Raw genomic sequence first — 110,868 nt, 5'->3', positions numbered from 1 at the left:
CGTCATGTTCCGGGCTCCGGGTCCTTGCGGAACCGTAGAGCCGGGGGCTCGTCGGGGGAGGGGCGGCTGGTCGGCTCGTCGGCCTCGTCGTTCGGTGAGCCGCGCAGGATGGCCGCCATCCGCTCGATGATCAGGTCGTGGGGCTTCTCGAGTTGGTGGCTCTCCAGCTTCTCGCTGGTCAGGACCTGCTCGATCAGGCGCAGCTGCTGGTCCACCAGCTTTCGCTGATCCTCATTCAGGTGGTTCATAACGAGGGCAGTTTCGTCGGGGTGGGCGGTCAGGTGCAGGGCGAGCGCGGCGGTACTGCTCCGCGTCAAATGCTCCTCGTAGAACGTGACCTTCTTGGCCCTGCGGTCCTCCTCGTACGCCTCACGGAGCTGGGCCGCCTTGTGCTCCGGATGCGCGGCCTCCATCTCGTGCCGTGCGGCGCGGAGTCGGGCCTGGTGGGATCGGGCGGCGGCGTCGCGACGCAACCGCACCGTGCAGGTGACGTCCAGGCCCGCCTGCGCGGCCGGTACCGCGTCCTCAACCGCCGACTGCACGGCCTGCTCAGCGTTGGCGCTCGCTTCCACGGCGTGGAAACGGCTTGCATTGCGCATACGGGGCAGCAGCTTGCGGGTCAGCAGGCCCGGCACATCGCGCTCCTGGCTCCTGACGAACGCTTCCGGGTCCACGACGCGCCAGGTGATGTCGGCCGTCGCCTCGAACTCGAAGCTGTCGACCCTGCTCGGCAGTGGAACGCGCAGTTGGAAGGCGTGGGGATCTGTGTCCACCTCGTACATGGCCACGTAGCGGCGCACGTGCACGGGGCGGGCAGGCGGGCGGAACGTCTCGTAGGCTCCCCTGCGCGTGACGAAGACAAGGGCGTGGTCGGCCTGTCCGACGTAGCGGCGGCTGCCCAGGCGGAAGCGCGGGAGTTGCCAGACGTAGTGGACGGGGTCGGCGTCGGACACAGGGTGCGCGGTCGGGTTCTGGCGGTCCTGGCGCAGCCAGTCGAGGTCCTCGGATGCGGGTGGCGTCGGCTGCTCGGGCGGTGTCGGTCGGTTGCCGGTCTGTTCCATGGCGGGCCTCCTCGGAGCTTCGAGGCGGGTGAGGGAAGGGTGGTGGGTCATGCCCTGCTGATGTGTGCGTGCAGGCGGTGACCCGCAGGTGAGTGCTCGCCGTCGGAGGTGCGGATCGTGCGCAGCAGGTGACTGATGCGCCGGTAGTCGGTGGTGTTGGTGACCAGGCCGGGCAGCAGGGAAGCGAGCGCGGACTCGGCCCATGACTCGTGGTCGGCGGTGAGGACCCAGCCGCCGAGCACACGCAGGGCCTGTGCCGTTCGGTCCGGGTCGTTCAGCGCGGCCTGCCAGAACCTGGTCAGGGCGCGCGTGGCCTCGGTGTTCTCGTCTGCCGCGGCGTGTGCGTACCAGTCGAGAACGAAGGGACGGGAGCCGTCCTCGGTGAGCTGTCCGCAGGCCCGGAGGAACGCGAAGACCGCGTGGGCGCGGATCGTTCTGTCCTCCAGGCGCTCGGCCAGGGCGGTCAGTACGGGGTCCTTGACCGCGAGGAGCAGCAACTGGAGGGCATCGGCGAGTTGAATCGCCTCCTCCTCCTTGTCCTCCTCGTCCTCGCCCACCGGGTCGACGTCCGTGCGGCCCCTCTGGTGGATGGCGTCGAGGACGGCCGTGAGCGCGGATTCGTGGAGCACCGGGCCGAGCAAGCCGTACGCGCGGACCGCCGTCCATCGCCTGCTGTTGTGTTCGCCGGTGCACCAGTCGCGCAGAATCTGCGCGACGACCGGCACCTCGAGCAGTTTGGCCATGGTGAGAGCGTTGGCGGCAGTGAGCCAGTCGTTGGCGTCCCGGCCGTCGGCCCACGGCTCGATGAGGTGCGCCATGGCGGATGGCAGGTCGGCGGTGGCGAGCTGTGCGGCCGTGGCCGCCGCCCGGGTCCGCACCAGCGCTCGTCGGTCCCGGGCGAGCTGCCTGACCCACTCGACGAGGGCGGGCCGGGCGGAGGGGTGGAGGTTCCAGACCGTCGTCAACAACGTCCTGGCGGTGTTCCCGTCGCGGAACTCGGCGACGAACTGCCCCTGGAGCGGGCCCCATTCGGTGACCTCCGTGGCCACGGAGCCCACGGCGTCGGCGAGACGGATGCGGTCCTCGCGGCGGGTGCCGAACACCGGGATCTTCGGAGGAACCGTGGGATCCGCGAGTGCCTGGAGATGGACGAAGAGTTCGTCGCTCAGCTCTGCGGTGACGGCGTACGGTGCCTTGTCGAAGACAGCGAGGGAGATCAGGAACGACTTGTCACGCAGGACCGGATCCGCCTGGGTGAGCCAGCGGTCGATACGGTCGGCGAGCGCCGTCCTGCCGAAGGCGGCGAGCCCTTCGTCGTCGATCTCGCCGCGGTGGAAGGCGACGAGGCTGCGTGCGAAGTGCGCCGTCTCGCCCGGGTCCGGTTGGCGTGCGATGAAGTCCCGCACCGGGGCGCGCTCGCACACCGTGTCCCAGGCGCTCTGCCCGAGGGCCTGGGTGACGTGCGCGTGCAGGATGTGCTCGGCCGCCGGCGGTTCCCATCGCTCGCACCAGACGTCGTGCAGCGCCGTGGACGGCTCGACGGTGATCACCAGGTGCGCGTCGATGAGCTCCAGCCGTTCCCGCAGAGCCAGCAGGTGGGCCTCGTGCAGCGGTTGGTGTCTGTTGAAGGCCAGGTCGCAGGCGATGTATCCGCCGGCCGCCTCTACATGCTCGGGGAGTGTGGCGAAGGTGGCGTCCGGGGCGAGGGAGCGCAGCCGGGGGATGCCCAGCTGGTGCAGCAACATCACGGCGGCGGCGCGGCGGCCCGTCTCCCGGCGGCCGACGAGCAGGACGACTCGCTCTGTCCGCAACCGGGTCAGCGCCTTGTGAAAGGCCGGCGACTCCCGGAAGACGCCGGCCAGTTCGTCGATGTCCGCCGGAGGGATGGGCCCCGACCTGGCGTGCTGAGCCTGTGGTCGTCCCGCGATCTGAAAGATCTTGTCCCCGATGTGCGTCCCCCCGCTCTGGCCGTACTGATCGCCGGTGACCAGGGTGGAGATGAAGTCGGGGCCGTGCGTGATCAGCGCCTGACGTGCGGCCCAGGCCTTCTGGCGCTGCTGCTCCTGGGACTCCGGCGCCTCTTCCTGCTCGCTGTCCCGGGCGTTGTCGGCCGCTGCATTGGCCGCGCCCGTGCTCGCCTCGGCGGGGCTCACCGGGGCCCGCCCCGGCCGAGATCACCGAAGGTGAAGGTCGAGTCACCGTGGTGGATGCCACCGGCCTGCCCGTACTGGTTGCCCTCGATGAGGGTCTGGCCGTGCCCGGCGGCAGGCGGAGGCGATGCGTCGAGGGAGGCCGTGGCCGTATCGGTGGGGTCCGGTGTGCGCGCTGAGCCGTGCAGCCACGCCACGGTGGGGCCTTCTTTGGTGTCCACGGTGATGCGGTGGAAGTCAGCGGGGCGCACGCCCAAGGGGCTGTGGCGCACCACTCCTTGGTAGATGGCGTCGGAAACGCACAGGACGCTCTCGTCCTCGCGCTCCTTGAGCGCGTTGCGCAGCGGATCGGAGTTGAGGAGACGAACGGCATGGTTGAGGTCCGAGCCGACCCAGCCGTCGAGGCCGTCGACAGCTACGTAGCCGGATGACAGGACGATGCGCAGCCGCATCTGAGCACTGGACGCGATCAGGCGGTTCTTGCTGTGAAGCTGGGCAGGTGTCTCGGCCAGCAGCGTCTTCACGAGCACCGGCACGGAGGCATGGGCATCGATGAGTTCCATGACGGAGTCGCCGCGGTCCGCACGCAGGCGGGCTGTTTCGTCGACTGCCGCGGCCAGCAGCGTGGAGTCGACAACCTCGTACAGGAGCCGCCGGAGGAACGCCTGTTCCACGTCGTCGCGGGCACCGTACTGCTCGATGTCGAAGAGGAGGATCGTGCGGAACACGGGGTCGGTCATGACTGCCTCTCGGGTGGGAACGCCGTTGTCCGTCACCATGGCGGGACATGGCGGCGCGGTGGAGGGCCGATGACACCCACGAACTGTGACCGTGTGCACAGAAAGGGCGCTACACGAGACGCTCGCCAGTGATGCGACGCAGGACGTCCGGGCGGAGCACGACGAGGCGCCGACGGTGGGTGACCACCACGTGTTTGTCGCGCAGTTCTTTCAGGAGCCGGGCCACGGCTTCGCGGGAGGAGCCGACGGAACCGGCGAACTCCTGTTGGCTGAGCCGGACGACGAGTTCGATGCCCTCGTCGGTGTGCCGACCGTGTGTGCGGACCAGTTCCAGCAGCAGCACCGCGAGCCGTTCCCTGACGGTGAGCGCCGCCCACTCGAGTCGACGTCGGTCGGTCGCGCGCTGTCGGTCCGTCGTCAGGCTCAGTAGCCGTAGCGCGACGCGAGGGCTGCCGGACAGGAACTCAGTGAAGCGTCCCTCGTCTATGGCCACGGCCTCGACAGGCTCCAAAGTGGTCACGGTCGCCGATCGGTGCCGACCGCTGAGCGCCGCACCTTCACCCACGATGTCGCCGGGCCCTCTCAGGGCGAGCAGCGCCTCATAGCCGTTGGCCGCGATGGCGGTCACCTTGGTCCAGCCGTGCAGCAGAAGCAGAACGTGGGCCGATGGCTCGTCCTGGTGCATGAGGACCCTGCGGGACGGATAGCGCAGGAGGTGCCCGATCCTGAGCAGTTCCGCGCGGTCGGTCTTCTCGAGGCGGGCCAGGAACGGCACGCCGTCGTCGAAACCGTCGTCGTCCCACGCGCGCGTGCGCCCCGCTGACATCCACCGCCCCCGTGACCAGCCTGTTGGACCCGCAACCAGTCAACGTACTTGAGGCAGCCACGTAGAGGCTGGCGACAATCAGCCGTAGTGGAAGTTGCCGCGGGAACCGGTGGCGGATAATCAGCGTTGAAGCATTATGGGTGGCAGAGGACTAATGCCGTCCTGGTCCGGGGGAGTGGTCTCGTGTCGAATTCGTCTTGGCAGCCGGTCCCTTGGCAGGGGCCGCAGGGGCAGCAGCCGTCGATGCTGGCCGCGCACGCGGACCGGGAGCGGGCGGTCGATGTGCTGCGTGCGGGGTTCGCCGAGGGGCGGTTGCAGCAGAGCGAGTACGAGAAGCGGGTCGAGCGGGCCTATCAGGCGCGCACCGTGGGGGAGCTGACGATGCTCGTCGCGGATCTGCCGCAGGGGCCGGCGGCGCCGCAGCAGATGATGACGGGCGTGCCCAGGACGTTCCTGCCGCCGCCCGCGCCCACGAACGGCAAGGCGATCGCGTCGCTGGTGTGCGGTGTGGGCACGTTCTTGAGCGGCGGGCTCACGGGGATCCCCGCGGTCATCCTGGGGCACATGGCGCGCCATGAGATCCGTCAGCGGGGCGAGAACGGCGACGGGATGGCGGTCGGCGGGCTCGTGCTCGGGTGGCTGGCCGTCGCCGGATGGTCGCTGTTCATCCTCCTGATGGTCATCGCCGGGGCCAGCAACCCGTAGCGGGCGCCCGGCGTGTCCTGGCTCCGGGGTATTTGTTTTGACCACAGCGTATGAGATAGGTACGCTCAGACCTTGTGCCTGGGGTGTGCCTGGGCTCGTGTGCGTGTCATCAACCGCACGGCGAGTCCGATCCGGCCACCGCAATCTGCTGCCTTCCCGCCCTTCGGTGGGGGTCTGCAGTATTCGACACACCCGACCGCGTGGGTCGGGAAACGTTCCAGGTTAGCTTTACTACTCGGCACACAGAAACCGGAGAAGTAGTGCCTACGATCCAGCAGCTGGTCCGGAAGGGCCGGCAGGACAAGGTCGAGAAGAACAAGACGCCCGCACTCGAGGGTTCGCCCCAGCGCCGTGGCGTCTGCACGCGTGTGTTCACGACCACCCCGAAGAAGCCGAACTCGGCCCTCCGTAAGGTCGCGCGTGTGCGTCTGACCAGCGGCATCGAGGTCACGGCCTACATTCCGGGTGAGGGACACAACCTGCAGGAGCACTCCATCGTGCTCGTGCGCGGCGGCCGTGTGAAGGACCTGCCCGGTGTTCGTTACAAGATCATCCGCGGTTCGCTCGACACCCAGGGTGTCAAGAACCGCAAGCAGGCCCGCAGCCGCTACGGCGCCAAGAAGGAGAAGTAAGAATGCCTCGTAAGGGCCCCGCCCCGAAGCGCCCGGTCATCATCGACCCGGTCTACGGTTCTCCTCTGGTGACCTCCCTCATCAACAAGGTGCTGCTGAACGGCAAGCGCTCCACCGCCGAGCGCATCGTGTACGGCGCCATGGAGGGCCTGCGTGACAAGTCGGGCAACGACCCGGTCATCACGCTGAAGCGCGCGCTCGAGAACATCAAGCCGACCCTCGAGGTCAAGTCCCGCCGTGTCGGTGGCGCGACCTACCAGGTTCCGGTCGAGGTCAAGCCCGGCCGCGCCAACACCCTCGCGCTCCGCTGGCTCGTCGGCTACTCGCGCGCCCGTCGCGAGAAGACGATGACCGAGCGTCTGATGAACGAGCTGCTCGACGCCTCCAACGGCCTCGGTGCTGCCGTGAAGAAGCGCGAGGACACGCACAAGATGGCCGAGTCCAACAAGGCCTTCGCGCACTACCGCTGGTAGTCGCAACCCACATCGAGACCGAGAGAAGACTGAAGCCTTATGGCTACCACTTCGCTTGACCTGGCCAAGGTGCGCAACATCGGCATCATGGCCCACATCGACGCGGGCAAGACGACCACCACCGAGCGGATCCTGTTCTACACCGGCGTTTCGTACAAGATCGGTGAGGTCCACGACGGCGCCGCCACGATGGACTGGATGGAGCAGGAGCAGGAGCGTGGCATCACGATCACGTCCGCTGCCACCACCTGCCACTGGCCGCTCGAGAACAACGACTACACGATCAACATCATCGACACCCCGGGGCACGTCGACTTCACCGTTGAGGTGGAGCGCTCCCTGCGTGTGCTCGATGGTGCCGTGACGGTGTTCGACGGTGTCGCCGGTGTCGAGCCGCAGTCCGAGACGGTGTGGCGTCAGGCCGACCGTTACGGCGTGCCGCGCATCTGCTTCGTCAACAAGCTGGACCGTACCGGCGCCGAGTTCCACCGCTGCGTGGACATGATCTCGGACCGCCTGGGCGCCCAGCCGCTCGTCATGCAGCTCCCCATCGGGGCCGAGGCCGACTTCCAGGGTGTCGTCGACCTCGTCACGATGAAGGCGTACGTCTGGTCGGCCGAGGCCGCCAAGGGCGAGGCCTACGACACCGTCGAGATCCCCGACACGCACAAGGAAGCTGCGGACGAGTACCGCGGCAAGCTCCTTGAGGCCGTCGCGGAGAACGACGAAGAGATCATGGAGCTGTACCTGGAGGGCCAGGAGCCGTCCGAGGAGCAGCTGTACGCCGCGATCCGTCGTATCACCATCGCGTCCGGCAAGTCCGAGGGCACCACGGTCACCCCGGTGTTCTGCGGTACCGCGTTCAAGAACAAGGGCGTTCAGCCCCTGCTCGACGCGGTCGTGCGCTACCTGCCGACCCCCCTGGACGTCGAGGCCATCGAGGGCCACGACGTCAAGGACCCCGAGGTCGTCGTGAAGCGCAAGCCGTCCGAGGACGAGCCGCTGTCGGCCCTCGCGTTCAAGATCGCGAGCGACCCGCACCTCGGCAAGCTCACCTTCATCCGGGTTTACTCGGGTCGCCTGGAGGCCGGCACCGCGGTGCTGAACTCCGTCAAGGGCAAGAAGGAGCGCATCGGCAAGATCTACCGCATGCACGCGAACAAGCGTGAGGAGATCGCGTCGGTGGGCGCCGGTGACATCGTCGCCGTCATGGGCCTGAAGCAGACCACCACCGGTGAGACGCTGTCCGACGACAAGAACCCGGTCATCCTGGAGTCCATGGACTTCCCGGCGCCGGTCATTCAGGTCGCCATCGAGCCCAAGTCCAAGGGTGACCAGGAGAAGCTGGGTGTCGCCATCCAGCGTCTCGCGGAGGAGGACCCCTCCTTCCAGGTGCACTCCGACGAGGAGACCGGCCAGACCATCATCGGTGGTATGGGCGAGCTTCACCTCGACGTCCTTGTCGACCGCATGAAGCGGGAGTTCAAGGTCGAGGCCAACGTCGGCAAGCCGCAGGTCGCCTACCGCGAGACCATCCGCAAGACGGTCGAGAAGGTCGACTTCACGCACAAGAAGCAGACTGGTGGTACCGGCCAGTTCGCCAAGGTGCAGATCTCGATCGAGCCGATCGAGGGTGGCGACGCGAGCTACGAGTTCGTGAACAAGGTCACCGGTGGTCGTATCCCGAAGGAGTACATCCCTTCGGTCGACGCCGGCTGCCAGGAGGCCATGCAGTTCGGCATCCTCGCCGGTTACGAGATGACCGGCGTTCGCGTGACGCTGCTCGACGGTGCCTTCCACGAGGTCGACTCCTCCGAGCTCGCCTTCAAGATCGCCGGTTCGCAGGCGTTCAAGGAGGCCGCGCGCAAGGCCGGTCCCGTGCTCCTCGAGCCGATGATGGCCGTTGAGGTCACCACGCCCGAGGACTACATGGGCGAGGTCATCGGTGACGTGAACTCCCGCCGTGGCCAGATCCAGGCCATGGAGGAGCGCGCCGGTGCCCGTCTCGTGAAGGGCCTGGTTCCGCTGTCGGAGATGTTCGGCTACGTCGGCGACCTCCGCAGCAAGACGTCGGGTCGCGCGAGCTACTCGATGCAGTTCGACTCCTACGCCGAGGTTCCGCGGAACGTCGCCGAGGAGATCATCGCGAAGGCCAAGGGCGAGTAACTCACCCGAGTTCACGCTTTAGGCTTGACTCCGGAGCTCTCGGGGCAATTCACGGCAACCGTCGCGAAGTGCCCCGGGGCCCGGCATCCCAGCAAAGATCACCTGGCGCCGATGAGTAAGGCGTACCAGAACCACTCCACAGGAGGACCCAGTGGCGAAGGCGAAGTTCGAGCGGACTAAGCCGCACGTCAACATCGGCACCATCGGTCACATTGACCACGGTAAGACGACCCTCACGGCCGCCATTACCAAGGTGCTGCACGACGCGTACCCCGACCTGAACGAGGCCTCGGCCTTCGACCAGATCGACAAGGCTCCTGAGGAGCGCCAGCGCGGTATCACGATCTCCATCGCGCACGTCGAGTACCAGACCGAGGCGCGTCACTACGCCCACGTCGACTGCCCGGGTCACGCGGACTACATCAAGAACATGATCACCGGTGCCGCGCAGATGGACGGCGCCATCCTCGTGGTCGCCGCCACCGACGGCCCGATGCCGCAGACCAAGGAGCACGTGCTCCTGGCCCGCCAGGTCGGCGTTCCGTACATCGTCGTCGCCCTGAACAAGGCCGACATGGTGGACGACGAGGAGATCCTGGAGCTCGTCGAGCTCGAGGTCCGTGAGCTCCTCTCCGAGTACGAGTTCCCGGGCGACGACGTCCCGGTCGTCAAGGTCTCGGCGCTCAAGGCGCTCGAGGGCGACAAGGAGTGGGGCGAGTCCGTCCTCAACCTGATGAAGGCCGTCGACGAGGCCATCCCGGCCCCCGAGCGTGACGTCGACAAGCCGTTCCTGATGCCGATCGAGGACGTCTTCACGATCACCGGTCGTGGCACCGTCGTCACCGGTCGTATCGAGCGCGGCATCCTCAAGGTCAACGAGACCGTCGACATCATCGGCATCAAGACCGAGAAGACCACCACCACGGTCACCGGCATCGAGATGTTCCGCAAGCTGCTCGACGAGGGTCAGGCCGGTGAGAACGTCGGTCTGCTCCTCCGTGGCATCAAGCGCGAGGACGTCGAGCGCGGCCAGGTCATCATCAAGCCCGGTTCGGTCACGCCGCACACCGAGTTCGAGGCCCAGGCCTACATCCTGTCCAAGGACGAGGGTGGCCGCCACACGCCGTTCTTCAACAACTACCGTCCGCAGTTCTACTTCCGTACGACGGACGTGACGGGCGTTGTGACCCTCCCCGAGGGCACCGAGATGGTCATGCCGGGCGACAACACCGAGATGTCCGTCCAGCTCATCCAGCCGGTCGCCATGGAAGAGGGCCTGAAGTTCGCCATCCGTGAGGGTGGCCGGACCGTGGGCGCCGGCCAGGTCACCAAGATCAACAAGTAAGTCTTCCTTACCTGTTGAGTCCCTTCGGGGCTTGATGCCTGGTAGCTCCTTGAGCACCTGCTCGTAGAGCACTGAGAGGGCCCGTACGACTTCGGTCGTACGGGCCCTCTCTGCTGTCCGGACCTGGGGCGAAGTGCCGGCCTCAGGTGGTCCTCACGCGCGCTGCCACAGCGCGGGCACGTTCGGGGGCTCCCAGCCCGGCTGCGCCTGGTGGCCCTGGAGGCAGCGGTACGCGGCGCCGCCGTACGTCACCGTGGCGCCCGCCTGGTAGACGGTGCCCGCGGCCCAGGTGCCGCCCGGCTCGCCCGGTTCACCGGGGTCGCCGCCGCCGGTGGTCCGCAGCGTCAGGCCGTAGGTCTGGAGCAGCGGGTTGATCGGCTGGAAGAACGTGGTGCCGCCGCTGGTGCAGTTGCCGGAGCCGCCGGAGGTGACGCCCTGGGCCTGGCTGCCGGAGATGAACGAGCCGCCGGAGTCGCCCGGTTCGGCGCACACCGAGGTGCGGGTCACGCCCGAGATGGTGCCCTCGGGGTAGGTGACGCTGGTGTTCAGCTGCTGGACCGTGCCGCAGTGCCAGCCCGTGGTGGAGCCCGAGCGGCACACGGACGCGCCGACGGTCGCCTGCGTGGAACCGGCGACCTGGACGCTGGAGCCGTTGACGTTCGGGGTCGCGGTCCAGGACGCGTTGGTGGCCACCCACGCCATGTCGCGGCCCGGGAACGTCGACGCCTGGAAGGTGCCCTGCGCGACCCGGTTGTACCCGGTGGTGCTCGTGCCCGCCCGGCCGCAGTGCCCGGCCGTGGCGAAGCCCTGCTGGGTGCCGCGGGTGACCGGGAAACCGATGGAACAGCGGCCGCTGTTGTTCATGTAGTACGCGTCGCCGCCCCGCAGGTCGTACAGCGGGCGAGGCTGCCCGGCCGACTCCGCGACCCGTACGAGCCCGTCGGCCACCTTCGCGGCGTTCAGCAGCGCGGGCACGGCGGAGCGCCGACTCGCCTCCACCACAAGGGAGTTGGAGCGTACGTCGACGTACCAGACGGGCGTCGTCGTGGTGTCGTGGTGCCGCGCCGCCCGGTCGACGCGGGCCTTCGCGGCGTCGAGCTCGGCCAGCGAGTGGCGGACGACGGTGGCGTCGGCGCCCGCCGCCTCGATGCGGGGGACATCGGCGGCGTCGGTCGTCGCCACGGTCAGCCCGGCGGATTCGGCGCCGTGCACCCAGGCGCCCGCGAAGTCGCGGCCGAGGGCGAGCCTCAGGCGGCCCGCGGTGGCGCCCGCGTCGGCCTCGTCGGCCAGGCGCTGCCGGGCCTGCGCGGGGTCGAGGCCGAGGTCCCGCTGCATCGCCCTCAGCAGGGCGGGCGGGGCGTCCTGCGTGCGCGCGGTGTCGGCGGGGGAGGGGGCGGGGGCGGCGCTCGCGGAGCTGCCGAGCCCCGCGACGATCAGCGCGGCGGACGTCGTCAGGGCCGCGCACACGGCCCTGGTGCGTCTGTGGAGCATGGTGTCTCCTCGGTTTCGGTCGTGTCGGTGGGGAGGTGCCGAAACCGTAGGAACGCCGCCGCCGGGCGCGTAAGACGTCAGCCGACCCCGGGGCCCGGCGTTATGGAAGCCCCGTTCGTGGCCGCGCGGGCGGCGTCCGCGTGCGCGCCGCGGGCCTGCGCGAGGACGAGCGCGGCGATGTCCGGGTGCTGGGTACCGGGGTGCAGCCCCAGCAGGTGCCGCCACAGCAGCGGGGTCCCGGTGAGCGGGCGGACGGCGATGCCGGGCGTCGGCGGGAACGTGGCCCGGCACAGGCCCACGGCCCGGCCCACCCGTACCAGGTGCGCGCAGGACGCGGTGTCCGTCTCGTACATGCGGAGCGGGGTGAAGCCCGCGCGGGCGCAGGCCGCGGTGAAGCAGTCCGCGAAGCAGCCGTCGCCGGGCACGCACGCCCACGCCTCGGCGGCCAGCGCCGCGAGGTCCACCCGCGGCAGGCCGGCCGCCGGGTGCCCCTCGGGCAGCATCACGCAGACCGGGTCCGGGGCGATCTCCCGCCATTCCAGGTGGGCGGGGCCCGGCGGGGGAGCGGCGCCGCAGGTGCCGAGCAGCGCGTAGTCGAGGAGGCCCTGGTCCACGTGGTCCGCCAGCTCCCGCTCGGACCAGGTGGCGCGGGTGGTCACGGCGGTGTCCGGCAGCACGCCGGCGAGGCGGTCGACCAGGGCGCCGAGCAGCGGGCCGTGCGTGCCGCCGAGCCGCAGGGCGTCGCGGGCCCGCCCGCCGCGGGCGAACCGGGTCGCCTCCTGCTGGAGCCCGGAGACGGCCGGGAGCACGATCCGGGCCCGCTCCAGGACCAGCTCACCGAGGGCGGTGGCGCGCACCCCGTGCCTTCCGCGCTCGAAGAGCTCCCCGCCGAGGATCCGCTCGATCCGCCTGAGCTGGGCGCTCAGCGCGGGCTGGGCCAGACCGAGTACGGTCGCCGCCCTGGTGAGACTGCCCGCGTCGGCGATCGCCCGGACCGTCCTGAGGTGCCGCAACTCCAGCTCCATGAAGGGAGCTTGGGGTGTGGGAGCGGTACGGGCAAGGGGCTGGTGCAGACCAGTAGCGCCCCGTGGGGCGAGTGCGACACGGACACCCCTGGTTTGACCTTCGTCACTGAGGGGGTACTCTCTTCGGCTCGATTGGCCCCGGGAGTGCCCTCTGTGGCAGACTGTCGGGGTTGCTCGGTTGAGTGCCGATGCTGCGCGCCTCCCGCCGGGAGGACCGGAAGCGAGTCCCACAGTACTCGTCGGCTGTATCTACCCCTCGGGGTAGCAATCGGCCGGACGTACGGGAATCTTCCGGGAAGCTCAGCGCGGTGTCTCGGCCAGGCGCTCGGTGGGTTTCTTCCCCCGTGTACATGCGGTTCTTGGGCCGCAGACCCCTTAGCAGGGACATCCATGCGGATATTTCTGTCAGCGGGACTGCGACACGCCCGACCGCGTGGGGCGGAGGAAGTGTGAAACAGGGCCCCCGGGTTCCAGAGCGTTACGAGAGACAGGACTACTAAGTAGCCATGGCGGGACAGAAGATCCGCATCCGGCTCAAGGCCTACGACCACGAGGTCATCGACTCCTCGGCGAAGAAGATCGTCGAGACGGTGACCCGCACTGGTGCGTCGGTCGCGGGCCCGGTGCCGCTGCCTACCGAGAAGAACGTGTACTGCGTCATCAAGTCGCCGCACAAGTACAAGGACTCTCGCGAGCACTTCGAGATGCGCACGCACAAGCGCCTCATCGACATCCTCGACCCGACCCCGAAGACCGTTGACTCCCTGATGCGACTCGACCTTCCGGCCGGCGTCGACATCGAGATCAAGCTCTGAGGGCCGGTGATCTGAAGATGACTAAGCAGATCAAGGGCATCCTGGGCGAGAAGCTCGGCATGACGCAGGTGTGGGACGAGAACAACCGTGTTGTTCCGGTCACCGTCGTCAAGGCCGGTCCGAACGTGATCACCCAGGTTCGCACCAACGACGTCGACGGTTACGACTCCGTCCAGCTCGCCTTCGGCGAGATCGACCCGCGCAAGGTGAACAAGCCCCTCAAGGGCCACTTCGCCAAGGCCGATGTCACCCCCCGTCGCCACCTCGTCGAGATCCGTACCGCTGACGCCAGCGAGTACACCCTCGGCCAGGAGATCACCGCTGAGGTGTTCGACGGCGGCGTGAAGGTCGACGTGACCGGCCAGAGCAAGGGCAAGGGCTTCGCCGGCGGCATGAAGCGCCACAACTTCCGTGGTGGCAAGGCATCGCACGGTGCCCACCGCGTGCACCGCAAGCCGGGTTCCATCGGCGGTTGCGCCACCCCCGGCCGTGTGTTCAAGGGCACCCGCATGGCGGGCCGCATGGGCAACGAGCGGGTCACCACCCAGAACCTGACCGTCCACGCCGTTGACGCGGAGAAGGGTCTGCTGCTCATCAAGGGCGCGGTTCCTGGTCCGAACGGCGGCCTCGTCCTGGTCCGTACCGCGACCAAGGGGGCCTGAGGTAACCGATGAGCACTGTTGACATCCTTTCGCCGGCGGGCGACAAGGCCGGGTCCGTCGAGCTCCCCGCGGAGATCTTCGACGTCGAGAAGGTCAGCGTTCCGCTGATCCACCAGGTCGTCGTCGCGCAGCTGGCCGCTGCCCGTCAGGGCACGCACAAGACCAAGACCCGTGGCGAAGTCCGCGGCGGTGGCAAGAAGCCGTACCGCCAGAAGGGCACCGGCCGCGCCCGTCAGGGCTCGACCCGTGCGCCGCAGTTCGCCGGCGGTGGCGTCGTCCACGGCCCCGTGCCGCGTGACTACTCGCAGCGGACCCCGAAGAAGATGAAGGCTGCCGCGCTGCGTCACGCCCTCACCGACCGGGCCCGCAACGCTCGCATCCACGTCGTCTCCGGCGTGGTCGAGGGCGAGGTCTCCACGAAGGCCGCCAAGTCGCTGTTCGGCAAGATCTCGGAGCGCAAGAACGTGCTCCTGGTCGCCGAGCGCACCGACGAGGCCGCGTGGCTCTCCGCCCGCAACCTGCCCCAGGTCCACATCCTGGAGCCGGGCCAGCTGAACACGTACGACGTTCTCGTCTCGGACGATGTGGTCTTCACCCAGGCCGCTTTCGAGTCCTTCGTGTCTGGCCCCAAGGCCGCTGACACCGAAGGGAGCGAGGCCTGATGGCTACGCGTCACCCGAGCATTGCGCCCAAGGCCGCCAAGGCCGCCAAGGCCGCGCGCGTCGCCAAGGCGAAGCGCATCGCGACCGAGGGCAAGATCGCCGTTGAGCCCACGCCGCTGAGCAAGTCGTTCTCGGACCCGCGCGACGTCCTCGTCAAGCCGGTCGTCTCCGAGAAGTCCTACGCGCTTCTCGACGAGGGCAAGTACACGTTCATCGTGGCTCCTGGCGCCAACAAGACCCAGATCAAGCAGGCCGTCGAGACGGTCTTCTCGGTCAAGGTCACCGGCGTCAACACGATCAACCGCCAGGGCAAGCGGAAGCGTACGCGCACCGGGTTCGGCAAGCGTGCCGACACCAAGCGCGCCATCGTGACCCTCGCTGAGGGCGACCGTATCGACATCTTCGGCCAGGCCTCCTAACGGAGCGCTTGGTCCGAATATCGGACGAGGACTGAGAAATGGGAATCCGCAAGTACAAGCCGACGACGCCGGGCCGCCGTGGCTCCTCCGTCGCCGACTTCGTCGAGGTAACGCGGTCCACGCCGGAGAAGTCGCTGGTCCGCCCGCTGCACAGCAAGGGCGGCCGTAACAACGCCGGTCGGATCACCGTTCGCCACCAGGGTGGCGGACACAAGCGCGCCTACCGCGTGATCGACTTCCGTCGTCACGACAAGGACGGCGTGCCGGCGAAGGTCGCTCACATCGAGTACGACCCGAACCGCACTGCGCGCATCGCGCTCCTGCACTACGCGGACGGCGAGAAGCGCTACATCCTGGCTCCGCGCGGTCTCGCGCAGGGCGCCAAGGTGGAGAACGGCCCCGCTGCCGACATCAAGCCCGGTAACAACCTGGCGCTCCGCAACATCCCGGTCGGTACCACGATCCACGCGATCGAGCTCCGTCCCGGTGGTGGCGCCAAGTTCGCCCGCTCCGCGGGTGCCTCCGTGCAGCTGCTCGCGAAGGAGGGCTCGATGGCCCACCTTCGTATGCCCTCCGGCGAGATCCGCCTGGTCGACGTGCGCTGCCGCGCCACCGTCGGCGAGGTCGGCAACGCCGAGCAGAGCAACATCAACTGGGGCAAGGCCGGCCGCATGCGCTGGAAGGGCGTCCGCCCGACCGTGCGTGGTGTCGTCATGAACCCGGTCGACCACCCGCACGGTGGTGGTGAAGGCAAGACCTCCGGTGGTCGCCACCCGGTCTCGCCGTGGGGCAAGAAGGAGGGTCGTACTCGTGATCGCAACAAGGCGAGCAACAAGTACATCGTCCGCCGCCGCAAGTCGAACAAGAAGCGCTAGGAGCGGGTTTAGATGCCGCGCAGTCTCAAGAAGGGACCCTTCGTCGACGGCCACCTCGTAAAGAAGGTGGACGCTCAGAACGAAGCCGGTACCAAGAACGTCATCAAGACCTGGTCCCGCCGCTCGATGATCGTTCCCAGCATGCTGGGTCACACGATCGCGGTGCACAACGGCAAGACCCACATCCCGGTGTTCGTCACCGAGTCGATGGTCGGCCACAAGCTCGGCGAGTTCTCGCCGACGCGCACCTTCCGGGGTCACGTCAAGGACGACCGGAAGTCGAAGCGCCGCTAAGGCGGGGTGGAATCGACTATGACTAACACCGAAGGGACAACCATGGAAGCCAGGGCCCAGGCGCGGTACATCCGCGTCACGCCCATGAAGGCCCGCCGCGTGGTGGACCTCATCCGTGGCATGGACGCCACGGAGGCTCAGGCGGTCCTGCGTTTCGCCCCGCAGGCCGCGAGCCAGCCGGTGGGCAAGGTGCTCGACAGCGCCATCGCCAACGCCGCGCACAACTACGACCACACCGACGCCTCGTCGCTGTTCATCAGCGAGGCGTACGTGGACGAGGGCCCGACCCTGAAGCGGTTCCGTCCGCGTGCTCAGGGCCGTGCCTACCGGATCCGTAAGCGGACCAGCCACATCACCGTGGTCGTCAGCAGCAAGGAAGGAACCCGGTAATGGGCCAGAAGGTAAACCCGCACGGGTTCCGGCTCGGTGTCACGACCGACTTCAAGTCGCGTTGGTACGCCGACAAGCTGTACAAGGACTACGTCAAGGAAGACGTCGCCATCCGTCGGATGATGACGTCCGGCATGGAGCGCGCCGGCATCTCGAAGGTGGAGATCGAGCGCACCCGTGACCGCGTGCGTGTGGACATCCACACCGCTCGTCCCGGCATCGTCATCGGCCGTCGTGGCGCCGAGGCCGACCGCATCCGCGGTGACCTCGAGAAGCTCACGGGCAAGCAGGTCCAGCTGAACATCCTCGAGGTCAAGAGCCCCGAGACCGACGCTCAGCTGGTTGCTCAGGCTGTTGCCGAGCAGCTGTCCTCCCGCGTCTCCTTCCGTCGTGCCATGCGCAAGAGCATGCAGGGCACGATGAAGGCCGGCGCCAAGGGCATCAAGATCCAGTGTGGCGGTCGTCTCGGCGGTGCCGAGATGTCCCGTTCGGAGTTCTACCGCGAGGGCCGCGTGCCCCTGCACACGCTCCGCGCCAACGTGGACTACGGCTTCTTCGAGGCCAAGACGACCTTCGGCCGCATCGGCGTGAAGGTCTGGATCTACAAGGGCGACGTCAAGAACATCGCCGAGGTTCGCGCCGAGAACGCCGCTGCCCGCGCCGGTAACCGTCCGGCCCGTGGTGGCAACGACCGCCCGGCCCGTGGTGGCCGCGGTGGCGAGCGTGGCGGTCGCGGTCGTAAGCCGCAGCAGCAGCAGGCTCCGGCCGCCGAGGCCCCCAAGGCCGACGCGCCCGCCGCTGCCGCTCCGGCTGAGAGCACCGGAACGGAGGCCTGACCGAAATGCTGATCCCCCGTAGGGTCAAGCACCGCAAGCAGCACCACCCGAAGCGCAGCGGTATGTCCAAGGGTGGCACGCAGGTTGCGTTCGGCGAGTACGGCATCCAGGCGCTCACCCCGGCGTACGTGACGAACCGTCAGATCGAGGCCGCTCGTATCGCCATGACGCGTCACATCAAGCGTGGCGGCAAGGTCTGGATCAACATCTACCCGGACCGCCCCCTCACCAAGAAGCCTGCCGAGACCCGCATGGGTTCCGGTAAGGGTTCGCCGGAGTGGTGGGTCGCCAACGTCAAGCCCGGACGCGTGATGTTCGAGCTGTCGTACCCCAACGAGAAGATCGCGCGTGAGGCGCTGACTCGTGCAGCGCACAAGCTGCCGATGAAGTGCAAGATCGTTAAGCGCGAGGCAGGTGAAGCGTGATGTCGGCCGGAACCAAGGCGTCTGAGCTGCGCGAGCTGGGCAACGAGGAGCTTCTGGGCAAGCTCCGCGAGGCCAAGGAAGAGCTGTTCAACCTCCGCTTCCAGGCGGCGACCGGTCAGCTCGAGAACCACGGCCGGCTCAAGGCCGTCCGCAAGGACATCGCGCGGATCTACACCCTCATGCGCGAGCGCGAGCTGGGCATCGAGACGGTGGAGAGCGCCTGATGAGCGAGAAGACTGTGACTGAAGAGACTGCCGCCCGCGGCTTCCGCAAGACCCGTGAGGGCCTTGTCGTCAGCGACAAGATGGACAAGACCGTCGTCGTCGCTGTCGAGGACCGCGTCAAGCACGCCCTGTACGGCAAGGTCATCCGCCGTACGAACAAGCTCAAGGCGCACGACGAGCAGAACGCTGCCGGCGTCGGCGACCGCGTCCTCCTGATGGAGACGCGTCCGCTGTCGGCGAGCAAGCGCTGGCGCATCGTCGAGATCCTCGAGAAGGCCAAGTAATTCTCTGAGGCATCCCTCAGAGTTCGTTCCGCCAGGCTCGGCAGGGGCCCTCTCGTAAGAGAGAAGCCCCTGCCGGGAACCGGCAGACAATCAGGAGATAGACGTGATCCAGCAGGAGTCGCGACTGCGCGTCGCCGACAACACGGGTGCGAAGGAAATTCTCACCATCCGTGTTCTCGGTGGCTCGGGTCGCCGCTACGCGGGCATCGGTGACGTCATCGTCGCCACCGTCAAGGACGCGATCCCCGGTGGCAACGTGAAGAAGGGTGACGTCGTCAAGGCGGTCATCGTTCGCACCGTCAAGGAGCGCCGCCGTCCGGACGGCTCGTACATCCGCTTCGACGAGAACGCCGCCGTCATTCTGAAGAACGACGGCGACCCTCGCGGCACCCGTATCTTCGGCCCGGTGGGCCGTGAGCTGCGCGAGAAGAAGTTCATGAAGATCATCTCGCTCGCGCCGGAGGTGCTGTAAGCATGAAGATCAAGAAGGGCGACCTGGTCCAGGTCATCACCGGTAAGGACAAGGGCAAGCAGGGCAAGGTCATTGCCGCTTACCCGCGCGACGAGCGTGTCCTGGTCGAGGGTGTCAACCGGGTCAAGAAGCACACGAAGGCCGGCCCGACCGCCAGCGGCTCGCAGGCCGGCGGCATCGTGACGACCGAGGCCCCCGTCCACGTCTCCAACGTCCAGCTGGTCGTGGAGAAGGACGGCAACAAGGTTGTCACGCGCGTCGGTTACCGCTTCGACGACGAGGGCAACAAGATCCGCGTTGCCAAGCGGACGGGTGAGGACATCTGATGACGACCACCACCACTCCGCGTCTCAAGACGAAGTACCGCGAGGAGATCACGGCGAAGCTGCAGGAGGAGTTCTCGTACGAGAACGTCATGCAGATTCCCGGTCTCGTGAAGGTCGTCGTGAACATGGGTGTCGGCGACGCCGCCCGTGACTCGAAGCTCATGGACGGTGCCGTCCGTGACCTCACGACGATCACCGGCCAGAAGCCGGCCATCACCAAGGCTCGCAAGTCCATCGCGCAGTTCAAGCTGCGTGAGGGTCAGCCGATCGGTGCCCACGTCACGCTTCGTGGCGACCGCATGTGGGAGTTCCTGGACCGCACCCTGTCGCTCGCGCTTCCGCGCATCCGCGACTTCCGTGGTCTGTCCCCCAAGCAGTTCGACGGCCGTGGCAACTACACCTTCGGTCTCACCGAGCAGGTCATGTTCCACGAGATCGACCAGGACAAGATCGACCGCGTCCGGGGTATGGACATCACCGTGGTCACCACGGCGACCAACGACGACGAGGGCCGCGCCCTCCTTCGTCACCTCGGCTTCCCGTTCAAGGAGGCGTAAGCGAGATGGCGAAGAAGGCTCTTATTGCCAAGGCTGCTCGTAAGCCGAAGTTCGGTGTCCGCGGCTACACGCGCTGCCAGCGCTGCGGCCGTCCGCACTCCGTGTACCGCAAGTTCGGCCTCTGCCGCGTGTGCCTTCGTGAGATGGCTCACCGTGGCGAGCTGCCGGGCGTGACCAAGAGCTCCTGGTAATCACCTACTGCCCTTTGGGCCGTAGGGGATTGTCCGGATCTCTCGGTAAGTAGAGGGTCGGCAGAGGCCCCAGCTCTCATGGCTTACGCTAGGAGGGTTGGGCGCTTCTGCCGCCCTGACCGACTTACTACGCCGTAGGTCCCCGCGCCGCACCCGTCCCGCCCCTGTGTGGGGAGAGGGATGGCGCATACAGGAAACCCCGGCGAGAGAGGCCGAAGGCCAATTCATGACCATGACTGATCCGATCGCAGACATGCTTACGCGTCTGCGGAACGCGAACTCGGCATACCACGACTCCGTGTCGATGCCGCACAGCAAGATCAAGTCGCACATCGCGGAGATCCTCCAGCAGGAGGGTTTCATCACCGGCTGGAAGGTCGAGGACGCCGAGGTCGGCAAGAACCTCGTCCTGGAGCTGAAGTTCGGCCCGAACCGTGAGCGTTCGATCGCCGGCATCAAGCGCATCTCCAAGCCGGGTCTGCGTGTTTACGCGAAGTCCACCAACCTGCCGAAGGTTCTCGGTGGCCTCGGCGTGGCGATCATCTCCACGTCGCACGGTCTCCTGACCGGCCAGCAGGCAGGCAAGAAGGGCGTGGGTGGGGAAGTCCTCGCCTACGTCTGGTAGCGGAAGGGAACGGAGGAAACAGCTATGTCGCGTATTGGCAAGCTCCCCATCACGGTTCCCGCCGGCGTGGACGTCACCATCGACGGCCAGACGGTCACGGTCAAGGGTTCCAAGGGCACCCTGGCTCACACCGTCGCGGCGCCGATCGAGATCGCCAAGGGTGAGGACGGCGTTCTGAACGTCACCCGCCCGAACGACGAGCGTCAGAACAAGGCCCTGCACGGCCTGTCCCGCACGCTGGTGGCGAACATGATCACCGGCGTGACCACGGGTTACGTGAAGAAGCTCGAGATCAGCGGTGTCGGTTACCGCGTCCTGGCGAAGGGCTCCAACCTGGAGTTCTCGCTCGGCTACAGCCACCCGATCCTGGTCGAGGCGCCCGAGGGCATCTCGTTCAAGGTCGAGTCGCCGACCAAGTTCTCGGTCGAGGGCATCGACAAGCAGAAGGTCGGCGAGGTTGCGGCCAACATCCGCAAGCTGCGCAAGCCCGACCCGTACAAGGCCAAGGGCGTCAAGTACGAAGGCGAAGTCATCCGCCGCAAGGTCGGAAAGGCGGGTAAGTAAGCCATGGCATACGGTCAGAAGATCGCTAAGGGCGACGCTTACAAGCGTGCGGCCATCAAGCGCCGCCACATCCGTATCCGCAAGCACATCTCGGGTACGGCCGAGCGCCCGCGCCTGGTCGTGACGCGTTCGAACCGCAACATCGTGGCCCAGGTCATCGACGACGTTAAGGGTCACACCCTCGCGTCGGCGTCGACCCTGGACACCTCGATCCGCGGTGGCGAGGGCGACAAGTCCGCCCAGGCCAAGTCGGTCGGCGCCCTGGTCGCCGAGCGCGCCAAGGCCGCCGGTGTCGAGACTGTCGTGTTCGACCGTGGTGGTAACCAGTACGCCGGGCGCATCGCTGCCCTGGCGGACGCCGCCCGCGAAGCCGGACTCAAGTTCTGAGTCCTGGTTCCGTAGCTAGCGGAAACAGAGAGAGGTAATTCCAATGGCTGGACCCCAGCGCCGCGGTGGCGGTGCCGGTGGCGGCGAGCGGCGGGACCGGAAGGGTCGCGACGGTGGCAACGCCGCCGAGAAGACCGCGTACGTTGAGCGCGTTGTCGCGATCAACCGCGTCGCCAAGGTTGTGAAGGGTGGTCGTCGCTTCAGCTTCACCGCGCTGGTCGTGGTGGGCGACGGTGACGGCACCGTGGGTGTCGGTTACGGCAAGGCCAAGGAGGTGCCGGCCGCCATCGCCAAGGGTGTTGAGGAGGCCAAGAAGCACTTCTTCAAGGTCCCCCGTATCCAGGGCACCATCCCGCACCCGATCACGGGCGAGAAGGCTGCGGGCGTCGTCCTGCTCAAGCCGGCTTCCCCCGGTACCGGTGTTATCGCCGGTGGTCCGGTGCGCGCCGTGCTCGAGTGCGCGGGCGTGCACGACATCCTGTCGAAGTCGCTCGGTTCGTCGAACGCGATCAACATCGTGCACGCCACGGTGGAGGCCCTGCGTGGTCTGCAGCGTCCCGAGGAGATCGCGGCTCGCCGTGGTCTGCCCCTCGAGGACGTCGCCCCCGCGGCCCTGCTGCGTGCGCGTGCCGGGGCTGGTGCTGCGTAATGGCACAGCTCAAGATCACGCAGACGAAGTCGTACATCGGCAGCAAGCAGAACCACCGTGACACCCTGCGTTCCCTTGGTCTCAAGGGCATCAACACGCAGGTCGTCAAGGAGGATCGTCCCGAGTTCCGCGGCATGGTGCACACCGTCCGCCACCTCGTGACGGTCGAGGAGGTCGACTGATCATGGGTGAGCAGAACCCGCTCAAGATCCACAACCTCCGTCCGGCCCCCGGCGCCAAGACCGCCAAGACCCGTGTCGGTCGTGGTGAGGCGTCGAAGGGTAAGACGGCAGGTCGCGGTACCAAGGGTACGAAGGCCCGTTACCAGGTTCCGGAGCGCTTCGAGGGTGGCCAGATGCCCCTCCACATGCGTCTTCCGAAGCTGAAGGGCTTCAAGAACCCCTTCAAGGTCGAGTTCCAGGTCGTGAACCTGGACAAGCTCGCCTCGCTGTACCCCGAGGGTGGCGAAGTCACCGTCGAGGGTCTGGTGGAGAAGGGTGCTGTCCGTAAGAACAGCCTCGTCAAGGTCCTGGGCCAGGGCGAGATCTCCGTGGCGCTGCAGGTGACGGTCGACGCCGTCTCCGGCTCCGCCAAGGAGAAGATCACCGCCGCCGGCGGTACGGTCACCGAGCTCGTCTGAGTCCAGACATCGGCTCGATGACCCGAGCGATCCCTACCGGGGATGCCCCACATATGGGGCATCCCCGGTTGGTCGTTCCAAGGGGGGCAGTTGCGCCGGTAAGGTGGCGTCCGCTGTTAAGTTCCGGGCTTTGTGTGCCCCCGGCACCAAACCCGGCTCTTGGCCGTTAGACCGTTTACGTATTTGTCGAATCCTCAAGACCGTCACCTCTGACGCACGCGCGCGGGGGTCGCAGGAGGCACCGTGCTCACCGCGTTCGCCCGGGCGTTCAAGACGCCCGACCTGCGCAAGAAGCTGCTCTTCACGCTGGGCATCATCGTGATCTACCGGCTCGGGGCGCACATCCCGATCCCCGGCGTCGACTACACGAATGTCCAGACGTGCATGGATGCGGCCAAGTCCGGATCGAACGGGCTGTTCGGCCTGGTGAACATGTTCAGTGGCGGCGCGCTGCTGCAGATCACCATCTTCGCGCTGGGCATCATGCCGTACATCACCGCGAGCATCATTCTGCAGCTGCTCACCGTGGTGATCCCGCGCCTCGAAGCCCTCAAGAAGGAGGGGCAGGCCGGCACGGCGAAGATCACGCAGTACACGCGTTATCTGACCGTGGCGCTCGCCGTCCTCCAGGGCACGGGCCTCGTCGCTACCGCTCGCACCGGCGCGCTCTTCCAGGGCTGCCCCGTCGCCAGCGAGATCGTGCCCGACCAGTCGATCTTCGTCACCGTCACGATGGTCATCGTGATGACCGCCGGTACCTGCGTCATGATGTGGCTCGGCGAGCTGATCACCGACCGCGGCATCGGCAACGGCATGTCGATCCTGATGTTCATCTCGATCGCCGCCACCTTCCCGGCGGCCCTGTGGGCCATCAAGGAGCAGGGCTCGCTGGCCGACGGCTGGATCGAGTTCGGCACGGTCATCCTCGTCGGCCTGGTCATGGTCGCCCTGGTGGTCTTCGTCGAGCAGGCCCAGCGCCGTATCCCGGTGCAGTACGCGAAGCGCATGATCGGCCGTCGTTCCTACGGCGGTACGTCCACGTACATCCCGCTCAAGGTGAACCAGGCCGGTGTGATCCCGGTCATCTTCGCGTCGTCGCTGCTCTACATCCCCGCCCTGGTCGCGCAGTTCGCGGGAGGCGATTCCGGCTGGAAAATCTGGATCGACGACCACCTGACCAAGGGAAATCACCCGATTTATATCGTCACGTACTTCCTCCTGATCGTGTTCTTCGCCTTCTTCTACGTGGCGATCTCGTTCAACCCCGAGGAAGTCGCCGACAACATGAAGAAGTATGGTGGCTTCATCCCGGGCATCCGGGCTGGCCGACCGACCGCTGAGTACCTGAGTTACGTGCTCAACCGGATCACCTGGCCGGGTTCGCTGTATTTGGGCCTGATCGCTCTCGTGCCGACGATGGCGTTGGTTGGTTTCGGGGCAAACCAGAACTTCCCGTTCGGTGGTACGAGCATCCTGATCATCGTGGGTGTGGGCCTGGAGACGGTGAAGCAGATCGAGAGCCAGCTCCAGCAGCGCAATTACGAAGGGTTCCTCCGCTGATGCGAATCGTCCTCGTCGGGCCGCCCGGTGCTGGCAAGGGAACGCAGGCCGCGTTCCTGGCCAAGAACCTGTCGATTCCGCACATCTCCACGGGCGACCTCTTCCGTGCCAACATCAGCCAGGGCACGGACCTCGGCAAGCAGGCCAAGTCCTACATGGACGCCGGCCAGCTCGTCCCGGACGAGGTCACCATCGGGATGGCGAAGGACCGCATGGAGCAGCCGGACGCCGTGAACGGCTTCCTGCTCGACGGCTTCCCGCGCAACGTCTCGCAGGCCGAGGCGCTCGACGTCGCCCTCAAGGCCGACGCCGTCACGCTGGACGCGGTTCTGGACCTGGAGGTCCCCGAGGACGAGGTGGTCAAGCGCATCGCCGGCCGCCGCATCTGCCGTAACGACTCGGCGCACGTGTTCCACGTCGTGTACAAGCAGCCGGAGACCGAGGGCGTCTGTGACGTCTGCGGCGGCGAGCTGTACCAGCGCGACGACGACAAGGAAGAGACCGTGCGCAAGCGGCTCGAGGTCTACCACACGCAGACCGAGCCGATCATCGACTACTACCGGGAGCAGGGGCTCGTCGTGACGATCCCCGCCCTCGGCAAGGTCGAGGAGGTCACGGCGCGGGCCATGGAGGCCCTGAAGCGCTGAGCGCCTCACCCGTTGTACGTGCCTGAGGCCGCGGTTCCCCGTCGGGGGGACCGCGGCCTTAGTGTTGGTGGGGAGTGGACTACCGGACGTACGTAACGGACGTACGTGACCCTCGTACCGGATGACGGAGAGCGCAGGCCCCCATGGTGCAGATCAAGACCCCCGACCAGATTCGCAAGATGCGGGAGGCGGGGCTTGTCGTCGCGGCGATCCACGCGGCGACCCGTGAGGCGGCCGTGCCCGGCGCGACCACCAAGGATCTGGACGAGATCGCCCGCAAGGTGCTCGCCGAGCACGGGGCGAAGTCGAACTTCCTCGGGTACGGGGGGTTCCCCGCGACCATCTGCACCTCGAAGAACGAGGTGGTGGTGCACGGCATCCCGAGCGACGACGTCGTCCTGGAGGACGGCGACATCATCTCGATCGACTGCGGCGCGATCGTCGACGGGTGGCACGGTGACGCCGCGTACACCGCGTTCGTCGGGTCCGGGCACTCGGCGGAGCTGATCGAGCTGTCGCGGGTGACGGAGGAGTCGATGTGGGCCGGGCTCGCGGCCATGAAGACCGGCAACCGGCTGGTCGACATCTCGCGGGCCATCGAGTCGTACATCCGGCGGCAGCCGAAGCCGGGCGGCGGCAAGTACGGGATCGTCGAGGACTACGGCGGCCACGGCATCGGGACCGAGATGCACATGGACCCGCATCTGCTGAACTACGTCGAGCGGCGGCGGGGCAAGGGGCCGAAGCTGGTGCCCGGGTTCTGCCTCGCCATCGAGCCGATGGTCTCCCTCGGTACGCCGAAGACGGAGACGCTGGCCGACGACTGGACCGTCATCACGACGGACGGCACGTGGTCCTCGCACTGGGAGCACTCGGTGGCGCTCACGGAGGACGGGCCGCTCGTCCTGACGGCGCCGGACGGCGGCAGGGCGAAGCTGGCGGAGCTGGGCGTCACGGCGGCGCCGGACCCGCTGGGGGCTTAACGATCTACGGGGTGGGGCAGAATCACGAGATTCGTCTTTCCGGGGGTACTGACGTAGACTGACTCGTCGGCTGTCGTGTATGCGCATGTCTCCATGCGCTCACGCAAGTCGATCAAGGTAGTCGATTCGAAGGGCGAAGCGTGGCCAAGAAGCAAGGTGCCATCGAGATCGAGGGCACTGTCGTCGAGTCTCTGCCGAACGCCATGTTCAAGGTCGAGCTCCAGAACGGCCACCAGGTCCTGGCACACATCAGCGGCAAGATGCGCATGCACTACATCCGCATCCTCCCTGACGACCGGGTCGTGGTGGAGCTGTCTCCGTACGACCTGACGCGTGGCCGGATCGTCTACCGGTACAAGTAGATCTTGCCCGAATCCCGCTTCGGCGGGCTGCCGGCAACTGACCCGGAGAACCTCACCCATGAAGGTCAAGCCGAGCGTCAAGAAGATCTGCGACAAGTGCAGGGTGATCCGCCGTCACGGTCGGGTCATGGTGATCTGCGACAACCCGCGCCACAAGCAGCGCCAGGGCTGATCCAGAACCCCTTTACTGCAGTTCGTTCGCAGAGTTCGCGCGACGCAGCACATTGAGTACATACGCAGAGCCCGCCTGCGGTGGTCACCACCACCGTGGCGACACCTTCGGTCGGAGGCCGAGGACCCAGTCCGTACCGCACTTCCCCTTCGGGGGGCCGGCGGCTGGGAGTGGTTCTGCTGCAGACCTCCGAGAATCAACAGGAGCCATGAATGGCACGCGTTGAAGGTGTTGACCTCCCGCGCGAGAAGCGCATCGAGGTTGCCCTCACCTACGTGTTCGGCATCGGCCGCACGCGCGCCCAGCAGACGCTGGACGCGATCGGTGTCGACCGCAACATCCGCGTTCGCGACATCTCCGAGGAAGACCTCGTGAAGATCCGCGAGTACGTGGACCAGAACTTCCAGACCGAGGGTGACCTCCGTCGCGAGATCCAGGCCGACATCCGCCGCAAGGTCGAGATCGGTTGCTACCAGGGTCTGCGTCACCGTCGTGGCCTGCCGGTCCACGGCCAGCGCACCAGCACGAACGCTCGTACCCGCAAGGGCCCGCGTCGCGCCATCGCCGGTAAGAAGAAGCCGGGCAAGAAGTAGTCCACAGCGGACGCTTTTCAGCGGTCTTCGCTGTAGGACCGACCACCTCCCGTAGGAGAACGACATGCCCCCCAAGGGACGTCAGGGCGCTGCCAAGAAGGTGCGCCGCAAGGAAAAGAAGAACGTCGCTCACGGCCACGCCCACATCAAGAGCACGTTCAACAACACGATCGTGTCCATCACGGACCCGACCGGCAACGTGATCTCGTGGGCCTCCGCCGGCCACGTCGGCTTCAAGGGCTCCCGCAAGTCCACGCCGTTCGCCGCGCAGATGGCCGCCGAGTCGGCTGCCCGTCGCGCGCAGGAGCACGGCATGCGCAAGGTCGACGTGTTCGTCAAGGGCCCGGGTTCGGGTCGCGAGACCGCCATCCGTTCGCTTCAGGCGACCGGTCTTGAGGTCGGCTCCATCCAGGACGTCACGCCCACCCCGCACAACGGCTGCCGTCCGCCCAAGCGTCGCCGCGTCTGACCCTCGGGTCGTCGCAGGCCGCTTGGTCTGAGGTTTTCGGGCGGTACGGCTCTCGTCTCTTGTACGAGGCCGTGCCGCCCGTACCATTGCAGTACTGGTCGGGCATCAAATAGTGGGTGCCCACGACTGAAGGATTCACTTCATGCTGATTGCTCAGCGTCCCTCGTTGACCGAAGAGGTCGTCGACGAGTTCCGCTCCCGGTTCGTGATCGAGCCGCTGGAGCCGGGCTTCGGTTACACCCTCGGCAACTCCCTCCGCCGTACCCTCCTGTCCTCGATCCCGGGTGCCGCTGTCACCTCGATCCGGATCGACGGCGTGCTGCACGAGTTCACCACCGTGCCGGGCGTCAAGGAGGACGTCACCGACCTGATCCTCAACATCAAGCAGCTGGTCGTCTCCTCGGAGCACGACGAGCCGGTCGTGATGTACCTGCGCAAGCAGGGCCCGGGTCTGGTCACCGCCGCCGACATCGCGCCCCCGGCCGGTGTCGAGGTGCACAACCCCGACCTCGTCCTCGCCACGCTCAACGGCAAGGGCAAGCTGGAGATGGAGCTGACCGTCGAGCGCGGTCGCGGCTACGTCTCCGCCGTCCAGAACAAGCAGGTCGGTCAGGAGATCGGGCGCATCCCGGTCGACTCGATCTACTCGCCGGTTCTCAAGGTGACGTACAAGGTCGAGGCCACGCGTGTCGAGCAGCGCACCGACTTCGACAAGCTGATCGTCGACGTCGAGACCAAGCAGGCCATGCGCCCGCGTGACGCCATGGCGTCCGCCGGCAAGACCCTGGTCGAGCTGTTCGGTCTCGCCCGCGAGCTGAACATCGACGCCGAGGGCATCGACATGGGTCCGTCCCCGACGGACGCCGCGCTCGCCGCCGATCTGGCGCTGCCGATCGAGGAGCTGGAGCTCACCGTTCGGTCGTACAACTGCCTCAAGCGCGAGGGCATCCACTCCGTGGGTGAGCTCGTCGCCCGCTCCGAGGCCGACCTGCTCGACATCCGCAACTTCGGTGCGAAGTCGATCGACGAGGTCAAGGCCAAGCTCGCGGGCATGGGCCTGGCGCTCAAGGACTCGCCTCCCGGGTTCGACCCGACCGCCGCCGCCGACGCCTTCGGCGCCGACGACGACGCGGACGCCGGCTTCGTGGAGACCGAGCAGTACTGAGACGCTCCGCTTCGGCGGGCGGATCATTCGCTGCGTGGAGCCGTGGTTGCGGTTTGCGCAGTTCCCCGCGCCCCCTATCGGGGGCTCGGGGTCTCCGACGGGCAATCCTGCTCGCTCGGATACTGACCCTGGTACCTAGTACGGCCGGGGCAGACACCAAGGAGAAACACCATGCCGAAGCCCGCCAAGGGTGCCCGTCTGGGCGGCAGCGCCGCGCACGAGAAGCTGCTCCTCGCGAACCTCGCGAAGAACCTCTTCGAGCACGGCAAGATCACGACGACCGAGGCCAAGGCCCGTCGTCTGCGTCCGTACGCGGAGCGTCTGGTCACCAAGGCGAAGAAGGGCGACCTTCACAACCGCCGTCAGGTGCTCCAGGTCATCACGGACAAGGGCGTCGTCCACACGCTCTTCACCGAGATCGCCCCGCGCTACGAGAACCGTCCGGGTGGCTACACCCGTATCACCAAGATCGGTAACCGCCGTGGCGACAACGCGCCCATGGCTGTCATCGAGCTGGTCGAGGCCCTGACGGTCGCGCAGGAGGCCACCGGTGAGGCCGAGGCCGCCACCAAGCGTGCCGCCAAGGACGCCGAGGCCACCGAGGCGAAGACCGAGGCTCCGGCCGAGGCCGCCGAGGCTCCGGCCGAGGAGTCGAAGGACGCCTGAGGCTGACGCCTTGTGTGTGAGCGGGCCCGCCCTTTCGGGGCGGGCCCGCTTTCCGTTTCTCCCGCTTCCCGTTTCCCGTGAAGGATTTTGTTGTGAGTGATGAGGTGGCCGAGGGGTTCGTGCGGCTGCGGCTCGACGTGAGTTACGACGGCAGGGACTTCTCCGGATGGGCCAAGCAGGCCTCCGGGCGGCGGACCGTGCAGGGGGAGATCGAGGACGCGCTCCGCACGGTGACGCGGTCCACGACGACGTACGACCTGACGGTCGCCGGGCGGACCGATGCCGGGGTGCACGCGCGGGGCCAGGTCGCGCACGTGGACCTGCCGGCGGAGCTGTGGGCCGAGCACCGGGAGAAGCTGCTGAAGCGGCTCGCGGGGCGGCTGCCGAAGGACGTCCGGGTGTGGTCGGTGGCCGAGGCGCCGAGCGGGTTCAACGCGCGGTTCTCGGCGATCTGGCGGCGGTACGCGTACCGCGTCACGGACCACCCGGGCGGTGTCGATCCGCTGCTGCGCGGTCACGTGCTGTGGCACGACTGGCCGCTGGACGTCGATGCCATGAACGAGGCCGCCGGGCGGCTGCTCGGGGAGCACGACTTCGCCGCCTACTGCAAGAAGCGCGAGGGCGCGACGACCATCCGTACGCTCCAGGAGCTGAGCCTCGTGCGCGGCGAGGACGGGATCGTCACCGCGACCGTGCGGGCCGACGCCTTCTGCCACAACATGGTGCGCTCGCTCATCGGGGCGCTGCTGTTCGTGGGCGACGGGCACCGGCCGGCGGACTGGCCGGGCAAGGTGCTCGCCGCCGGGGTGCGGGACTCCGCGGTGCACGTGGTGCGCCCGCACGGGCTGACGCTGGAGGAGGTCGGGTACCCGGCCGACGAGCTGCTCGCCGCGCGCAACAAGGAGGCGCGCAACCGGCGGACGCTGCCGGGCGCCGGCTGCTGCTGAGGCGGGCGCCCGGGGCGGCGGGGGTCAGCCCGCCGTCGCCGCCGCGGACGCCTGGACCTCGCCGCGCCGCTTGATCTGCTGGAAGGTGTACTCCTGGAGGTCGTCACCGAGCGCGAACACCGTGGTGTCCTGCTTCGTGGCGTCCTTGCCGTTGGTGAGGCCGCCGTTGGTGAAGTACGCGTAGCGGCCCACCGAGTTCGCGGTCTGCCGGCACACCGTGGTGCGGCAGAACGTGGGCACGCCGGAGCCGGGCAGCGAGACGACCGTGCCGTCGAAGTCGTACTGGTCCTTGGCCTTCGTCGCCTGCGCCTTCGTCTTGAACACGGCGACACCGATGGTGACCGCGGAGTCGCCCTTGTAGTACGTGGCGCGGATCATCTGGTCGCAGCCGTTGCCGCTGAGGATGCCGGCCAGGCCCTTCTGGGCGGCGGACGCGCAGTTCGTGGTGCGGGCCGTGGCGCCCCGCTTGTAGACGCGCTCGCCGATGGTGAGCGTCTTCATCGGGAAGAGCGAGTCCGCGGTGAGTGGGGCCTTGTCCTTGGCGGCGCTGTTGATGAAGTCGTTCGGGTCGAGCGGGGGCGGCGGGGTCGTCGCGTCGAAGGACGGCCCTCCCGACTTGCCCGCGCTGGGGATGTCTGCGGTGCCCGGCAGCTGCTCGGCCGGTTTGTTCGCGGCCTCGTTCTTGCTGTTCGCCGATACGATTCCCCAGGCCACCGCCGAACCGACGGCGAGCGTGGCGACCGCGGCGCCGCCGATGATCAACCAGCGCTTCTTGCGCGCGCGTGCCTCTGATGCTTCCGCGAGCGACGCCCAGTCGGGGGTCGACCCGCCGTCATTGGGCCCCCACGGGGATCCCCCTTGCCCGAAACTCATGGGGCGCATCTTAGAGGTACGGCCTTGTGGGGCGCCGCCCTCGGCCCTCCGGTTCCGCGGGGCCCACGCGTTTTGACCCGCACAGGGCCACCCGGGTATTCTCGGCGGTTGTTATACGTATTGGCTTGGTCGTTCTCACGCGCAAAGCCCTTACGTAGGTTCCCTGGAGCAGTTACCAGTGGCTCGCATACGGGTTAGCGTCCCCGGCTTCTGTGAGCCCCAGCTGCATGATCGCTTCAGCGGTGCCGTGTGTCAGCACCCCATTCACTGAGAAGCGAAGGCATACGACCGTGCGTACGTACAGCCCCAAGCCCGGCGACATCACTCGCCAGTGGCACGTCATTGACGCTCAGGACATCGTCCTGGGCCGTCTGGCGACCACCGCCGCCAGCCTCCTGCGCGGCAAGCACAAGCCGACCTATGCGCCGCACATGGACATGGGCGACTTCGTCGTCATCATCAACGCCGACAAGGTGCACCTGTCCGGCAACAAGCGGACCCAGAAGATGGCGTACCGCCACTCCGGGTACCCGGGCGGCCTCCGTTCCGTCCGCTACGACGAGCTTCTGGAGAAGAACCCGGAGAAGGCCGTCGAGAAGGCCATCAAGGGCATGCTTCCCAAGAACACGCTCGGCCGTCAGATGCTCTCGAAGCTGAAGGTCTACTCGGGCGACCAGCACCCGCACGCTGCCCAGCAGCCGGTGCCGTTCGAGATCACCCAGGTCGCGCAGTAGTTCCGGCCACACCCCCTAAGACAGAAAAGAATCTGAGGAGAATCGTGGCCGAGACCACTGCCGAGACGCCGGTCGAAGAGACCGAGATCGTCGACGTCGAGAGCTACACCACCGAGTCGGACGCGCCCGTCGAGGGCGAGTACACCTCGGAGTCCAACCCCGCCCGCTTCGGTGACCCGCAGCCGGCCGCCGGCCTGGGCCGCCGCAAGAACGCCATCGCGCGCGTTCGCATCGTGCCCGGCACCGGCAAGTGGAAGGTCAACGGGCGCACGCTCGAGGACTACTTCCCGAACAAGGTGCACCAGCAGGAAGTCAACGAGCCCTTCAAGGTGCTCGAGCTCGACGGCCGCTACGACGTCATCGCCCGCATCGCGGGTGGCGGCGTCTCCGGCCAGGCCGGTGCCCTGCGCCTCGGCGTGGCCCGCGCGCTGAACGAGGCCGACGTGGACAACAACCGCGGCGCCCTCAAGAAGGCCGGTTACCTCCGCCGCGACGACCGTGCGGTCGAGCGCAAGAAGGCCGGTCTGAAGAAGGCCCGCAAGGCCCCGCAGTACAGCAAGCGCTAAATCTCGCTGCCCTGCTTGCTTTTCCCGTTCGCCCCGGCGGCACCTTTCGTGCCGCCGGGGCGTTCGGCTTATGTCGATGTGAAGGTTCGGAGGACTTCAAGTGGGACGACTCTTCGGCACGGACGGCGTGCGCGGTGTCGCCAACGCGGATCTGACGGCGGAGCTCGCGCTCGGTCTGTCGGTCGCGGCGGCGCATGTACTGGGCGAGGCCGGCAGTTTCGAGGGCCATCGCCCGGTGGCCGTCGTCGGCCGTGATCCGCGGGCCTCGGGCGAGTTCCTGGAGGCCGCCGTCGTCGCGGGCCTGGCCAGCGCCGGAGTGGACGTGCTGCGCGTCGGCGTGCTGCCGACGCCCGCGGTGGCGTATCTGACCGGATCGCTCGGCGCGGACCTCGGCGTGATGCTCTCCGCGAGCCACAACGCGATGCCGGACAACGGCATCAAGTTCCTCGCCCGCGGCGGCCACAAGCTGGACGACGCCCTTGAGGACCGCATCGAGACGATCTACGAGGAGCACCGCACCGGCGCCCCGTGGAACCGCCCGACGGGCGCCGGCGTCGGCCGCGTGAAGTCGTACGACGCGGGGCTCGACCAGTACATCGCGCACCTCGTGGGCGTGCTGCCGAACCGGATCGAGGGCCTGAAGATCGTCCTCGACGAGGCGCACGGCGCGGCCTCCCGGGTCTCCCCGGAGGCCTTCACGCGCGTCGGTGCCGAGGTCGTCACGATCGGCGCCGAGCCCGACGGCCTCAACATCAACGACGGCTGCGGTTCGACCCACCTCGACCTGCTGAAGGCCGCCGTCGTCGAGCACGGGGCCGACTTCGGCATCGCGCACGACGGGGACGCCGACCGCTGCCTGGCCGTGGACCACACCGGCTCCGAGGTGGACGGCGACCAGATCATGGCGGTGCTCGCGCTCGACATGAAGGAGCGCGGCGTACTGCGCGACGACACCGTTGTCGCCACCGTCATGTCGAACCTGGGGCTGAAGCTGGCGATGGAGCGCGAGGGCATCAACCTCGTGCAGACCGCCGTCGGCGACCGGTACGTCCTGGAGAACATGAAGGAGAACGGGTTCGCGCTCGGCGGCGAGCAGTCCGGCCACGTCATCGTTCTCGACCACGCCACGACCGGTGACGGAACGCTGACGGGCCTGCTGCTCGCGGCGCGCGTCGCGCAGACCGGGCGGACGCTGAAGGACCTGGCGGGCGTCATGGAGCGGCTGCCGCAGGTGCTCATCAACGTGCCGGACGTCGACAAGTCCCGCGTCACCACGTCCGCGGAGCTCCAGTCGGCCGTGGCGGACGCGGAGCGGGAGCTCGGCGCGACCGGGCGGGTGCTGCTGCGCTCCTCCGGCACCGAGCCGCTGGTGCGGGTCATGGTGGAGGCGGCCGACATCGGGCAGGCCCGGTCCGTGGCGGAGCGCCTGGCCGACGTCGTGAAGTCGGCGCTCGGCTAGTCCTCTCGGACCTGGTCAGGCCGTGGCGGACTTCCTGGCGGTGCGTTCACGCTGCTTGGCCCAGAAGTACTTCTGGGCGAGGAGCGTGAACGTACCGGCGAGGACGATGCCCAGCAGGTTCAGCAGCAGTTGCTGAGTCGAGCCCCACGTCTGTTTCATGTCGCCGTAGCTGAGGGCCACCGCGGCGTTCGCCGCCGCCGGAACCGTGGTCACCGAGATCGCGACGCCCACGAGCGCCCCGGACTTCGCCGAGGTCAGCGAGAGCGTGCCGGCCGCGCCCGCGAGCACGGCCACCACGAACGAGAACCAGTCGGGCGCGTAGACGAACCCGGTGTTGGGGCGGTCGCCCTCCAGCTTGCCCTCGCTGAACAGGTTCACGGCGTCCATGAAGTAGCTGAAGCCCACCGTCACCGCCATCGCCACCGCGAAGCCGACGAGCAGGGCGACCAGGGAGCGCCACGCCAGGCGCGGCGAGCGCCGCACCAGCGCCGTGCAGAACCCGGCGAGCGGGCCGAACTCCGGGCCGACCGCCATCGCGCCCACGATCAGAATCGCGTTGTCGAGCACGACACCGCAGGCCGCGATCATCGTGGCGATCACGAGGAACGCCACGTACGTGACGGTCAGCGTGGACTCCTCGTGCGTGGCGTCCGCCAGCTGCTCCCACAGCACCGCGTCCGCGCCCTCGCCCGGCGCCTCGTCCTCCGCCTCGTCGGCGCGCTTCGACAGCGACAGGTCGATGTTCTCGACGGAGATCGAGCCCGTCCTGTCGATGCCCAACTCCCGCAACGCGCCGATGAGTTCGTCTCCGGCCTCGCGGGCGACGTCGCACATGACGACGTCCCCCGACGGGTTGCGGGCACAGCCCGGCAGCACCACGAGATGCGTGGTGCCGGTCGTCTCCTCGATCAGACGCACCGCGTCGTCCGTGGTCCCGGGCGGCGTGATCAGGCGCAGATGCAGCATGCGCGCAGAGTAGTCGCTACAGCTTGCGCAGACGCAGCCGCTGCACCTTGTGGTCGGGGCCCTTGCGGATGACGAGTCCGGCGCGGCCGCGGGTGGGGGCCACGTTCTCCAGCAGGTTGACCTTGTTGATGGTGCGCCAGGTGGTGCGCGCGTAGTCGAGGGCCTCCTCCTCGGAGACCTGCGTGTACTTGCGGAAGTACGAGGACGGGTCCTGGAAGGCCGTCGCGCGCAGCTTGCGGAACCGGTTCAGGTACCAGGCCTCGATGTCCTCGGCGCGCGCGTCGACGTACACGCTGAAGTCGAAGTAGTCGGCGAGGCCGACGCGGGTGCGGCCGTCCTTGCCGGGCAGCGCGGGCTGGAGCACGTTCAGGCCCTCGACGATCAGGATGTCGGGGCGGCGCACCACGAGCTTCTCGCCGGGCACGATGTCGTAGATCAGGTGCGAGTAGACGGGGGCGGTGACCTCGTCCTTGCCGGCCTTGATGTCGGCGACGAAGCGGGTCAGGGCGCGCCGGTCGTAGGACTCGGGGAAGCCCTTGCGGGACATCAGGCCGCGGGCCTGGAGCTCCTTGGTGGGGAGCAGGAAGCCGTCGGTCGTGACCCGCTCCACGCGCGGGTGCTCCGGCCAGCGGGAGAGCAGGGCCTGGAGGAGGCGGGCGACGGTCGACTTGCCGACCGCGACGGAGCCGGCGACTCCTATGACGAAGGGGGTGCCGGACTGGGCGGCCTTCTTGTTGGTCTGGCCGAGGAACGTGTTCAGCGCCCCGCGCAGGCCGTCGGTCGCGCCCACGTACAGGTTCAGCAGGCGGGACAGCGGCAGATAGATGTCGCGGACCTCGTCCAGGTCGATCACGTCACCGAGGCCGCGCAGCCGGTCCAGCTCCTCGGCGGTCAGCGGCAGGGGCGTCTTGTCGCGCAGCGCGCTCCATTCCGTGCGGGTCAGGTCGACGTAGGGAGTCGCCTCCGGCCTGGGCCGGTGGGCGCTCCGGGAGGACGACGGTGTCTTGGGCTCGGAGATCGGAGAGATCACAGTCCATTGTTACGGCTGTGTGGCCTCGGACGGCAGGTGGGGTGTGTCACGCCGGGCGGGACGGGTACCCCGTTCGTCACAGCTTCGCCACAGGCATGGACCCTTTGTGAGGGGCGGCGATAGGTTTTCGGCACCCGTGGGGAGGGACGCTGCCGGCGGGGCGGGAGGGGACCGTGATGACCGTGCTTCGTGTGCCGAAATTCGCCCGCCGCAAGCCGGTGGACGCGTACGCCATGGACGACTGGGCGGACCAGGTGGGCAGTGAGCTCGCGCTGGAGCTGCCCGACGAGGACATAGCCGAGGACCTGGACGACTGCCTCGACTTCTACCGCTTCGGCAGCAAGCCGCGCTGCGAAGAGGCCGAGTACCTGTCCCTGGTGCAGGACGCGCGGGACCGGATCGCCCAGGGGCGGACGGCCTGACTCGGGGGCGACCGTAAGGTCTGCTGCATGAGCATCATCGGGGTCGGTATCGACGTGGCCGAGATCGAGCGGTTCGCGGCGTCGCTGGAGCGTACGCCGAGCATGGCCGCGCGGCTGTTCCTGGACGACGAGCTGCTGCTGCCCAGCGGGGAGCGGCGCGGTGTCGCCTCGCTCGCCGCCCGGTTCGCGGCGAAGGAGGCCGTCGCCAAGGCGCTCGGCGCGCCCGCCGGGCTGCGCTGGACCGACGCCGAGGTCTGGGTCGAGGACAGCGGGCAGCCCCGGCTGCGGGTGACGGGGACCGTGGCGGCGCGGGCGGCCGAGCTGGGGGTGCGGGGGTTCCACGTGTCGCTCAGCCATGACGCGGGGGTCGCGTCGGCGGTGGTGGTGGCGGAGGGGTAGCGGCGGCCGCTGTTCAGCGGTTCTCCGTGACGTCCCGCCAGGCGTTCCTGAGCGCGCCCGCCACGTCCTGCGCCGAGATCGGCGCGCCGTCCGCCGCGTGCCGGGCCGCGAGGCCGTGCAGGTGGGCGCCGACCGAGGCGGCGTCCAGGGGGTCGAGGCCCGTCGCGAGGAGCGAGCCGGTCAGCCCGGAGAGGACGTCGCCGCTGCCGGCCGTGGCGAGCCAGGCGGTGCCGGTGGGGTTGGCGCGGACCGGGCGCGTGCCGTCGGGCGGGGCGACGAGGGTGGTCGAGCCCTTCAGGAGGACCGTGGCGTCGTAGCGGCCCGCCAACTCCCGTACGGAGTCGAGGCGTTCGGACTCCACCTCGGCGCGCGTCACCCCGAGGAGCGCCGCCGCCTCGCCCGCGTGCGGGGTCAGCACGGTGGGGGCCGTGCGGGCGCGTACCGTCGCCCGCTCCGCGAGGCGCAGGCCGTCCGCGTCGATGAGGACCGGGACGTCCGAGGCCAGGACGTCGTGCAGGCCCGAGGCGTCGTCGCCGAGGCCGGGGCCGATCACCCATGCCTGGACCCGGCCCGCCTTCGCCGGTGGCCCCGCCGAGACCAGCGTCTCCGGGAACCGGGCGAGCACCGCGTCCGCGGCCGGACCCACGTAACGCACCGCGCCCGCCCCGCCGTGCAGCGCCCCCGCCACGGCCAGGACCGCCGCGCCGGGGTAGCGGGCCGAGCCCGCGACGATGCCGACGACGCCGCGCCGGTACTTGTCGCTCTCGCCGGTGGGCGCGGGCAGCAGGGCCGCCACGTCCGCGTACTGGAGCGCCTCCAGCTCCGCCTGGGCCGCGCCGAGTTCGAGGCCGATGCCGACGAGGCGCAGGGCGCCCGCGTACGCGCGGGCCGGGTCGATCAGGAGGCCCGGCTTGTACGTTCCGAAGGTCACGGTCGCGTCGGCGCGCACGGCCTCGCCGTGCACCTGGCCGGTGTCGGCGTCGACGCCGCTCGGCAGGTCGACGGAGACGACCGTGCCCCGAGCGGCGTCGGCCAGTTCGGCCGCGCGGGGGCGCAGGCCGCCCTTGCCGCCGATGCCGACGATGCCGTCCACGACGAGGTCGGCGCGGGCGACCAGCTCCGGCGCGTTCTCGACCTGCGCGTCCAGGAGCGCCCCGCCCGCCGCCCGCAGGGCCGCGATGCCCCCGGAGTGCGCCCGCTCCGGGGAGAGGAGCAGCGCCGTGACGCCCGCGCCCCGGCGGGCCAGGCGCGCGCCCGCGTACAGGGCGTCCCCGCCGTTGTCGCCCGAGCCGACGAGGAGGGTGACGCGGGAGCCGTAGACCTTGCCGAGGAGGTCGGCGCAGGCCGTGGCGAGGCCGGCGGCGGCGCGCTGCATCAGCGCGCCCTCGGGCAGGCGCGCCATCAGCTCGCGTTCGGCGGACCGGACCGTTGCTGTGTCGTGGGCGAGTCGCATGCCTTCGAGTGTCCCTCAGGGGCGCCGCCCCGGCCCGCAGGGATTTGTGACGGATTGCCCAACGGACGGCGTCTCCCTGGCCTCTGAGACACTGACCTCACCATGAACGAGAACGTGACTGCCCCGCTCCGCGCCCGCGCCGAGATCGATCTGGCCGCGCTCAAGGCCAACGTCGGGGCCCTGCGCGCCCATGCGCCCGGGGCCGCGTTCATGGCCGTGGTGAAGGCGGACGCGTACGGGCACGGCATGCTCCCCGTCGCGCGGGCCGCGAAGGAGGCGGGCGCCGAGTGGCTGGGGGCCGCCACCCCCGAGGAGGCGCTGGAGCTGCGGGCCGCCGGGCTGACCGGGCGGGTCCTGTGCTGGCTGTGGGTGCCGGGCGGGCCCTGGCGGGAGGCCGTCGAGGCCGACATCGACGTGTCCGTCAGCGGGATGTGGGCGCTGCGGGAGGTCGTCGACGCCGCGCGGGCGGCCGGGCGGGTCGCGCGGATCCAGCTCAAGGCGGACACCGGCCTCGGGCGCAACGGGTGCCTGCCCGGCGACTGGCCGGAACTCGTGCGCGAGGCGCTCGCCACGCAGGCCGCCGGGTTCGTGAACGTCACCGGGCTCTGGTCGCACTTCGCGTGCGCCGACGAGCCGGGCCACCCCTCCATCGCCGCCCAGCTCTCCGTCTTCCGCGAGATGGTCGCGTACGCGGAGGGCGCGGGCGTCACCCCCGAGGTGCGGCACATCGCCAACTCCCCGGGGACGCTGACCCTTCCCGAGACCCACTTCGACCTCGTCCGCCCCGGCATCGCGATGTACGGGATCGCGCCGAGCCCCGAGGTCGGCACGCCCGGCGACTTCGGGCTGCGCCCCGTGATGACGCTCAAGGCGAGTCTGGCGCTCGTGAAGCACGCGCCGGGTGGACTCGGCGTCAGTTACGGGCATCACTACGTCACACCGGGCGAGACGACGCTCGGTCTCGTCCCGCTCGGATACGCGGACGGCATCCCGCGGCACGCCTCCGGCACCGGCCCCGTCCTGATCGCCGGCAAGCGGCGCACGGTCGCGGGGCGGGTGGCCATGGACCAGTTCGTCGTGGACCTCGGCGGCGACGAGCCGGCCGCCGGGGACGAGGCGGTGCTCTTCGGCCCCGGTGATCTCGGCGAGCCGACCGCCGAGGACTGGGCGGTCGCGGCGGGCACCATCGCGTACGAGATCGTGACGCGGATCGGATCCCGCGTACCGCGCGTCTACGTGGACGGGGCGGACGGCGGCGCGCGGGCGTGACCAGCGTCACGGCCTGAGCGTCCCCGGACGGGGCCGTGCGAGCCGCCACCATGTGAAGCGCGAACAGAACGGCACATCGGGGAACCCTTCAACGGGAACTCCACCACCGGACACCCGACAGCCGGGACGCGGAGCACGGCGCGACAAGGGGAGCGGCACGTGAGCGAGACCAGCGCACAGGCCACGGCGGCGGTCGTCGAGGCGGCGGACGCCGCCGCCTCGGGGAGCTGGCGGCGGGCCGGCCTCGCGGGCGCCGCGATAGGAGTGGTCGCCGCCGGGGCCGCCGCGGGCGTCGCCATCGAGCGGCTGACCGTGGGGCGCGGCATGCGCAAGAAGGCCCGGCTCGCCCTCGACGCCTCGGGCCCCTACGGAGCGCTGCGCGGCGTCCCCGGGAAGGCGTACGCCGAGGACGGCACCGAGCTGTACTACGAGGTCGAGGAGGTGGACCCGGAACTCGCCGGTGGCGCGGGGCCGCGGCGGCGCCGCCTGTTCGGCCGCAAGGCCCCGGCGCCCGTCACCGTCGTCTTCAGCCACGGCTACTGCCTCAGCCAGGACTCCTGGCACTTCCAGCGTGCGGCCCTGCGCGGCGTCGTCCGCTGCGTGTACTGGGACCAGCGCAGCCACGGGCGGTCGGGGCGCGGCGCCGAGCAGGTCGAGGACGGGGTGCCCGTCTCCATCGACCGGCTCGGCCGCGACCTGAAGGCCGTCATCGACGCGGCGGCGCCCGAGGGCCCGCTCGTCCTCGTCGGCCACTCCATGGGCGGCATGACCGTGATGGCGCTCGCCGACCAGTGCCCGGACCTGGTGCGCGAGCGGGTCGTGGGCGTCGCCCTCGTGGGGACGTCGTCGGGGAACCTCGGTGAGGTCAACTACGGGCTTCCGGTGGCCGGCGTGAACGCGGTGCGGCGGGTGCTGCCCGGTGTGCTGAAGGTGCTCGGGCAGCGGGCCGAGCTGGTGGAGAAGGGGCGGCGGGCCACGGCCGACCTCTTCGCCGGGATCATCAAGCGGTACTCGTTCGCCTCGCGGGACGTCGATCCGGCGGTCGCGCGGTTCGCCGAGCGGATGATCGAGGGGACGCCGATCGACGTGGTCGCGGAGTTCTACCCGGCGTTCGAGGAGCACGACAAGGCAGCCGCCCTGGAGCGGTTCGCGCAGCTGCCCGTGCTCGTGCTCTCCGGCGAGCACGACCTGGTCACGCCGAGCGGTCACAGCGAGGCGATCGCGGCGCTGCTGCCGGACGCGGAGTTCGTGCTCGTGCCGGACGCCGGGCATCTGGTGATGCTGGAGCACCCCGAGGCCGTGACCGACCGGATGGCGGACCTGCTGGTGCGTGCGGGAGCCGTGCCGACAGCCGCTACCGTGGGGATTTATGGAGACACCGGCAGCACCGCACGACCCGGCGGCTGAGTCCGCGGACCCGACCGCCACCACCCCCGTCAACACGGTCACCGTCACCGTCAACTCCCCGGACGAGATGCGGGAGTTGGGGCTCGCCCTGGCCAAACAGGTGCGCCCCGGCGACCTCGTCATGCTCACCGGCGAGCTCGGCGCGGGCAAGACGACGCTGACGCGCGGGCTCGGCGCGGGCATGGGGGTGCGGGGCGCCGTGACCTCGCCGACGTTCGTGATCGCCCGGGTGCATCCGCCGCTCGGCGAGGGGCCGGCGCTGGTGCACGTCGACGCGTACCGGCTCGGGGGCGGGCTCGACGAGATGGAGGACCTCGACCTCGACGTCTCGCTGCCCGATTCCGTGGTCGTCGTGGAGTGGGGCGACGGCAAGGTCGAGGAGCTGTCCGACGACCGGCTGCACGTGGTGATCGACCGGGCCACCGGGGACACGACGGACGAGGTGCGGGTCGTGACGCTGCACGGGGTCGGGGAGCGGTGGAGCGGGGCGGACCTGGGGGCGGTCGCGGGCTGAGCCCTCGTACGGCGTACGTGTTCCGTGCGTTGCCCGTACGTGTTCTTTATTCCGACAGCGCGTCGGCAAATTCTTGCGCGGCGCGCCTTCGGCGTGTTCACATGGAGGCCGGTGCTGGTTAGGTCTACCTAACCAGGTCCCTTCGACTGCCGCCTGGAGGTATCCATGTCGACTTCGGAACGTGACGGTGTGCGTGCAGTGTCGATGCGGGAGTTGTTGGTGGCGTGTGGGGCGGCGCGGGTCGTTTCCACGCCGCCGGTCGCGCCCGCGAGGTGTGCGGAGCCCTTGGTGCGGCGGGACGTGGTTGCGGACGCGGGGCTCCGCCCCGGACCCCGCTCCTCAATCGCCGGAGGGGCTTGAAAGGGAGTCCGGTCGGGCTTGGAAGGGGCGGCCGGTCGGGTTTGAAGGTTGCTACTTGACGACGACGACCTTGACGCCGATCGTTGCGAAGTTCCACATCGCCGTGGCGTCCTTGCGGGACTCGCGGATGCCGCCGGTCTGCTTGGCGGGGTCGGGGGCGGCCGTGGAGCCGTTGACGGCGGCGCTGAAGCCGATCGCGATGCCGTTGGTGGTGGTGAAGCGGACCACGTGTTCGATGGGGACGCCGTCGGTGCCGGTGACGGAGCCGGAGCGGGAGGTCACCGAGTAGGCGCCGGGCGTCGGGTCCACCGTGCCGGGGGTCACCTCGAACGTCGACTGCGTCTTGTTGTCCTCGCCGACCAGCCACACCCGGTCGGCGTCCAGCGCGTACACGACGCGCTCGCCCTTGCCGGACCCGGCGGGCAGCGCCTTCGGGTCCGTCTTCTTCTTGGGCGTCTTCGACGCGGACGCGGAGGGCGACGTGTCCTGCTTGCCCTCGGCGAGGTTCTCCGGCGCGTTCGCCGACGCCTGGAAGGCGAGGAAGCCCACCACGGCGAGTGCCCCCGCCGTGAGCGCGGTCACGAATCCGGTGCTGCTCCGTGCCACCAGGTGCCTGCCTCTCAAGTTCGAACCTCAGGGTGACGGTAGCAGTCGGGCCCCGGCCGCCCGCGGCTTGGCGGAGCGCGGACGTGTCCGCCTCCCCGGAGTCGTAGGCTGTTCGCGTGCTGTTGCTCGCTCTGGATACCGCCACCCCCGCCGTCACCGTCGCCCTGCACGACGGGACATCCGTCGTCGCCGAGTCGAGTCAGGTGGACGCCCGCAGACACGGGGAACTGCTGCTGCCCGCCGTCGACCGGGTACTCACCGAGGCCGGCGCCCGGCTCGACGCCGTCACCGGCATCGTCGTGGGCGTGGGACCGGGCCCCTACACGGGGCTGCGGGTCGGACTGATGACCGCCGACACGTTCGGGCTCGCGCTCGGGGTGCCCGTGCACGGCGTGTGCACGCTCGACGGGCTCGCCTACGAGGCGCGGGACATCGAGGGGCCCTTCGTCGTCGCCACGGACGCGCGGCGCAAGGAGGTGTACTGGGCGCGCTACGACGATGCGCGGACCCGGGTCACCGACGCCGCCGTCGACCGGCCCGCCGACATCGCCGGGGCCGTCGCCGGGCTGCCCGCCGTGGGCGCCGGGGCGCTGCTGTACCCGGAGACGTTCCCGGACGCGCGCGGACCCCAGCACGTGTCGGCCGCCGCGCTCGCGGCCCTCGCCGCCGAGAAGCTGGCGGCGGGCGAGGAACTGCTCGAACCGCGCCCCCTCTATCTGCGCCGCCCCGACGCGCAGGTGCCCAAGAACTACAAGGTGGTCACCCCCAAGTGACGGCCGTGGACGCATCGTTGCGCGAGATGCGGTGGTGGGACATCGACCCCGTACTCGTCCTGGAGAAGGCGCTGTTCCCGGACGACGCCTGGTCGCGCGGCATGTTCTGGTCCGAGCTGGCGCACGCGCGCGGGGTCGGCTCGACGCGGCGGTACGTCGTCGCGTACGAGGGCGAGCGGCTGGTCGGGTACGGGGGCGTCGCCGCCTCCGGGGACCTGGCGGACATCCAGACCATCGCCGTCGACCGCGACCACTGGGGCACCGGGCTCGGCGCCCGGCTGCTCACCGAGCTGCTGCGGCACGCCACGGCCTTCGAGGTCGACCAGGTGATGCTCGAAGTGCGCGTCGACAACACGCGGGCGCAGAAGCTGTACGAGCGCTTCGGCTTCGAGCCGATCGGCTTCCGGCGCGGCTACTACCAGCCCGGCAACGTGGACGCGCTCGTGATGCGCCTGAACACCCACACCGCAAGTGACTCACTGAGTGAAGAGAAGAACCATGGCTGACGAACCGCTCGTCCTCGGTATCGAGACCTCCTGCGACGAGACCGGCGTCGGCATCGTCCGCGGCACCACCCTGCTCGCCGACGCCGTCGCCTCCAGCGTCGACGAACACGCCCGCTTCGGCGGCGTCGTCCCCGAGGTCGCCTCCCGCGCGCACCTGGAGGCGATGGTCCCCACGATCCAGCGCGCCCTGAAGGACGCGGGCGTCACGGCGAAGGACCTCGACGGGATCTCCGTCACGGCCGGGCCGGGGCTCGCGGGCGCGCTGCTGGTCGGGGTCTCGGCCGCCAAGGCGTACGCCTACGCGCTCGGCAAGCCGCTCTACGGCGTCAACCACCTCGCCTCGCACATCTGCGTCGACCAGCTGGAGCACGGCACGCTGCCCGAGCCGACGATGGCGCTGCTGGTGTCGGGCGGGCACTCGTCGCTGCTGCTCTCCACCGACATCACGTCCGACGTACGGCCCCTCGGCGCGACCATCGACGACGCGGCCGGCGAGGCCTTCGACAAGATCGCGCGGGTGCTGAACCTCGGGTTCCCGGGCGGGCCCGTCATCGACCGGTACGCGAAGGAGGGCGACCCGAACGCGATCGCCTTCCCGCGCGGGCTCACCGGGCCGCGCGACCCGGCGTACGACTTCTCCTTCTCCGGCCTGAAGACGTCCGTGGCCCGGTGGATCGAGGCCAAGCGGGCGGCCGGCGAGGACGTGCCGGTGCGCGACGTGTCGGCGTCCTTCCAGGAGGCCGTCGTCGACGTGCTGACCCGCAAGGCCGTCCGGGCCTGCAAGGACGAGGGCGTCGACCACCTGATGATCGGCGGCGGTGTCGCCGCCAACTCGCGGCTGCGCGCCCTCGCCGAGGAGCGCTGCGAGAAGGCCGGGATCCGTCTTCGGGTGCCGCGCCCCAAGCTGTGCACGGACAACGGCGCGATGGTCGCCGCCCTCGGCGCCGAGATGGTCGCCCGCAACCGGACGCCGTCCTCGTGGGACCTGCCGGCCGACTCCTCCCTCCCGGTGACGGAACCGCACGTGCCGGGCCACGGCGGGCACCACCACGACCACGTGCACGAGGTCAGCAAGGAGAACCTGTACTCGTGACCGTCGCGCTGATGTGGGAGGCCCGCGCCGTCGACGGCCGCGGGGAAGAGCTGCTGGCCTGGGCGAAGGCGCAGGTCCTGGAGCGGGAGCCGGAGCGCCGGGAGACGTTCCGCGCCCCCCAGGACCGCGTCCTCGTCATCACCTGGTGGAACGCCCCGTACGACGCCGACCTCCCCGAACTGCCGGAGCCCGACGCGTCGTTGGTGACGCGGACGGTGCACCGGTGGAGGTTCGAGGCGGCCTGACCGGGCGGCGTGGCGGGCGGTCGCGGGGCCCCGAAAAAAATTCTTCGAGAAAGTTCGGCGGACGTGTCGATCCGGGCGGAGCCCGTTCGACGCAGGGGTGAGAGGCCGGAAGAGCCGGCCGTTCGCCAGTACGGGAGATCACCATGCCGCGCTACCTGACCATGGTCCGCGTCGACGAGAGCAACGCCCCCGCCGAAGGACCCAGCGAGGAGCTGATGCAGCGCATGGGGGCGCTCCTCGAAGAGATGACGAAGGCGGGCGTGCTGCTCGACACCGCCGGGCTCACGCCGTCCGCGCAGGGCAAGCGGGTGCACTACGAGAAGGGCGAGATCAGCGTCACCGACGGGCCCTTCACCGAGACCAAGGAGGTCGTCGGCGGCTACGCGATCCTCCAGACCAAGGACGAGGCCGAGTGCCTGGAGTGGGCCAAGCGGTTCCTGACGGTCCACGAGGAGCACTGGACCGTCACCTCCGAGATCCGGGAGATCGTGGAGGGCTGAGCCGCCCGAACGCCTTGGCCCGGCGCCGTCCGCGGTGTCTGATGGTGGGTCGTGACAGCACAGCACGGGGCCACGGCCCACACCGTCGAGACCGTCTTCCGCATGGAGGCGCCGCGCATCATCGCGGCCGTCACCCGCGTCGTCCGCGACGTCGGCATCGCGGAGGAACTGGCCCAGGACGCCCTGGTCGCCGCCCTGGAGCAGTGGCCGCGGGACGGCGTCCCCGACAAGCCGGGCGCCTGGCTCACGGCCACCGCCAGGCACCGCGCCGTCGACCTCGTGCGCCGCCGCGAGAACTACGCCCGCAAGCTCCAGGAGGTCGGCCGGGCCACGGAGTTCGCGTACGAGGAGCCGGGCGTCACGGACCCCGACGACATCGACGACGACCTCCTGCGCCTCGTCTTCATGAGCTGCCACCCCGTGCTGTCCGCCGAGGCCCGCGTCGCCCTCACCCTGCGGCTGCTCGGCGGCCTGACCACGGCCGAGATCGCCCGCGCGGTCCTCGCCCCCGAGGCGACCGTCGCCCAGCGCATCGTCCGCGCCAAGCGCACCCTCGCCACGAAGAACGTCGCCTTCGACGTCCCGTACGGCCCGGACCGCGAGGCCCGGCTCGGCTCCGTCCTCGAAGTCATCTACCTCGTCTTCAACGAGGGCTACGCGGCCACCGCCGGCGACGACTACCTCCGGCCCGCCCTGTGCGAGGACGCGCTGCGGCTCGCCCGCGTCCTCCAGTCGCTGATGCCGAAGGAACCCGAAGTGCACGGTCTGGCCGCGCTGTTGGAGCTCCAGTCGTCCCGCTCCGCCGCCCGGACCGGACCGGACGGGGCGCCCGTCATGCTCAAGGACCAGAACCGGACGCGCTGGAACAAGCTCCTGATCCGCCGCGGGTTCGCCGCGCTCGGCCGGGCCGACGCGGTGTCCTCCGGGGCGCCGGGTCCGTACGTGCTGCAAGCCGCGATCGCCGCCTGTCACGCCCACGCGTACGCCTACGAGGAGACCGACTGGGCGCGGATCGCCACGCTGTACGGGATGCTCGCGGCCCGCGCGCCCTCACCGGTGGTCGAGCTGAACCGGGCGGTCGCGGTGTCGATGGCCGAGGGGCCGGGCGCGGCGCTCGCGATCGTGGACGGTCTGGCCGGTGAACCCGCGCTGCGGGACTACCACTTGCTGGCCAGCGTGCGGGGCGATCTGCTGGAGCGGTTGGGGCGGGGGGAGGAGGCGCGGGCCGAGTTCGGGCGGGCGGCCTACCTCACCCGCAACGAGCGCGAACGCGAGTACTTGCTGGGCCGCTCAAGCCCCTCTGGCGAGTGCCACTCAAGCGGCTCCGGCGATGGCCGTTCAAGCCCCTCCGGCGATTGAGGAGCGGGGTCCGGGGCGGAGCCCCGAGGCGTCGGCCACGGAGCCGCCTGCTCAATCGCCGCAGGGGCTCAAAGGATTGGGGCTCCGCCCCATGCCCCGCTCCTCAATCGCCGGAGGGGCTTGAAGGGGTGGGGCTTGAATGGCCCACCAGCATGGTGGGGGCGCCCGCCACCCGCGTCAGGAAGACCGTGGCGGACGCCTTCCCGTACGGCTTGGGCATGGCCTTGCGGCGGAGCTCCTCCGGTTCGACCGCCGAGCCCCGCTTCTTGACCGTGAGGACGCCGACGCCCCGCTCCCGCAGCAGCGCCTTCAACTTCTTCACGTTGAAGGGGAGTTGGTCGGTGATCTCGTACGCCGAGGCGTAGGGCGTGGGGTGGAGGGCGTCGGACGTCACGTACGCGATCGTCTCGTCGAGGAGCCCGCCGCCGACCTCCTCGGCCACCTCGGCGACCAGATGCGCCCGGATGACCGCGCCGTCCGGCTCGTACAGGTACCGCCCGACGGGGCGCACGCCGGGGTCGGGCAGCCCGCGCCCGGTGAGCGCCCGCGGACCCGGCAGCAGCGTCGCTCGCATCCGCCCGGGGACGGTTCCGAACCACAGCACGGCCTCCTTCACGTCACCCCCGTCCGAGATCCACTCCGCGTCGGCCTGAGCCGGAATCGCCTCGTGCGGGATGCCCGGCGCGATCTTCAGCGCGGCGCGCGGCGCCGTGAGCGCCGCGGACACGGCCCAGGACAGGGGAGGGGAGTAGGCCTCGGGGTCGAAGACGCGGCCGCGGCCGCCCCGCCGCGCGGGGTCCACGAACACCGCGTCGTACCCGGACGTGTCCACCTCGGTCACATCCGCCTCACGCACCTCGATGAGGTCGGCGAGCCCGAGCGCCTCCGCGTTCGCCCGCGCCACGGCGCAGGTCAGCGGGTCCCGGTCGACGGCCAGCACGGAGATCCCCGCGCGGGCGAGCGCGATCGCGTCGCCGCCGATGCCGCAGCACAGATCGGCCACGGACCGTACGCCCAGGTCCTGGAACACCCGCGCCCGGTGCGTCGCCACGCTCGTCCGCGTCGACTGCTCCACGCCGTTCGGCGTGAAGTACATCCGCGACGCGTCCTCGGCCCCGAACTTCGCCGCCGCCCGCTGCCGCAGCCGCGCCTGCGCGAGCGCCGCGGAGACCAGCGCGGCCGGGTGGTCGCGGCGCAGCTTCGTGGCGAGCGCGAGTTCCTGGGACGGGTCGTGGTCGCGGAGTTCGGCGAGCAGGGCCCGGCCCTCGGGGGTCAGCAGGGCGGAGAAGTCGGCGGGGTCGTTCACCTGCCCCATTGTGGGCCAGGCGGGCGACGGTGCGCGCCAGGCGGCGGTGTCGGCCCGGGAACGGGCCCGTGAGCTGTCAGGATCCGGCGCCATGCAACTAGTACGACAAAACGAAGAAACCGTCCGAAAGTTGACCCGGAGGAGACGCAGGAGAAGACACGGCGTCCGTCTCCTCGGCGCGCTCCTCGCGGCCTCCGCCCTCGCCACCGGCTGCGCGACCACCCAGGAGGCGGACCCGCCGGTCCGGCCCGCCCCCGGCCAGCAGGGACTCCAGGCGCCGCCCGCCCGCGCCCTCGACGCGTACGCGACGAAGCTGCGCGCCCAGCGGGCCGCCCTCGTCGCGGCCACCCGCCGCTGGGGCCTGTCGGCCGTGCCGCTGACCGCCCCGCGCCCGCCCGCGAAGAAGCCGGTCATCGAGGCGCGGCCCGGCTTCGAGGTCGCGGGACAGAAGAAGCTCGGCCTGCCACCCGTGTTCTCGACCGTCCCGACCAAGGACAAAATCGTCTTCCTCACCATCGACGACGGCGCCGAGAAGGACCCGCGGTTCCTGAAGATGATGAGCGAGCTGCGGATCCCGTACACGGCCTTCCTGACCGACGCCGAGGTGAAGCCCCAGTACGGCTACTTCCGGCAGATGCGGGACCGCGGCGTCACCCTCAACAACCACACGCTGCACCACCCGTTCCTGCCCGCCCTGTCGTATGCGCGGCAGAAGCGCGAGATCTGCGGCATGCAGGACGTCATCGAGGAGAAGTACGGCAAGCGGCCCACGCTGTTCCGCCCGCCGTTCGGCGACTACAACCGGGACACCCTGCGCGCCGCCAAGGCCTGCGGCATCACGCACGTGCCGATCTGGAACGCCGAGGCCTTCGTCGACCGCATGGACTACCGCGAGTGGGACCGGGACATCCATCCGGGCGACATCCTACTCACGCACTTCCGCGGCCGCGAGGACTGGAAGGGCACGATGCCCGACATGATCCGCAGACTCATGAAGTACCTCCACGCCAAGGGGTACGCGGTGGCGCGCCTGGAGGACTACCTGTGACACACCGCAGGGCCGGGGCGCGGCTCGTCGGCTGCGCCCTGGCCGCCGCGCTGCTCTCCGGCTGCGCCGGGCAGCCCGCCTCCCTCGCCCCGGACGCCCGGCCGGCGGTCGGCGCGGTGACCCGGCCGACGGTCCCGCCGGTCGTCTCCCGCGTCCCCACCCGCGACAAGGTGGTCTTCCTCGCGTACGGGGACGGGGCCGGGCGCGATCCCCGCCTCGTCGACCTGGTCCGCGAGCGGCGGCTGCCCGTCTCTGTGTTCCTCGCGGGCGCGGGCGAGGGCCGCCTGCGCGAACTGCGGGCCGCCGGCGCCCAGGTGCAGAACCGCACCCTCACCCAGCCCTTCCTCCCGGGCCTGGGCTACGTCGAGCAGCACGCCGAGATCTGCGGCCAGCGCGACCGCGTCGAGGGCCGCTTCGGCACTGCGCCCCGGCTGTTCCACCCGCCGTCGGGCGCGTACGACGGGAACACCCTGCGGGCGGCGGGCGCCTGCGGGGTCGACGCGATCGTCCTGTGGCGCGAGCCGGAGGGGGCGCTGCGCCCCGGCGACATCCTCGGGGTCCGGGCGGAGACGGCGCCGCGTCTCCTGCGCCGCGTCGAGGCCGAGGGATACCGGGTGGCGGCCCTGGAGGAGTACCTGTGAGGTGCCCTTCCACCGATTCGCGACGCAGTCGATTAGCAGTCCGCTTGACCGAGTGCTAATCGCGGTCATAGTCTCGGCCCTGGCACTCACCAGTGGAGAGTGCCAGACAGCGACGGGCAGGTCCGGCACCCGCGACGACGGATCCACCTGGTCGCCACCCCAGACTGTTAACCCCGTGAGATCTCCGAAGGGGGAGACCGGATCGTGACGACCTCCAGCTCCAAGGTTGCCATCAAGCCGCTCGAGGACCGCATTGTGGTCCAGCCGCTCGACGCCGAGCAGACCACGGCCTCTGGCCTGGTCATTCCGGACACCGCGAAGGAGAAGCCCCAGGAGGGCGCCGTCCTCGCCGTGGGTCCCGGCCGCTTCGAGAACGGCGAGCGCCTTCCGCTCGACGTCAAGGTCGGCGATGTCGTGCTCTACAGCAAGTACGGCGGCACCGAGGTGAAGTACAACGGCGACGAGTACCTCGTCCTCTCGGCTCGCGACGTGCTCGCGATCGTCGAGAAGTAATTCACCCAAGCTTTCCCGGCTTCACCGAAGCAGAATGCTTTGAACCGCGCCCCTGGCCCCCGCTGAGAATGCCGGGTGCGAGGGGCGCGGTTCGTTTCGAGAGGACTGATTCAGCTCCATGGCGAAGATCCTGAAGTTCGACGAGGACGCCCGTCGCGCCCTCGAGCGCGGCGTCAACAAGCTTGCCGACACGGTCAAGGTGACGATCGGCCCCAAGGGCCGCAACGTCGTCATCGACAAGAAGTTCGGCGCCCCGACCATCACCAACGACGGCGTCACCATCGCCCGTGAGGTCGAGGTCGAGGACCCGTACGAGAACCTCGGCGCGCAGCTCGTGAAGGAGGTGGCGACCAAGACCAACGACATCGCGGGTGACGGTACGACCACCGCCACCGTGCTGGCCCAGGCCCTGGTCAAGGAAGGCCTGCGCAACGTCGCCGCCGGTGCTTCCCCGGCCGCCCTGAAGAAGGGCATCGACGCCGCGGTCAAGGCCGTGTCCGAGGACCTCCTCGCGACCGCCCGCCCGATCGACGAGAAGTCCGACATCGCCGCCGTCGCCGGTCTGTCCGCCCAGGACAACCAGGTCGGCGAGCTCATCGCCGAGGCGATGGACAAGGTCGGCAAGGACGGTGTCATCACCGTTGAGGAGTCCAACACCTTCGGCCTGGAGCTCGACTTCACCGAGGGCATGGCCTTCGACAAGGGCTACCTGTCCCCGTACTTCGTCACCGACCAGGAGCGTATGGAGGCCGTCCTCGACGACCCGTACATCCTGATCCACCAGGGCAAGATCGGCTCGATCCAGGACATGCTCCCGCTCCTGGAGAAGGTCATCCAGGCCGGTGGCTCCAAGCCGCTCCTGATCATCGCCGAGGACGTCGAGGGCGAGGCCCTGTCGACCCTGGTCGTGAACAAGATCCGCGGCACGTTCAACGCCGTCGCGGTCAAGGCCCCCGGCTTCGGTGACCGCCGCAAGGCGATGCTCCAGGACATGGCCACCCTCACCGGTGCCACCGTCATCGCCGAGGAGGTCGGCCTCAAGCTCGACCAGGCCGGTCTCGAGGTGCTCGGGTCCGCGCGCCGCGTGACCATCACCAAGGACGACACCACCATCGTCGACGGTGGCGGCAAGGGCGAGGACGTCCAGGGACGCGTCGCGCAGATCAAGGCCGAGATCGAGAACACGGACTCGGACTGGGACCGCGAGAAGCTGCAGGAGCGCCTGGCCAAGCTGGCCGGCGGCGTCTGCGTCATCCGCGTCGGTGCCGCGACCGAGGTCGAGCTCAAGGAGAAGAAGCACCGTCTGGAGGACGCCATCTCCGCGACCCGCGCCGCGGTCGAGGAGGGCATCGTCTCCGGTGGTGGCTCCGCCCTGGTGCACGCCTCCAAGGTCCTCGAGGACTCCCTCGGCAAGGACGGCGACGAGGCCACCGGTGTCGCCGTGGTCCGCCGCGCCGTCGTCGAGCCGCTCCGCTGGATCGGCGAGAACGCCGGCCAGGAGGGCTACGTGATCGTCTCCAAGGTCAAGGAGCTCGAGAAGGGCAGCGGCTACAACGCCGCGACCGGCGAGTACGTCGACCTGGTCAAGGCCGGCGTCATCGACCCGGTCAAGGTCACCCGCTCCGCCCTGGAGAACGCCGCCTCCATCGCCTCCCTGCTCCTCACGACCGAGACCCTGGTCGTCGAGAAGCCGGCGGAGGAGGAGCCCGAGGCCGCCGGTCACGGCCACGGTCACTCGCACTGAGGCGCTCCGCTGAAGTGACCTGAGGCCCGGCCCCCCCGTCGCGGGGGGCCGGGCCTCGGTCATTGCCGGGGCTCCGCCCCGGACCCCGATCCTCAAACGCCGGAGGGGCTTGATTCGACTCCCTTACTGGGGACCGTACTTGCGCCCCGTCCGCGACGTGATGCCGCCGATCAGGGAGCGCGGCGTCACCTTCACCACGCCCATGAGCGCCTTGTAGCGCGGGTCCGGGATCGAGAGGGTCCGGCCACGGGACAGGTCCGTGAGGGCCGCCGCCACCAGCTTGTCCGCGTCGAGCCACATCCACTTCGGAATGTTCCCCGTGCCCATCCCGGCCCGCTCGTGGAACTCCGTCCGCACGAACCCCGGGCACAGCGCCATCAGCCGCACCCCGCTGCCGGCCAGCTCCTTCGCCGCGCCCTGCGTGAACTGCACGACCCACGCCTTCGACGCGCCGTACGTGCCGCGCGGTACGAACGCCGCCACCGACGCCACGTTGACCACGCCGCCGCGTCCGCGCTCCCGCATCGACCGGGCCGCCGCCGACGTCAGCCGCAGCACCGCCTCGCAGTGCACCTTCAGCATCGTCAGCTCGTCCGCCATCGGGACCTCGAGGTAGTGCCCCTTGTTGCCGAACCCGGCGTTGTTCACGAGCAGGTCGACCGCCGACCTGCTGTCGGAGAGCCGCGCCTCGACCGCCGCGATCCCGTCGTCCGTCGCCAGGTCGGCGGTGAGCACCTCCGCCTCGATGCCGTGCCGGTCGTGCAGTTCTGTCGCCTGCTCGTGCAGCCGCTTGGTGTCGCGCGCGACGAGCACCAGGTTGTGGCCGTCGGCGGCGAGGCGGCGGGCGAAGGCGGCGCCGATGCCCGCGGTGGATCCGGTGATCAGGGCGGTAGTCATGCGGCAAGGTTACGGTTCAGTGGTGCCCGTGATCACGGGAGTCCGTCGCGGTCGCCCGCTGCCCCTTGTCGACCACCACGAACTGCCCCATCATGCCGCGGTCCTCGTGGTACAGCAGATGGCAGTGGAACATGTACGGGGTCCGGGGATCGGTGAACTCGGGTCCGCCGTCGAAGCGCAGCGCCAGCTTCATCGTCGTGCCGCTCGGGACGAACACCGTGTCCTTGCGGCCGCGCAACTGTGCGGGCGGCCGCTCCCCGTTCACCGACACCACCCTGAACTGCACGTCGTGGATGTGGAAGTTGTGCGGCATCCCGTTGCCGTTGTGCACCGTCCACACCTCGGTGGTGCCCCGGGTGACCGTCTCGTCGACGCGGCCCATCGCCATCTTGCGCCCGTTGATCCCGCTCATCTTCAGGTCGAAGTACCGTGCGCGCACGGCTTTCTCCGGAGTGGGGAGCTCCGACTCGCCCAGGCGTGAGGGGACGTCGGGGGAGGGCCGCAGCCGGTCCGCCGCCCGCAGTTGCAGCACGTCGAACGTGTCGTCCCCGCCGCTGAACCGGCGCTGCCAGGAACTCCCGTAATTGTCCTGCGGGTAGCTGCGCAGCACGCTCCGCTCCCCGGGCTTCATCCGCACGACGATCTCCGCCCGCTCGCCCGGCGACAGCTGGATCCGTTCCGTCGTGGCCGGGCGGTCGAGCAGCCCGCCGTCCGTCCCGACGAGCGCGAACCGCTGCCCGCCGGTGAACCCGAAGTCGTACGTCCGCGCGGTCGAGGCGTTCAGTAGCCGCAGCCGGACGCGCTCGTCGTGCACGACCTTGTACGGGTCGAGGGTGCCGTTGACCATCGTGCGGTCACCGAGGAAGCCCACGTTCTGCATCAGCTTGTGCCCGGAGTCGAGCTTCGCCCCGTCGAACCGCACGTCCTGCACGATCACCGGCAGGTCGTCGACCCCGTACCGCTTCGGCAGCGCGAGTCTCCCGCTCCGGTCGTCGTCGACCAGGAACATCCCGGCCAGGCCGCGCCGCACATGCTGCTCGGTCTCCCCGTGCGGGTGCGGGTGGTACCAGAGGCTGGCGGCGGGCTGGTCGACGGTCCAGTGAGGGGCCCAGCTCTTGCCCGGTGCGATCATCTGGTGCGGGCCGCCGTCCATCCGGGCGGGCAGGTGCATGCCGTGCCAGTGCACGGTGGACGCCTCGTCGAGCCCGTTGCGGATCCGCACCTCGACCTTCTCGCCGCGCTTCGCGCGCAGCGTCGGCCCGAGGTAGCTGCCGTCGAAGCCCCAGGTCGGTGTCTTCCGACCGGGCCTGAACTCCGTCTCACCGCTCCGCATCCGCAGGTCGAAGACGCGGCGCCCGGTCTTCTTGTCGACGTGCGACGCGGCGAGCGGCGGCACGGACAGCTTGTTGCGGAACCGGTCCGTGCCCGCGACGCTCACCTTCGCGTCGCTCCACAGCCACAGCACCCCGCCGCCGATCGCGAGGACGAGGACGGCGGCGATCGAGCCGAGCACGACGAGGACGCGCTTCAGGCGGGACTTGCCAGGCTTCGAGGTCATACGCCGAGCGTCCCGCCGGCCCCTCGGACGCCACATCGGGGACGGCCCCGAGCCTCCCCTACCCCAACCCTCATACCTGGCAAGGGGTTTGCCCGGGGTGGCTCCGGAGTCCCTACGCCCCGTACTTCTCGACGTACTCCCGCGCGGAGCGCCTCGCCTCCGGGTGCAGGGCGTCGCCCGCGACCAGCAGCTGCGGCAGCAGCTTTCGGTCGAGGGTCACCGCCTTGAACTGGAGGGCGGCGGTCACCCCGTGGTCCGGGCGGTGCACGATTTCGATGGCGTCGCCCGCCCGGATCTCGCCCGGCTCGACGACACGCAGATACGCGCCCGTCACCCCTTCCCGCGTGAACCGCTTCACCCAGCCGCGCTCGCCCAGGTGGCCCTGGAAGGTCCGGCAGGGGATGCGGCCCGACGTCACCTCCAGGACGAGGTCGGGGCCGATGCGCCAGCGTTCGCCGATCAGGGCGTTCGACACGTCGATCCCCTCGGTCGTGAGGTTCTCGCCGAAGGAGCCGCTGGGGAGCGGGCGGTCCAGCTCCTTGCTCCAGGTGTCCAGGTCCTCGCGGGCGTACGCGTACACGGCCTGGTCGTCGCCGCCGTGGTGCCGGGTGTCGCACACCGCGTCCCCGGCGAGCCCGCTCGCGCCGGTTCCCTTGGGGCCGGGCGCCGTCACCCGGACCGGGCCGGTGACCGGGCGCTTGTCGATGCCCGTGACCCCCTCGGGCTGGTCCGTGTAGTCGACGGGCTCGGGGCGCCCCAGGTTCAGCGACAGAAGCTTCATGCGCGGAACGCTACGGGACCGGAACCCAAAGTCGCCACGCATTATTCGGCGCGATCCCCAAGAGTCGCTTATGCTTGAGGGGTGATCGAGGCCCGTCATCTCCGTGTCCTGCGCGCCGTGGCCGCCACCGGCTCCTTCTCCGCGGCGGCCCGCGAGCTGGGCTGCACGCAGCCCGCCGTGAGTCAGCAGATGAAGGCCCTGGAGTCGTCGGCGGGCACGCCGCTGCTGATCCGGACCGGGCGCGAGATGCGGCTGACGCAGGCCGGTGAGGCCCTCGTGCGGCACGCGTCGGGGATCCTCGCCGGGCTCACCGCCGCGGAGGAGGAGATCGCCGCGATCGCCGGGCTGCGCGCCGGGCGGGTGCGGCTCGTGTCGTTCCCGAGCGGCAGCTCCACCCTCGTGCCCACCGCCCTCGCCGCCCTGCGCGCCGAGCACCCCGGCACGCGCGTGTCCCTCGTCGAGGCCGAGCCGCCCCGGTCGGTGGAGATGCTGCGGGAGGGGGACTGCGACGTCGCGCTGGCCTTCCGCTACGAGGGGGCGCACGCCGCCGAGGAGTGGGACGACCTCGTCGTACGGCCGCTGTTCGCCGACCGGCTCGTCGGGCTCGTCCCCGAGGGGCACGCGCTGGCCGGGGCGGGATCCGTCACGATCGACGCGTTCGCGGACGAGTCGTGGATCGCCGGCTGCCCGCGCTGCCGCCGCCAGCTGGTCGAGGTGTGCCGGGGCGCCGGGTTCGCCCCGCGCATCGACTTCGCGACGGACGACTACCCGGCCGTGGTCGGCCTCGTGGGCGCGGGCCTCGGCGTGGCGGTCCTGCCCGAACTGGCCATCGAGTCCGTTCGCCCCAAGGGTGCACGCACAGTGACCGTCGAGCCCGCCGTGCGCCGCGAGATCGTCGCGCTCACGCTGCCGGATCTGGCCCAGGTGCCCGCGGTCGGCGCGACCCTCGACCACCTGGCGAAGGCCGCGACGCGCTGAACACGGAGGCGGGCGCACCCCGCTGCGCCCCGCTCCGCGCGTCGTGCAAAAACGTTCCTTCAGCGAGCTGATCCGCTGGCCGCGGGCTGTGCGCCACCTCCCGCCGACGCCGTGACAAGCCGGTTGCGGGCCCGTCCCATGAGCTCTTCTCGCTCGTCCTCGGTGAGGCCGCCCCACACGCCGTACGGCTCGCGCACCTGTAGGGCGTGAGCAGCGCACTCCGCGCGCACCGGGCACCTCATGCAGACCTCCTTGGCCGAGTTCTCACGGGCGCTGCGTGCCGCCCCGCGCTCGCCCTCCGGGTGGAAGAAGAGCGAGCTGTCGACCCCGCGGCAGGCCGCGAGGAGCTGCCAGTCCCAGAGATCAGCGTTCGGTCCGGGAAGGCGGGAGAAATCTGCCATTGCTGTGTCCCCTTGTAGCCGTTCAGACGCGGATACGGTGCCCATGACCGTACATCTACTGTCTAAGGAGATGAAAATATGACTCATTGCGAATCTAGCTACAGACACCAGCAAAAGGGAAGAAAAGCTTCCAAATGGGGCATAGCTTGTGATGAAACCTTGAGGGTCCGCCGCGCTGTCCGCACCGTGTCCGGGCCCTCACGTAGAGTGCCGAAGGAGGCCGTCCGACCCGTAACTCTTTCGAGTGACCGTCGTTGAGAGTGCGGAGGCGGTTGAAGCAGCAAGCGTTCGGGCAGGTGTCCGATTGCCTTGTTGAGTGTCGACCGCACAGGTGACGATTCGTACACAGCCTGGAGGCTCAAGGTGACGCGCATCAGCTGCGGAGGACGGTCATGACTTCCGTCCTCGTCTGCGACGACTCCCCGCTTGCCCGAGAGGCGCTCCGCCGCGCGGTCGCGACCGTGCCCGGCGTCGAGCGCGTGACGACCGCGGCCAACGGCGAGGAAGTCCTCCGCCGCTGGGGCGCAGACCGCTCGGACCTGATTCTGATGGACGTACGCATGCCCGGACTGGGCGGCGTCGAGACAGTGCGGCGGCTGCTCTCCGCCGATCCCGGTGCGCGCATCATCATGCTCACCGTGGCCGAGGACCTGGACGGTGTGGCCCTCGCGGTCGCCGCCGGCGCCCGTGGATACCTGCACAAGGACGCCTCGCGCGCCGAACTGCGGGCCACGGTGACGCAGGCGCTCGCCGACCCGACCTGGCGACTCGCCCCGCGCAGACTGCGTTCGGCCGAGATGGGGGCCGCCCCCACGCTCACCGCGCGCGAGATCCAGGTGCTCGAGGGCATGAGCCACGGGCGGTCCAACGCCGAGATCGGGCGTGAGCTGTTCCTCTCCGAGGACACGGTCAAGACGCACGCGCGTCGCCTGTTCAAGAAGCTCGGCGCCTCGGACCGCGCGCACGCCGTGGCGCTCGGCTTCCGCTGGGGCCTGGTTCGCTGACGAGCCGCTGATCGGCCCACCTCCGCGCCCTCCGGGGCGCGGTGGACCCGCCGTGAGGGCGGCCTCTCCGGCCCGTCGCGCCGCGACTTTTCGACGCTTCGGGCGCGATGCCGCATCCTTGGGGGTGTGGAGTTCCTCGGGGACGAGTCGGGCGAGCAGGGTCAGCGAGAGGGGAGGGCGCAGGAAATGAGTTCCGGCGCACCTGCTCATAACGCTTCGGTGCACAACTACGGGCACGGTGTCACGGACCGATCGGCGTCGGGGCACCATGGACCGATGCGCGACGACGAGGCAGCGGCTCCCCAGGGGAGTATCGGTACGCTCGTCGGCCGCGCCGTCGACGGCGACGAGCAGGCCACGCACGATCTGCTCGCGCACGTCCACCCCCTCGCCATCCGCTACTGCCGCACGCGGCTCTCGCGGCTCCCGGGGGACGCGCGGCACTTCGTCGAGGACCTCGCCCAGGAGGTCTGCGTCGCGGTGCTGCTCGCGCTGCCGCGCTACAAGGACACCGGGCGCCCCTTCGAGGCGTTCGTCTTCGCCATCGCCGCGCACAAGGTCGCCGACCTGCAGCGCGCGGCCATGCGCGGACCCGGCTCGACGGCCGTGCCGTCCGACGAGATGCCCGAGCGGCCCGACGACTCCCTCGGGCCCGAGGAGCGGGCGCTGCTCAGCAGTGACGCCGAATGGGCCAAGAAGCTGCTCGCCAACCTTCCCGAGAACCAGCGCGAGCTGCTGCTGCTCCGCATCGCCGTCGGGCTCACCGCCGAGGAGACCGGCCAGATGTTGGGCATGTCACCCGGCGCCGTGCGCGTGGCGCAGCACCGGGCGCTCAGCAGGCTCCGGGCGCTCGCCGAGCAGTAGCACAGCGTTCCCTTCGCGTACGTGCAAACGTACAAAGAACGCCGATGATCTTGATCGTGGAATGAGACGCCTCCGCGGGCCGTTAGCATGGACATCCGCACCGATCAAGGCCATTTGGGGAAGGTGTCATGACTGCAAACGTCGACGGAGTGCCCGGTAAATTCGCGACGCTCGGGCTGACCTACGACGACGTGCTGCTGCTGCCCGGCGCGTCCGACATGGCGCCGGACGACATCGACACTTCCTCGTACATCTCGAAGAACGTGCGCGTGAACATCCCGCTGCTGTCCGCCGCGATGGACAAGGTCACCGAGTCCCGCATGGCCATCGCCATGGCGCGGCAGGGTGGCGTCGGCGTGCTGCACCGCAACCTGTCGATCGCCGACCAGGCGAACCAGGTGGACCTCGTGAAGCGGTCCGAGTCCGGCATGGTCACCGACCCGATCACGGTGCACCCGGACGCGACGCTCGCCGAGGCCGACGCGATCTGCGCCAAGTTCCGCATCTCCGGCGTGCCGGTGACCGACGGCGGCGGCAAGCTGCTCGGCATCGTCACCAACCGCGACATGGCCTTCGAGACCGACCGCAGCCGTCAGGTGCGCGAGGTCATGACGCCGATGCCGCTGGTGACCGGCAAGGTCGGCATCTCGGGCGTCGACGCCATGGAGCTGCTGCGCCGCCACAAGATCGAGAAGCTTCCGCTGGTCGACGACTCCGGTGTGCTCAAGGGCCTCATCACCGTCAAGGACTTCGTGAAGGCGGAGAAGTACCCGAACGCCGCGAAGGACTCCGAGGGCCGGCTGCTCGTCGGTGCCGCGGTCGGTGTCGCCGGGGACGCCTTCGAGCGCGCCCAGGCGCTGGTCGAGGCGGGCGCCGACTTCATCGTCGTCGACACCGCGCACGGCCACTCGCGTCTCGTCGGCGACATGGTCGCCAAGATCAAGTCGAACGCGGGCAACGTCGACGTCATCGGCGGCAACATCGCCACCCGGGACGGCGCCCAGGCGCTCATCGACTCCGGCGTGGACGGCATCAAGGTCGGTGTCGGACCCGGCTCCATCTGCACCACGCGCGTGGTCGCCGGTATCGGCGTCCCGCAGGTCACCGCCATCTACGAGGCGTCGCTCGCCGCCAAGGAGGCCGGGGTGCCGGTCATCGGCGACGGCGGCCTCCAGTACTCCGGTGACATCGCCAAGGCGCTCGTCGCCGGCGCCGACACCGTGATGCTCGGCTCGCTGCTCGCGGGCTGTGAGGAGTCGCCGGGCGAGCTGCTCTTCATCAACGGCAAGCAGTTCAAGTCGTACCGCGGCATGGGCTCGCTGGGCGCCATGCAGACGCGCGGCGACCAGAAGTCCTTCTCCAAGGACCGGTACTTCCAGGAGGGCGTCGCCTCCGACGAGAAGCTCGTCCCCGAGGGCATCGAGGGCCAGGTGCCCTACCGCGGCCCGCTGTCGGCCGTCGTGCACCAGCTCACCGGTGGCCTCCGCCAGTCGATGTTCTACGTCGGCGGGCGCACGGTTCCGGAGCTCCAGGCCAACGGCCGGTTCGTCCGCATCACCTCGGCGGGCCTCAAGGAGAGCCACCCGCACGACATCCAGATGACGGTCGAGGCTCCGAACTACAGCCGTAGCAAGTAACAGCAGGTCATCCCTTACGACAAGGGGTGTGGGGCGGTTCCGGGATCACCGGGGCCGCCCCTCCCGCGTGTGTCAGGGATACTGGACAGGCAAGGCCCACAAGTGGGACCCAGATGTGAAAGGCGCCCCCCAACGTGACTGAGATCGAGATCGGGCGCGGCAAGCGCGGCCGCCGCGCGTACGCCTTCGACGACATCGCCGTCGTACCGAGCCGGCGCACCCGCGACCCGAAGGAGGTCTCGATCGCCTGGCAGATCGATGCCTACCGCTTCGAGCTGCCGTTCCTGGCGGCCCCCATGGACTCCGTGGTCTCGCCGCAGACCGCGATCCGCATCGGCGAGCTGGGCGGCCTCGGCGTCCTCAACCTCGAAGGTCTGTGGACCCGGTACGAGGACCCGCAGCCGCTCCTCGACGAGATCGTCGAGCTGACGCCCGAGGCCGCGACCCGCCGCCTCCAGGAGATCTACTCCGCGCCCATCCAGGCCGACCTGATCGGGCAGCGCATCAAGGAGGTGCGCGACTCGGGTGTCGTCACCGCCGCCGCGCTCTCCCCGCAGCGCACCGCCGAGTTCTCCAAGGCCGTCGTGGACGCGGGCGTCGACATCTTCGTGATTCGCGGTACGACCGTCTCCGCCGAGCACGTCTCCGGTGCCGCCGAGCCGCTGAACCTGAAGCAGTTCATCTACGAGCTGGACGTCCCGGTCATCGTCGGCGGCTGCGCCACGTACACGGCCGCGCTGCACCTCATGCGGACCGGTGCCGCGGGTGTGCTGGTCGGGTTCGGTGGCGGCGCCGCGCACACCACGCGCAACGTGCTCGGCATCCAGGTGCCGATGGCCACCGCCGTCGCCGATGTCGCCGCCGCGCGCCGCGACTACATGGACGAGTCCGGCGGCCGGTACGTGCACGTCATCGCCGACGGTGGCGTGGGCTGGTCCGGCGACCTGCCGAAGGCCATCGCCTGTGGCGCGGACTCCGTGATGATGGGCTCGCCGCTGGCGCGCGCCACGGATGCGCCGGGGCGCGGGCATCACTGGGGCATGGAGGCCGTCCACGAGGACGTGCCGCGGGGCAAGAAGGTCGACCTCGGCACGGTCGGCACGACCGAGGAGGTCCTGACCGGGCCCTCGCACACGCCCGACGGGTCGATGAACTTCTTCGGCGCGCTGAAGCGGGCCATGGCCACGACCGGCTACAGCGAGCTCAAGGAGTTCCAGCGGGTCGAGGTGACGGTGGCGGACGCGACCCACAAGCGGTGACGCTGTCGCTGTGACGTAGCGGGAACGGGTTGGGCCCCACCGTCTCGGTGGGGCCCAACCCGTTTTTCTGCGCAGTTCCCCGCGCCCCCAGAAGCAGCTGGGAGTTAGGCGGCGGCTCTCTTCGTGGCGCCGATGGCGGCTACGGCGGCCAGGGCGAAGAAGAGGAAGGTGAGGCCGTCGGAGTCGGCCTTCCAGGCTTCGTTGACCAGGTCGAAGTGCTGGAAGAGGAGTTCCGGGACGGAGAGCGGGAGGACCTTGGAGCCGATGATGGCCTCGCCGAGCAGCTGGCCGAGGTAGACGCCCAGCAGCGACAGGATCGGGCCGACGACGAGGAGCACCGGGTTCCGGCCGCCGACCTTGCCCGCCGCGAAGCCGACCACGACGCCGACGGCCACGGCCGCGTAGCCGATCTCGCGCTCCATCGCGCCGACGAGGCCCCCGTACGCGCCCGCGACGACCAGCATCGCCACGAAACCGGCGAGGATGCCGAGCCCGAGGTTGCCGCGCGCCGGGGCGGGCGGCGGCGGTACGGGCTGGAAGGCGCCCGCCTTCTGCTGGCCGGGGAACGGGGCGTACGGCTGCTGCTGCGGGGCGCCGTACTGGGGCTGTTGGTGCGGAGGTTGGGGCTGGGCGTACGGATTGCTGTCGGGTATGTGCGGTGGCTGCGTCACGAGGTCCCCCCTGCGTGTGATCCCTGGCACTGATGTGCGCAGAGTGGCCGCACAGTAGCAGTTCAGAGGCGGTGTGCGGCCCCCGCGGGAGTGGCTCCTCTGGTGTCCAGGAGGAGTTGGGCCTTCACGGCGAGGCCTTGCAGGTCGTACGTGCGGTGGTGTTGCAGCAGGATCGTCAGGTCGGCGTCGGCCGCGGCCTCGTACAGGGAGTCGGCGCGGGGGACCGGGCGGTCCAGGACGTTCCAGGACGGGACGTACGGGTCGTGGTAGCTGACGGCGGCGCCGAGCCGCATGAGGCGGGTGGCGATCTCCTCGGCCGGGGCGGCCTGCTGGTCGGCGAGGTCGGGCTTGTAGGTGACGCCGAGCAGGAGGATGCGGGCGCCGCGGGCCGACTTGCCGTGTTCGTTGAGGAGGGTGGCCGCGCGCTGGACCACGTAGCTCGGCATGTGGTTGTTGACCTGGCGGGCGAGTTCCACCATGCGCAGCGGGCGGGTGGGGAGGTGGGGGCCCGTGAGGTCCTGGGGGAGGGCGTGGCCGCCCACTCCGGGGCCGGGGCGGAAGGCCTGGAAGCCGAAGGGTTTGGTCTCCGCGCAGCGGATGACGTCCCAGAGGTCGACGCCCAACTCGTGGCAGAGCACGGCCATTTCGTTGACCAGGGCGATGTTGACGTGCCGGTAGTTGGTCTCCAGGAGGTGGACCGTCTCGGCCTCGCGCGGGCCGCGGGCGCGGACGACCTTGTCGGTCAGGCGGCCGTAGAAGGTGGCGGCCGACTCGGTGCAGGCGGGGGTGTGGCCGCCGATCACCTTGGGGGTCGAGGTGTAGGGGTGCAGGCGGTTGCCGGGGTCGACGCGGCCCGGGGCGTGGGCGAGGTGGAAGTCGCGGCCCGCGCGCAGGCCGGAGCCCTCTTCGAGGACGGGCAGCAGGAGCGTCTCCGTGGTGCCCGGCGGCACCGGCGACTCGATGATCACCGTGGTGTGCGGGCGCAGCCGCGCGGCGAGCGTCCGGGTCGCCTCGACGACCGGCGTGAGCATCGGCGCGCCGTCCGGGCCCTGCGGGGTCGGGGCGCAGATCACGGCGGTGCGGACGCGGGCGAGTTCGGCGGGGTTCGCCGTGGGGCGGAAACCCGCCGCGAGCATGCGGCGGACGTCGGCGGCGGTCAGGGCGGCCGCGTCGCCGCCGCCGGGCAGCCGGCCCGCCGCGAGGTCCCGTGCGCGGGCCGGATCGTGACCGAGGGTCGCGATCCCGGCGGCCACCGCGGCCTGCGCGAGGGGCAGGCCGAGGTGGCCGAGGCCGATGACGGCGAGGTCTGCGGGCATGGCGGTTGCCGTCCTTTCCCGAGGTGCGGACCGGTCACTAACCGGAGCGGGCCGAGGGCGCAAGCCCTGTGGACAGGATGAGCGAGCGCAATGTCAGACTAGGAGTAAATATGACCGATCTGTCGCATTGCGTAGCGATGGATTTGCGAGTGTTGCGCCGCGAGTCTCCGCAGGTTGTCCACAGGTGTGCGCGCACTGGTGGCCCGAACCGGGCAGGGCGTGAACAATCGGGGCATGTAGGAAGAGTGCGGCCCGTGCTTCGCGGTACTTGAGGCCGGGCACACCACACGGTGAGTCCACGCCGACGACAGCGGGAGGCAGCAGTGAAGGCAGCGACACTGGGACCCGAACAGCGTGCCCAGGCACTGGCGGACATGGCCGAGCGCGAGCTGGACATCCTGGTCGTGGGGGCCGGAGTGGTCGGGGCGGGGACGGCGCTCGACGCCGTCACGCGCGGTCTGTCCACCGGGATCGTCGAGGCGCGCGACTGGGCCTCCGGCACGTCGAGCCGTTCCAGCAAGCTGATCCACGGTGGGCTCAGGTATCTGGAGATGCTGGACTTCGCGCTCGTCCGGGAGGCGCTGAAGGAGCGCGGGCTGCTGCTCGAACGGCTCGCGCCGCACCTCGTGAAGCCCGTGCCCTTCCTCTATCCGTTGCAGCACAAGGCGTGGGAGCGGGTGTACGCCGGGTCGGGCGTCGCGCTCTACGATGCGATGTCGATGGCGCGCGGGCACGGGCGGGGCCTCCCGATGCACCGGCACCTGACGCGCAAGCACGCGCTGCGGGTCGCCCCCTGCCTGAAGAAGGACGCGCTGACCGGCGCGCTCCAGTACTACGACGCCCAGATGGACGACGCCCGCTACGTGGCGACCCTGGTGCGGACCGCCGCCATGTACGGCGCCAAGGCCGCCAACCGCGCGCGCGTGACCGGCTTCCTGCGCGAGGGCGAGCGGGTCGTCGGCGCGCGGGTGCAGGACGTCGAGGGCGGCGGCGAGTACGAGATCCGGGCCAAGCAGGTCGTCAACGCGACCGGGGTGTGGACCGACGACACGCAGGCCATGGTCGGCGAGCGCGGGCAGTTCCACGTACGGGCGTCCAAGGGGATCCACCTCGTGGTGCCCAAGGACCGGATCAATTCGACGACCGGGCTGATCCTCCGTACCGAGAAGAGCGTGCTGTTCGTCATTCCGTGGGGGCGGCACTGGATCGTGGGGACGACGGACACCGACTGGGACCTCGACAAGGCGCATCCCGCCGCGTCCAGCGCCGACATCGACTACTTGCTGGAGCACGTCAACTCCGTGCTGGGTGTCCCGCTTTCGCGTGATGACGTGCAGGGCGTCTACGCGGGGTTGCGGCCGCTGCTCGCCGGGGAGTCCGACGCCACCAGCAAGCTGTCGCGCGAGCACACGGTCGCGCATCCCGCGCCGGGGCTCGTGGTGGTGGCGGGCGGCAAGTACACGACGTACCGGGTCATGGCGAAGGACGCCGTCGACGAGGCCGTGCACGGGCTCGACCAGCGGGTCGCGGAGTGCGTGACCGAGGAGGTGCCGCTGGTGGGGGCCGAGGGGTACCGGGCGCTGTGGAACGCGCGGGCGCGGATCGCGGCGCGGCACGGGCTGCATGTGGTGCGGGTCGAGCATCTGCTCAACCGGTTCGGGGCGCTGGCCGAGGAGGTCCTCGAACTGGTCTCGTCCGACCCGGGGTTGGGGGCGCCGCTGGGCGGGGCCGACGACTATCTGCGGGCCGAGGTCGTGTACGCGGCGTCGCACGAGGGGGCGCGGCATCTCGACGATGTGCTGACGCGGCGGACCCGGATCTCGATCGAGACGTTCGACCGGGGGGTGCGGTGTGCGCGGGAGGCGGCGGAGTTGATGGCGCCGGTTCTTGGGTGGGACAAGGATCAGGTGGAGCGGGAGGTCGAGCACTACGAGAAGCGGGTGGAGGCGGAGAGGGAGTCGCAGCGGCAGCCGGATGACCTTACGGCGGATGCGGCGAGGTTGGGGGCGCCGGACATTGTGCCGCTTTGACCCTCCGGTGGGGGTGCGGGTGCCTTTCGGCTGGGCGCGGGTGACGGGGTTGCGGTCGCGGGGCTCTGCCCCGGGCCCCGCTCCTCAATCGCCGGAGGGGCTTGATGGTGTGGGCCGGAGGGGCTTGATGGTGGGCCGGTTGGGCTTGATGGTGGGCTGTTTGGTTCAGGGGCAGAACTCGGATTGCAGGAGTTGGCGTTCGGGGGTGCCGTTGTCGGAGAGGGTGGCTGTTGTGGTGCGGTAGGTGATGACGTGGGTGGCGGTGCGGGTGGCGGCGGTGCGGACGTAGGTGTCGGCTATGCGGCCGTTGTGGCCCCAGACCGTGGTGCCGCAGGGGAGTTTCTCGGGGTAGAGGCCCATGCCGTAATGGCCGTTCGTGGGGCGGGTGTTGAGCATCGTGCGGAGGGAGGCGGGGCGCAGGAGGCGGCCCTTCAGGAGTGCGGCGTAGAAGCGGTTCAGGTCGGGGAGGGTGGAGATCACCTCGCCGGCCGCGCCCGCCGTGCGGGGGTCGAGGCGGACGGCGTCGGGGCCGTGCGGGCGCGGGACCGTGGTGCGGGAGCCGGGGAACGTGGTGCCGGTGAGGCGCAGCGGGTCGATGATGCGGCGGCGGACCTCGGTGGCGTAGGAGTGGCCCGTGACCTGATGAATGATCATGCCCAGGAGTACGTAATTGGTGTTGGAGTACGCCCAGGTGCCGGGGCGGGCCGTCCGGGGCTCCGACAGGGCCAGGGCCGCCACCGACCTCGGGGACAGCGGCGTGTCGCCGTGCGTGGCCCGCGTGAAGTCGTAGAGGCCGCTGGTCTGGGTGAGGAGCGAGCGGACCGTGAGGTCGCGGGTGCCGGTGAGGGCGGGGAGGTACGTGGTGACGCGTGCGGAGAGGTCCAGGCGTTCCTCCGCGGCGAGTTGGAGGACCACCGTCGCGATGAAGGTCTTCGTGATGCTGCCCGCACGGACGTGATCGGAGGCGGTGAGGGCGGGGCTGGTGGTGGCGAAGTGGCTGACGGTGCCGTTGGTGGACAGCAGTGCGGCCGACGGGGCCTTGCCTCGCGTCACGAGCAGCGGAAGAGTGTCCTCCGCAGGTGTCGTCGGGCTCGGCGCGCTGCTCGGTGCGAAGCACACGACGGCCGCTGCGAGCGGTATGGCCAGGAGTGTCCTGAGCGTGGCCAACGACGGTCCCTTCGGCTGTGCGGGCCACCATTGTGGGACGTTCCCGTGCGTGTCGGGTGGGGGTGACCCGGCGCGCGGAGTGGTGGTCCAGTGATGGGACAATGAAGGCTCTGTCAGGGCCGGTTGCTAGAGGGGACGCATGTCGGAGGCGGAGCGGGCGGGCGAGGCCCGTGGAGACAAGGGCGCTCGTCGGGATTCTGCCGCTCGGGACGCTCAGGAGGCTTCCGTGAAGGACCCGGGAGGCCGGCTGCTGGCCGGTCGGTACCGGCTCGGAGACGTGCTCGGCCGGGGCGGCATGGGCACCGTGTGGCGGGCCAAGGACGAGACGCTCGGGCGCACGGTGGCGGTGAAGGAGCTGCGCTTCCCGAACGCCATCGACGAGGAGGAGAAGCGCCGCCTGATCACGCGCACGCTGCGTGAGGCGAAGGCGATCGCGCGGATCCGCAACAACGGCGCGGTGACCGTCTTCGACGTGGTCGACGAGGACGACCGGCCGTGGATCGTCATGGAACTCGTCGAGGGCAAGTCCCTGGCGGAGGCCATTCGTGAGGACGGGCTGCTGGAGCCCAGGCGGGCCGCCGAGGTGGGGCTCGCCGTGCTCGACGTGCTGCGCTCCGCGCACCGCGAGGGCATCCTGCACCGCGACGTGAAGCCGTCCAACGTGCTGATCTCCGAGGACGGCCGCGTCGTGCTGACGGACTTCGGCATCGCGCAGGTCGAGGGGGACCCGTCCATCACCTCGACCGGGATGCTGGTCGGCGCGCCCTCGTACATCTCGCCGGAGCGGGCCCGCGGGCACAAGCCCGGCCCCGCCGCCGACCTGTGGTCGCTCGGCGGTCTGCTGTACGCGGCCGTGGAGGGCGTCCCGCCGTACGACAAGGGGTCGGCGATCGCCACGCTGACCGCCGTGATGACCGAGCCGGTGGACCCGCCCAAGAACGCCGGGCCGCTGGAGCCGGTGATCTACGGGCTGCTCGCCAAGGACCCCGACCAGCGGCTCGACGACGCGGCCGCGCGGTCGATGCTCAACGACGTCATCCACGCCCCCGAGCCCAAGCCCGCGCCCGAGCCGGAGCCGGTCGAGGCCACCAAGGTGGTGCCGCTGCCGCCCGTACCCGAGCAGAAGCGGCGCAAGGAGCCGAAGAAGCGCAAGGACAGGGGCACTTCGGCGGCCAGGGCCGCCGCCGCCTCGGCCGCCGCGGGGGTCGCGGCCCGGCGCGAGGAGGCCGCGGAGAAGATGCGCGGCGCCCTGAAGACCGTACGCAAGGCGGCCGCCGCCGCGACCGCGCCGAAGGAGAGGACCGAGGAGCCCGGCGCGACCGCGCCCGCGGGGCCCGCCGCCGGTGCGCGTCCCGGTGGCGCGGCCGCGCTCGCGGACGCCGTGCGGGGCCGCGCCCTGGTCATCGGCTCGATCGTCGTCGCGCTCGCCGTGCTCGCCGGCATCCTGGCCCTCGTCCTCAACGGCGGCGACGGCGCGGACGCCAAGGGCGGGGACAAGGGCGGCGACAAGGGCGCCTCCGCCGGGGCCACCGCGGGCGAGGACGGCAAGAACGGCGGCGACGGCAAGGACGAGCAGGGCGGGAAGGACGCGGACAAGGGGGCGTCCGGCGGAGCCGAGCCCTCCGAGAGCGCCGCGAGCCAATCCGCTTCGCCCAGCGCGAGTTCCTCGCCGAGCGGCGACTCCGGGAACACGTCCGGCGCGGCCGCCGAGCAGACGTACAAGCACTCCCAGGGTTTCTCGATCGGGCTGCCCAAGGGGTGGAAGTACACCAAGACGGAGGCCGCGGGAGCGCGCTTCACCGGGCCCGACGGGCAGCGGCTGCTGGTCGGTTGGACCAACCAGCCGAAGTCCGACCCGGTCGCCGACTGGTACGGGCAGGAGAAGTACATGCGCCGCGCCCAGTACGACCGGGTGCGCATAGCCTCGGTGGACTACCGCGGCTGGAAGACGGCCGACTGGGAGTTCACCTACGTCGACGGTGGCACGAAGTGGCACTCGATAGACCGGGGGACGGTGGTGAACGGCTCGTTGGGGTACGGGCTGATGTACACCGCGAAGGATTCCGGCTGGGACGGAAAGCAGCGCAAGTCCACCTGGAAGACATTCACACAGACGTTCAAGCCCAAGTCCTGAACCAGTGGGCCGTACGACACGTATCGTGAATTCTTGCGGATCGTGCGTAGTCGCTCGGCAGAGCCGGTGGAACAGGGGGAGGCGTCGTGGACGAGTACGCGGGACGGGTGCTCGCCAACCGGTACCGGCTGCCGGTCCTCTCTTCCGACGCCTACGAGTTCGCGCCCGAGACGCGGGCCTTCGACACCTACAGCGGGCAGGAAGTCCTCGTACGGCAGGTGCCGTTGCCCGAGGTCGTCGAGGCGGAGGTGCTGGACGCGGACGGGCTGCCCGAGGGGTTCCGGCCGGGCGGTGGTGGTGGGCGCGGGAGCGCGGAGCCGTCCGTTACGCGGGCCGTGGAGGCGGCGCAGGCCGCCGCGCGAATACCCGACCATCCCCGGCTCGACCAGGTCTTCGACGTGTTCGCCGAGGGCGGGTCGTTGTGGGTCGTGAGCGAGCTGGTGGCGGCGCGGCCGTTGTCGTCGCTGCTGGAGCGGGGGCCGTTGAGCCCGTACCGGGCGGCCGAGGTGGCGTCCGATGTGCTCGCGGCGCTGCGGGTGCTGCATGCGCACGGGTGGGTGCACCGGAATGTCACGGCGCGCACGGTGCTGGTGTGCGACGACGGGCGGGTGATGCTCACGGGGCTCGCGGTGGGGGCGGCGGAGGAGGCGTTGTGCGGGTACGACGTCGTGCCGGTTCCGCCGGAGGAGGACGAGGGGGGGATTGATGAGGCCGAGGGTTCGGCTTCGGGTTCGGGTGGCGTTGCTGAGGAAGCGGATTATCGGGCTGCTCGGGCCGGGGCGATTGCGGCCTACCGGGCGGGGGTTGCGGCGGGGGGTGGGGTGTCGGCGGCGCGGTGGAGTGAGGTGGTTGCCGGGGGTGACGACGCGGGGCTCCGCCCCGGACCCCGCGCCTCAAACGCCGGCGAGGCTGGATTTGCCGGACCCGGGTCTCTGGGTGCCGGAGGGGCTGGATTTGGCGGACCCGGGTCCAGAGGTGCCGGAGGGGCTGTGTCCGCGGAGCGGGCGCGGCAGGTGCGGATGACCGTGGTGGGGCCCGTGACCGAGCGGTGGGCGCCCGAGCAGGCTTATCCCGTGCAGGAGAACTGGCAGTTGGCCGCTCCTGTGGGGCCCGCCACCGATCTGTGGGCGCTGGGCGCGCTGTTGTTCCGGGCCGTGCAGGGGCACGCGCCCTACCCGGAGGAGTCGACGCCGGAGCTGGTGCAGATGGTGTGCGCCGAGCCGCCCGCGTTCGCCGAGGAGTGCGGGCCCGTGCGGCCCGTGGTCGAGTCGTTGTTGCGGCAGGACCCCACCGAGCGGCTCGACGTCGAGGAACTGCGCGGATGGCTGCGGTCGTTGGTGCGCTCCGCGCCCGAGCCGGAGGCCGGGGTGCACGTCGTGCCGGCGCCCGCCTTCGACCCGGGCCGGCTGCCCGTCGTACGGCGCCGGGGCGAGCTCGTGCGCAAGCGCAGGGCGCGGGTTCCGGCCACCTCCGGGCACGGTCGGCACAAGCGGAGCCGGGCCGTGGAGCGGGTGCCGCGGGCCCCGCGGGAGCGGCGGCCGAGATCGCTCGGGCGGTGGCTGCTCGTGCTGATCCTGGTGGGGCTCATCGGCGCGGTGGCGTACGCGATGGCGTTCATGCCGAAGTCCGACCGCAGCGCGGGCACCGGGGCCGCGGGGCTCACGCGCCCCTCCGCGTCGTCGGAGGGGCGCGGCGCGCCGGAGCAGCCGTCGCGGGAGCCGTCCGAGGCCGCCAGTACCCCGAGCAGCCCCGGCACGCCGGAGGGCAGGCGCAGTTCGACGCCGTCGTCGACCGAGCCGCAGTCCGACGTGGCCGCCGGGTTCGTCCTGCGCAAGGACGACGCCGGGTTCGAGGTCGCCGTCGCCAAGGGCTGGCAGCGCCAGGGGAAGAACGGGCAGGGGCAGGTCGTGTACGCGCAGGGCGCCTTCGAGCTGATCGTCGTCCCCGGCCGCGACTCCACGGCGACGTACGGCAAGGACCCGATGAAGTACCAGCGCGAGGACGAGCGGGAGTTGCAGCCGTTCCGGGACTCGACCTGGGCCACGTCGAGCGGCATGAAGAGCATCGACGTCGGCGGACGGGCCATGGCCGAGGGGCAGTTCACCTGGCAGGGGAGCGACGGGCGGGAGATGTACGTGCGCAATCTCGCGATGGTCGTCGGCGGCAAGTACCACGTGGTGCAGGTGCGCGGTCCCGAGGCCGAGCGGGACGAGGTCTCCCGGATCTACCAGCAGGCGTACTCGACGTACCGGTACGGGGGGTGAGGGACGCGGGCGGTCGTGCACCCGCTGTGTGCCGGCTGTGCACCGTGCGGTGGCAAACCGTCACAGTGCGGTCTCCGTGGGCCCCCTGGTGTTCCTTGTGTGACGCCTGATCCCTAGTGTGAACCCGTCAAACCTATGCGGGGGAACGTGAATCAGATGCAGGGCGAGCTCCTCGCCGGACGGTATCGGCTCGGTGAATCCATAGGGCGCGGCGGCATGGGCCGCGTGTGGCGCGCGCACGACGAGGTGCTGCACCGCGTCGTCGCGGTGAAGGAGCTGACGGCCGCGCAGTGGGTGGCTGAGGCCGACCGGGCCGTCCTGCTCGCCCGTACGCAGAAGGAGGCGCGGGCCGCCGCCCGGATCAACCACCCCGCCGTCGTCACCGTGCACGACGTGCTGGAGCACGACGACCGGCCGTGGATCGTCATGGAGCTGGTCGAGGGGCGGTCGCTGGCCGACGCCGTCAAGGAGGACGGGTGCGTCGCGCCGGCGGAGGCCGCGCGGATCGGGCTGTGGACGTTGCGGGCGCTGCGCGCCGCGCACACCGCGGGGGTGCTGCACCGGGACGTGAAGCCGGGCAACGTGCTGCTCGCCCGCAACGGGCAGGTCAAGCTGACGGACTTCGGCATCGCGCAGGTGGAGGGCGACTCCACCATCACGCGGACCGGGGAGATCGTCGGGTCCGTGGACTATCTCGCGCCCGAGCGGGTGCGGGGGAACGAGCCGGGGCCCGCGTCCGACCTGTGGGCGCTGGGGGCGACGCTCTACACCGCGGTCGAAGGGCTTTCGCCGTTCCGGCGGACGTCGCCGATCGCCACGATGCAGGCGGTCGTGGAGGACGAGCCGGAGGCCCTGGAGAACGCCGGGGCGATCGGGCCCGTCATAGGCGCGCTGCTCAGCAAGGACCCGGCCGACCGGCCGGACGCCGATGCGGCCGAGGCGATGCTCGCCGAGGCGGCGGAGGGGCGTCGGCCGAACGCGGCGCAGGAGTACGTGCCGACCCAGGTGCACGTGCCCGCGCAGCCGACCGCGTCCACGCCTCCTGCGACGCCGATGAGCGTGGCGCCCACCACCACCGTGGTGCCTCCGACGCCCACTCCCACTCCCACGCCCTTCCCGGCTTCCGCGTCCGCCCCGACGTCGCGCCGCTGGCCGAAGCTGCTCGCCGCCGTCCTGGCCGCCGCGCTCGTCGGAGGCGGAGGCGCACTCGCCGCCATGTACTACGTCGATCAGCGGGCCGCCGGGAGCAGCAGCGCGGCCACGGGCCAGGGCTCCGGGAACCAGGACGGTTCCGGCGACTCCGGCGACTCCGGCGACAAGGAGGAGACGGTCCCCAAGGAGGGCTCGATCCCCGACAACTGGGTGCGGCGGCACGATGTCGAGGGGTTCAGCCTGATGCTGCCGCCCACCTGGAAGCGGCAGCAGGAGGGCACGCAGATCGACTACACGCCCGACGGTGGGCAGCGGTTCCTCCGTATCGCCGTCGACAAGGCCTCCGACTGGCAGGACTCGTACCAGCACCAGTTGGACCTGGAGAAGGGGCTGCGGCCCAAGCTGCCGGACTACCAGCGGGTGCTGTTGCAGTCGAACACGTTCCGGGACCGGCCCGGTTCGCTGTGGGAGTTCACCTGGACCGCCGGAACGCAGGACGCGACGTCCGGGCCGCGGCACGCCATCGAGCAGACCTACCGGGCGCAGGACGGCACGGAGTACGCCATCTATCTGTCCGTGCCGGCGTCCCACTGGGCCGGCGCGCGCCAGCAGTTCGACGCCATGCTGCGCGGATGGCAGCCCCCGCAGTCCTGATTGATGTGGTATCCCCTGGCCGGAACGGTGCAGTTCCCGTGAACAGGCGTGCGGCATGATGGGGCGCATGGGGACCGAGGGGGACAACGCCCGTGTGATCGCCGGGCGTTACCGGCTGGAGGCCAGGATCGGGCGCGGCGGCATGGGCGTCGTCTGGCGGGCCTCCGACACGCTGCTCGGACGCCAGGTCGCCGTCAAGGAACTCGCCGTCGACGAAACCCTCTCGGACGCCGAGGCCGCCCAGCAGCGCGAGCGGATGCTGCGCGAGGCGCGCGCGGTGGCCCAGCTCCAGCACCCGAACGTCATCGTCGTGCACGACGTGGTGCTGTACGAGGGGCACCCGTACATCGTCATGGACCTGGTGAACGGCGACTCGCTCGCCGACCGCATCGCCAGGGAGGGGCCCGTCGAGCCGCTGGAGGCCGCGCGGATCGGGCTCGCGCTGCTCGGCGCGCTGCGCGTCGCCCACGCCGCCGGTGTGCTGCACCGGGACCTCAAGCCCGCGAACGTACTCCTGGAGGCCACCGGCCGGATCGTCCTCACCGACTTCGGGATCGCGCAGGTCGAGGGGGCCACGACGCTCACCGAGTCCGGCGGGTTCGTCGGCTCGCCGGAGTACACGGCGCCGGAGCGGATGTCGGGGGAGCGGGCCGGGGCCGGGGCGGACCTGTGGTCGCTGGGGGCGCTGCTGTGCGCGGCCGTGAGCGGTGAATCCCCGTTCCGCCGCGACTCGTTGGGCGGCATCCTGCACGCCGTGGTCTACGAGGAGATAACACCGCCCGCGGAGGCCGAGCCGCTGCTCCCGGTCATCCGCGGCCTCCTCGAACGCGAGCCCGAGCGGCGGATGGACCTGGACGAGTCCGAGCGGCTGCTGCGCGCCTACATCGCCACCGGGGCGACGCCGCAGCCCGCGCTGCCCCTCCCGCTCGTCCCGCGGGTGCTCTACTCCCCGACGCAGGTCAACGTGGTCACCCCGCGGCGCAGACGGGTCGTCTCGACGCGGGCGCTGCTGGTCGCGGCGGCGCTGGTGGCCGCCGTCGCGGGGGCCGGGATCGCCACCGCGGTGCTGCTGGCGGGCAACGGCGGCGGGACGCCCGCCCCGCCGCCGACGACCACGGTCTCCGCCCCGTCGCGCACGCCGTCGCCGTCCGCGTCCGGCTCCCCCTCCGGTTCCCCGACGCCGACCGTCACCGTGACCCGGCAGGAGACCCGGACGCCGGGCGCCAAGGTCCCGCAGGGGTACCGCACGGTCTCGGACCCCGGGGGGTTCCGGCTCGCCGTGCCCGACGGGTTCACCCGCTCCGTGGACGGGCCCCGCATCTTCTACATGTCGCCGGGCGGCACCTACCGCATCGGCGTCAAGGTCGCGGGCACCGGCAGCGGCGGCCCCGGCGACGTGCAGCGCCGCTCCGACGCCGAGGGGCCGGAGAACAACCCCGGCTACCGCGACGCCAAGGTCACCGACACCTCGCACAACGGGCACGACGCCGCGCTGTGGGAGTTCACCTGGAACGGGTTCAGCTCCGCCGAGGGCGCCCGCCGCACCGTCGACCTGTGCTGGGAGGAGGGCGGCCGGCTGTACGACGTGTGGGTGTCGGCGCCGGTCGGCCAGACCGCGCGGGCGCGCGCCCACTTCGACGCCGCCGTCGACACCTTCGCGGTGTCCCGCCGGTAGCCGCGGTCTCGCATCAGGGCGGTCACAACTCCGTGACCCCAGTGGAACCAGGCGTATCCCCACGGTAGTGATGGACCCATGAGTGACAACGGGGGATCCGCACGCGGCCCGAACGAGCCCACGAGCTTCAGCCTGCAACCGCCGCGGCAGCAGCCGCACGCGCCGCACCCCGGCAACCCGTACGCCCAGCCCGCGCCCCCGCCGCACCACCGCCCCACGCAGGTCGTGCCCGAGCAGCAGGACCCGGGCGCGGGGCGGCTCGTGGCCGGGCGCTACCGGCTGCTGAGCAAGCTGGGCCACGGCGGCATGGGCACGGTGTGGCGGGCGAAGGACGAGACGGTGGACCGCGAGGTCGCGGTGAAGGAGCCGCGCCTGCCGGACCACCTGCCGGAGCGGGAGCGGGCCAACGCCTTCGAGCGGATGCGCCGCGAGGCCCGCGCCGCCGCCCGCCTCGACCACCCGGCGGTCGTCAACGTGCACGACGTCGCCGTCGAGGACGGGCAGCCGTGGATCGTCATGGAGTTCGTGCAGGGCCGCTCGCTCGGCGCCGCCCTCCAGGAGGGCACGCTCGGCGTCCGGGAGGCCGCCCGCATCGGCCTCGACGTGCTCGGCGCCCTGGAGGCCGCGCACGCCGCCGGGATCCTGCACCGCGACGTGAAGCCCGACAACGTGCTGCTGGGCCGCCACGACCGCGTGATCCTCACCGACTTCGGCATCGCCCAGATCGAGGGCGAGACGAATCTGACCGACACCGGCGGCTTCGTCGGCTCGCCCGAGTACATCGCCCCCGAGCGGGTCCTCGGCCAGCGGCCGGGCCCCGCCTCCGACCTGTGGTCGCTCGGCGTCGTGCTGTACGCGGCGAGCGAGGGCGTCTCCCCGTTCCGCCGCAGCAACACGCCCGCGACGCTCCAGTCCGTGCTCAACGCGACGCCGGCCGTGCCCTCCGCCGCCCAGGGCCCGCTGGCCGACGCCATCAACGGGCTGCTCCAGAAGGACCCGGCGCGCCGGCCCAACGCCGCGCAGACGCGCGCCCTGCTGGAGAAGGCCGCCGAGCCGCCCGCGCAGGCGCCCACGCAGGTGGTGCGGATCGGCTCGGCGCAGGGCGGCGTGCGCCTCGGCCGCAAGGCGCTCCTCGGGATCGGCGCGGGCGTGGTCGTGGCGGCCGTCGCGGCGTACGTGGTGCTCGCGAAGCCGTTCGCCGGGCCGCTGCCGGACGGCTGGAAGGAGTTCCGGGCGGGGGCGCCGCTGGACGCCACGGTCGCGCTGCCGGCGTCGTACGTCCCGATCCCGGACGAGGACGACCCGTCGGTGATGACGTACGCGGACCCGAGCGGCGCGATCACCGTGAACCTGGCGCGCTGGGACCACGAGGAAGAGGTGTCCGACATCGCGAGCACGGCCGACGCCGAGGCGTCCAAGGACTCCGAGGACATCAAGGGCGGCACGTTCAGCGGTGCCGGGGTGTCGATGTCGAGCGACACCGAGAGCACCAGCCGGACGGACCCCAACGTCACGTACCAGGACCGCGACGCCGCGCTGAACACGATCACGTACGGCGTGCGGAGCATCGGCACGGACTTCGACAAGGACGTGCCGCGCGAGGCGAAGGCGCTCTACTACAAGACGAAGGCCGGCGACATGTACCGGCTGTGGATCGACTATCCGGGCAAGGGCGACTTCACCGAGCACGGCCGCCAGGTCGCCGAGGACGCGATCGCGGGTCTCGGGATCAAAACGCTCTGAAGTCAAGGACGTTGGCGGCAAAGCCCTGATCAGCGGCTTTGCTGCCAGCGATCACTGGCGCGGTGTGTGCAGTCGGTGAAACCTGTTACCGACCGGTACCCAAAGAGCGCGCCCCGGCATACGCTCGCCGGTATGACGCAGTCCCAGGCCACCCCCGAGCACCAAGCAGAGCAGCTCCGCACGAACCCCGTCGCGGCCGCCCCCGAGGGCGCGCGCACGGTCTCCGACGTGGTGACGCCCGACCTGATCGCGCGGCTCACCCGGGACGTCGTCGGTTCGGGGCGGACGGCGAACCACACGCCGTTCACCGGCGAGAAGCTCGCCGACCTGCCGGAGTCGACGCCCGAGGACGTGGCGAGGGCCTTCGAGCGGGCCCGCGAGGCCCAGGAGGTCTGGGCCCGGACGCCGGTCCGCAAGCGGGCCGCCGTGCTGCTGCGCTTCCACGACCTGGTGCTGGCCCGCCAGGCCGAGGTGCTCGACCTGATCCAGCTGGAGACCGGCAAGGCCCGGCTGCACGCGCACGAGGAGGTGCAGGCCGTCGCGGTGGCCTCGCGCCACTACGGCCGCAAGGCCCCCGCGTACCTGCGGCCGAAGGGGCACACGGGCGCCGTCCCGACGCTGACCAAGGTGACGGAGCTGCGTCAGCCGCGCGGTGTCGTCGGCCAGATCGCGCCGTGGAACTACCCGCTCGAACTCTCCGTCGGTGACGCGCTCCCCGCCTTCGTCGCGGGCAACGCCGTCGTCATGAAGCCCGACACGGAGACCTGTCTGACCGCGCTGTGGGCGCGCGACCTGCTGATCGAGGCGGGCCTGCCGTCCGAGGTCTTCCAGGTCGTCCTCGGTGAAGGCCCGGTCGTGGGGCCCGAGTTGGTCAAGCACGCCGACTACGTCTCGTTCACCGGCTCCACCCGCACCGGCCGCGAGGTCGCGCAGGGCGCCGCCGCCCGGCTCGTCGGCGTCTCCCTCGAACTCGGCGGCAAGAACGCCATGCTGGTCCTTGAGGACGCCGACGTGGAGAAGGCCGCGGCGGGCGCCGTCCGCGCCTGCTTCTCCTCCGCGGGCCAACTGTGCATCTCCATCGAGCGGTTGTACGTCCACGAGTCGATCGCCGACCAGTTCGTGGCCCGGTTCGCCGCGCGCACCAAGGCGATGCGGCTCGGCCGCTCCCTCGCGTACGGCGCGGAGATGGGATCGCTCGTCGGGCAGCGGCAGTTGGAGACGGTGACGCGGCACGTCGACGAGGCCGTCGCCAAGGGCGCCACGGTCGTCGCGGGCGGCGTCGCGCGCCCCGACATCGGCCCGTACTTCTTCGAGCCGACGATCCTGGAGAACGTCGAGGCCCCGATGGCGGTCTGCGGCGAGGAGACCTTCGGCCCGGTCGTCTCCGTCTACCGCTTCAGCGACGAGGACGAGGCGATCGCCCTCGCCAACTCCACGGCGTACGGCCTGAATTCCTCGGTCTGGACGAAGAGCGCGAAGCGCGGTCACGAGGCCGCGGCGCGGCTGCGCACCGGCACCGTGAACATCAACGAGGGCTACGCCCCCGCGTACGGCAGCGTGCAGTCGCCCATGGGCGGGATGAAGGACTCCGGCCTCGGCCGCCGCCACGGCTCCGAGGGCATCCTCAAGTACACCGAGGCGCAGACGGTGGCGCACCAGCGCGTGATGCCGATGGCGCCGTCGTTCGGCATGGACGACGAGCGCTACGCGGCGTTCATGACGCTGAGCCTCGGCCTGATGAAGAAGTTCCGGCTGAAGTAGCCGACGTCGCGGGGCGCTGCCCCGGACCCCGCTCCTCAATCGCCGGAGGGGCTGATCAGATACGCACTCACGGAGGGCCATCAATGACGATGGGCGACAACAGCCCCGCGTACGACTACGACGTCCTGGTCGTCGGCTCCGGCTTCGGCGGCAGCGTCTCCGCCCTGCGGCTGTCCGAGAAGGGCTACAAGGTCGGGGTCCTGGAGGCGGGCCGCCGGTTCACCCCGGAGACGCTGCCCAAGAACTCCTGGGACCTGAAGAACTACCTGTGGGCCCCCAAGCTCGGCATGTACGGAATCCAGCGCATCCATCTGCTCGGAAATGTCATGGTCCTGGCAGGTGCCGGTGTCGGCGGCGGTTCGCTGAACTACGCCAACACCCTGTACGTACCGCCGGCGCAGTTCTTCGAGGACCCGCAGTGGGCGCACATCACGGACTGGCAGGAGGAGCTGAAGCCGTACTACGACCAGGCGCGGCGGATGCTCGGCGTGCGGCTCAACCCGACGATGACCCCCGCCGACGTGCACCTGAAGGCGGCCGCCCAGTCGATGGGTATCGGCGACACCTTCCACCTGGCGCCGGTCGGCGTCTTCTTCGGTGACGGCGAGGACGCCGACGGTTCGGCGAAGGCACGGCCCGGCGGCCGGGTCGAGGACCCGTACTTCGGTGGCGCGGGCCCCGCCCGCAAGGCCTGCACCGAGTGCGGCGAGTGCATGACGGGCTGCCGTCACGGCGCGAAGAACACCCTCAACGAGAACTACCTGTACCTCGCCGAACAGGCGGGCGCCGTCGTCCACCCGATGACCTCGGTCGTCTCGGTGACCGACGACTCGCGCGGCGGCTACGCGGTCACGACGCTGCCCACGGACGACAAGAAGGCGAAGGGGCGCATCTTCACCGCACCGAAGGTGATCGTCGCGGCGGGCACGTACGGCACGCAGACCCTGCTGCACCGGATGAAGGCGGGCGGCCAGTTGCCGCGCCTGTCCGACCGGCTGGGCGAGCTGACCCGGACCAACTCCGAGGCCCTGGTCGGCGCGCAGACCACCGACCGCCGCTACAAGAAGAGGCACGGCATCGCGAAGGCCGACTTCACCAAGGGCGTCGCGATCACGTCGTCGATCCACCCCGACGCCAACACCCACATCGAGCCGGTCCGCTACGGCAAGGGCTCGAACTCGATGGGCGGCCTGTCGATCCTCCAGGTCCCGTACGTGGAGGGCTCCTCGCGGGTCGCGGCCTGGCTGGCGAACGCGGTCAAGCACCCCACCCAACTGGCCCGATCGATCTCCAACCGCCGCTGGTCGGAGAAGACCATCATCGGCCTCGTCATGCAGTCCCTCGACAACTCGCTGACCACGTATCTGAAGCCGGACGGCGTCGGCAAGGGCCTGCTCACCGCGCGGCAGGGCCACGGCGCCCCCAACCCCAAGCAGATCAAGGCGGCGAGCGAGGGGGCGTCGGCGATCGCGGCCGAGATCAACGGCTTCGCGGGCTCCAACGTCGGCGAGCTGATGGGCACCCCGCTGACCGCCCACTTCCTCGGCGGCTGCCCCATCGGCGACAGCGCCGAGACCGGCGTCATCGACCCGTACCACCGGGTCTACGGCCACCCCGGCATCTCGGTCGTCGACGGCGCCGCCGTCACCGCCAACCTCGGCGTGAACCCGTCCCTGACGATCACGGCGCAGGCCGAGCGCGCGATGTCGTACTGGCCGAACAAGGGCGAGGAGGACACCCGGCCCGAGAGCGGCACCGGCTACCGGCGGCTCGCGGCCGTCGAGCCGAAGAACCCGGCGGTCCCGTCGGAGGCCTTCGGCGCGCTGCGGCTGCCGCTGCTCGACGTACCGGCGGTGCCGCCGAAGAAGTAGCGCGTCCCATGACACAGGCCGAGGGCCCCGCAGGTCGGTCTGCGGGGCCCTCGGCCATGAGCCATGGGACGGGTGAGAAGGAGGCGGGAAGGGTGGGACGTCCTGCCCGAAGGGGGAGGCCGGCCGGCCCCGGGCGTCCCCGAGGCCGACCGTTCTCTTGTGCGACCGGGCTGCTGTCCCCTGCCGTCCGGTCACTTGTACTGGAGCGAGGTCCCACGACGTACGGCGTGACCGTGACGTCTCAACACTCCAGCGGAGCCACGCGTGGTTCGGTTGGCCCGCCCCTGGCTGGCACGGACACCGGGACCAACGAAGCGTGTGCCAACGGGTCACGCGCCGTACGGGTGAGGACAGAACCGAACTGAGGTGCCCCCTGCGGTCAGACCCGGCCCCGGGACAGCTCCAGCAGCGTCATCGCGAGCTCGGTTCCGGGCCGGCCGAGGGCGTCCCGGTAGCGGCCGAGCACCTCGTTCTCGCGCGACAGGTGCACACGCCGCCCGCCGGAGGCGATGCGCGCCTCCTGCACGACGGCGGAGACGGCCATCCGTTCCTGGACGAGGCCGATGATCCGGTCGTCGAGCGCGTCGATGCGCTCGCGCGCACCGGCGATGACGTCGGCGGTGGTCGCGGTGGCGGTTTCGGTGGTGGTCATGCGGGTCTCCTCGGTGTGGGTCCCCGGAACCCCGGACCGGCACGACCCGGAAAACGCCAGACGCCCCGGGCCTTGTCGGCCCGGGGCGCCTGGGAGGTGGCTTGTCAGTGACTCAAGCAACACGACCATGGCACCCGGCGGGCCGGCTGCCATAGGTAAAGACGAAGGTCGTGAGCGAGAACATGACGGCGAGTATAGCCACACCAAGCCCCTGCGGCGATTGAGGAGCGGGGTCCGGGGCGGAGCCCCGTGACGCCGACCACAGGTGACGCACCCGGTAGAATCGGCCACACGACCCCACCGCTACGCCGCCGGAAGGCAACCCGTGTCATCAGCGACCTCCGCTGCCGCCACCCCCGACACCGTCCTGGTCGTCGACTTCGGTGCGCAGTACGCCCAGCTCATCGCCCGCCGCGTCCGTGAGGCCCGGGTCTACAGCGAGATCGTCCCGTCGACCATGCCGGTCGACGAGATGCTCGCCAAGAACCCGGCGGCGATCATCCTCTCCGGCGGCCCCTCGTCGGTCTACGCGGAGGGCGCCCCGAGCCTGGACCGGGCGATCTTCGACGCCGGCGTCCCCGTCTTCGGCATGTGCTACGGCTTCCAGCTGATGGCCACGGCCCTCGGCGGCGCCGTCGACGACAACGGCGCCCGCGAGTACGGCCGCACCCCGCTCAGCGTCTCGAAGGCCGACTCGACCCTCTTCGAGGGCACCCCGGCCGAGCAGCCCGTGTGGATGTCGCACGGCGACGCCTGCTCCGCGGCGCCCGAGGGCTTCACCGTCACCGCGTCCACGGACGTCGTACCGGTCGCCGCCTTCGAGAACGACGAGAAGAAGCTGTACGGGGTCCAGTACCACCCCGAGGTCATGCACTCGACGCACGGCCAGCAGGTCCTGGAGCACTTCCTGTACCGCGGCGCCGGTCTGAAGCCGGACTGGACGACCGGCAGCGTCATCGAGGAGCAGGTCGCCTCGATCCGCGCCCAGGTCGGCGACAAGCGCGCCATCTGCGGGCTGTCCGGCGGCGTGGACTCCGCGGTCGCCGCGGCCCTCGTCCAGAAGGCCATCGGTTCGCAGCTGACCTGCGTGTACGTCGACCACGGTCTGATGCGCAAGGGCGAGACCGAGCAGGTCGAGAAGGACTTCGTCGCCGCGACCGGCGCGAACCTCAAGGTCGTCGACGCCTCCGAGCGGTTCCTGAACGCGCTCGCCGGGGTCTCGGACCCCGAGGAGAAGCGGAAGATCATCGGCCGCGAGTTCATCCGCGTCTTCGAGCAGGCCCAGCTGGAGATCCTCCAGGAGGACGGCCCCGAGGTCGCGTTCCTCGTGCAGGGCACCCTCTACCCGGACGTCGTCGAGTCCGGCGGCGGCACCGGCACCGCGAACATCAAGTCGCACCACAACGTGGGCGGCCTGCCCGACGACATCGAGTTCGAGCTCGTCGAGCCGCTGCGCAAGCTGTTCAAGGACGAGGTCCGGATGGTCGGCGCCGAGCTGGGCCTGCCCGAGGAGATCGTCCAGCGCCAGCCGTTCCCCGGCCCCGGCCTCGGCATCCGGATCGTCGGCGAGGTCACCAAGGACCGCCTGGACCTGCTCCGCGAGGCCGACGCCATCGCCCGCGAGGAGCTGACCGCGGCCGGTCTCGACCGTGAGATCTGGCAGTGCCCGGTCGTGCTGCTCGCGGACGTCCGCTCCGTCGGCGTCCAGGGCGACGGCCGCACCTACGGCCACCCGGTCGTGCTGCGCCCCGTCTCCTCCGAGGACGCCATGACGGCGGACTGGACGCGGATGCCGTACGACGTGCTCGCGAAGATCTCGACGCGGATCACGAACGAGGTCAAGGACGTCAACCGGGTCGTGCTCGACGTGACGTCGAAGCCGCCGGGCACCATCGAGTGGGAGTAGTCGTCCCGTGAGAGTGCCGCTCACCGCGAGGTGGGCGGCACTTTCGCGTTCAGGTCCGCTTCATCGTCCGGACCGCCTCGCCCGGCTTCCACACCCGCACCACCAGGTACGTGTCGTCCTCGACGTACGTCCGGGTGACCTCGGTCAGTTCGGTGCGGAAGAGGTGGAAGTCGTCGGGGTCGGGGACCTCGACCCGGTCGGTGTAGCGGGCGACGGTCGCCGGGTCCTCGACGAGGTGGGCGCGGCCGCTGATCCGGACGTCGCCCCCGCCCATGGTCATGCCCTCGCCCGGATTGGCCTGCACCGCGAACCGCGGGTCGCGCAGCAGATCGCGGGCCTTGAGCGAGCCGGGCATCATGCCGAGCCACAACTCCCCGTTCAGGAACCGCACTTCGAGGCCGCTGGTGCGGGGCGAGCCGTCCGCGCGCAGGGTCGCGAGGACGTGGTGGATGTGCTGCCCGAACCGCTCCTCGACCGTCTTGGCGAGGTCCGGTTCGGCTTCGGTGAAGGTGGCCCACGTAGCCGCGTTCGACGTCATGGAGCGAGTCTCGCGCGGAATCCCGACGTCCTGTGTCCGGTTTCCCCGGGCGGTTCGCCGCATTCTCTTCACACATCGGGCCTGTCGCCTTGCGGGCCGTGAAGGTACCTTCCGCACCATGTCGACGCAGATCCCCGCCCCGATACCGGCCGACCAGCTCCAGTTCGCGATGCCGCCCGTGCACGAGAGCCACGCCGACGAGCGCAGGCACCGCAAGGAGCGGCTGGCGGGCGCCCTGCGGATCTTCGGGCGGCTCGGGTACGAGGAGGGAGTCTCCGGGCACATCACCGCCCGCGACCCGGAGTACGACGACTGCTACTGGGTCAATCCGTTCGGCCTGCCCTTCCGGCACATCACGGTCGGCGACCTCGTCCTCGCCAACGGGGACGGGCAGGTGCTCGACGGCCGGTACCACGTCAACCAGGCCGCCTTCACCACGCACGTCGCCGTGCACCGGGCGCGCCCCGAGGTGGTGTCGGTGGCGCACTGCCACTCGACGTACGGGCGGGCCGTGGCCGCGCTCGGCGAGCTGGTCGAGCCGATCACGCAGGAGGCCTGCGCGTTCTACGAGGACCACGCGCTGCTCGACGAGTACACGGGTGTCGGCGTGGACCCGGAGGAGAGCAAGCGGATCGCCGTCGCCCTCGGCTCGTACAAGGCGCTGGTGCTGCGCAACCACGGGCTGCTCACGGTGGGCGACTCGGTGGACGCGGCGGCGTGGTGGTTCATCGCCCTGGAGCGGGCCTGCGAGGTGCAGCTGGCGGCGCGCTCGGCGGGGCGGCCGGTGCTGATCGACCGGCGGCAGGCGGTGGCGACGCGCGAGCAGACCGGCACGGATCTCGTGGGCTGGATCAACTACCAGAGCCTGTGGCAGGACATCACGCGCAGCGAGCCGGATCTGCTCGCCTGACACGGGAGTTCAGCGGAAGTCGCGCAGCACCACCCGCTTCGTCCTCGCGAACTCCTCTTCCGTCAGCACCTCCTGGCGGTGCAGCTCGCCCAACTCCCGCAGCCGCCGCAGCAGTACGTCGTGGTCGGTGCGCCGCGGCGGCAGCGGGGGCGTGCCGCGGGGCGCGAAGGGATGCGGGAGGCGGGCCGTGACCGCCGCCGCGACGAGCGCGGTCAGCAGGTCCTTGCGGGCGTTGCCCCACAGATCGAGGGCGTACGGGTCCTTCTCCGGCGGCAGCTTGGAGTACGGGGTGCCCTTGGGGACGAAGCGCAGCACCCCGTCCTCGTAACCGGAGTTGGGTACCCACTCCACCTCGTCGAGGTCGTCGAGCGCGATCAGGCGCGGGCCCGTGGCGCGCTTCACGCGGTCCGAGGTCTCGCTCCAGTCGATGCGTACGCGGCTGCCGTCGAAGGAGACGAGGCCGTCGCTGGAGCGCACCGAGACGGGGACGGCCGGGCCCGGGACGAGGTAGGACTCGGCGGGCCCCGACGGCAGTTGTTCGAGCAGCAGGGCCTGGCGGATCTCCTCCGCGACGTACTCGGCGATCCCCGAGCGGTCCGTGTCGACGGTGAGCCGGTACGGGTCGGCGGCCTCCGGGAGGCGGCCGCCGGTGGCCTGGAGGAGCGGATCCGCGGCGTCGCGCAGGGTGAGCCGGAGGCGGCCGCGTCTGCGCTCGGGCTCGTAGGCGACGCCGGCGACGGCCGCGATCGGCACGTCGATCTCGCCGTAGGTCTGCCGCAGCAGGGCCACCGAACGGTGCAGACCTGGGGTGATGCGGACCGTGGTCCCGTCGAAGGCCCAGGTTCCGTCACGCTGGATGATCTCGGCCATACGGAAATTCTCGCAGCGCCGTCAACACTCCGGTCAATGCGGGCGAAAGTCATTCACCCTTCAGGGGTGGGCCTGCGCGTCGACGCGCCCCCGGCGTACGGCACAATTCCCCCTCTGGACACGGAAGTTGACTGAGGGTGGGGGCGGCAGAGGTGGCGGTGCAGGAAGCGCGGGGCGACCGTACGGCGCACGAGGGCGGGTGCACCTGCGGGGACTGTCCGCGGGGCGCACGCGAGGGGCATCGCAGGGCCGTCGCGCGGTTCGCGGCGAAGCGGGACGAGCTGGCGGCGGGGCACGGGCTGCCCGCCGCCGTCGCGCACTCGGTGGGGGCGTCCCGGCAGTGGATCTCCGACGAACTCACCCAGTCCGCACGGGCGATGGCCGACCGCGGCCGCGAGGAGGGCGCGGCCTGGTTCGCGGGCCTGTGGCCGCGCACGCTGGGCGTGGTGTGGGGCGGCGTCTGCGCCCTGCTGCTCGTGCAGGCGCTCACCGCGATCGGCACCGGCTGGACCCCCGCCCGCACGGCGGGACTCGTGGCCGCGGCCGTCGTCGGCGCGCTGCTCACCCTGGCCGGACACCTGCACCGGGCGCGCGGCGGGGTCCTCGCGCCGGTGATCGGCGAGGACAACCGGCTGTCGACGTCCCGCGCGGTGGCGAGCGGCGTGATCCTGCTGACCCTGTACGCGATCCTCGTCCTCGCCGGTGAACTGGCGCTCGCCGCCGGGCCCGCGCGCCGCGACGCGCTCATCGACGGACTCGAACTCGCCCGTGGCGCGGGCCTGTTGACCGTCCTCGCGGTGGTCTGCGCGGTGGCCGTGCTGGTGCGGCGGGTGGTGGGGGTGCGCGTCGGCGCGCAGCGGCTCCAGAAGCTGCGGGCGCCGCGGCCGCGCGCCGCCGACCTGCTCACCGACGACTCCGGACGCGGCAGCTTCACCGACATCCAGTACGTCGCCGTGTCCGCGGCCGCCGTCGTCTGGGCCGCCGTCCGCCTCGCCCGCCGCCCCGACCAGCTGCCCGACCTGCCGTGGGGCCTCGCCGTCCTGGTGGTGGTGTCCGCGGCGACGTACCTCACCGGCAAGTACGCCGAGGGCGGGCGGCCGCTGATCCTGTCCGTGGTGCGGGCGCGGGAGGCCGGTGACCTGGACGCGCCGATCCGCACCGGTGACGACATCGAGATCCGCGGCGCCGGGTTCGTACCGCCCGGCGCGGGCGGGGCCGACCAGCTCGCGCGGGTCGCCGTGCGGATCGGCCCGGTCCACGTCCACGTACCGCTCGTGCCGGTCCCCGGCGGCTTCACCAACCCCGCCGACGCGCTGCTCACGGTGCCGGTGCCGGTCGACGTGGAGCCCGGCCGGGTCGAGGTGCAGGTGATCACGGCGGCGGGCGTCGAGACGAACCGGTGCGGGATCGACGTCGTCGACTGAGGCGGCCGAACGGCCCCGGCGGTGAGCCGCGGCGGGCTCTCGTACGTATGGTCGGGTAAAGACACCAGGCGCGAGAGGCGGCGGAGCGGCTATGGCGCACGGCATGCGATCCGACCTGACCACGAACTACGGCCCGCCACGCGGCGACTGGCGGGACACCGCGCAGCGGTACGCGCTCCTGCCGCTGCGGGTGTTCCTCGGCGTCACGTTCGTCTACGCCGCGTTCGACAAGCTCACCGACAGCGCGTTCTTCAAGGCCAGTGGCGGCGGGTCGATCGGCGACCAGATGCGCGGGGTGCGGGACACGTCCGCGTTCCCGGAACTCGTCGACCTCGCCCTGAAGTCGCCGCCGGGCTTCGGCTACGCGATCGCCTTCGGCGAGCTGGCGGTGGGCATCGGAACGCTGCTCGGGGTGCTGGCGCGGCTGGCGGCGGTCGGCGGCGCGTTGATCTCCCTGAGCCTGTGGCTGACGGTGAGCTGGGCGGTGGAGCCGTACTACCTCGGCAACGACCTGGCGTATCTGATGGCGTGGCTGCCGTTGGTGCTGGGTGGGGCGGGGGTGTGGTCGGTGGATGCGTGGTGGCGGCGCCGGGCGGCGTCCGCCGGTTATTAGGCGCCACATCAAGCCCCGGCTGCGTTTTTTTCAAGCCCCTGCGGTGGTCGACCCCTTCAAGCCCCTGCGGCGATTGAGCAGCGGGGTCCGGGGCGGAGCCCCGCGGCGTCGGCCACGGAGCCGCCTGCTCAATCGCCGCAGGGGCTTGAAAGTGCGCCGGCTAGGGCTTGACAGCTCCGGTCATGGGGTCCTTTGGAGCCTCTCCGGCGATTGAGGAGCGGGGTCCGGGGCGGAGCCCCGGGAAACCAGGTGGTGGATCGTGCCGGCGGCAGCCGCGAGGCAGAGGCCGCCGCAGACGAGGGGGATACCCACGAACCACGGCGCCTCCCACGCACCCCCCGCGTCACCGAGGTAGACGACCGCCACCGCCACCAGCACCAGCCCCGCCACCAACCGCCCCGGACGGAATTCACCGCGCACGGTCCACCTCCACCTGTCCGAGCCCGACTTCCACGTGCAACTCGATCTCCCCGGAGCCCTTCCCGCGGTCCGGCGCCAGCGTCACGGTCTGCCGCTGGTCCGGACGTACGTCCACGTCGCGCGACGGGTCACCGGGGAGGCGGATGTCACCGACGCCCACCTCCGCGTCGAGCCGCACCGTCGCGTCCTCGGGCACCACGATCCGCGCCTTGCCCGCCCCGATCTCGACATGCGTGGCGAGGGTCTCGTCCTTGGCCACGGACACCCGGGAGAGGTCGAGCGTGCCGATGCCCGACCCCAGTTCGTACTGCGGCCGCACGTCCGCGGCCCGCGCCGGGGACCAGTCCGTGCGCGCCCACTGCGTGCTGATGTTCGCGGGCAGCGCGGCGGACGCCGTGAGCAGCCCCGCCGTGACGACCGCGAGGAGGGTCGAGCCGACGCCGGTGCGGCCCCGGAAGGCACTCACCGCGATGCCGAGGCCGAACACGGCGAGCGCGCAGGCCAGCCCGGTCTGGAGGCTGTCCCCGAGCGTGCGCTCGTCCCACGTCACGCCCGTGCCGATGCCGCCCGCGAGCAGCGCGCCGAGGAAGGTCAGGCCGCCGATGCCGCGCGGGCCGCGGGGCTGCGGGGCGTCGGCGGGCCGCGCGGCGACGGGGCCGCGCCAGGCGCCGCGCCGCGCCGCCACGCGCTCCTCGGCGCCGGGCGGGCCCCAGAGGTAGCCGGTGCCGCCGACGTGCGTGCCGTCCTTCACGATCGGGTCCCGCCACCACGAGGGGCCGCCCGCGACCGGCGGCGCCTGCGCCTCCGGCGGCGCGTCCGCGACGGCCTGCGCGGCCACCGGGTCGGGATCGGCGGCGCGCCGCGCCTGCGACCAGTAACCGGCCCCCGCGAGGAGCAGGGCGAGCACGACGGCGAAGGTGAGCGCGCCGCCGTTGTTGAGCATGGACAGGAAGACGCCGCAGCCGACGAGGGCCGTGACGATCGCGGCGAGGCCGGGGCCGTCCACCCGCCCCGTGAGGAGCTTGCGGAACTCGCTCTCGTCCTCGTCGTCGTACGGGGCGAACAGCCACGCGAAGCCGTAGAAGATCAGCCCGACGCCGCCGGTCACCGACAGCACCGACAGGCCGATGCGGAAGATCACCGGGTCCATGTCGCACTGCCGGCCGAGGCCCGCGCACACCCCGCCCAGCGTCTTGTACCGCCGGTCCCTGCGGAAGCCGCGCGAGGGCGGCGCCTCGGGCGCTTCGGGCGGCACGGTGTCCGTGGCGTGCGGGGGCTGCTCCGTCATACGTACATCGTGACGGCCGGGGCCCGCCGACGGCAGTCGGGACAACCCTGGCCGAACCCTGAGATCGTCCCTGAGGCACCCGGTCCGCCGGAAGATCAGGGAAGTATCCGGGGCCGACCCTGATGCCCGGCCCCTCTCCCGCATGTGACGATCGGTGGCATGCCGGAAGCAGCGTCCGCCCCCCTCGCCGAGAACCGGGACGACCCGCGGCCGCCGCGCAAGCTCTACCGCAGCAGCGACGGCCGCTGGCTGGGCGGAGTGGCGCGGGGCCTCGCGGGGCATCTCGGGCTGCCGGTGATCTGGGTGCGCCTGGTGTTCGTGGGCCTGTTCATGGCGGACGGGCTCGGGGCGCTGCTGTACGCGGCGTTCTGGTTCTTCGTGCCGCTCGGCGTCGGCGGCGTGGGCGCGGACCGGCCGCCGGTGCTCACCACGGAGACGTCCCCCGACGGCCGCCGCAGGCTGGTGACGCGCAGGCCGGACAAGGGCCAGATCCTCGCGCTGCTCCTGATGGTCGTCGTAGCGATGATCTTCGTCGAGAACGTGAACCTGACCGGCAATACCAAGGCGTACCTGATCCCCGCCGTCCTCGTCGCCGCCGGTGTCGCCCTCGTGTGGCGGCAGGCCGACAACGCGCGCCGGGCCCGCTGGATGGAGGTCGGCCGCCGCCGGCGCACGCTGAGCCTGGCGCGCGCGGCGTCCGGGGTGCTGCTCGTCGGCGTCGGTGTCACCGGCATCTTCGTCACGCAGGGCTCCACCGAGCACATCGGCCCGATCCTCCAGGCGGCGCTCGCCGTGCTGGTCGGCATCGCGCTCCTCGCGGGCCCCTACCTGATCCGGATGACGCAGGACCTCTCCGAGGAGCGGCTCATGCGCATCCGCGCGCAGGAGCGGGCCGAGGTCGCCGCCCATGTGCACGACTCTGTGCTGCACACGCTCACCCTGATCCAGCGCAACGCGGACAGCCCCGCCGAGGTGCGCCGCCTCGCCCGCGCCCAGGAACGCGACCTGCGCGCGTGGCTCTACAAACCGGCCGCCGCGGAGAACCCGCGGGAGCCGGAGACGGTCGCCGAGGCGGTCAAGCGGCACGCGGCCGAGGTCGAGGACAAGCACGGGGTGCCGCTGGAGGTCGTGGTGGTGGGCGACGCCCCGCTCGACGACAAGCTGTCCGCGCAGATGCAGGCCGCGAGGGAAGCGATGGTGAACGCCGCCAAGTACGGTGGCACGGGCGGCGCCGTCCAGGTGTTCGCGGAGGTGGAGGGCGACGAGGTCTTCGTCTCCGTACGGGACCGGGGGCCGGGCTTCGACCTCGACTCCATCCCCTCCGACCGGATGGGCGTACGAGAATCGATCATCGGCCGGATGGAGCGCAACGGCGGGACGGCCCGGCTGCGGGCGGTGCCGGACGGCGGAACCGAGGTCGAACTGACCATGAAGCGGGCGGAGAGGACGACGTCATGACGGAGCAGGCAGCGGAGGCCAGGCGGGTGCGGGTGGTCCTGGTCGACGACCACCGCATGTTCCGCACCGGCGTCCAGGCGGAGATCGGCCGCACCGAGGAGACCGGCGTCGAGGTGGTCGGCGAGGCCGCCGACGTCGACCAGGCCGTCACGGTGATCACGGCGACGCGCCCCGAGGTGGTCCTCCTGGACGTCCACCTCCCCGGCGGCGGAGGCGTCGAAGTGCTGCGCCGCAGCGCCCCGTTGATGGCGGACGCCGAGAACCCGGTGCGCTTCCTGGCGCTGTCGGTCTCGGACGCGGCGGAGGACGTCATCGGCGTGATCCGCGGCGGCGCCCGCGGCTACGTCACGAAGACGATCACCGGCACCGACCTCGTCGACTCGATCTTCCGCGTCCAGGAGGGCGACGCGGTGTTCTCACCGCGCCTCGCCGGCTTCGTCCTCGACGCCTTCGCCTCCACGGACGCGCCCCCGGTCGACGAGGACCTGGACCGCCTCACGCAGCGCGAACGCGAGGTGCTGCGCCTCATCGCCCGCGGCTACGCCTACAAGGAGATCGCCAAGCAGCTCTTCATCTCCGTCAAGACGGTCGAGTCGCACGTCTCGGCGGTGCTGCGCAAGCTCCAGCTCTCCAACCGCCACGAGCTGACGCGGTGGGCGACGGCGCGGCGGCTGGTCTGAGCGTCGCGCGTCCGGTCCCGTCAGGTCCGGTTGCCCGGCAGCAGCGGGGTCAACTGCTCGATGTCGTAACGGATTCGCAGTTCCGCCATGGCCTCCGGTGCCGGTCGGCCGCCCGAGGCCTCGACCAGTTCACCCATCGCCGCCAGGTACTCCTCGTGCCCGGCGGGGGCGACGAGGAACAGCAGCCGGGCCGGGGCGGGCCCCGGGTTGGCGAAGGCGTGCGGGCAGCCCGCGGGCACGTACATGGCGCTGCCGGGGCCGCCCCGCAGGGCCTTCGTGCCGTCCCGCGACTCCCACGCCTGCCAGTCGCCCCGCGTGCGCTCGCGCGGTTCGAAGGCGAGCAGGTCGAGCTCGCCGTCGAGGACGTAGAAGACCTCCTCCGCCTCCCGGTGCAGATGGGCGCCCACGTCGAAGCCCACCGCGACGTCCGCCTCGAACATCGACCAGCGGGGCGTGTGCGCCGCGCCGACCTTGAGCGTCATCCCGGCCGTCCCGATGCGCCGGCCGGCGCCGGGGGAGAGCAGAAGTCCGTCCGTCATGACGTGCAGCGTGCGGGGGAACGCCGGCGGTTGACAACGTGTCCGCGCGCGTAAGTCCGCTAGTGCACCGGTATATCGGTGGCCGACGCGGGGCCCTCTGTGTCTACATGGATCGCATGATGTCCACCGACCGTCTCCTCGCCTTCGCGGCGATGTCCTTCCTGCTGATCGTCATTCCCGGTCCGAGCGTCCTCTTCGTCGTCGGCCGCGCCCTCGCCCAGGGCCGTCGGGCCGCGCTGACGACGGTTCTCGGCAATACGCTCGGGGCGTACGTGCTGGTGATCGCCGTGGCCCTCGGCGTCGGCTCGCTCGTCGAGCGGTCGGTGGCGGTCTTCATGACGTTGAAGCTGGTCGGCGCGGCCTATCTCATCTACCTGGGTGTGAAGGCGTTCCGGGGGCGGCGGTCGCTGAAGGCCGTGTTCGAGGAGGAGCGGGGTGCGGCGGGCGGCGGCACCCCGCGCACTCTCTGGGAGGGCTTCGTGGTGGGGGTCGCGAACCCGAAGACGATCGTGTTCTTCGCCGCGGTGCTGCCCCAGTTCGTCGACCGGGAGGCCGGGCACGCGGTGCCGCAAATGCTGCTCCTGGGCCTGGTGTTCAACGTGATCGCGATCGCCTCCGACAGCCTCTGGGGCCTCGCCGCGGCCACGGCCCGCACCTGGTTCGCCCGCTCCCCGCGCCGCCTCGCGGCGGTCGGCGGCACGGGCGGCCTCGCGATGGTGGGCCTGGGCGTGACGGTGGCGGCCACGGGGCGGGCCGAGTGATGCCGATCGCCGACGTGACCCCCGACATCTCGATCGCGTACGACACCTTCGGCGACCCCGCCGATCCGGCGGTGCTCCTCGTGATGGGTTTCGGCGCGCAGCTGATCGCCTGGGACGAGGGCTTCTGCGAGGCCCTGGCGGAGCGCGGCCGGTACGTGATCCGGTTCGACAACCGGGACGTGGGCCTGTCGACCAGGTTCGACGGACACCCCGTGGACATGGGCGCGTTCATCGCCGCGGTGAGCGGGGGCGACCTTCCGGCCGCGCTCGCGATGATCCCGTACCGGCTCCAGGACATGGCCGACGACGCCTTCGGCCTGCTCACCGCGGTCGGCGTCGAGCGGGCGCACGTGGTCGGCGCGTCCATGGGCGGCATGATCGCCCAGACCATGGCGATCTCCCGGCCCGAGCGCGTCCTGACCCTGACGTCGATGATGTCGACGACGGGCGAGCCCGAGTACGGGCAGTCGGCGCCGCAGGCGCAGGCGGCCCTGTTCGCCCCGAAGCCGGCCGACCGGGAGGGATTCGTCGCGGCGGCGGACCGCTCCCTGCTGTGGGCGTCCAAGCGCTACGGCGACGCGGCGTACCTGCGAGACCTGGCGGCGCGCGGCTACGACCGCGCGTACTACCCGGCGGGCGTCGCGCGCCAGCTCGGCGCCATGGTCCTCAGCGGTTCCCGCGCGGACGCCCTGCGCGGACTCGACGTGCCGACGCTGGTGATCCACGGCCTGGACGACACCCTGATCGACCCCAGTGGCGGCCGGCGGACCGCCGAACTGGTCCCGCAGGCGGAACTCCTGCTCGTCCCCGACATGGGCCACGACCGGCCGCGCGAACTGTGGCCCCAGCTCATCGACGCCCTCGCGCGCCACACCGACCGGGGCGGCCGGACCGTGTGACGCCGGCCGCCGGGGGGGCCTCACGCCACCCGGGTGGCTCCCGCGAAGGGCATCTCGTCGATCGGGGCGATTCGCACCGGGGCGCTCGGGTTCGGGGCGTGGATCATCCTGCCGCCGCCGATGTAGAGGCCCACGTGGCTGATGGACGAGTAGAAGAACACCAGGTCGCCCGGCTGGAGCTGGGACTTCGGGACGCGCTGTCCGGCGTCGATCTGGCTGTACGTCGTGCGGGGCAGTGAGACGCCCGCGGCCTTGTACGCGGCCTGCGTCAGACCGGAGCAGTCGAAGGCGGAGGGGCCGGTGGCGCCCCAGACGTAGGGGCTGCCCAGGGCGTCGTACGCGAAGGAGATCGCGGCCTTGGCGCGGGAGTTGGGGGCGTCGGAGAGGCCGGCGCGGTCGGTCGTGCGGGAGGCGCGCTCGCTGTCGGGTGCGGGGGTGCGCTCCGCGGGGGTGAGGCGGTCGAGGAGGCCCTGGGCCTCCGAGAGTTTTCGCTTCACCTTCTTCTTGCCGGCCTCCAGCTCCGCCTTCTTGGCGCGGAGTTCGTCGAGCGTGTTGTCGGCGTCCTCGCGCAGCTGGTCGATCTCGCGGAGTTCGCCCTGGACGCGGGAGACCGTGGCGGCCTGGCGGGTGCCGAGCCGCTCGGTGAGGGCGGCCCGGTCGAGGTAGGAGTCGGGGGAGGAGGACAGCAGCAGCTGCACCGACGGGTCCACGCCGCCCGTGCGGTACTGGGACGCGGCGACCGCTCCCAGCTTCGCGCGCTGCTCGTTGAGCGATTCGGTGCGCCGGGACGCCTCGTCCTGGAGCGCGTCGACCTTCTTCGCGGCCCGGTGCGCCTTCTCCTTCGCCCCGTTGTACTTCTCGGTGGCGACCTCCGCCTCCTGGTACAGCTGGTCGACCTTCGCCCGCACCTGATCGGGGCTGAGCTCCGGTTCCGCGTGTGCCGCCCCGCCGTTGACGGCGGTCGCGGTGGCCGCCGAGGCGAGGGCGAGGGTCGCCGCGGTGCGGGCCGTGCCCCCGCCGAGTGAACGCTGGCGGGGCTTGCGATGCGCTGCCGGCACGTGGTGCGTCCTTCCGGTCGTACGGCCGCCGTTCGCGCGTCCGGCGGCGGCCCGCACAGGGGGAGCGGGTCGCCGCCGGACCTTTCTCGGCGGTGGTGTCCGACTGCCGCCCCTGGTCCGGACGGCGGTGGGGAGCCGGTCACCTGAGCAAGGACGCTAAACCTCGGCGTAACGGGTTGGTGACTGATTGTTCGCAACTGCCCCGTTTGTTGTGGGCGGAGGCAGAAGGTGACAGCAGGGTGGTCGAACTCGTCCTCACTCGTCCCGTTAGGCTCCGAACCATGGACGTACTCATCCACCTCTTCGTCGGCCTGCACATCATCGGCATCGCCTCCCTGCTCGGCGGCTTCCTCACGCAGATGTCGGCGATGAAGGAGGGCACGGCCCGCTTCAACAAGGCGATGCTGCACGGCGCCCTGACCATGCTGGTGACCGGTGTCGCCCTGGTCGGCCTCAACCAGGCCGACGGCTCCACCGTGAACAACATCAAGATCGGCGTGAAGCTCGCGCTGCTGATCGTGATCCTCGGCATCGTCTACGTGAAGCGGGACGAGGAGAAGGCGGAGAAGGGCCTCTTCCTGACGGTCGGCGCGCTGACCACGGTCAACATCTTCGTCGCGGTGCTCTGGACCTGAGCGACCGCGCGCGTCACTCGCGCGGAGGGGCCCGGCAGGACGCACCTGCCGGGCCCCTCCGCGTGGGGTCAGGCCGGCCGCACCACGCTGTGGATCGACGACGTGCCGTCGTAGTAGATCGACTCCTCGCGCACGTACGCCCCCGGCTTCGGCGCGTGGATCATCATGCCGTCCCCGAGATAGAGGCCCACGTGGCTGATGTCGTCGTAGAAGAACACCAGGTCACCGGGTTGGATGTCGGAGAGCGGCACCGTCGTGCCGCTCTCGACCTGGTCCCAGGTCGTCCGCGGCAGCGAGATCCCCGCCGACTTCCACGCCGCCTGCGTCAGCCCCGAGCAGTCGTACGAGTCCGGGCCCGTGGCCCCCCACACGTACGGCTTGCCGATCTGCGCCTTGGCGAACGCCAGCGCCTGCGCGGCCTTCGTCGCGTAACCGGAGTCCGACGACGAACCGGAGGAGGAACCGGACGACGAGCCCGCCGAGCCGGACGCCTCCTGCTCCTTCTGCGCGGCCTCCTCGGCCGCCTTCCGCTTCGCCTCCTCCTCGGCCTTCTGCTTGGCGGCCAGCTCGGCGGCCTTCTTGCGGGCCGCCTCCTCCTTGGCCTTCTCGATCGCGGCGAGCCGCGCCTTCTCCTCGGCCGTCAGCTCGGCCAGCAGCTTGCGCGCGTCCGACAGCTTCGTCTGGACCGTCTGCTTGGTCGTCTTCAGCTCGCTCTGCGACTCGGTCAGGTCCTCCAGGCTCGACTGCGCCTCGGTGCGCTTCTTCGCGGTCTCGCGCGCCTGCACCTGGTAGTCGTCGATCGACTTCTTCTGCTCGTCGGTCAGCCGGCTCATCAGCTGGCGCTGCGAGAAGTAGTCCTCCGGGTCGTCCGCGAGGAACATCGTCGCGGTGTCGCTGACGCCGCCCGAGCGGTACTGCTCGGCGGCGTACCGGCCGAGCTTCTGGCGGGCCGTGTTCATGTCCTCGGTGCGCTGCGCGACCTCGTCGAGGAGCTTGTCGACCTGCTTCTTCTTGCCGTCGGTCCGTTCCTTGGCGCCGTTGTACTCCTGCGTGGCGACCTCGGCCTGCCGGTACAGGGTGTCGACCTTCTTCTGGACCTCTTCGAGGCTCGGCTTCGAGGGCTGCGCGGGCGCGGCCTGTGCCGTCTGCGACAGCAGCGCGACGGAGGTGAGGGCGGCAGTGGTGATGCCGACAGCGGGGGTCGTTCGAAGACCGCCGGTCATCCGGGACCGGGTACGGGGCTTGCGGTGCGACGCCAAGGCAGGCGACTCCTTCCGACGTCCGCCTACCGGGTTAGCTGTCGGGTTCGGGCGGTGGTGCACGTCGTACGGAAGGCTGCCCTACGGTCGGACCACCCGTGCTTTCCGGGCGCTCCGGCCGATTCACCCCAAGGTCGGTTGGGTCCCCGGTTCCCTGCCTCTCGGCGTACGGAACTCGGCGGGGGCTGCCCGTTCGCCGCGACGTTCGCGGGCGTGGGGACGGGCTGCCCGGCTGCACCGTAGCCAACTCGTGCGGCTGCTGTGAAGGTTGATGTTCGATATGCCCGATACGTATGCGTGACCTTCACGAGGGGCGGGCTCCGTCTCACCGCTCGTGCCGCGGATGTCACCACGGGTGACTCGGAGCGGGGTTGGCGGAGACGGCCCCACGGTGTCAGTGGGGCCGCCTAGACTCGTAGAGCGATGAGCAGCCTCTTTGACGACAGCTTCCTTACCGGCCTCCAGAAGGGAGCGACCGGCCCCCAGCACGGCGCGGAGGAGCCCCCGCCGCCGCCCCCGGACCCCGAGTACGACGACGGGGCCCCGGAGCCGATGCCGGACGGGCTGTTCGGCGTGCCTCCGGAGCGGGACGCGTACTACCGGGACGGCGCCCCGCGCCCGGTCCTCGACGCGGCCTCCCTCCTGGAGGGGCTGAACGAGAACCAGCAGGCGGCCGTCGTCCACGGCGGCACCCCGCTGCTCATCGTCGCGGGCGCCGGCTCCGGCAAGACCCGCGTCCTCACGCACCGCATCGCGTACCTGCTCGCCGAGCGCGGCGTGCACCCCGGCCAGATCCTCGCGATCACGTTCACGAACAAGGCCGCGGGCGAGATGAAGGAGCGCGTCGAGGACCTGGTGGGCCCGCGGGCGGGCGCGATGTGGGTCTCCACCTTCCACAGCGCCTGCGTCCGCATCCTGCGCCGCGAGAGCAAGAAGCTCGGCTTCACGTCCTCCTTCTCGATCTACGACGCCGCCGACAGCAAGCGCCTCATGGCACTCGTCTGCCGCGACCTCGACCTCGACCCGAAGAAGTTCCCGCCGAAGTCCTTCAGCGCGAAGATCAGCAACCTGAAGAACGAGCTGATCGACGACGAGGACTTCGCCGCGACCGCGGCCGACGGCTTCGAGAAGACCCTCGCCCAGGCCTACGCGATGTACCAGGCGCGCCTGCGCGAGGCCAACGCGCTGGACTTCGACGACCTGATCATGACGACGGTGAACCTGCTGCGCGCGTTCCCGGACGTCGCCGAGCACTACCGCCGCCGCTTCCGCCACGTCCTCGTCGACGAGTACCAGGACACCAACCACGCCCAGTACGCCCTGGTCAGGGAGCTCGTCGGCCCCACCGAGGGCGAGGACGCCGACCCGGCCGAGCTGTGCGTCGTCGGTGACGCCGACCAGTCGATCTACGCGTTCCGCGGCGCCACGATCCGCAACATCCTCCAGTTCGAGGAGGACTACACGAACGCGACGACGATCATGCTGGAGCAGAACTACCGCTCCACGCAGACGATCCTCAGCGCGGCGAACGCGGTCATCGAGCGCAACGAGTCGCGCCGCCCCAAGAACCTGTGGACCAACGAGGGCCCCGGCGCCCAGATCACCGGCTACGTCGCGGACACCGAGCACGACGAGGCGCAGTTCATCGCCGACGAGATCGACCGGCTCACCGACGCGGGCGACGCGCAGGCGGGCGACGTCGCGGTCTTCTACCGGACGAACGCGCAGTCCCGTGTCTTCGAAGAGATCTTCATCCGCACCGGCCTGCCCTACAAGGTCGTCGGCGGCGTCCGCTTCTACGAGCGCAAGGAAGTCCGGGACGTCCTCGCGTACTTGAGGGTCCTCGCCAACCCCGAGGACTCGGTGCCGATGCGCCGCATCCTCAACGTGCCCAAGCGCGGCATCGGCGACCGCGCCGAAGCGATGATCGACGCGCTCGCCCAGCGCGAGAAGATCTCCTTCCCGCAGGCCCTGCGCCGCGTCGACGAGGCGTACGGGATGGCGGCCCGCTCGGCCAACGCCGTGAAGCGGTTCAACACGCTGATGGAGGACCTCCGCACGATCGTCGAATCGGGCGCGGGCCCGGCGACGGTCCTGGAAGCCGTCCTGGAGCGCACCGGCTACCTCGCCGAACTCCAGGCCTCCACCGACCCGCAGGACGAGACCCGCATCGAGAACCTGCAGGAACTCGCCGCCGTGGCCCTGGAGTTCGAGCAGGAGGCGGGTGAGGACGGCGAGACCGAGACGGGCGGCGGAGGACTCTCCGACTTCCTGGAGCGCGTCGCCCTCGTCGCCGACTCCGACCAGATCCCCGACGAGGACGACGACGGCAGCGGCGTCATCACCCTGATGACCCTGCACACCGCCAAGGGCCTGGAGTTCCCGGTCGTCTTCCTCACCGGCCTGGAGGACGGCGTCTTCCCGCACATGCGCTCCCTCGGCCAGACCAAGGAGCTGGAGGAGGAGCGCCGCCTCGCCTACGTCGGCATCACGCGCGCCCGCCAGCGCCTCTATCTGACGCGCGCCTCCATGCGCAGCGCCTGGGGCCAGCCCTCGTACAACCCGCCCTCCCGCTTCCTGGAGGAGATCCCGGCCGGCCACCTGGACTGGAAGCGCACGGGACCCTCGACGCCCGCGGCCTCCACGAAGAGCATCGGCGGCGGCATCGCGGCGTCCCTGTCGTCCTCGCGCTCCCGCTCGGGTTCGACGCCGGCCTTCGCCACGCGCCGCGCGGGCGACAAGCCGGTGGTGGCCCTCGGCGTCGGCGACCGCGTCACGCACGACCAGTTCGGGCTCGGCACGGTCGTGGGCGTCTCCGGCACGGGCGACAAGGCGGAGGCCACGATCGACTTCGGCGACCCCAAGCCGAAGCGGCTGCTGCTGCGGTACGCGCCGGTCGAGAAGCTGTAGTCCCTCGTACGGGGGCTGGTTACGGGGGCTGGTTACGTCGGGTCGATGCCGTGGCTGCGCAGCCACGGCAGCGGGTCGATCGCCGAGCCGCCACCGGGCCGTACCTCGAAGTGCAGGTGCGGTCCGGTCGAGTTGCCGGAGTTGCCCGAGCGCGCGATCACGTCACCGGCCTTGACCGGGCCGCTCATCACGGTGTGCGACGACAGGTGGCAGTACCAGGTCTCCGTGCCGTCCTTGGCGGTGACGATCGCCATGTTCCCGTACGCGCTGTTCCACTGCGTCCGCACGGTGCCGTCGGTCGCGGCCATCACCTCGGTGCCGAACGAGACGGGGAAGTCGATGCCGGAGTGCTGGGACATCCAGTTGACGCCGGCCTGGCCGTAGTAGGCGCTCAGCCCGTGCTGCTTCACCGGCAGCGCGAACTTGGGCCGCATCGCCTCCTTGCGCGCGGCCTCCTCGGCCGCCTTCTTGCGCTCCGCCTGCTGCTTCGCCTTCAGGTCGATCCGCTCCTGCGTGCGGCTCGCCCGGTCCGCGAAGTCGCCCGCGTCGGCGGACAGGTCCTTCAGCTGCGTGTCCAGCTTGTTGTTGGCCACGGACGGCTGCACGGCCTGCGCGTCGGCCGCCGCGGCGGTGGTCTGCGTCTCCTGGCCCTCGTCCCCGCCGCCTCCGACGCTGGCCGCGGCGATCCCGGCGACGCCGACCACACAGGCCGACGGTACGACGACGGTGATCAGCGCCGACCGCTTCGCCGCGGGGCGACGGCGTCCGGCGCGGCCGCGCGAGACGTTCTTGCCCGCGCCGCGGCTCGACCTTCTCGAGACGGGCGCCGGCGCCGGTTCGGCCTCCGCCTCTGCCGCCGCCTCGTGGTGCTCGGCGACCTCGGGGGCCTCGGGGGCCTCCGGGTCGGGGGCGAGACCGTGCTCGGTGGGCGCTTCGGCGGCACCGGCGTTCCACTGCGTGGCGTCGTACGCGCCGGTGTCGTAGGGGGTCGTACCGAAGACGGGCGCCGGGAAGGACTGGGTCTCGAAGGTCTGCGTCTCGAAGGACTCGAAGGAATCGAAGGCGGGGGCCTCGAAGGTCTGCGTCTCGAACGTCTGGGTTGCGAAGGAGCCCGTGTCGAGGGAGCCCGTGTCGAAGGTCTGCGTCCCGAAGGAGGGGACCTCGAAGCTCTGTGTGTCGGGGTGCTGGGCCGGGAACGCGTGCGTCCCGTAACCCGAGGTGTCCCACTGCTGCGTCTCGTACGCCGACGTGTCCCACTGGCCGGTGCTGTGCTGCTCGGCCGCCGGACTCGGCTGCTGCGCCGGGATGTCGGCGACCTGCTGGTACCCGCCGGTCGACCAGGAACCGGTCGTGTCGTACGCGCCCGTGTCGTAGGTCCCGGTCTCGTACGCCCCGGTGCCGTAATGACCGGACGCGTAGGGGGCGGCGTACTGCTGCTGCGGGCCCGTGTGCCACTGGCCCGTGCTGTGGGACCCCGGTTCGTAGGGGTCCTCCTGCATGTCGCCGAAGAGCGGATCGCTTGCGAAGCTGGTCGCGGAGTAACCGTCGTACGACGCGTAGGGCGCGGTCCCCGACGGATTGCGGTCGTTCACCAACTTCTCTTTCGCCTCGACAACAGGGGCTGCCAGAGCAGTGCGGCGACTGTACCCGTCGGTATGAGGGCGCGACAATCTTCGGCAGGTTTCATGCCCCGGAGAACGGGGCAATCGGCCGCCTTTGGGTGGACTATGGACAGTTCTTTGGCCCTGAGTTCGATGATCGTTCGACGAAATGGCCGGTTCGAGGGGCCCTCAGGCCACGGTCAGACCGCCGCCGTTCCTGTCGGCCGAGCGCCCTCCTTCCTCCGGTTCGGCGTCGAGCGCCTGACGTATGCCGGTCGCGACGGCCGGGTGGACCGGCAGCGCGAGATGGCCGATGCCCGTGACCCGCACGTTCTGCGCCAGCAGGTCCGGGTGGTCCACGCAGGCCGTCTCCAGGGGCACCATCAGCTGGTCGAGATCGCTCCAGAAGCTCACGAAGCGCGTACGGCGGCCGGGCGCGGGCCGCCTCAACTCCTCGACCACGGACGAGCCGGGCCGCATCTGCCGGACGATCGGATGCGCGTCCGCGAGCGGCGCCACGCTGGTGCCGCCGTGCGGGGTGCCGAGCGTGACGAGCGTGCGCACCCGCCGGTCCCCGTCGAGGCACTGCACGTAGTAGCGGGCTATCAGCCCGCCCAGGCTGTGCCCCACGATGTCGACCCTGTCCCGGCCCGTGCGCTCGCACAGCTCCTCCACATGCCGCCCGAGCAGCGCGGCCGCCGCCCGGATGTCGCACGTGAGCGGGGAGTAGTTGAGCGACTCGACGTGCTGCCTGCCGTGCTGCGCAAGGGAGCGGCGCAGCAGGACGAAGACGGAGCGGTTGTCGATGAAGCCGTGCAGGAGCAGGACCGGGGGAGCGGCGGGTGCGGGCAGGCGGGGCGCGTCCGCGGTGGGGGCGGCGGCCGGGGGCGTGTCGAGGTCGACCGGTCCGTCCGGGGTCACGTCGACCGGCGCGTCCAGTGGCGGGGGCGACGGATGGTGGGGGAGCGGCAGGGGCTGCCGTCGTTCCGGGAGGATGCCCGAGGGATAGAGGAGCAGGTGCCCCGCGAGGATCGCCAGCTCGAGCGCGGTCGCCTTCAGCAGGGCGATCGAGAGTCCGGCCAGTCTCGTGGGCAGCAGTTGGCAGAGGGGGCGAAAGGGCAGGGTCCTCGTGACCTTCATCGGTCAACCTCCCGTCGGCACACGGGAGGAGGCCTCTGTCCCCCGTGTGCGCTCATGAGAGCCGGCCGAAGTGATTCTGTGCCGCCGAACGTGCCGGATGCGCCGACGCATCGGGCCGAACGGCAGCCGGAAGCACCGTGCCACCGTGCCGTGCGGCTGTCGGCGCGGTGGCGCGGCGACCTCGAAGCGGCTCCCTCGCGCCTGTCCCGGATGTGGCGGTCGGTCCCGCCTCCGGCAGTCGCGGCGCGCAGCGAATGTGTCCCACCGTGTGATTTCCCCCTCGGTCCGCACCGTGAAACGGCGCCTTGCGGGATGCTGTCGATAACGTTCGTTCACTTCGGGCAACAGTCTTTTGAACAGTCGCGTGAGTTTTTGATTCAGCAGTCGTTTCAAGGAGGCAGTGATGGGTGTGGCAGCCGGTCCGATCCGCGTGGTCGTCGCGAAGCCGGGACTCGACGGCCACGATCGTGGGGCCAAGGTGATCGCGCGTGCGCTGCGTGACGCCGGAATGGAGGTCATCTACACGGGCCTGCACCAGACGCCCGAGCAGGTCGTGGACACCGCCATTCAGGAGGACGCCGACGCGATCGGGCTGTCCATCCTGTCCGGCGCGCACAACACCCTCTTCGCCCGTGTCATCGAGCTCCTTGCCGAGCGGGATGCCGCGGACATCAAGGTCTTCGGTGGCGGGATCATCCCCGAGGGGGACATTCCGCTGCTGAAGGAGAAGGGTGTGGCGGAGATCTTCACGCCGGGGGCGACGACCGCGTCCATCGTGGAGTGGGTGCGGGCGAATGTGCGGCAGCCTGCCGGAGCGTAGGCCTCCGGCGGGTGGGTGTCGCGTTCGGTGGCGCGGCACCGGGGTTGCGGTCACGGGGCTCCGCCCCGGACCCCGCTGCTCAATCGCCGCAGGGGCTTGGTCTGGGTGGGGTGAGTTCGGTGCGCATGGAGTGGCGGAGGCGGAGGGTGCCGGCGAGGCGTTGGAAGGCTTCCGTCCAGTAGCCGCCGGCGCCGGGGGCCGAGCCCTCCGGTTCGTCCACCGCCGCCGTGAGGCCCTCGAGGCGTCCGACCTCGTCCGGGTCCAGGCAGCGCTCGGCGAGACCCATCACTCCGCTGAAGCTCCACGGGTAACTCCCCGCGTCCCGCGCGATGTTCAGCGCGTCGACCACGGCCCGCCCGAGCGGCCGCGCCCACGGCGTCCCGCACACCCCCAGCAGCTGGAACGCCTCGGACAAGCCGTGCGCGGCGATGAACTCCGCCACCCACTCCGCCCGTTCCGCCCCCGGCAGCGCCGCGAGCAGCTTCGCGCGCTCGGCCAGCGACACCGCCCCGGGGCCCGCCGCGTCCGGCGCCGTCGGCGCCCCGAGCAGCGCCCGTGACCAGCCGATGTCGCGCTGGCGCACCGCCGCCCGGCACCACGCGGCGTGCAGCTCGCCGCGCCAGTCGTCGGCGACCGGCAGCGCCACGATCCCCTCCGGGCTCAGCCCGCCGAACCGGTCCGGCCAGCGGTCCAGCGGCGCCGCCTCCACCAACTGGCCCAGCCACCAGGCCCGTTCCCCCCGGCCCGCCGGTGCCTTCGCCACCACTCCGTCCCGCTCCATCGCCGCGTCGCACTCGTGCGGTGCCTCCACGACGACCGTGCCCGTCGCGCGGTCCAGCGCCACGCAGGTCAGCGCACGGTCCGCCATGCGCGTCGCGAGCGCCGAGCGGGGGAGCGCGGAGAGCAGCTCGGCGGCCGTCGCCCGCACGTTCTTGCTGCGGTCGGCCAGCGCCTGCTCCAGGAACGGCTCGTCCGCGTCCCCCAGCCCCGTGCGCAGCGAGTCGAGGAACATCAGGCGGTCCTCCGCCCGCTCGGTGCCCCACGTCCCGGCCAGCAGGGCGCGGCCCACCGCCGGGTCGTACGCCCGTACGGAGGCGAGCAGCGCGACCCGCTCCGCGAACAGGCCCTCCTCCCAGCGCCGCAGGACCTCCTCCGTGTCCTGCGGCGCGGGCAGCGCGGTGCCCGCACCCGGCGTGGCGCGCAGCGCGAACTTCCAGTCCGGGTTGAGGCGGGCCAGCCACAGCGCGCGCGGGCCCGCGAACGTGAGCGCCTGCGGGCGCAGGTCGGTGCGGCCGCGTGCCGCGTCGAGGAGGGCGGGCAGCAGCTCGGGTGGGGGTCCGTAGCCGTGCGCGTTGGCCGTGGCGAGCCACTGGGGGAGGAGTTCCAGGAGGTCGGGGGCGGTGCCGCGGCGGGAGCCGCCGCCCGTGGAACGGTCCGTCAGCAGCATCGCCAGGCGGTTCCGGGCGAGGTGCGGCAGGGGCGGGCGGGGGTCTTCCGCGGCGCGCTCCGGGAGGTCGGCGGCCGGGGCGGGGCGGAGGCCGGCGCGGTGGCGCACGGTGTGGAGGGCCGCGGTGTCGAGGAGGGTGTGCGGGGGGTGGTCCGGGCGGCGGTCGGTGCCGAGGAGTGCGGTGCTGACCAGGTCGTCCCAGGTGGGCGTCGGCGTCATCGTGGGGCCTCTCCTTTTTGTGCGGTGGGTGGTTGTGGGTGGGGCGGGGCCCCCTCCGGTACCGGGTGTTGCCCTCGTCACCGGGTGGTGCCCCCGTCACCGGCACCGGGGTGGAACCCCCGGGGCTCCGCCCCGGACCCCGCTCCTCAATCGCCGGAGGGGCTTGGGTGGGGCACCGGAGGGGCGGTCCGGGGTGGCGGAGGGCACCGTCAGGTCAGGGGGATGGGGGTTGGGGTGGAGGGGGTCCAGGTGGTGAGGGGGCGGATGCCTGTGGGGCCGCATTCGGCGAAGACCGTCACGGGGGCGCCGCCGGAGGTCGCCACCAGGCGCCACAGGCCGGGGGACGACGCGGCGGATTCGGTGAGGGGGAGAGCCAATTTGCCCGCGCTGTCGGCGAGTTGCCAGTGGCCTTCCGGGGTGCGTGTCGGTATGACGTCCGCGAGCGTCACCGGCCAGGACTCCAGCCAGGGGTCGGCCGCCAGCGCCGTCCCGTAGGCGGCGAGGCCGGTCGTGACGTCGACTCCCTCGGGGCGGGCGCCGCTCACGTCCGGCGCGGCGAACTGGTCGCCGAGTTCCGCCCGGAGGGCCCCCGCTCCGGGGAAGACGGACACCTCGGCGTCGAGGGTGCGGCCCGGTGGCAGGGCCAGTGCCGGGGCGCGGCCGGCCGCCCCGTAGGACAGCAGCAGCACCGTGCGCCCGCTCTCCGCTCCGTACAGCCATATCCGGCGTGTGGTGAGGTGGCCGTCCGTCGAGTCGTACTGGGACAGGACCAGCCAGCGGTCGCGCACGGCCGGCTCCCGGTCGGAGGCGGGCAGGCCCACGCGGGAGCGGACCGTCGCCGCCAGCTCGGCGGGCAGTTCCTCGCGGCGCAGCCAGCCCTGGTCCAGGAGGTGGAGCAGGGCGCACGCCTCAAGCAGCCGCACCGGCCAGCCGGGCCCGGACGCCGGTATCGCCCCCAACTCCCGTACTCGCGCCGCGAGTCCGGGCGCCTGCGCGTCGACCATCCGGGCCGCCGTCTCCTCCCACAGCCCGTACCCCGCCCGCTCCGCCTGCGCGAGGCCGCCGCGCAGCAGGTCGGTCAGGCGCTGCTCCAGCTCCGTGGCCCCCGCCGTGATCCGCTGGGCCCGCCGCTCGGCTCTGCGCCGCGCCGCCTCGGGATCCGCCGGGGCGCCGCCCGAACCGGCCGCCGACGCCGCGGCCTGCTGCGACCCGGCCCGCTTCTGCCGTCCCTCCAGCCACGGCTGGGCCCAGTCCGGCGGCGCCTGCCCCGCCGGCACGTGCGTCTCGTCGACCGCCCAGAGCAGCAGCAGCCCGAGTGCGTGCTTGCACGGGAACTTGCGGCTCGGGCAACTGCATTTGTACGCCGGGCCCGTCGAGCCCGCGGCGCTTTGGCCGATGTCCACGATCGTCTGGTACGGCTTGCTGCCGCTGCCCTTGCACAGTCCCCACACCGCCCCCTCGTCCGAATCTCCCGCGCTCGCGGACGTCCCGGTCCCCGACCAGGGCCCCGGCGACCCGAGCTTGCTTCCCGCCTTGCGTGACGAAGCGTCAGGCGCCAGCGCGAGCACCTGATCCGCCGTCCAGCGAACCCCCTGCTGATTCATGTCGTCGACGGTAGGTCCCGCCACTGACAATCGCCCCGGCAACTGCTCTGACCTGCGCCGATGTTGGCGCCGAGGTCGATTGTCAGTGGCGTGGTGCACCGTGGAATCCAACACGCGACGAGAGCGGCAGACAGCTCGTCGTGATGGTTCGAGTTGCGCGAGTTGGAGGGGGAGAGCCATGACCGTTTCCGTTGAGGGCCAGGCCGTGGAAGAGACGCTGAGGCCGCACGCCGAGGACGCGTTCGCGCAGGAACTCGCGGCGCTCGCCGCACAGGACGACCGGCCGCGGCCGGCCCGCTGGCGGATGTCGCCGTGGGCCGTCGCCACGTATCTGCTCGGCGGGACGCTGCCCGACGGCACGGTGATCTCACCGAAGTACGTGGGCCCGCGGCGCATCGTCGAGGTCGCGGTGACGACGCTGGCGACGGACCGGGCGCTGCTGCTGCTCGGGGTGCCCGGCACCGCGAAGACCTGGGTGTCGGAGCATCTCGCGGCCGCCGTGAGCGGGGACTCGACCCTGCTGGTGCAGGGCACGGCGGGGACGCCGGAGGAGGCCATCCGCTACGGCTGGAACTACGCGCAGCTGCTGGCCCACGGGCCGAGCAGGGACGCCCTCGTGCCGAGCCCCGTCATGCGGGCGATGTCCGAGGGGATGACGGCACGCGTCGAGGAGCTGACGCGCATCCCGGCCGATGTGCAGGACACACTGATCACGATCCTGTCCGAGAAGACCCTGCCGATACCGGAGTTGGGGCAGGAGGTGCAGGCCGTGCGCGGCTTCAACCTCATCGCCACGGCCAACGACCGCGACCGCGGGGTCAACGATCTGTCGAGCGCGCTGCGCCGCCGCTTCAACACGGTCGTGCTGCCGCTGCCCGCGAGCGTGGAGGCCGAGGTCGACATCGTCTCGCGCCGGGTCGATCAGGTCGGCCGGGCGCTGGAGCTGCCGAGCGCGCCCGACGGCATGGACGAGATCCGCCGCGTCGTCACCGTCTTCCGCGAGCTGCGCGACGGTGTGACGGCGGACGGGCGGACGAAGGTGAAGTCGCCGAGCGGCACCCTGTCGACCGCCGAGGCGATCTCCGTCGTCACCAACGGCCTCGCGCTGTCGGCGCACTTCGGGGACGGCGTGCTGCGCCCCTCCGACGTGGCCGCCGGGATCCTCGGGGCCGTGGTGCGCGACCCGGCGGCCGACCGGGTCGTCTGGCAGGAGTACCTGGAGGCCGTGGTGCGCGAGCGGGACGGCTGGAAGGACTTCTACCGGGCCTGCCGCGAGGTGAGCGCGTGACGACGTCGACCAAGGGGCCGACGCTGCTCGGCGTGCGGCACCACGGCCCCGGATCCGCGCGCGCCGTACGCACCGCGCTCGACGCCACCGAGCCGCGCGTCGTCCTGATCGAAGGGCCGCCCGAGGCCGACGGGCTCGTGCCGCTCGCCGCCGAGGCCGACATGCGGCCGCCGGTCGCGCTGCTCGCCCACGTCGTGGACGAGCCGGGCAAGTCGGCGTTCTGGCCGTTCGCCGAGTTCTCGCCCGAATGGGTCGCGATCCAATGGGCGTTGGGCCGCGACGTGCCGGTGCGCTTCATCGACCTGCCGGCCGCGCACAGCCTGGCACTGCGGGGCGAGGACGACCGGGACGAGGGCGACCGGGGCGAGGAAGTGAAGGAGGGCGTGGAGGAGAGCGAGGAAGCGGCGGAGGTCTCCGTGCGCATCGACCCGCTGCGCGTCCTCGCCGAGACCGCCGGATACGACGACGCGGAGCGCTGGTGGGAGGACGTCGTCGAGCACCGGGACGGCGACCCCTTCGCAGCGCTCGGCGAGGCGATGGGCGCGCTGCGCGAGGCGTGCGGGGGCGGCGGATACGAGCGCGACCTCGTGCGCGAGGCGTACATGCGGCTCCAAGTACGAGCGGCGCAGAAGGAGTTCGGCGACGACGTCGCCGTGGTGTGCGGGGCGTGGCACGTCCCCGCGCTGCGCAGGAAGACGACCGTCGCCGCCGACCGGGCCCTGCTCAAGGGCCTGCCGAAGGCCAAGGTCGACATGACGTGGGTGCCGTGGACGCACCGACGGCTCGCCCGCGCGAGCGGATACGGGGCGGGCATCGAGTCGCCCGGCTGGTACGGGCACCTGTTCAGCGCGCCCGACCGGCCCGTGGAGCGCTGGCTGACCAAGGTCGCGGGGCTGCTGCGCGCGGAGGACCGCATCGTGTCCTCCGCCCATGTCATCGAGGCCGTACGCCTCGCGGAGACCCTCGCCGTGATGCGCGGGCGGCCGCTCGCGGGCCTCACCGAGACCACCGACGCGGTGCGGGCCGTGCTGTGCGAGGGCTCGGACGTACCGCTGTCGCTCATCCACGACAAGCTGGTGGTGGGCGACGTGCTGGGGGAGGTTCCGGAGGCGGCGCCCGCGGTGCCGTTGCAGCGGGACCTCACGCGGCAGCAGCGTTCGCTGCGGCTCAAACCGGCGGCGGCGGAGAAGGAGTTGGACCTCGACCTGCGGGGCGACACCGACGCCGCGCGCAGCCGGCTGCTGCACCGGCTGCGGCTCCTCGGCATCGCGTGGGGCGAGCCCGCCAGGTCGGCGCGCGGCTCCACCGGCACGTTCCGCGAGTCGTGGCGGCTGCGCTGGGAGCCGGAGCTGTCCGTGCGGGTCGCCGAGGCCGGGGTGTGGGGCACGACGGTGCACGCCGCCGCGACCGCCAAGGCCGAGTCGGACGCCGTCGCGGCGACGGCGCTCGCCGACGTGACCGCGCTCGCCGAGCGGTGCCTGCGCGCCGGGCTCTCGGACGCGCTGCCCGTCGTGATGCGGGTCCTCGCCGACCGCGCCGCGCTCGACACGGACGTCGGCCACCTCGCCGGCGCCCTGCCCGCCCTGGTCCGCGCCCTGCGCTACGGCGACGTGCGCGGCACCGACACCGGCGCGCTCGCCGAGGTCGCGGCGGGCCTCGCCGAGCGGGTCTTCGTCGGCCTGCCCCCGGCGTGCGTGGGGCTCGACGCGGACGCGGCGGGCGAGATACGCGGCCATGTCGACGCGGTGCACTCGGCCGTGGCGCTCCTGGAGGACGCCGGGGTGCGCGACCGCTGGCGGGGCGTGCTGCGCGTGCTCGCGGAGCGGGACGGCGTGGCCGGAGTGGTCCGGGGGCGGTGCGCGCGCGTGCTCCTCGACGAGGGCGTGCTCGGCGAGGACGACGCGGCCCGGCTGATGAGCCTCGCCCTGTCGCCCGGTACCGAACCGGCCGAGGCGGCGGCGTGGATCGAGGGATTCGTCGGCGGCGGCTCGGGCGGCGGGCTGCTCCTGGTGCACGACGAGCGGCTCCTGGCCCTCGTCGACGCCTGGCTGACGAGGGTGTCGGGCGACGCGTTCACCGACGTACTGCCGCTGCTGCGGCGCACGTTCTCGGCGTACGAGTCCGGGGTGCGGCGCACGCTCGGCGAGCTGGTCCGGCGCGGGCCGTCCGGAGGCGGCCAGGCCGCCGTCGCCGGAGGGCCGCGCGGGTTCGGCGAGGACCTGGACACGGAGCGGGCGGACGCGGTGCTGCCGGTACTGCGCCTCCTGCTCGGCCAGAGCGACGACAGCGACGACAGCGGTGGCAGCGGCGACAGCGATGACGGCGCTGACGGCAGCGTCGACGTTAACGGCGACAACGAGGTTGAGGGGGCGGTGGCATGACCCGCACGGACACCGACACGGGCACGGAGACGGACGCGCACGCGACGTGCGCGGCGGACGAGCGGCTGCGGCGCTGGCGCCTCGTACTCGGCGGGGACGAGGCGGACGGCACCGGTTGCGGCCTCACCGGGCAGGACGCGGCGATGGACGGCGCGCTCGCCGCGCTGTACGGCTCGGGCGGATCCGGCAGGCAGCCGGGCGGCGGCAGCCGGAGCGCGGGGCTCGGGGCGTCCGCTCCGGCCGTGGCGCGCTGGCTCGGCGACATCCGGACGTACTTCTCGTCGTCCGTGGTCCAGGTGATGCAGCGGGACGCCATCGACCGGCTCGGCCTGTCCGCGCTGCTGCTCGAACCGGAGATGCTGGAGGCGGTCGACGCGGACGTGCACCTCGTCGGCACGCTGCTCTCGCTCAACAAGGCGATGCCCGAGACGACCAAGGAGACGGCCCGCGCCGTCGTCCGCAAGGTCGTCGAGGACCTGGAGAAGAAGCTCGCCACCCGCACCCGCGCCACCCTCACCGGCGCCCTCGACCGCAGCGCCCGGATCAGCCGGCCGCGCCACCACGACATCGACTGGAACCGCACGATCGCGGCCAACCTCAAGCACTACCTCCCCGAGTACCGCACGATCGTGCCCGAGCGGCTGATCGGGTACGGGCGCGCGGCGCAGTCCGTGAAGAAGGAGGTCGTCCTCTGCATCGACCAGTCGGGCTCGATGGCGGCGTCCGTCGTCTACGCCTCCGTCTTCGGCGCGGTGCTCGCCTCGATGCGCTCGATCTCGACCCGGCTCGTCGTCTTCGACACGGCGGTCGTGGACCTCACGGACCAGCTCGACGATCCGGTCGACGTGCTGTTCGGCACCCAGCTCGGCGGCGGCACGGACATCAACAGGGCGCTCGCGTACTGCCAGTCGCAGATCACCCGCCCCTCCGAAACCGTCGTCGTCCTCATCTCCGACCTCTACGAAGGCGGCATCCGCAACGAGATGCTGAAGCGGGTCGCCGCGATGAAGGCGTCCGGCGTGCAGTTCGTGACGCTGCTCGCGCTGTCCGACGAGGGCGCGCCCGCCTACGACCGGGAGCACGCCGCCGCCCTCGCGGGGCTCGGCGCGCCGGCGTTCGCCTGCACCCCCGATCTGTTCCCCGACGTGATGGCCGCGGCGATCGAGAAGAGGCCCCTCCCGATACCGGACGCGACATCGGAAAAGGGTGCAGCCGCCGCGAACCGGATATGAGTACCCATCGGTAACACGGGGCTTGCGCCGCCTCCCTCGTCCCGTGCGAGGATTCGGCCACCGTGACTGTCCCGATGACTCTTCCCGCCCCCGTCGCGCGCCTGTTGGGCGCGGCGGCCGGACGGCGTGCGCTGCAACTGGCGCTGCTGTTCGGCGGGTTGCTCGTCCTCGGGATCGTGTGCGGCGGCCGGGCACAGGCGGACGGCCTGTCGGCCCCCGAAGCCTCCGGGGCGGGTTC

At 70.9% G+C, this 110,868-nt stretch carries 113 protein-coding genes and 1 riboswitch (2 of these 114 cut by a window edge); of the genes, 82 read left to right on the top strand and 31 right to left on the bottom strand.

Going from position 1 to position 110,868, the window contains the following annotated elements; genetic code table 11:
* From ACYBSK_RS34000 to ACYBSK_RS33980, 5 genes are all read right to left on the bottom strand, one after another.
* On the bottom strand, window positions 1–6 hold the start of the coding sequence (locus tag ACYBSK_RS34000; RefSeq protein ID WP_460244387.1) for a Pycsar system effector family protein. The gene continues 513 nt to the left of window position 1, outside the view; only the first 6 of its 519 coding nucleotides appear in the window; it begins with the start codon at window positions 4–6; its stop codon lies beyond the left edge, outside the window.
* A complete protein-coding gene (locus ACYBSK_RS33995; RefSeq protein ID WP_460244386.1) occupies window positions 3–1,061 on the bottom strand; it encodes a hypothetical protein in 1,059 nt (352 codons plus the stop codon). Before ACYBSK_RS33995 ends, ACYBSK_RS34000 begins: the two co-directional genes overlap by 4 nt.
* Window positions 1,062–1,108: 47 nt before the next feature.
* Window positions 1,109–3,214 carry a hypothetical protein gene (locus tag ACYBSK_RS33990; RefSeq protein WP_460244385.1) on the bottom strand — a complete coding sequence of 702 codons (2,106 nt, stop codon included), beginning with the start codon at window positions 3,212–3,214 and terminating at the stop codon, window positions 1,109–1,111.
* Window positions 3,211–3,951 carry a hypothetical protein gene (locus ACYBSK_RS33985; RefSeq protein WP_460244384.1) on the bottom strand — a complete coding sequence of 247 codons (741 nt, stop codon included), beginning with the start codon at window positions 3,949–3,951 and terminating at the stop codon, window positions 3,211–3,213. The genes ACYBSK_RS33990 and ACYBSK_RS33985 overlap by 4 nt, the downstream gene beginning before the upstream one ends.
* A gap of 109 nt (window positions 3,952–4,060) precedes the next feature.
* Entirely contained in the window at window positions 4,061–4,777 is a 717-nt protein-coding gene (locus ACYBSK_RS33980) for a Crp/Fnr family transcriptional regulator (protein WP_460244383.1), read from the bottom strand.
* 183 nt (window positions 4,778–4,960) lie between these two features.
* On the opposite strand from ACYBSK_RS33980, the gene ACYBSK_RS33975 reads away from it, so the two are divergent.
* From ACYBSK_RS33975 to tuf, 5 genes are all read left to right on the top strand, one after another.
* Window positions 4,961–5,482 (top strand): DUF1707 and DUF4190 domain-containing protein, encoded by a 522-nt coding sequence (locus tag ACYBSK_RS33975; RefSeq protein WP_457481088.1) that lies wholly within the window; start codon window positions 4,961–4,963, stop codon window positions 5,480–5,482.
* A gap of 260 nt (window positions 5,483–5,742) precedes the next feature.
* A complete protein-coding gene (gene rpsL, locus ACYBSK_RS33970; protein WP_003948652.1) occupies window positions 5,743–6,114 on the top strand; it encodes a 30S ribosomal protein S12 in 372 nt (123 codons plus the stop codon).
* Between the two features lie 2 nt (window positions 6,115–6,116).
* On the top strand, window positions 6,117–6,587 hold the full coding sequence (rpsG, locus tag ACYBSK_RS33965; RefSeq protein ID WP_381834568.1) for a 30S ribosomal protein S7: 471 nt from the start codon (window positions 6,117–6,119) through the stop codon (window positions 6,585–6,587).
* A 39-nt stretch (window positions 6,588–6,626) separates the two neighbouring features.
* Entirely contained in the window at window positions 6,627–8,753 is a 2,127-nt protein-coding gene (gene fusA, locus ACYBSK_RS33960; RefSeq protein WP_457481087.1) for an elongation factor G, read from the top strand.
* 151 nt (window positions 8,754–8,904) lie between these two features.
* On the top strand, window positions 8,905–10,098 hold the full coding sequence (gene tuf, locus ACYBSK_RS33955; RefSeq protein WP_457481086.1) for an elongation factor Tu: 1,194 nt from the start codon (window positions 8,905–8,907) through the stop codon (window positions 10,096–10,098).
* Window positions 10,099–10,251: 153 nt separating this feature from the next.
* Here the strand turns inward: tuf and ACYBSK_RS33950 are convergent, their stop codons facing one another.
* Both ACYBSK_RS33950 and ACYBSK_RS33945 read right to left on the bottom strand, forming a co-directional pair.
* Window positions 10,252–11,589, bottom strand: coding sequence for a carbohydrate-binding protein (locus ACYBSK_RS33950; RefSeq protein WP_460244382.1), 1,338 nt, complete (start codon window positions 11,587–11,589; stop codon window positions 10,252–10,254).
* Window positions 11,590–11,666: 77 nt separating this feature from the next.
* A complete protein-coding gene (locus ACYBSK_RS33945) occupies window positions 11,667–12,614 on the bottom strand; it encodes a LysR family transcriptional regulator (RefSeq protein ID WP_460244381.1) in 948 nt (315 codons plus the stop codon).
* A 506-nt stretch (window positions 12,615–13,120) separates the two neighbouring features.
* Between ACYBSK_RS33945 and rpsJ the strand changes: the two genes are divergently transcribed.
* The 31 genes from rpsJ to truA all read left to right on the top strand — a co-directional run bounded on the left by rpsJ (window position 13,121) and on the right by truA (window position 30,475).
* Window positions 13,121–13,429 (top strand): 30S ribosomal protein S10, encoded by a 309-nt coding sequence (gene rpsJ, locus ACYBSK_RS33940; protein WP_003948644.1) that lies wholly within the window; start codon window positions 13,121–13,123, stop codon window positions 13,427–13,429.
* A gap of 17 nt (window positions 13,430–13,446) precedes the next feature.
* Window positions 13,447–14,091, top strand: coding sequence for a 50S ribosomal protein L3 (gene rplC / locus ACYBSK_RS33935; protein ID WP_457481083.1), 645 nt, complete (start codon window positions 13,447–13,449; stop codon window positions 14,089–14,091).
* A gap of 8 nt (window positions 14,092–14,099) precedes the next feature.
* Entirely contained in the window at window positions 14,100–14,753 is a 654-nt protein-coding gene (gene rplD, locus ACYBSK_RS33930; RefSeq protein ID WP_457481082.1) for a 50S ribosomal protein L4, read from the top strand.
* On the top strand, window positions 14,753–15,172 hold the full coding sequence (rplW, locus tag ACYBSK_RS33925) for a 50S ribosomal protein L23 (RefSeq protein ID WP_457481081.1): 420 nt from the start codon (window positions 14,753–14,755) through the stop codon (window positions 15,170–15,172). The genes rplD and rplW overlap by 1 nt, the downstream gene beginning before the upstream one ends.
* A gap of 38 nt (window positions 15,173–15,210) precedes the next feature.
* Window positions 15,211–16,047, top strand: a complete 837-nt coding sequence (gene rplB, locus ACYBSK_RS33920; RefSeq protein WP_457481080.1) for a 50S ribosomal protein L2 — start codon at window positions 15,211–15,213, stop codon at window positions 16,045–16,047.
* Between the two features lie 12 nt (window positions 16,048–16,059).
* Complete coding sequence (gene rpsS, locus ACYBSK_RS33915) at window positions 16,060–16,341, top strand: 30S ribosomal protein S19 (RefSeq protein WP_055718840.1); 282 nt, start codon at window positions 16,060–16,062, stop codon at window positions 16,339–16,341.
* A gap of 42 nt (window positions 16,342–16,383) precedes the next feature.
* Window positions 16,384–16,731 (top strand): 50S ribosomal protein L22, encoded by a 348-nt coding sequence (gene rplV, locus ACYBSK_RS33910; protein ID WP_306320968.1) that lies wholly within the window; start codon window positions 16,384–16,386, stop codon window positions 16,729–16,731.
* Window positions 16,731–17,567 carry a 30S ribosomal protein S3 gene (gene rpsC / locus ACYBSK_RS33905; RefSeq protein WP_306320969.1) on the top strand — a complete coding sequence of 279 codons (837 nt, stop codon included), beginning with the start codon at window positions 16,731–16,733 and terminating at the stop codon, window positions 17,565–17,567. The genes rplV and rpsC overlap by 1 nt, the downstream gene beginning before the upstream one ends.
* A 5-nt stretch (window positions 17,568–17,572) precedes the next feature.
* Complete coding sequence (gene rplP / locus ACYBSK_RS33900; RefSeq protein ID WP_059424836.1) at window positions 17,573–17,992, top strand: 50S ribosomal protein L16; 420 nt, start codon at window positions 17,573–17,575, stop codon at window positions 17,990–17,992.
* Window positions 17,992–18,216, top strand: coding sequence for a 50S ribosomal protein L29 (gene rpmC, locus ACYBSK_RS33895; protein WP_030174543.1), 225 nt, complete (start codon window positions 17,992–17,994; stop codon window positions 18,214–18,216). The genes rplP and rpmC overlap by 1 nt, the downstream gene beginning before the upstream one ends.
* Window positions 18,216–18,500 carry a 30S ribosomal protein S17 gene (rpsQ, locus tag ACYBSK_RS33890; RefSeq protein WP_266713085.1) on the top strand — a complete coding sequence of 95 codons (285 nt, stop codon included), beginning with the start codon at window positions 18,216–18,218 and terminating at the stop codon, window positions 18,498–18,500. Before rpmC ends, rpsQ begins: the two co-directional genes overlap by 1 nt.
* A gap of 103 nt (window positions 18,501–18,603) precedes the next feature.
* On the top strand, window positions 18,604–18,972 hold the full coding sequence (gene rplN, locus ACYBSK_RS33885; RefSeq protein WP_003974257.1) for a 50S ribosomal protein L14: 369 nt from the start codon (window positions 18,604–18,606) through the stop codon (window positions 18,970–18,972).
* 2 nt (window positions 18,973–18,974) lie between these two features.
* On the top strand, window positions 18,975–19,298 hold the full coding sequence (rplX, locus tag ACYBSK_RS33880) for a 50S ribosomal protein L24 (RefSeq protein WP_016645174.1): 324 nt from the start codon (window positions 18,975–18,977) through the stop codon (window positions 19,296–19,298).
* Window positions 19,298–19,855 carry a 50S ribosomal protein L5 gene (gene rplE / locus ACYBSK_RS33875; protein ID WP_389270534.1) on the top strand — a complete coding sequence of 186 codons (558 nt, stop codon included), beginning with the start codon at window positions 19,298–19,300 and terminating at the stop codon, window positions 19,853–19,855. The genes rplX and rplE overlap by 1 nt, the downstream gene beginning before the upstream one ends.
* Window positions 19,856–19,860: 5 nt before the next feature.
* Window positions 19,861–20,046 carry a type Z 30S ribosomal protein S14 gene (locus ACYBSK_RS33870; RefSeq protein WP_003948630.1) on the top strand — a complete coding sequence of 62 codons (186 nt, stop codon included), beginning with the start codon at window positions 19,861–19,863 and terminating at the stop codon, window positions 20,044–20,046.
* Between the two features lie 226 nt (window positions 20,047–20,272).
* Entirely contained in the window at window positions 20,273–20,671 is a 399-nt protein-coding gene (gene rpsH, locus ACYBSK_RS33865; RefSeq protein WP_158989430.1) for a 30S ribosomal protein S8, read from the top strand.
* Window positions 20,672–20,695: 24 nt separating this feature from the next.
* Window positions 20,696–21,235, top strand: coding sequence for a 50S ribosomal protein L6 (gene rplF / locus ACYBSK_RS33860; protein ID WP_457481079.1), 540 nt, complete (start codon window positions 20,696–20,698; stop codon window positions 21,233–21,235).
* Window positions 21,236–21,238: 3 nt separating this feature from the next.
* Window positions 21,239–21,622, top strand: coding sequence for a 50S ribosomal protein L18 (gene rplR / locus ACYBSK_RS33855; protein ID WP_404147812.1), 384 nt, complete (start codon window positions 21,239–21,241; stop codon window positions 21,620–21,622).
* A gap of 43 nt (window positions 21,623–21,665) precedes the next feature.
* Entirely contained in the window at window positions 21,666–22,271 is a 606-nt protein-coding gene (rpsE, locus tag ACYBSK_RS33850) for a 30S ribosomal protein S5 (protein ID WP_266713097.1), read from the top strand.
* Complete coding sequence (rpmD, locus tag ACYBSK_RS33845; RefSeq protein WP_005481207.1) at window positions 22,271–22,453, top strand: 50S ribosomal protein L30; 183 nt, start codon at window positions 22,271–22,273, stop codon at window positions 22,451–22,453. Before rpsE ends, rpmD begins: the two co-directional genes overlap by 1 nt.
* A gap of 2 nt (window positions 22,454–22,455) precedes the next feature.
* A complete protein-coding gene (rplO, locus tag ACYBSK_RS33840; RefSeq protein WP_457481078.1) occupies window positions 22,456–22,911 on the top strand; it encodes a 50S ribosomal protein L15 in 456 nt (151 codons plus the stop codon).
* Between the two features lie 243 nt (window positions 22,912–23,154).
* The gene (gene secY, locus ACYBSK_RS33835) at window positions 23,155–24,471 is read left to right on the top strand and encodes a preprotein translocase subunit SecY (protein WP_457481077.1); all 1,317 of its coding nucleotides are present in this window, start codon (window positions 23,155–23,157) and stop codon (window positions 24,469–24,471) included.
* Window positions 24,471–25,118 (top strand): adenylate kinase, encoded by a 648-nt coding sequence (locus ACYBSK_RS33830; protein ID WP_460244380.1) that lies wholly within the window; start codon window positions 24,471–24,473, stop codon window positions 25,116–25,118. The genes secY and ACYBSK_RS33830 overlap by 1 nt, the downstream gene beginning before the upstream one ends.
* Before the next feature lie 143 nt (window positions 25,119–25,261).
* A complete protein-coding gene (gene map / locus ACYBSK_RS33825) occupies window positions 25,262–26,101 on the top strand; it encodes a type I methionyl aminopeptidase (RefSeq protein ID WP_457481075.1) in 840 nt (279 codons plus the stop codon).
* 140 nt (window positions 26,102–26,241) lie between these two features.
* Window positions 26,242–26,463, top strand: a complete 222-nt coding sequence (gene infA, locus ACYBSK_RS33820; RefSeq protein WP_003948620.1) for a translation initiation factor IF-1 — start codon at window positions 26,242–26,244, stop codon at window positions 26,461–26,463.
* 58 nt (window positions 26,464–26,521) lie between these two features.
* A complete protein-coding gene (gene rpmJ / locus ACYBSK_RS33815; protein ID WP_003974245.1) occupies window positions 26,522–26,635 on the top strand; it encodes a 50S ribosomal protein L36 in 114 nt (37 codons plus the stop codon).
* A gap of 212 nt (window positions 26,636–26,847) precedes the next feature.
* Window positions 26,848–27,228: a 30S ribosomal protein S13 gene (rpsM, locus tag ACYBSK_RS33810; RefSeq protein WP_306320981.1), complete on the top strand. Its 381-nt coding sequence runs from the start codon at window positions 26,848–26,850 to the stop codon at window positions 27,226–27,228.
* 64 nt (window positions 27,229–27,292) lie between these two features.
* Window positions 27,293–27,697: a 30S ribosomal protein S11 gene (rpsK, locus tag ACYBSK_RS33805; RefSeq protein WP_003948617.1), complete on the top strand. Its 405-nt coding sequence runs from the start codon at window positions 27,293–27,295 to the stop codon at window positions 27,695–27,697.
* A gap of 142 nt (window positions 27,698–27,839) precedes the next feature.
* Window positions 27,840–28,862 (top strand): DNA-directed RNA polymerase subunit alpha, encoded by a 1,023-nt coding sequence (locus tag ACYBSK_RS33800; protein ID WP_003966937.1) that lies wholly within the window; start codon window positions 27,840–27,842, stop codon window positions 28,860–28,862.
* Between the two features lie 171 nt (window positions 28,863–29,033).
* Window positions 29,034–29,528: a 50S ribosomal protein L17 gene (rplQ, locus tag ACYBSK_RS33795; RefSeq protein ID WP_457481074.1), complete on the top strand. Its 495-nt coding sequence runs from the start codon at window positions 29,034–29,036 to the stop codon at window positions 29,526–29,528.
* 92 nt (window positions 29,529–29,620) lie between these two features.
* Entirely contained in the window at window positions 29,621–30,475 is an 855-nt protein-coding gene (truA, locus tag ACYBSK_RS33790) for a tRNA pseudouridine(38-40) synthase TruA (protein WP_457481073.1), read from the top strand.
* 24 nt (window positions 30,476–30,499) lie between these two features.
* Here truA and ACYBSK_RS33785 read toward each other — a convergent pair whose 3' ends face one another.
* Window positions 30,500–31,348, bottom strand: coding sequence for a hypothetical protein (locus ACYBSK_RS33785; RefSeq protein WP_460244379.1), 849 nt, complete (start codon window positions 31,346–31,348; stop codon window positions 30,500–30,502).
* Window positions 31,349–31,638: 290 nt separating this feature from the next.
* Here ACYBSK_RS33785 and rplM point away from each other — a divergent pair, with 290 nt between their 5' ends.
* The 3 genes from rplM to glmM all read left to right on the top strand — a co-directional run bounded on the left by rplM (window position 31,639) and on the right by glmM (window position 34,107).
* Window positions 31,639–32,082: a 50S ribosomal protein L13 gene (gene rplM / locus ACYBSK_RS33780; protein WP_457481071.1), complete on the top strand. Its 444-nt coding sequence runs from the start codon at window positions 31,639–31,641 to the stop codon at window positions 32,080–32,082.
* Window positions 32,083–32,126: 44 nt separating this feature from the next.
* Window positions 32,127–32,648, top strand: coding sequence for a 30S ribosomal protein S9 (rpsI, locus tag ACYBSK_RS33775; RefSeq protein WP_457481070.1), 522 nt, complete (start codon window positions 32,127–32,129; stop codon window positions 32,646–32,648).
* Between the two features lie 100 nt (window positions 32,649–32,748).
* Window positions 32,749–34,107 (top strand): phosphoglucosamine mutase, encoded by a 1,359-nt coding sequence (gene glmM / locus ACYBSK_RS33770; RefSeq protein WP_457481069.1) that lies wholly within the window; start codon window positions 32,749–32,751, stop codon window positions 34,105–34,107.
* 15 nt (window positions 34,108–34,122) lie between these two features.
* Here glmM and ACYBSK_RS33765 read toward each other — a convergent pair whose 3' ends face one another.
* Both ACYBSK_RS33765 and coaA read right to left on the bottom strand, forming a co-directional pair.
* Complete coding sequence (locus ACYBSK_RS33765) at window positions 34,123–35,073, bottom strand: DUF389 domain-containing protein (RefSeq protein WP_457481068.1); 951 nt, start codon at window positions 35,071–35,073, stop codon at window positions 34,123–34,125.
* 16 nt (window positions 35,074–35,089) lie between these two features.
* The gene (gene coaA, locus ACYBSK_RS33760) at window positions 35,090–36,103 is read right to left on the bottom strand and encodes a type I pantothenate kinase (RefSeq protein ID WP_457481067.1); all 1,014 of its coding nucleotides are present in this window, start codon (window positions 36,101–36,103) and stop codon (window positions 35,090–35,092) included.
* Window positions 36,104–36,279: 176 nt separating this feature from the next.
* Here coaA and ACYBSK_RS33755 point away from each other — a divergent pair, with 176 nt between their 5' ends.
* Complete coding sequence (locus tag ACYBSK_RS33755; protein ID WP_460244378.1) at window positions 36,280–36,525, top strand: hypothetical protein; 246 nt, start codon at window positions 36,280–36,282, stop codon at window positions 36,523–36,525.
* Window positions 36,526–36,552: 27 nt separating this feature from the next.
* Window positions 36,553–36,924, top strand: a complete 372-nt coding sequence (locus tag ACYBSK_RS33750; protein WP_457481065.1) for a holo-ACP synthase — start codon at window positions 36,553–36,555, stop codon at window positions 36,922–36,924.
* 13 nt (window positions 36,925–36,937) lie between these two features.
* Here ACYBSK_RS33750 and ACYBSK_RS33745 read toward each other — a convergent pair whose 3' ends face one another.
* Window positions 36,938–38,377 (bottom strand): NAD(P)H-hydrate dehydratase, encoded by a 1,440-nt coding sequence (locus ACYBSK_RS33745; protein ID WP_460244377.1) that lies wholly within the window; start codon window positions 38,375–38,377, stop codon window positions 36,938–36,940.
* Window positions 38,378–38,479: 102 nt separating this feature from the next.
* Here ACYBSK_RS33745 and alr point away from each other — a divergent pair, with 102 nt between their 5' ends.
* The 3 genes from alr (at window position 38,480) to tsaE (ending at window position 41,567) form a co-directional block, all read left to right on the top strand.
* Window positions 38,480–39,646: an alanine racemase gene (alr, locus tag ACYBSK_RS33740; protein WP_460244376.1), complete on the top strand. Its 1,167-nt coding sequence runs from the start codon at window positions 38,480–38,482 to the stop codon at window positions 39,644–39,646.
* 159 nt (window positions 39,647–39,805) lie between these two features.
* Window positions 39,806–41,053, top strand: a complete 1,248-nt coding sequence (locus tag ACYBSK_RS33735) for an alpha/beta fold hydrolase (RefSeq protein ID WP_460244375.1) — start codon at window positions 39,806–39,808, stop codon at window positions 41,051–41,053.
* Entirely contained in the window at window positions 41,016–41,567 is a 552-nt protein-coding gene (gene tsaE / locus ACYBSK_RS33730; protein ID WP_460244374.1) for a tRNA (adenosine(37)-N6)-threonylcarbamoyltransferase complex ATPase subunit type 1 TsaE, read from the top strand. The genes ACYBSK_RS33735 and tsaE overlap by 38 nt, the downstream gene beginning before the upstream one ends.
* A 411-nt stretch (window positions 41,568–41,978) precedes the next feature.
* On the opposite strand, the gene ACYBSK_RS33725 is transcribed toward tsaE, so the two are convergent.
* Window positions 41,979–42,533, bottom strand: a complete 555-nt coding sequence (locus ACYBSK_RS33725; RefSeq protein WP_460244373.1) for a hypothetical protein — start codon at window positions 42,531–42,533, stop codon at window positions 41,979–41,981.
* Window positions 42,534–42,649: 116 nt separating this feature from the next.
* Here ACYBSK_RS33725 and tsaB point away from each other — a divergent pair, with 116 nt between their 5' ends.
* The 6 genes from tsaB (at window position 42,650) to ACYBSK_RS33695 (ending at window position 47,009) form a co-directional block, all read left to right on the top strand.
* On the top strand, window positions 42,650–43,306 hold the full coding sequence (gene tsaB, locus ACYBSK_RS33720) for a tRNA (adenosine(37)-N6)-threonylcarbamoyltransferase complex dimerization subunit type 1 TsaB (RefSeq protein ID WP_460244372.1): 657 nt from the start codon (window positions 42,650–42,652) through the stop codon (window positions 43,304–43,306).
* A gap of 26 nt (window positions 43,307–43,332) precedes the next feature.
* Window positions 43,333–43,812, top strand: a complete 480-nt coding sequence (gene rimI / locus ACYBSK_RS33715) for a ribosomal protein S18-alanine N-acetyltransferase (protein WP_457481944.1) — start codon at window positions 43,333–43,335, stop codon at window positions 43,810–43,812.
* On the top strand, window positions 43,805–44,905 hold the full coding sequence (tsaD, locus tag ACYBSK_RS33710) for a tRNA (adenosine(37)-N6)-threonylcarbamoyltransferase complex transferase subunit TsaD (RefSeq protein WP_457481058.1): 1,101 nt from the start codon (window positions 43,805–43,807) through the stop codon (window positions 44,903–44,905). The genes rimI and tsaD overlap by 8 nt, the downstream gene beginning before the upstream one ends.
* Window positions 44,902–45,150: a hypothetical protein gene (locus tag ACYBSK_RS33705; protein WP_457481057.1), complete on the top strand. Its 249-nt coding sequence runs from the start codon at window positions 44,902–44,904 to the stop codon at window positions 45,148–45,150. The genes tsaD and ACYBSK_RS33705 overlap by 4 nt, the downstream gene beginning before the upstream one ends.
* A gap of 143 nt (window positions 45,151–45,293) precedes the next feature.
* Complete coding sequence (locus ACYBSK_RS33700) at window positions 45,294–45,650, top strand: YciI family protein (RefSeq protein ID WP_457481056.1); 357 nt, start codon at window positions 45,294–45,296, stop codon at window positions 45,648–45,650.
* Window positions 45,651–45,752: 102 nt separating this feature from the next.
* Entirely contained in the window at window positions 45,753–47,009 is a 1,257-nt protein-coding gene (locus tag ACYBSK_RS33695) for an RNA polymerase sigma factor (protein ID WP_460247151.1), read from the top strand.
* A gap of 103 nt (window positions 47,010–47,112) precedes the next feature.
* Here ACYBSK_RS33695 and ACYBSK_RS33690 read toward each other — a convergent pair whose 3' ends face one another.
* A complete protein-coding gene (locus ACYBSK_RS33690; protein WP_460244371.1) occupies window positions 47,113–48,324 on the bottom strand; it encodes a class I SAM-dependent methyltransferase in 1,212 nt (403 codons plus the stop codon).
* 82 nt (window positions 48,325–48,406) lie between these two features.
* Between ACYBSK_RS33690 and ACYBSK_RS33685 the strand changes: the two genes are divergently transcribed.
* The 4 genes from ACYBSK_RS33685 to groL all read left to right on the top strand — a co-directional run bounded on the left by ACYBSK_RS33685 (window position 48,407) and on the right by groL (window position 52,261).
* Entirely contained in the window at window positions 48,407–49,363 is a 957-nt protein-coding gene (locus ACYBSK_RS33685) for a polysaccharide deacetylase family protein (protein ID WP_457481054.1), read from the top strand.
* Entirely contained in the window at window positions 49,360–50,004 is a 645-nt protein-coding gene (locus ACYBSK_RS33680; protein ID WP_460244370.1) for a polysaccharide deacetylase family protein, read from the top strand. The genes ACYBSK_RS33685 and ACYBSK_RS33680 overlap by 4 nt, the downstream gene beginning before the upstream one ends.
* Window positions 50,005–50,208: 204 nt before the next feature.
* A complete protein-coding gene (gene groES / locus ACYBSK_RS33675) occupies window positions 50,209–50,517 on the top strand; it encodes a co-chaperone GroES (RefSeq protein ID WP_306321012.1) in 309 nt (102 codons plus the stop codon).
* Between the two features lie 118 nt (window positions 50,518–50,635).
* Window positions 50,636–52,261: a chaperonin GroEL gene (groL, locus tag ACYBSK_RS33670; protein ID WP_457481052.1), complete on the top strand. Its 1,626-nt coding sequence runs from the start codon at window positions 50,636–50,638 to the stop codon at window positions 52,259–52,261.
* Window positions 52,262–52,384: 123 nt separating this feature from the next.
* Here groL and ACYBSK_RS33665 read toward each other — a convergent pair whose 3' ends face one another.
* From ACYBSK_RS33665 to ACYBSK_RS33655, 3 genes are all read right to left on the bottom strand, one after another.
* Window positions 52,385–53,158 carry an SDR family NAD(P)-dependent oxidoreductase gene (locus ACYBSK_RS33665; RefSeq protein WP_457481051.1) on the bottom strand — a complete coding sequence of 258 codons (774 nt, stop codon included), beginning with the start codon at window positions 53,156–53,158 and terminating at the stop codon, window positions 52,385–52,387.
* A 16-nt stretch (window positions 53,159–53,174) separates the two neighbouring features.
* Window positions 53,175–54,716 (bottom strand): multicopper oxidase family protein, encoded by a 1,542-nt coding sequence (locus tag ACYBSK_RS33660; protein ID WP_460244369.1) that lies wholly within the window; start codon window positions 54,714–54,716, stop codon window positions 53,175–53,177.
* Between the two features lie 112 nt (window positions 54,717–54,828).
* The gene (locus ACYBSK_RS33655) at window positions 54,829–55,497 is read right to left on the bottom strand and encodes an MOSC domain-containing protein (RefSeq protein WP_460244368.1); all 669 of its coding nucleotides are present in this window, start codon (window positions 55,495–55,497) and stop codon (window positions 54,829–54,831) included.
* A gap of 81 nt (window positions 55,498–55,578) precedes the next feature.
* Between ACYBSK_RS33655 and ACYBSK_RS33650 the strand changes: the two genes are divergently transcribed.
* Window positions 55,579–56,475 (top strand): LysR family transcriptional regulator, encoded by an 897-nt coding sequence (locus ACYBSK_RS33650; protein ID WP_457481049.1) that lies wholly within the window; start codon window positions 55,579–55,581, stop codon window positions 56,473–56,475.
* A gap of 59 nt (window positions 56,476–56,534) precedes the next feature.
* On the opposite strand, the gene ACYBSK_RS33645 is transcribed toward ACYBSK_RS33650, so the two are convergent.
* Window positions 56,535–56,876, bottom strand: a complete 342-nt coding sequence (locus tag ACYBSK_RS33645; protein ID WP_457481048.1) for a WhiB family transcriptional regulator — start codon at window positions 56,874–56,876, stop codon at window positions 56,535–56,537.
* Window positions 56,877–57,268: 392 nt separating this feature from the next.
* On the opposite strand from ACYBSK_RS33645, the gene ACYBSK_RS33640 reads away from it, so the two are divergent.
* The 4 genes from ACYBSK_RS33640 (at window position 57,269) to ACYBSK_RS33625 (ending at window position 61,640) form a co-directional block, all read left to right on the top strand.
* Entirely contained in the window at window positions 57,269–57,880 is a 612-nt protein-coding gene (locus ACYBSK_RS33640; protein ID WP_003948568.1) for a response regulator transcription factor, read from the top strand.
* Between the two features lie 276 nt (window positions 57,881–58,156).
* Window positions 58,157–58,744 carry a sigma-70 family RNA polymerase sigma factor gene (locus ACYBSK_RS33635; RefSeq protein WP_460244367.1) on the top strand — a complete coding sequence of 196 codons (588 nt, stop codon included), beginning with the start codon at window positions 58,157–58,159 and terminating at the stop codon, window positions 58,742–58,744.
* A gap of 128 nt (window positions 58,745–58,872) precedes the next feature.
* Window positions 58,873–60,381 (top strand): IMP dehydrogenase, encoded by a 1,509-nt coding sequence (gene guaB, locus ACYBSK_RS33630; protein WP_457481046.1) that lies wholly within the window; start codon window positions 58,873–58,875, stop codon window positions 60,379–60,381.
* Window positions 60,382–60,515: 134 nt separating this feature from the next.
* Entirely contained in the window at window positions 60,516–61,640 is a 1,125-nt protein-coding gene (locus ACYBSK_RS33625; RefSeq protein ID WP_457481045.1) for a GuaB3 family IMP dehydrogenase-related protein, read from the top strand.
* Window positions 61,641–61,744: 104 nt separating this feature from the next.
* Here ACYBSK_RS33625 and ACYBSK_RS33620 read toward each other — a convergent pair whose 3' ends face one another.
* Together ACYBSK_RS33620 and ACYBSK_RS33615 are read right to left on the bottom strand one after the other, a co-directional pair.
* On the bottom strand, window positions 61,745–62,311 hold the full coding sequence (locus tag ACYBSK_RS33620) for a hypothetical protein (protein WP_460244366.1): 567 nt from the start codon (window positions 62,309–62,311) through the stop codon (window positions 61,745–61,747).
* A 62-nt stretch (window positions 62,312–62,373) separates the two neighbouring features.
* Window positions 62,374–63,627 carry a nucleotide sugar dehydrogenase gene (locus ACYBSK_RS33615; RefSeq protein WP_457481043.1) on the bottom strand — a complete coding sequence of 418 codons (1,254 nt, stop codon included), beginning with the start codon at window positions 63,625–63,627 and terminating at the stop codon, window positions 62,374–62,376.
* A 323-nt stretch (window positions 63,628–63,950) separates the two neighbouring features.
* Between ACYBSK_RS33615 and ACYBSK_RS33610 the strand changes: the two genes are divergently transcribed.
* A complete protein-coding gene (locus ACYBSK_RS33610) occupies window positions 63,951–65,657 on the top strand; it encodes a glycerol-3-phosphate dehydrogenase/oxidase (RefSeq protein WP_457481042.1) in 1,707 nt (568 codons plus the stop codon).
* A 165-nt stretch (window positions 65,658–65,822) separates the two neighbouring features.
* On the opposite strand, the gene ACYBSK_RS33605 is transcribed toward ACYBSK_RS33610, so the two are convergent.
* Complete coding sequence (locus ACYBSK_RS33605) at window positions 65,823–66,824, bottom strand: serine hydrolase domain-containing protein (RefSeq protein WP_460244365.1); 1,002 nt, start codon at window positions 66,822–66,824, stop codon at window positions 65,823–65,825.
* Window positions 66,825–66,963: 139 nt separating this feature from the next.
* On the opposite strand from ACYBSK_RS33605, the gene ACYBSK_RS33600 reads away from it, so the two are divergent.
* The 7 genes from ACYBSK_RS33600 to ACYBSK_RS33570 all read left to right on the top strand — a co-directional run bounded on the left by ACYBSK_RS33600 (window position 66,964) and on the right by ACYBSK_RS33570 (window position 80,078).
* A complete protein-coding gene (locus tag ACYBSK_RS33600) occupies window positions 66,964–68,958 on the top strand; it encodes a serine/threonine-protein kinase (protein ID WP_460244364.1) in 1,995 nt (664 codons plus the stop codon).
* Between the two features lie 86 nt (window positions 68,959–69,044).
* Window positions 69,045–71,222, top strand: a complete 2,178-nt coding sequence (locus tag ACYBSK_RS33595) for a protein kinase (RefSeq protein ID WP_460244363.1) — start codon at window positions 69,045–69,047, stop codon at window positions 71,220–71,222.
* A gap of 156 nt (window positions 71,223–71,378) precedes the next feature.
* On the top strand, window positions 71,379–73,028 hold the full coding sequence (locus tag ACYBSK_RS33590; RefSeq protein WP_457481942.1) for a serine/threonine-protein kinase: 1,650 nt from the start codon (window positions 71,379–71,381) through the stop codon (window positions 73,026–73,028).
* 67 nt (window positions 73,029–73,095) lie between these two features.
* Window positions 73,096–74,703, top strand: coding sequence for a serine/threonine-protein kinase (locus ACYBSK_RS33585; protein ID WP_460244362.1), 1,608 nt, complete (start codon window positions 73,096–73,098; stop codon window positions 74,701–74,703).
* A 78-nt stretch (window positions 74,704–74,781) separates the two neighbouring features.
* Window positions 74,782–76,446, top strand: a complete 1,665-nt coding sequence (locus tag ACYBSK_RS33580) for a serine/threonine-protein kinase (RefSeq protein ID WP_460244361.1) — start codon at window positions 74,782–74,784, stop codon at window positions 76,444–76,446.
* Window positions 76,447–76,578: 132 nt separating this feature from the next.
* Window positions 76,579–78,207, top strand: a complete 1,629-nt coding sequence (locus tag ACYBSK_RS33575) for a succinic semialdehyde dehydrogenase (protein WP_460244360.1) — start codon at window positions 76,579–76,581, stop codon at window positions 78,205–78,207.
* Window positions 78,208–78,290: 83 nt separating this feature from the next.
* On the top strand, window positions 78,291–80,078 hold the full coding sequence (locus tag ACYBSK_RS33570; RefSeq protein ID WP_460244359.1) for a GMC family oxidoreductase N-terminal domain-containing protein: 1,788 nt from the start codon (window positions 78,291–78,293) through the stop codon (window positions 80,076–80,078).
* Window positions 80,079–80,457: 379 nt separating this feature from the next.
* Here the strand turns inward: ACYBSK_RS33570 and ACYBSK_RS33565 are convergent, their stop codons facing one another.
* A complete protein-coding gene (locus ACYBSK_RS33565; RefSeq protein WP_457481034.1) occupies window positions 80,458–80,730 on the bottom strand; it encodes a chorismate mutase in 273 nt (90 codons plus the stop codon).
* A gap of 325 nt (window positions 80,731–81,055) precedes the next feature.
* Here ACYBSK_RS33565 and guaA point away from each other — a divergent pair, with 325 nt between their 5' ends.
* Window positions 81,056–82,636, top strand: a complete 1,581-nt coding sequence (gene guaA, locus ACYBSK_RS33560) for a glutamine-hydrolyzing GMP synthase (protein WP_460244358.1) — start codon at window positions 81,056–81,058, stop codon at window positions 82,634–82,636.
* Window positions 82,637–82,685: 49 nt separating this feature from the next.
* Here guaA and ACYBSK_RS33555 read toward each other — a convergent pair whose 3' ends face one another.
* The gene (locus ACYBSK_RS33555; RefSeq protein ID WP_460244357.1) at window positions 82,686–83,174 is read right to left on the bottom strand and encodes a pyridoxamine 5'-phosphate oxidase family protein; all 489 of its coding nucleotides are present in this window, start codon (window positions 83,172–83,174) and stop codon (window positions 82,686–82,688) included.
* A gap of 118 nt (window positions 83,175–83,292) precedes the next feature.
* Here ACYBSK_RS33555 and ACYBSK_RS33550 point away from each other — a divergent pair, with 118 nt between their 5' ends.
* Window positions 83,293–84,084: a class II aldolase/adducin family protein gene (locus ACYBSK_RS33550; RefSeq protein WP_457481031.1), complete on the top strand. Its 792-nt coding sequence runs from the start codon at window positions 83,293–83,295 to the stop codon at window positions 84,082–84,084.
* A 9-nt stretch (window positions 84,085–84,093) separates the two neighbouring features.
* Here the strand turns inward: ACYBSK_RS33550 and ACYBSK_RS33545 are convergent, their stop codons facing one another.
* Window positions 84,094–84,954, bottom strand: coding sequence for a DUF4429 domain-containing protein (locus ACYBSK_RS33545; protein ID WP_460244356.1), 861 nt, complete (start codon window positions 84,952–84,954; stop codon window positions 84,094–84,096).
* A gap of 152 nt (window positions 84,955–85,106) precedes the next feature.
* On the opposite strand from ACYBSK_RS33545, the gene ACYBSK_RS33540 reads away from it, so the two are divergent.
* Both ACYBSK_RS33540 and ACYBSK_RS33535 read left to right on the top strand, forming a co-directional pair.
* Complete coding sequence (locus tag ACYBSK_RS33540; RefSeq protein WP_457481029.1) at window positions 85,107–86,378, top strand: hypothetical protein; 1,272 nt, start codon at window positions 85,107–85,109, stop codon at window positions 86,376–86,378.
* Between the two features lie 91 nt (window positions 86,379–86,469).
* Complete coding sequence (locus ACYBSK_RS33535) at window positions 86,470–86,991, top strand: DoxX family protein (RefSeq protein WP_460244355.1); 522 nt, start codon at window positions 86,470–86,472, stop codon at window positions 86,989–86,991.
* Window positions 86,992–87,400: 409 nt separating this feature from the next.
* On the opposite strand, the gene ACYBSK_RS33530 is transcribed toward ACYBSK_RS33535, so the two are convergent.
* Window positions 87,401–88,699 carry a PspC domain-containing protein gene (locus ACYBSK_RS33530; RefSeq protein ID WP_460244354.1) on the bottom strand — a complete coding sequence of 433 codons (1,299 nt, stop codon included), beginning with the start codon at window positions 88,697–88,699 and terminating at the stop codon, window positions 87,401–87,403.
* A 159-nt stretch (window positions 88,700–88,858) separates the two neighbouring features.
* Between ACYBSK_RS33530 and ACYBSK_RS33525 the strand changes: the two genes are divergently transcribed.
* Together ACYBSK_RS33525 and ACYBSK_RS33520 are read left to right on the top strand one after the other, a co-directional pair.
* The gene (locus ACYBSK_RS33525) at window positions 88,859–90,157 is read left to right on the top strand and encodes an ATP-binding protein (protein ID WP_457481025.1); all 1,299 of its coding nucleotides are present in this window, start codon (window positions 88,859–88,861) and stop codon (window positions 90,155–90,157) included.
* A complete protein-coding gene (locus tag ACYBSK_RS33520; RefSeq protein WP_457481024.1) occupies window positions 90,154–90,837 on the top strand; it encodes a LuxR C-terminal-related transcriptional regulator in 684 nt (227 codons plus the stop codon). Before ACYBSK_RS33525 ends, ACYBSK_RS33520 begins: the two co-directional genes overlap by 4 nt.
* A 20-nt stretch (window positions 90,838–90,857) precedes the next feature.
* Here the strand turns inward: ACYBSK_RS33520 and ACYBSK_RS33515 are convergent, their stop codons facing one another.
* A complete protein-coding gene (locus tag ACYBSK_RS33515) occupies window positions 90,858–91,376 on the bottom strand; it encodes a cupin domain-containing protein (RefSeq protein WP_460244353.1) in 519 nt (172 codons plus the stop codon).
* A 116-nt stretch (window positions 91,377–91,492) separates the two neighbouring features.
* On the opposite strand from ACYBSK_RS33515, the gene ACYBSK_RS33510 reads away from it, so the two are divergent.
* On the top strand, window positions 91,493–92,137 hold the full coding sequence (locus tag ACYBSK_RS33510) for a LysE family translocator (RefSeq protein ID WP_457481941.1): 645 nt from the start codon (window positions 91,493–91,495) through the stop codon (window positions 92,135–92,137).
* Window positions 92,137–93,036, top strand: coding sequence for an alpha/beta fold hydrolase (locus ACYBSK_RS33505; RefSeq protein WP_457481022.1), 900 nt, complete (start codon window positions 92,137–92,139; stop codon window positions 93,034–93,036). The genes ACYBSK_RS33510 and ACYBSK_RS33505 overlap by 1 nt, the downstream gene beginning before the upstream one ends.
* A 20-nt stretch (window positions 93,037–93,056) precedes the next feature.
* Here the strand turns inward: ACYBSK_RS33505 and ACYBSK_RS33500 are convergent, their stop codons facing one another.
* Complete coding sequence (locus tag ACYBSK_RS33500) at window positions 93,057–94,094, bottom strand: C40 family peptidase (RefSeq protein ID WP_460244352.1); 1,038 nt, start codon at window positions 94,092–94,094, stop codon at window positions 93,057–93,059.
* 281 nt (window positions 94,095–94,375) lie between these two features.
* On the opposite strand from ACYBSK_RS33500, the gene ACYBSK_RS33495 reads away from it, so the two are divergent.
* Complete coding sequence (locus ACYBSK_RS33495) at window positions 94,376–94,729, top strand: hypothetical protein (protein ID WP_457481020.1); 354 nt, start codon at window positions 94,376–94,378, stop codon at window positions 94,727–94,729.
* A gap of 68 nt (window positions 94,730–94,797) precedes the next feature.
* Here ACYBSK_RS33495 and ACYBSK_RS33490 read toward each other — a convergent pair whose 3' ends face one another.
* Window positions 94,798–95,988 carry a C40 family peptidase gene (locus ACYBSK_RS33490; protein WP_460244351.1) on the bottom strand — a complete coding sequence of 397 codons (1,191 nt, stop codon included), beginning with the start codon at window positions 95,986–95,988 and terminating at the stop codon, window positions 94,798–94,800.
* 7 nt (window positions 95,989–95,995) lie between these two features.
* Window positions 95,996–96,165: riboswitch (cyclic di-AMP (ydaO/yuaA leader) on the bottom strand.
* Between the two features lie 246 nt (window positions 96,166–96,411).
* Between ACYBSK_RS33490 and pcrA the strand changes: the two genes are divergently transcribed.
* A complete protein-coding gene (gene pcrA, locus ACYBSK_RS33485; protein ID WP_457481018.1) occupies window positions 96,412–98,898 on the top strand; it encodes a DNA helicase PcrA in 2,487 nt (828 codons plus the stop codon).
* A gap of 32 nt (window positions 98,899–98,930) precedes the next feature.
* Here pcrA and ACYBSK_RS33480 read toward each other — a convergent pair whose 3' ends face one another.
* A complete protein-coding gene (locus tag ACYBSK_RS33480; RefSeq protein WP_460244350.1) occupies window positions 98,931–100,490 on the bottom strand; it encodes a M23 family metallopeptidase in 1,560 nt (519 codons plus the stop codon).
* Window positions 100,491–100,688: 198 nt separating this feature from the next.
* The gene (locus ACYBSK_RS33475) at window positions 100,689–101,639 is read right to left on the bottom strand and encodes an esterase/lipase family protein (RefSeq protein ID WP_460244349.1); all 951 of its coding nucleotides are present in this window, start codon (window positions 101,637–101,639) and stop codon (window positions 100,689–100,691) included.
* A 403-nt stretch (window positions 101,640–102,042) separates the two neighbouring features.
* Between ACYBSK_RS33475 and ACYBSK_RS33470 the strand changes: the two genes are divergently transcribed.
* The gene (locus tag ACYBSK_RS33470; protein WP_457481015.1) at window positions 102,043–102,459 is read left to right on the top strand and encodes a cobalamin B12-binding domain-containing protein; all 417 of its coding nucleotides are present in this window, start codon (window positions 102,043–102,045) and stop codon (window positions 102,457–102,459) included.
* 79 nt (window positions 102,460–102,538) lie between these two features.
* On the opposite strand, the gene ACYBSK_RS33465 is transcribed toward ACYBSK_RS33470, so the two are convergent.
* Both ACYBSK_RS33465 and ACYBSK_RS33460 read right to left on the bottom strand, forming a co-directional pair.
* Window positions 102,539–104,125 (bottom strand): DUF5691 domain-containing protein, encoded by a 1,587-nt coding sequence (locus ACYBSK_RS33465; RefSeq protein WP_460244348.1) that lies wholly within the window; start codon window positions 104,123–104,125, stop codon window positions 102,539–102,541.
* Window positions 104,126–104,334: 209 nt separating this feature from the next.
* Window positions 104,335–105,729 carry an SWIM zinc finger family protein gene (locus ACYBSK_RS33460; RefSeq protein WP_460244347.1) on the bottom strand — a complete coding sequence of 465 codons (1,395 nt, stop codon included), beginning with the start codon at window positions 105,727–105,729 and terminating at the stop codon, window positions 104,335–104,337.
* A gap of 178 nt (window positions 105,730–105,907) precedes the next feature.
* On the opposite strand from ACYBSK_RS33460, the gene ACYBSK_RS33455 reads away from it, so the two are divergent.
* The 4 genes from ACYBSK_RS33455 to ACYBSK_RS33440 form a co-directional block, all read left to right on the top strand.
* Window positions 105,908–107,017, top strand: coding sequence for an ATP-binding protein (locus ACYBSK_RS33455; protein ID WP_457481012.1), 1,110 nt, complete (start codon window positions 105,908–105,910; stop codon window positions 107,015–107,017).
* On the top strand, window positions 107,014–109,398 hold the full coding sequence (locus tag ACYBSK_RS33450) for a DUF5682 family protein (RefSeq protein ID WP_460244346.1): 2,385 nt from the start codon (window positions 107,014–107,016) through the stop codon (window positions 109,396–109,398). Before ACYBSK_RS33455 ends, ACYBSK_RS33450 begins: the two co-directional genes overlap by 4 nt.
* Window positions 109,395–110,630 carry a VWA domain-containing protein gene (locus ACYBSK_RS33445; protein WP_460244345.1) on the top strand — a complete coding sequence of 412 codons (1,236 nt, stop codon included), beginning with the start codon at window positions 109,395–109,397 and terminating at the stop codon, window positions 110,628–110,630. Before ACYBSK_RS33450 ends, ACYBSK_RS33445 begins: the two co-directional genes overlap by 4 nt.
* Window positions 110,631–110,704: 74 nt before the next feature.
* Window positions 110,705–110,868, top strand: partial view of a hypothetical protein gene (locus ACYBSK_RS33440; RefSeq protein WP_460244344.1) — the 5' end (the start) only. The gene runs 952 nt beyond the window's last position; 164 of the gene's 1,116 nt are visible here — the first part of the coding sequence; it begins with the start codon at window positions 110,705–110,707; its stop codon lies off the right edge, out of view.

It is taken from the genome of Streptomyces sp. BYX5S, from assembly GCF_054724165.1.
This window is presented reverse-complemented; position numbering and strand designations above follow the sequence as displayed.

Excerpts from the sequence above, each read along its gene's own strand:
- ACYBSK_RS33995 (WP_460244386.1), bottom strand. The coding sequence starts at position 1,061 with ATGGAACAGACCGGCAACCGACCGACACCGCCCGAGCAGCCGACGCCA.
- ACYBSK_RS33985 (WP_460244384.1), bottom strand. The coding sequence starts at position 3,951 with ATGACCGACCCCGTGTTCCGCACGATCCTCCTCTTCGACATCGAGCAG.
- ACYBSK_RS33980 (WP_460244383.1), bottom strand. The coding sequence starts at position 4,777 with ATGTCAGCGGGGCGCACGCGCGCGTGGGACGACGACGGTTTCGACGAC.
- rpsG (WP_381834568.1), top strand. The coding sequence starts at position 6,117 with ATGCCTCGTAAGGGCCCCGCCCCGAAGCGCCCGGTCATCATCGACCCG.
- fusA (WP_457481087.1), top strand. The coding sequence starts at position 6,627 with ATGGCTACCACTTCGCTTGACCTGGCCAAGGTGCGCAACATCGGCATC.
- ACYBSK_RS33950 (WP_460244382.1), bottom strand. The coding sequence starts at position 11,589 with ATGCTCCACAGACGCACCAGGGCCGTGTGCGCGGCCCTGACGACGTCC.
- ACYBSK_RS33945 (WP_460244381.1), bottom strand. The coding sequence starts at position 12,614 with ATGGAGCTGGAGTTGCGGCACCTCAGGACGGTCCGGGCGATCGCCGAC.
- rpsJ (WP_003948644.1), top strand. The coding sequence starts at position 13,121 with ATGGCGGGACAGAAGATCCGCATCCGGCTCAAGGCCTACGACCACGAG.
- rplC (WP_457481083.1), top strand. The coding sequence starts at position 13,447 with ATGACTAAGCAGATCAAGGGCATCCTGGGCGAGAAGCTCGGCATGACG.
- rplD (WP_457481082.1), top strand. The coding sequence starts at position 14,100 with ATGAGCACTGTTGACATCCTTTCGCCGGCGGGCGACAAGGCCGGGTCC.
- rplW (WP_457481081.1), top strand. The coding sequence starts at position 14,753 with ATGGCTACGCGTCACCCGAGCATTGCGCCCAAGGCCGCCAAGGCCGCC.
- rplB (WP_457481080.1), top strand. The coding sequence starts at position 15,211 with ATGGGAATCCGCAAGTACAAGCCGACGACGCCGGGCCGCCGTGGCTCC.
- rpsS (WP_055718840.1), top strand. The coding sequence starts at position 16,060 with ATGCCGCGCAGTCTCAAGAAGGGACCCTTCGTCGACGGCCACCTCGTA.
- rplV (WP_306320968.1), top strand. The coding sequence starts at position 16,384 with ATGGAAGCCAGGGCCCAGGCGCGGTACATCCGCGTCACGCCCATGAAG.
- rpsC (WP_306320969.1), top strand. The coding sequence starts at position 16,731 with ATGGGCCAGAAGGTAAACCCGCACGGGTTCCGGCTCGGTGTCACGACC.
- rplP (WP_059424836.1), top strand. The coding sequence starts at position 17,573 with ATGCTGATCCCCCGTAGGGTCAAGCACCGCAAGCAGCACCACCCGAAG.
- rpmC (WP_030174543.1), top strand. The coding sequence starts at position 17,992 with ATGTCGGCCGGAACCAAGGCGTCTGAGCTGCGCGAGCTGGGCAACGAG.
- rpsQ (WP_266713085.1), top strand. The coding sequence starts at position 18,216 with ATGAGCGAGAAGACTGTGACTGAAGAGACTGCCGCCCGCGGCTTCCGC.
- rplX (WP_016645174.1), top strand. The coding sequence starts at position 18,975 with ATGAAGATCAAGAAGGGCGACCTGGTCCAGGTCATCACCGGTAAGGAC.
- rplE (WP_389270534.1), top strand. The coding sequence starts at position 19,298 with ATGACGACCACCACCACTCCGCGTCTCAAGACGAAGTACCGCGAGGAG.
- ACYBSK_RS33870 (WP_003948630.1), top strand. The coding sequence starts at position 19,861 with ATGGCGAAGAAGGCTCTTATTGCCAAGGCTGCTCGTAAGCCGAAGTTC.
- rpsH (WP_158989430.1), top strand. The coding sequence starts at position 20,273 with ATGACCATGACTGATCCGATCGCAGACATGCTTACGCGTCTGCGGAAC.
- rplF (WP_457481079.1), top strand. The coding sequence starts at position 20,696 with ATGTCGCGTATTGGCAAGCTCCCCATCACGGTTCCCGCCGGCGTGGAC.
- rplR (WP_404147812.1), top strand. The coding sequence starts at position 21,239 with ATGGCATACGGTCAGAAGATCGCTAAGGGCGACGCTTACAAGCGTGCG.
- rpsE (WP_266713097.1), top strand. The coding sequence starts at position 21,666 with ATGGCTGGACCCCAGCGCCGCGGTGGCGGTGCCGGTGGCGGCGAGCGG.
- rpmD (WP_005481207.1), top strand. The coding sequence starts at position 22,271 with ATGGCACAGCTCAAGATCACGCAGACGAAGTCGTACATCGGCAGCAAG.
- rplO (WP_457481078.1), top strand. The coding sequence starts at position 22,456 with ATGGGTGAGCAGAACCCGCTCAAGATCCACAACCTCCGTCCGGCCCCC.
- ACYBSK_RS33830 (WP_460244380.1), top strand. The coding sequence starts at position 24,471 with ATGCGAATCGTCCTCGTCGGGCCGCCCGGTGCTGGCAAGGGAACGCAG.
- map (WP_457481075.1), top strand. The coding sequence starts at position 25,262 with ATGGTGCAGATCAAGACCCCCGACCAGATTCGCAAGATGCGGGAGGCG.
- rpmJ (WP_003974245.1), top strand. The coding sequence starts at position 26,522 with ATGAAGGTCAAGCCGAGCGTCAAGAAGATCTGCGACAAGTGCAGGGTG.
- rpsM (WP_306320981.1), top strand. The coding sequence starts at position 26,848 with ATGGCACGCGTTGAAGGTGTTGACCTCCCGCGCGAGAAGCGCATCGAG.
- rpsK (WP_003948617.1), top strand. The coding sequence starts at position 27,293 with ATGCCCCCCAAGGGACGTCAGGGCGCTGCCAAGAAGGTGCGCCGCAAG.
- ACYBSK_RS33800 (WP_003966937.1), top strand. The coding sequence starts at position 27,840 with ATGCTGATTGCTCAGCGTCCCTCGTTGACCGAAGAGGTCGTCGACGAG.
- rplQ (WP_457481074.1), top strand. The coding sequence starts at position 29,034 with ATGCCGAAGCCCGCCAAGGGTGCCCGTCTGGGCGGCAGCGCCGCGCAC.
- ACYBSK_RS33785 (WP_460244379.1), bottom strand. The coding sequence starts at position 31,348 with ATGAGTTTCGGGCAAGGGGGATCCCCGTGGGGGCCCAATGACGGCGGG.
- ACYBSK_RS33765 (WP_457481068.1), bottom strand. The coding sequence starts at position 35,073 with ATGCTGCATCTGCGCCTGATCACGCCGCCCGGGACCACGGACGACGCG.
- ACYBSK_RS33755 (WP_460244378.1), top strand. The coding sequence starts at position 36,280 with ATGACCGTGCTTCGTGTGCCGAAATTCGCCCGCCGCAAGCCGGTGGAC.
- ACYBSK_RS33750 (WP_457481065.1), top strand. The coding sequence starts at position 36,553 with ATGAGCATCATCGGGGTCGGTATCGACGTGGCCGAGATCGAGCGGTTC.
- ACYBSK_RS33745 (WP_460244377.1), bottom strand. The coding sequence starts at position 38,377 with ATGCGACTCGCCCACGACACAGCAACGGTCCGGTCCGCCGAACGCGAG.
- alr (WP_460244376.1), top strand. The coding sequence starts at position 38,480 with ATGAACGAGAACGTGACTGCCCCGCTCCGCGCCCGCGCCGAGATCGAT.
- tsaE (WP_460244374.1), top strand. The coding sequence starts at position 41,016 with ATGGAGACACCGGCAGCACCGCACGACCCGGCGGCTGAGTCCGCGGAC.
- rimI (WP_457481944.1), top strand. The coding sequence starts at position 43,333 with ATGCGGTGGTGGGACATCGACCCCGTACTCGTCCTGGAGAAGGCGCTG.
- tsaD (WP_457481058.1), top strand. The coding sequence starts at position 43,805 with ATGGCTGACGAACCGCTCGTCCTCGGTATCGAGACCTCCTGCGACGAG.
- ACYBSK_RS33700 (WP_457481056.1), top strand. The coding sequence starts at position 45,294 with ATGCCGCGCTACCTGACCATGGTCCGCGTCGACGAGAGCAACGCCCCC.
- ACYBSK_RS33695 (WP_460247151.1), top strand. The coding sequence starts at position 45,753 with ATGGAGGCGCCGCGCATCATCGCGGCCGTCACCCGCGTCGTCCGCGAC.
- ACYBSK_RS33690 (WP_460244371.1), bottom strand. The coding sequence starts at position 48,324 with ATGGGGCAGGTGAACGACCCCGCCGACTTCTCCGCCCTGCTGACCCCC.
- ACYBSK_RS33685 (WP_457481054.1), top strand. The coding sequence starts at position 48,407 with ATGCAACTAGTACGACAAAACGAAGAAACCGTCCGAAAGTTGACCCGG.
- groL (WP_457481052.1), top strand. The coding sequence starts at position 50,636 with ATGGCGAAGATCCTGAAGTTCGACGAGGACGCCCGTCGCGCCCTCGAG.
- ACYBSK_RS33665 (WP_457481051.1), bottom strand. The coding sequence starts at position 53,158 with ATGACTACCGCCCTGATCACCGGATCCACCGCGGGCATCGGCGCCGCC.
- ACYBSK_RS33660 (WP_460244369.1), bottom strand. The coding sequence starts at position 54,716 with ATGACCTCGAAGCCTGGCAAGTCCCGCCTGAAGCGCGTCCTCGTCGTG.
- ACYBSK_RS33655 (WP_460244368.1), bottom strand. The coding sequence starts at position 55,497 with ATGAAGCTTCTGTCGCTGAACCTGGGGCGCCCCGAGCCCGTCGACTAC.
- ACYBSK_RS33645 (WP_457481048.1), bottom strand. The coding sequence starts at position 56,876 with ATGGCAGATTTCTCCCGCCTTCCCGGACCGAACGCTGATCTCTGGGAC.
- ACYBSK_RS33640 (WP_003948568.1), top strand. The coding sequence starts at position 57,269 with ATGACTTCCGTCCTCGTCTGCGACGACTCCCCGCTTGCCCGAGAGGCG.
- ACYBSK_RS33635 (WP_460244367.1), top strand. The coding sequence starts at position 58,157 with ATGCGCGACGACGAGGCAGCGGCTCCCCAGGGGAGTATCGGTACGCTC.
- guaB (WP_457481046.1), top strand. The coding sequence starts at position 58,873 with ATGACTGCAAACGTCGACGGAGTGCCCGGTAAATTCGCGACGCTCGGG.
- ACYBSK_RS33615 (WP_457481043.1), bottom strand. The coding sequence starts at position 63,627 with ATGCCCGCAGACCTCGCCGTCATCGGCCTCGGCCACCTCGGCCTGCCC.
- ACYBSK_RS33600 (WP_460244364.1), top strand. The coding sequence starts at position 66,964 with ATGTCGGAGGCGGAGCGGGCGGGCGAGGCCCGTGGAGACAAGGGCGCT.
- ACYBSK_RS33590 (WP_457481942.1), top strand. The coding sequence starts at position 71,379 with ATGCAGGGCGAGCTCCTCGCCGGACGGTATCGGCTCGGTGAATCCATA.
- ACYBSK_RS33585 (WP_460244362.1), top strand. The coding sequence starts at position 73,096 with ATGGGGACCGAGGGGGACAACGCCCGTGTGATCGCCGGGCGTTACCGG.
- ACYBSK_RS33580 (WP_460244361.1), top strand. The coding sequence starts at position 74,782 with ATGAGTGACAACGGGGGATCCGCACGCGGCCCGAACGAGCCCACGAGC.
- ACYBSK_RS33575 (WP_460244360.1), top strand. The coding sequence starts at position 76,579 with ATGACGCAGTCCCAGGCCACCCCCGAGCACCAAGCAGAGCAGCTCCGC.
- ACYBSK_RS33570 (WP_460244359.1), top strand. The coding sequence starts at position 78,291 with ATGACGATGGGCGACAACAGCCCCGCGTACGACTACGACGTCCTGGTC.
- ACYBSK_RS33565 (WP_457481034.1), bottom strand. The coding sequence starts at position 80,730 with ATGACCACCACCGAAACCGCCACCGCGACCACCGCCGACGTCATCGCC.
- ACYBSK_RS33555 (WP_460244357.1), bottom strand. The coding sequence starts at position 83,174 with ATGACGTCGAACGCGGCTACGTGGGCCACCTTCACCGAAGCCGAACCG.
- ACYBSK_RS33550 (WP_457481031.1), top strand. The coding sequence starts at position 83,293 with ATGTCGACGCAGATCCCCGCCCCGATACCGGCCGACCAGCTCCAGTTC.
- ACYBSK_RS33545 (WP_460244356.1), bottom strand. The coding sequence starts at position 84,954 with ATGGCCGAGATCATCCAGCGTGACGGAACCTGGGCCTTCGACGGGACC.
- ACYBSK_RS33535 (WP_460244355.1), top strand. The coding sequence starts at position 86,470 with ATGGCGCACGGCATGCGATCCGACCTGACCACGAACTACGGCCCGCCA.
- ACYBSK_RS33530 (WP_460244354.1), bottom strand. The coding sequence starts at position 88,699 with ATGACGGAGCAGCCCCCGCACGCCACGGACACCGTGCCGCCCGAAGCG.
- ACYBSK_RS33525 (WP_457481025.1), top strand. The coding sequence starts at position 88,859 with ATGCCGGAAGCAGCGTCCGCCCCCCTCGCCGAGAACCGGGACGACCCG.
- ACYBSK_RS33520 (WP_457481024.1), top strand. The coding sequence starts at position 90,154 with ATGACGGAGCAGGCAGCGGAGGCCAGGCGGGTGCGGGTGGTCCTGGTC.
- ACYBSK_RS33515 (WP_460244353.1), bottom strand. The coding sequence starts at position 91,376 with ATGACGGACGGACTTCTGCTCTCCCCCGGCGCCGGCCGGCGCATCGGG.
- ACYBSK_RS33510 (WP_457481941.1), top strand. The coding sequence starts at position 91,493 with ATGATGTCCACCGACCGTCTCCTCGCCTTCGCGGCGATGTCCTTCCTG.
- ACYBSK_RS33505 (WP_457481022.1), top strand. The coding sequence starts at position 92,137 with ATGCCGATCGCCGACGTGACCCCCGACATCTCGATCGCGTACGACACC.
- ACYBSK_RS33495 (WP_457481020.1), top strand. The coding sequence starts at position 94,376 with ATGGACGTACTCATCCACCTCTTCGTCGGCCTGCACATCATCGGCATC.
- pcrA (WP_457481018.1), top strand. The coding sequence starts at position 96,412 with ATGAGCAGCCTCTTTGACGACAGCTTCCTTACCGGCCTCCAGAAGGGA.
- ACYBSK_RS33475 (WP_460244349.1), bottom strand. The coding sequence starts at position 101,639 with ATGAAGGTCACGAGGACCCTGCCCTTTCGCCCCCTCTGCCAACTGCTG.
- ACYBSK_RS33470 (WP_457481015.1), top strand. The coding sequence starts at position 102,043 with ATGGGTGTGGCAGCCGGTCCGATCCGCGTGGTCGTCGCGAAGCCGGGA.
- ACYBSK_RS33465 (WP_460244348.1), bottom strand. The coding sequence starts at position 104,125 with ATGACGCCGACGCCCACCTGGGACGACCTGGTCAGCACCGCACTCCTC.
- ACYBSK_RS33460 (WP_460244347.1), bottom strand. The coding sequence starts at position 105,729 with ATGAATCAGCAGGGGGTTCGCTGGACGGCGGATCAGGTGCTCGCGCTG.
- ACYBSK_RS33455 (WP_457481012.1), top strand. The coding sequence starts at position 105,908 with ATGACCGTTTCCGTTGAGGGCCAGGCCGTGGAAGAGACGCTGAGGCCG.
- ACYBSK_RS33445 (WP_460244345.1), top strand. The coding sequence starts at position 109,395 with ATGACCCGCACGGACACCGACACGGGCACGGAGACGGACGCGCACGCG.